Annotated in this window: 98 protein-coding genes and 2 pseudogenes (1 of these 100 running past the window's edge); 48 read left to right on the forward strand and 52 right to left on the reverse strand. The window is 70.8% G+C overall.

What is annotated here, in order from left to right; translation table 11 throughout:
* Positions 1–180 precede the first annotated feature (180 nt).
* Positions 181–366, forward strand: a complete 186-nt coding sequence (locus ACIBU0_RS02390) for a hypothetical protein (RefSeq protein WP_398810402.1) — start codon at positions 181–183, stop codon at positions 364–366.
* Entirely contained in the window at positions 363–737 is a 375-nt protein-coding gene (locus tag ACIBU0_RS02395; protein ID WP_398810404.1) for a GntR family transcriptional regulator, read from the forward strand. Before ACIBU0_RS02390 ends, ACIBU0_RS02395 begins: the two co-directional genes overlap by 4 nt.
* Before the next feature lie 119 nt (positions 738–856).
* Here the strand turns inward: ACIBU0_RS02395 and ACIBU0_RS02400 are convergent, their stop codons facing one another.
* From ACIBU0_RS02400 to ACIBU0_RS02410, 3 genes are all read right to left on the reverse strand, one after another.
* Positions 857–1,267, reverse strand: coding sequence for a hypothetical protein (locus tag ACIBU0_RS02400; protein WP_398810407.1), 411 nt, complete (start codon positions 1,265–1,267; stop codon positions 857–859).
* Positions 1,268–1,350: 83 nt separating this feature from the next.
* Positions 1,351–2,874: a DUF4874 domain-containing protein gene (locus ACIBU0_RS02405; protein WP_398810409.1), complete on the reverse strand. Its 1,524-nt coding sequence runs from the start codon at positions 2,872–2,874 to the stop codon at positions 1,351–1,353.
* Between the two features lie 29 nt (positions 2,875–2,903).
* Positions 2,904–4,616: a beta-galactosidase gene (locus ACIBU0_RS02410; protein WP_398810412.1), complete on the reverse strand. Its 1,713-nt coding sequence runs from the start codon at positions 4,614–4,616 to the stop codon at positions 2,904–2,906.
* A 117-nt stretch (positions 4,617–4,733) separates the two neighbouring features.
* Between ACIBU0_RS02410 and ACIBU0_RS02415 the strand changes: the two genes are divergently transcribed.
* Positions 4,734–5,618: an AraC family transcriptional regulator gene (locus tag ACIBU0_RS02415; RefSeq protein ID WP_398810415.1), complete on the forward strand. Its 885-nt coding sequence runs from the start codon at positions 4,734–4,736 to the stop codon at positions 5,616–5,618.
* A gap of 10 nt (positions 5,619–5,628) precedes the next feature.
* Here ACIBU0_RS02415 and ACIBU0_RS02420 read toward each other — a convergent pair whose 3' ends face one another.
* From ACIBU0_RS02420 to ACIBU0_RS02430, 3 genes are all read right to left on the reverse strand, one after another.
* Positions 5,629–6,444, reverse strand: coding sequence for a carbohydrate ABC transporter permease (locus tag ACIBU0_RS02420; protein ID WP_398810418.1), 816 nt, complete (start codon positions 6,442–6,444; stop codon positions 5,629–5,631).
* Positions 6,441–7,364 (reverse strand): carbohydrate ABC transporter permease, encoded by a 924-nt coding sequence (locus ACIBU0_RS02425; protein WP_398810421.1) that lies wholly within the window; start codon positions 7,362–7,364, stop codon positions 6,441–6,443. Before ACIBU0_RS02425 ends, ACIBU0_RS02420 begins: the two co-directional genes overlap by 4 nt.
* Before the next feature lie 82 nt (positions 7,365–7,446).
* Entirely contained in the window at positions 7,447–8,754 is a 1,308-nt protein-coding gene (locus ACIBU0_RS02430; RefSeq protein WP_398810423.1) for an ABC transporter substrate-binding protein, read from the reverse strand.
* Between the two features lie 562 nt (positions 8,755–9,316).
* Here ACIBU0_RS02430 and ACIBU0_RS02435 point away from each other — a divergent pair.
* The 5 genes from ACIBU0_RS02435 (at position 9,317) to ACIBU0_RS02455 (ending at position 15,027) form a co-directional block, all read left to right on the forward strand.
* On the forward strand, positions 9,317–11,758 hold the full coding sequence (locus ACIBU0_RS02435) for a ricin-type beta-trefoil lectin domain protein (protein ID WP_398810426.1): 2,442 nt from the start codon (positions 9,317–9,319) through the stop codon (positions 11,756–11,758).
* A gap of 384 nt (positions 11,759–12,142) precedes the next feature.
* A complete protein-coding gene (locus tag ACIBU0_RS02440) occupies positions 12,143–13,042 on the forward strand; it encodes an SIS domain-containing protein (RefSeq protein ID WP_398810429.1) in 900 nt (299 codons plus the stop codon).
* Positions 13,039–13,956, forward strand: coding sequence for an ROK family protein (locus ACIBU0_RS02445; RefSeq protein WP_398810431.1), 918 nt, complete (start codon positions 13,039–13,041; stop codon positions 13,954–13,956). Before ACIBU0_RS02440 ends, ACIBU0_RS02445 begins: the two co-directional genes overlap by 4 nt.
* The gene (locus ACIBU0_RS02450; RefSeq protein ID WP_398810434.1) at positions 13,953–14,213 is read left to right on the forward strand and encodes a hypothetical protein; all 261 of its coding nucleotides are present in this window, start codon (positions 13,953–13,955) and stop codon (positions 14,211–14,213) included. The genes ACIBU0_RS02445 and ACIBU0_RS02450 overlap by 4 nt, the downstream gene beginning before the upstream one ends.
* The gene (locus tag ACIBU0_RS02455) at positions 14,191–15,027 is read left to right on the forward strand and encodes a ketose-bisphosphate aldolase (RefSeq protein WP_398810437.1); all 837 of its coding nucleotides are present in this window, start codon (positions 14,191–14,193) and stop codon (positions 15,025–15,027) included. Before ACIBU0_RS02450 ends, ACIBU0_RS02455 begins: the two co-directional genes overlap by 23 nt.
* Before the next feature lie 334 nt (positions 15,028–15,361).
* On the opposite strand, the gene ACIBU0_RS02460 is transcribed toward ACIBU0_RS02455, so the two are convergent.
* On the reverse strand, positions 15,362–17,635 hold the full coding sequence (locus ACIBU0_RS02460; protein ID WP_398810440.1) for an MMPL family transporter: 2,274 nt from the start codon (positions 17,633–17,635) through the stop codon (positions 15,362–15,364).
* 326 nt (positions 17,636–17,961) lie between these two features.
* On the opposite strand from ACIBU0_RS02460, the gene ACIBU0_RS02465 reads away from it, so the two are divergent.
* Positions 17,962–20,718: an AAA family ATPase gene (locus ACIBU0_RS02465; protein ID WP_398810442.1), complete on the forward strand. Its 2,757-nt coding sequence runs from the start codon at positions 17,962–17,964 to the stop codon at positions 20,716–20,718.
* Here ACIBU0_RS02465 and ACIBU0_RS02470 read toward each other — a convergent pair.
* The 11 genes from ACIBU0_RS02470 to ACIBU0_RS02520 form a co-directional block, all read right to left on the reverse strand.
* Complete coding sequence (locus ACIBU0_RS02470) at positions 20,669–21,751, reverse strand: XdhC family protein (protein ID WP_398810445.1); 1,083 nt, start codon at positions 21,749–21,751, stop codon at positions 20,669–20,671. The genes ACIBU0_RS02465 and ACIBU0_RS02470 overlap by 50 nt on opposite strands.
* Before the next feature lie 4 nt (positions 21,752–21,755).
* Positions 21,756–23,999 carry a xanthine dehydrogenase family protein molybdopterin-binding subunit gene (locus ACIBU0_RS02475; protein WP_398810448.1) on the reverse strand — a complete coding sequence of 748 codons (2,244 nt, stop codon included), beginning with the start codon at positions 23,997–23,999 and terminating at the stop codon, positions 21,756–21,758.
* The gene (locus tag ACIBU0_RS02480; RefSeq protein ID WP_398810451.1) at positions 23,996–24,958 is read right to left on the reverse strand and encodes an FAD binding domain-containing protein; all 963 of its coding nucleotides are present in this window, start codon (positions 24,956–24,958) and stop codon (positions 23,996–23,998) included. The genes ACIBU0_RS02475 and ACIBU0_RS02480 overlap by 4 nt, the downstream gene beginning before the upstream one ends.
* 20 nt (positions 24,959–24,978) lie before the next feature.
* Positions 24,979–25,590 (reverse strand): (2Fe-2S)-binding protein, encoded by a 612-nt coding sequence (locus ACIBU0_RS02485; RefSeq protein ID WP_398810454.1) that lies wholly within the window; start codon positions 25,588–25,590, stop codon positions 24,979–24,981.
* Between the two features lie 92 nt (positions 25,591–25,682).
* Positions 25,683–27,674 carry a ricin-type beta-trefoil lectin domain protein gene (locus ACIBU0_RS02490; protein ID WP_398811739.1) on the reverse strand — a complete coding sequence of 664 codons (1,992 nt, stop codon included), beginning with the start codon at positions 27,672–27,674 and terminating at the stop codon, positions 25,683–25,685.
* 124 nt (positions 27,675–27,798) lie between these two features.
* Entirely contained in the window at positions 27,799–29,454 is a 1,656-nt protein-coding gene (locus ACIBU0_RS02495) for an RICIN domain-containing protein (protein ID WP_398810457.1), read from the reverse strand.
* A gap of 803 nt (positions 29,455–30,257) precedes the next feature.
* Positions 30,258–31,742 (reverse strand): RICIN domain-containing protein, encoded by a 1,485-nt coding sequence (locus tag ACIBU0_RS02500; RefSeq protein ID WP_398810460.1) that lies wholly within the window; start codon positions 31,740–31,742, stop codon positions 30,258–30,260.
* A gap of 512 nt (positions 31,743–32,254) precedes the next feature.
* Positions 32,255–33,145, reverse strand: coding sequence for a carbohydrate ABC transporter permease (locus ACIBU0_RS02505; RefSeq protein WP_398810463.1), 891 nt, complete (start codon positions 33,143–33,145; stop codon positions 32,255–32,257).
* Positions 33,142–34,161 (reverse strand): carbohydrate ABC transporter permease, encoded by a 1,020-nt coding sequence (locus ACIBU0_RS02510; RefSeq protein WP_398810466.1) that lies wholly within the window; start codon positions 34,159–34,161, stop codon positions 33,142–33,144. The genes ACIBU0_RS02505 and ACIBU0_RS02510 overlap by 4 nt, the downstream gene beginning before the upstream one ends.
* Entirely contained in the window at positions 34,158–35,468 is a 1,311-nt protein-coding gene (locus ACIBU0_RS02515; RefSeq protein ID WP_398810469.1) for an ABC transporter substrate-binding protein, read from the reverse strand. The genes ACIBU0_RS02510 and ACIBU0_RS02515 overlap by 4 nt, the downstream gene beginning before the upstream one ends.
* Positions 35,469–36,953: 1,485 nt before the next feature.
* Entirely contained in the window at positions 36,954–37,448 is a 495-nt protein-coding gene (locus tag ACIBU0_RS02520) for a PaaI family thioesterase (protein ID WP_398810472.1), read from the reverse strand.
* Positions 37,449–37,538: 90 nt separating this feature from the next.
* Between ACIBU0_RS02520 and ACIBU0_RS02525 the strand changes: the two genes are divergently transcribed.
* The 10 genes and pseudogenes from ACIBU0_RS02525 (at position 37,539) to ACIBU0_RS02570 (ending at position 45,950) form a co-directional block, all read left to right on the forward strand.
* A complete protein-coding gene (locus ACIBU0_RS02525) occupies positions 37,539–38,009 on the forward strand; it encodes a winged helix-turn-helix transcriptional regulator (RefSeq protein WP_398810475.1) in 471 nt (156 codons plus the stop codon).
* Positions 38,010–38,226: 217 nt separating this feature from the next.
* Positions 38,227–38,661: a hypothetical protein gene (locus tag ACIBU0_RS02530; protein ID WP_398810477.1), complete on the forward strand. Its 435-nt coding sequence runs from the start codon at positions 38,227–38,229 to the stop codon at positions 38,659–38,661.
* A 479-nt stretch (positions 38,662–39,140) separates the two neighbouring features.
* Positions 39,141–40,220, forward strand: a complete 1,080-nt coding sequence (locus ACIBU0_RS02535; protein WP_398810480.1) for a glutamate--cysteine ligase — start codon at positions 39,141–39,143, stop codon at positions 40,218–40,220.
* 187 nt (positions 40,221–40,407) lie between these two features.
* Positions 40,408–41,070, forward strand: coding sequence for a pyridoxamine 5'-phosphate oxidase family protein (locus tag ACIBU0_RS02540; protein ID WP_398810483.1), 663 nt, complete (start codon positions 40,408–40,410; stop codon positions 41,068–41,070).
* A 173-nt stretch (positions 41,071–41,243) separates the two neighbouring features.
* A pseudogene (locus ACIBU0_RS02545) lies at positions 41,244–41,443 on the forward strand (cell division protein SepF); the annotation flags it as partial.
* A 180-nt stretch (positions 41,444–41,623) separates the two neighbouring features.
* Positions 41,624–41,770 carry a hypothetical protein gene (locus ACIBU0_RS02550; protein WP_398810486.1) on the forward strand — a complete coding sequence of 49 codons (147 nt, stop codon included), beginning with the start codon at positions 41,624–41,626 and terminating at the stop codon, positions 41,768–41,770.
* A 388-nt stretch (positions 41,771–42,158) separates the two neighbouring features.
* Positions 42,159–43,583 (forward strand): amidase, encoded by a 1,425-nt coding sequence (locus tag ACIBU0_RS02555; protein WP_398810489.1) that lies wholly within the window; start codon positions 42,159–42,161, stop codon positions 43,581–43,583.
* A gap of 55 nt (positions 43,584–43,638) precedes the next feature.
* The gene (locus tag ACIBU0_RS02560) at positions 43,639–43,842 is read left to right on the forward strand and encodes a hypothetical protein (RefSeq protein ID WP_398811742.1); all 204 of its coding nucleotides are present in this window, start codon (positions 43,639–43,641) and stop codon (positions 43,840–43,842) included.
* Between the two features lie 133 nt (positions 43,843–43,975).
* Positions 43,976–45,460, forward strand: a complete 1,485-nt coding sequence (locus tag ACIBU0_RS02565; protein WP_398810491.1) for an SPFH domain-containing protein — start codon at positions 43,976–43,978, stop codon at positions 45,458–45,460.
* Between the two features lie 43 nt (positions 45,461–45,503).
* On the forward strand, positions 45,504–45,950 hold the full coding sequence (locus tag ACIBU0_RS02570; protein WP_398810494.1) for a type II toxin-antitoxin system PemK/MazF family toxin: 447 nt from the start codon (positions 45,504–45,506) through the stop codon (positions 45,948–45,950).
* Positions 45,951–45,957: 7 nt separating this feature from the next.
* Here ACIBU0_RS02570 and ACIBU0_RS02575 read toward each other — a convergent pair whose 3' ends face one another.
* Positions 45,958–46,782: a TIGR02452 family protein gene (locus ACIBU0_RS02575; protein WP_398810496.1), complete on the reverse strand. Its 825-nt coding sequence runs from the start codon at positions 46,780–46,782 to the stop codon at positions 45,958–45,960.
* 310 nt (positions 46,783–47,092) lie between these two features.
* On the opposite strand from ACIBU0_RS02575, the gene egtA reads away from it, so the two are divergent.
* The 5 genes from egtA to ACIBU0_RS02600 all read left to right on the forward strand — a co-directional run bounded on the left by egtA (position 47,093) and on the right by ACIBU0_RS02600 (position 51,794).
* Positions 47,093–48,418, forward strand: a complete 1,326-nt coding sequence (egtA, locus tag ACIBU0_RS02580; protein WP_398810499.1) for an ergothioneine biosynthesis glutamate--cysteine ligase EgtA — start codon at positions 47,093–47,095, stop codon at positions 48,416–48,418.
* Positions 48,415–49,734, forward strand: a complete 1,320-nt coding sequence (egtB, locus tag ACIBU0_RS02585) for an ergothioneine biosynthesis protein EgtB (RefSeq protein WP_398810501.1) — start codon at positions 48,415–48,417, stop codon at positions 49,732–49,734. Before egtA ends, egtB begins: the two co-directional genes overlap by 4 nt.
* Positions 49,734–50,525, forward strand: coding sequence for an ergothioneine biosynthesis protein EgtC (gene egtC, locus ACIBU0_RS02590; RefSeq protein ID WP_398810504.1), 792 nt, complete (start codon positions 49,734–49,736; stop codon positions 50,523–50,525). Before egtB ends, egtC begins: the two co-directional genes overlap by 1 nt.
* Positions 50,522–51,484: an L-histidine N(alpha)-methyltransferase gene (egtD, locus tag ACIBU0_RS02595; protein WP_398810507.1), complete on the forward strand. Its 963-nt coding sequence runs from the start codon at positions 50,522–50,524 to the stop codon at positions 51,482–51,484. The genes egtC and egtD overlap by 4 nt, the downstream gene beginning before the upstream one ends.
* Positions 51,485–51,575: 91 nt before the next feature.
* Positions 51,576–51,794: a dodecin gene (locus ACIBU0_RS02600; protein ID WP_398810510.1), complete on the forward strand. Its 219-nt coding sequence runs from the start codon at positions 51,576–51,578 to the stop codon at positions 51,792–51,794.
* Positions 51,795–51,806: 12 nt separating this feature from the next.
* Here the strand turns inward: ACIBU0_RS02600 and ACIBU0_RS02605 are convergent, their stop codons facing one another.
* On the reverse strand, positions 51,807–52,298 hold the full coding sequence (locus tag ACIBU0_RS02605) for a hypothetical protein (protein WP_398810513.1): 492 nt from the start codon (positions 52,296–52,298) through the stop codon (positions 51,807–51,809).
* An 82-nt stretch (positions 52,299–52,380) separates the two neighbouring features.
* Between ACIBU0_RS02605 and ACIBU0_RS02610 the strand changes: the two genes are divergently transcribed.
* The 9 genes from ACIBU0_RS02610 to ACIBU0_RS02650 all read left to right on the forward strand — a co-directional run bounded on the left by ACIBU0_RS02610 (position 52,381) and on the right by ACIBU0_RS02650 (position 61,940).
* Positions 52,381–53,124: an MBL fold metallo-hydrolase gene (locus ACIBU0_RS02610; protein WP_398810516.1), complete on the forward strand. Its 744-nt coding sequence runs from the start codon at positions 52,381–52,383 to the stop codon at positions 53,122–53,124.
* Positions 53,125–53,830: 706 nt separating this feature from the next.
* Positions 53,831–54,136, forward strand: a complete 306-nt coding sequence (locus tag ACIBU0_RS02615; protein ID WP_398811744.1) for a DUF485 domain-containing protein — start codon at positions 53,831–53,833, stop codon at positions 54,134–54,136.
* Positions 54,130–55,734, forward strand: coding sequence for a cation acetate symporter (locus ACIBU0_RS02620; protein ID WP_398810519.1), 1,605 nt, complete (start codon positions 54,130–54,132; stop codon positions 55,732–55,734). The genes ACIBU0_RS02615 and ACIBU0_RS02620 overlap by 7 nt, the downstream gene beginning before the upstream one ends.
* 14 nt (positions 55,735–55,748) lie before the next feature.
* A complete protein-coding gene (locus tag ACIBU0_RS02625; protein WP_398810522.1) occupies positions 55,749–56,156 on the forward strand; it encodes a (2Fe-2S) ferredoxin domain-containing protein in 408 nt (135 codons plus the stop codon).
* A gap of 99 nt (positions 56,157–56,255) precedes the next feature.
* Entirely contained in the window at positions 56,256–56,426 is a 171-nt protein-coding gene (rpmF, locus tag ACIBU0_RS02630) for a 50S ribosomal protein L32 (protein WP_003996023.1), read from the forward strand.
* Between the two features lie 5 nt (positions 56,427–56,431).
* Positions 56,432–57,613, forward strand: coding sequence for a GTP-binding protein (locus ACIBU0_RS02635; RefSeq protein ID WP_398810525.1), 1,182 nt, complete (start codon positions 56,432–56,434; stop codon positions 57,611–57,613).
* An 89-nt stretch (positions 57,614–57,702) separates the two neighbouring features.
* Positions 57,703–59,376 (forward strand): LuxR C-terminal-related transcriptional regulator, encoded by a 1,674-nt coding sequence (locus ACIBU0_RS02640; protein WP_398810528.1) that lies wholly within the window; start codon positions 57,703–57,705, stop codon positions 59,374–59,376.
* 133 nt (positions 59,377–59,509) lie between these two features.
* Positions 59,510–60,895 carry an FAD-binding oxidoreductase gene (locus ACIBU0_RS02645; RefSeq protein WP_398810531.1) on the forward strand — a complete coding sequence of 462 codons (1,386 nt, stop codon included), beginning with the start codon at positions 59,510–59,512 and terminating at the stop codon, positions 60,893–60,895.
* A 46-nt stretch (positions 60,896–60,941) separates the two neighbouring features.
* Complete coding sequence (locus ACIBU0_RS02650; protein WP_398810534.1) at positions 60,942–61,940, forward strand: LLM class flavin-dependent oxidoreductase; 999 nt, start codon at positions 60,942–60,944, stop codon at positions 61,938–61,940.
* Between the two features lie 24 nt (positions 61,941–61,964).
* Here the strand turns inward: ACIBU0_RS02650 and ACIBU0_RS02655 are convergent, their stop codons facing one another.
* Positions 61,965–63,281: a phytase gene (locus ACIBU0_RS02655; RefSeq protein WP_398810537.1), complete on the reverse strand. Its 1,317-nt coding sequence runs from the start codon at positions 63,279–63,281 to the stop codon at positions 61,965–61,967.
* Positions 63,282–63,561: 280 nt separating this feature from the next.
* Between ACIBU0_RS02655 and ACIBU0_RS02660 the strand changes: the two genes are divergently transcribed.
* A complete protein-coding gene (locus tag ACIBU0_RS02660; protein WP_398810540.1) occupies positions 63,562–64,398 on the forward strand; it encodes a hypothetical protein in 837 nt (278 codons plus the stop codon).
* A gap of 153 nt (positions 64,399–64,551) precedes the next feature.
* Here the strand turns inward: ACIBU0_RS02660 and ACIBU0_RS02665 are convergent.
* From ACIBU0_RS02665 to ACIBU0_RS02685, 5 genes and pseudogenes are all read right to left on the reverse strand, one after another.
* A pseudogene (locus ACIBU0_RS02665) lies at positions 64,552–65,169 on the reverse strand (lysophospholipid acyltransferase family protein); the annotation flags it as partial.
* Positions 65,170–65,183: 14 nt separating this feature from the next.
* A complete protein-coding gene (locus ACIBU0_RS02670) occupies positions 65,184–65,954 on the reverse strand; it encodes a GNAT family N-acetyltransferase (protein WP_398810543.1) in 771 nt (256 codons plus the stop codon).
* A 373-nt stretch (positions 65,955–66,327) separates the two neighbouring features.
* Positions 66,328–67,074: a succinate dehydrogenase/fumarate reductase iron-sulfur subunit gene (locus tag ACIBU0_RS02675; protein WP_398810546.1), complete on the reverse strand. Its 747-nt coding sequence runs from the start codon at positions 67,072–67,074 to the stop codon at positions 66,328–66,330.
* The gene (locus ACIBU0_RS02680) at positions 67,071–69,020 is read right to left on the reverse strand and encodes a fumarate reductase/succinate dehydrogenase flavoprotein subunit (protein ID WP_398810548.1); all 1,950 of its coding nucleotides are present in this window, start codon (positions 69,018–69,020) and stop codon (positions 67,071–67,073) included. The genes ACIBU0_RS02675 and ACIBU0_RS02680 overlap by 4 nt, the downstream gene beginning before the upstream one ends.
* Positions 69,021–69,022: 2 nt before the next feature.
* Positions 69,023–69,694 (reverse strand): succinate dehydrogenase, encoded by a 672-nt coding sequence (locus ACIBU0_RS02685; protein WP_398811746.1) that lies wholly within the window; start codon positions 69,692–69,694, stop codon positions 69,023–69,025.
* 130 nt (positions 69,695–69,824) lie between these two features.
* Between ACIBU0_RS02685 and ACIBU0_RS02690 the strand changes: the two genes are divergently transcribed.
* Positions 69,825–70,709: a LysR family transcriptional regulator gene (locus tag ACIBU0_RS02690; RefSeq protein WP_398810551.1), complete on the forward strand. Its 885-nt coding sequence runs from the start codon at positions 69,825–69,827 to the stop codon at positions 70,707–70,709.
* A gap of 15 nt (positions 70,710–70,724) precedes the next feature.
* On the opposite strand, the gene ACIBU0_RS02695 is transcribed toward ACIBU0_RS02690, so the two are convergent.
* The 7 genes from ACIBU0_RS02695 to ACIBU0_RS02725 all read right to left on the reverse strand — a co-directional run bounded on the left by ACIBU0_RS02695 (position 70,725) and on the right by ACIBU0_RS02725 (position 79,851).
* Positions 70,725–72,140, reverse strand: coding sequence for a hypothetical protein (locus ACIBU0_RS02695; RefSeq protein WP_398810554.1), 1,416 nt, complete (start codon positions 72,138–72,140; stop codon positions 70,725–70,727).
* A 114-nt stretch (positions 72,141–72,254) separates the two neighbouring features.
* A complete protein-coding gene (locus tag ACIBU0_RS02700; protein WP_398810557.1) occupies positions 72,255–73,151 on the reverse strand; it encodes an SDR family oxidoreductase in 897 nt (298 codons plus the stop codon).
* 40 nt (positions 73,152–73,191) lie between these two features.
* Complete coding sequence (locus ACIBU0_RS02705; RefSeq protein ID WP_398810560.1) at positions 73,192–74,202, reverse strand: alcohol dehydrogenase catalytic domain-containing protein; 1,011 nt, start codon at positions 74,200–74,202, stop codon at positions 73,192–73,194.
* A gap of 126 nt (positions 74,203–74,328) precedes the next feature.
* Positions 74,329–75,231 (reverse strand): LysR family transcriptional regulator, encoded by a 903-nt coding sequence (locus ACIBU0_RS02710; RefSeq protein ID WP_398810562.1) that lies wholly within the window; start codon positions 75,229–75,231, stop codon positions 74,329–74,331.
* Positions 75,232–75,536: 305 nt separating this feature from the next.
* Positions 75,537–77,672: a putative bifunctional diguanylate cyclase/phosphodiesterase gene (locus tag ACIBU0_RS02715; protein WP_398810565.1), complete on the reverse strand. Its 2,136-nt coding sequence runs from the start codon at positions 77,670–77,672 to the stop codon at positions 75,537–75,539.
* Positions 77,669–78,481 carry an SAM-dependent methyltransferase gene (locus ACIBU0_RS02720; protein WP_398810568.1) on the reverse strand — a complete coding sequence of 271 codons (813 nt, stop codon included), beginning with the start codon at positions 78,479–78,481 and terminating at the stop codon, positions 77,669–77,671. Before ACIBU0_RS02720 ends, ACIBU0_RS02715 begins: the two co-directional genes overlap by 4 nt.
* A 380-nt stretch (positions 78,482–78,861) precedes the next feature.
* Positions 78,862–79,851 (reverse strand): SCO0930 family lipoprotein, encoded by a 990-nt coding sequence (locus tag ACIBU0_RS02725; protein WP_398810571.1) that lies wholly within the window; start codon positions 79,849–79,851, stop codon positions 78,862–78,864.
* Between the two features lie 283 nt (positions 79,852–80,134).
* Here ACIBU0_RS02725 and ACIBU0_RS02730 point away from each other — a divergent pair, with 283 nt between their 5' ends.
* From ACIBU0_RS02730 to ACIBU0_RS02740, 3 genes are all read left to right on the forward strand, one after another.
* Entirely contained in the window at positions 80,135–80,728 is a 594-nt protein-coding gene (locus tag ACIBU0_RS02730) for a hypothetical protein (protein ID WP_398810574.1), read from the forward strand.
* A 15-nt stretch (positions 80,729–80,743) separates the two neighbouring features.
* Positions 80,744–81,508, forward strand: a complete 765-nt coding sequence (locus tag ACIBU0_RS02735) for a hypothetical protein (protein WP_398810577.1) — start codon at positions 80,744–80,746, stop codon at positions 81,506–81,508.
* Between the two features lie 184 nt (positions 81,509–81,692).
* The gene (locus ACIBU0_RS02740; protein ID WP_398810580.1) at positions 81,693–82,202 is read left to right on the forward strand and encodes a hypothetical protein; all 510 of its coding nucleotides are present in this window, start codon (positions 81,693–81,695) and stop codon (positions 82,200–82,202) included.
* 105 nt (positions 82,203–82,307) lie between these two features.
* Here ACIBU0_RS02740 and ACIBU0_RS02745 read toward each other — a convergent pair whose 3' ends face one another.
* The gene (locus tag ACIBU0_RS02745) at positions 82,308–82,811 is read right to left on the reverse strand and encodes a hypothetical protein (protein ID WP_398810583.1); all 504 of its coding nucleotides are present in this window, start codon (positions 82,809–82,811) and stop codon (positions 82,308–82,310) included.
* A gap of 331 nt (positions 82,812–83,142) precedes the next feature.
* Between ACIBU0_RS02745 and ACIBU0_RS02750 the strand changes: the two genes are divergently transcribed.
* Complete coding sequence (locus tag ACIBU0_RS02750) at positions 83,143–83,811, forward strand: class F sortase (protein WP_398810585.1); 669 nt, start codon at positions 83,143–83,145, stop codon at positions 83,809–83,811.
* A 35-nt stretch (positions 83,812–83,846) separates the two neighbouring features.
* On the opposite strand, the gene ACIBU0_RS02755 is transcribed toward ACIBU0_RS02750, so the two are convergent.
* Complete coding sequence (locus ACIBU0_RS02755; RefSeq protein WP_398810587.1) at positions 83,847–84,719, reverse strand: polysaccharide deacetylase family protein; 873 nt, start codon at positions 84,717–84,719, stop codon at positions 83,847–83,849.
* Positions 84,720–84,836: 117 nt separating this feature from the next.
* Entirely contained in the window at positions 84,837–88,115 is a 3,279-nt protein-coding gene (gene lysX, locus ACIBU0_RS02760; protein ID WP_398810590.1) for a bifunctional lysylphosphatidylglycerol synthetase/lysine--tRNA ligase LysX, read from the reverse strand.
* An 88-nt stretch (positions 88,116–88,203) separates the two neighbouring features.
* Between lysX and ACIBU0_RS02765 the strand changes: the two genes are divergently transcribed.
* Complete coding sequence (locus tag ACIBU0_RS02765) at positions 88,204–88,665, forward strand: universal stress protein (protein ID WP_398810593.1); 462 nt, start codon at positions 88,204–88,206, stop codon at positions 88,663–88,665.
* A 266-nt stretch (positions 88,666–88,931) separates the two neighbouring features.
* Positions 88,932–90,344, forward strand: a complete 1,413-nt coding sequence (locus ACIBU0_RS02770; protein WP_398810595.1) for an amino acid permease — start codon at positions 88,932–88,934, stop codon at positions 90,342–90,344.
* On the opposite strand, the gene ACIBU0_RS02775 is transcribed toward ACIBU0_RS02770, so the two are convergent.
* A complete protein-coding gene (locus tag ACIBU0_RS02775; protein WP_398810598.1) occupies positions 90,341–91,156 on the reverse strand; it encodes an alpha/beta fold hydrolase in 816 nt (271 codons plus the stop codon). The genes ACIBU0_RS02770 and ACIBU0_RS02775 overlap by 4 nt on opposite strands.
* Positions 91,157–91,213: 57 nt before the next feature.
* Here ACIBU0_RS02775 and ACIBU0_RS02780 point away from each other — a divergent pair, with 57 nt between their 5' ends.
* The gene (locus ACIBU0_RS02780; RefSeq protein WP_398810601.1) at positions 91,214–91,687 is read left to right on the forward strand and encodes a MarR family winged helix-turn-helix transcriptional regulator; all 474 of its coding nucleotides are present in this window, start codon (positions 91,214–91,216) and stop codon (positions 91,685–91,687) included.
* 12 nt (positions 91,688–91,699) lie between these two features.
* On the opposite strand, the gene ACIBU0_RS02785 is transcribed toward ACIBU0_RS02780, so the two are convergent.
* Positions 91,700–92,845 carry a CapA family protein gene (locus tag ACIBU0_RS02785; RefSeq protein WP_398810603.1) on the reverse strand — a complete coding sequence of 382 codons (1,146 nt, stop codon included), beginning with the start codon at positions 92,843–92,845 and terminating at the stop codon, positions 91,700–91,702.
* A gap of 211 nt (positions 92,846–93,056) precedes the next feature.
* Between ACIBU0_RS02785 and ACIBU0_RS02790 the strand changes: the two genes are divergently transcribed.
* From ACIBU0_RS02790 to ACIBU0_RS02800, 3 genes are all read left to right on the forward strand, one after another.
* Positions 93,057–93,605 carry a sigma-70 family RNA polymerase sigma factor gene (locus ACIBU0_RS02790; protein ID WP_398810606.1) on the forward strand — a complete coding sequence of 183 codons (549 nt, stop codon included), beginning with the start codon at positions 93,057–93,059 and terminating at the stop codon, positions 93,603–93,605.
* A gap of 146 nt (positions 93,606–93,751) precedes the next feature.
* Entirely contained in the window at positions 93,752–94,267 is a 516-nt protein-coding gene (locus ACIBU0_RS02795; RefSeq protein ID WP_398810609.1) for a hypothetical protein, read from the forward strand.
* 151 nt (positions 94,268–94,418) lie between these two features.
* Complete coding sequence (locus ACIBU0_RS02800; protein WP_398810611.1) at positions 94,419–95,072, forward strand: zf-HC2 domain-containing protein; 654 nt, start codon at positions 94,419–94,421, stop codon at positions 95,070–95,072.
* Between the two features lie 2 nt (positions 95,073–95,074).
* On the opposite strand, the gene ACIBU0_RS02805 is transcribed toward ACIBU0_RS02800, so the two are convergent.
* The 3 genes from ACIBU0_RS02805 to ACIBU0_RS02815 all read right to left on the reverse strand — a co-directional run bounded on the left by ACIBU0_RS02805 (position 95,075) and on the right by ACIBU0_RS02815 (position 99,400).
* Positions 95,075–95,938: an Fpg/Nei family DNA glycosylase gene (locus tag ACIBU0_RS02805; RefSeq protein WP_398810614.1), complete on the reverse strand. Its 864-nt coding sequence runs from the start codon at positions 95,936–95,938 to the stop codon at positions 95,075–95,077.
* Between the two features lie 31 nt (positions 95,939–95,969).
* A complete protein-coding gene (locus tag ACIBU0_RS02810; protein WP_398810616.1) occupies positions 95,970–98,057 on the reverse strand; it encodes a SpoIIE family protein phosphatase in 2,088 nt (695 codons plus the stop codon).
* Between the two features lie 89 nt (positions 98,058–98,146).
* Entirely contained in the window at positions 98,147–99,400 is a 1,254-nt protein-coding gene (locus ACIBU0_RS02815) for a DUF6777 domain-containing protein (RefSeq protein WP_398810619.1), read from the reverse strand.
* A 171-nt stretch (positions 99,401–99,571) separates the two neighbouring features.
* Between ACIBU0_RS02815 and ACIBU0_RS02820 the strand changes: the two genes are divergently transcribed.
* Positions 99,572–100,993: a lipase maturation factor family protein gene (locus ACIBU0_RS02820; protein ID WP_398810622.1), complete on the forward strand. Its 1,422-nt coding sequence runs from the start codon at positions 99,572–99,574 to the stop codon at positions 100,991–100,993.
* 17 nt (positions 100,994–101,010) lie between these two features.
* Positions 101,011–101,400, forward strand: a complete 390-nt coding sequence (locus ACIBU0_RS02825; protein ID WP_398810625.1) for a cupin domain-containing protein — start codon at positions 101,011–101,013, stop codon at positions 101,398–101,400.
* Positions 101,401–101,422: 22 nt separating this feature from the next.
* Here the strand turns inward: ACIBU0_RS02825 and ACIBU0_RS02830 are convergent, their stop codons facing one another.
* The 8 genes from ACIBU0_RS02830 to ACIBU0_RS02865 form a co-directional block, all read right to left on the reverse strand.
* Entirely contained in the window at positions 101,423–102,277 is an 855-nt protein-coding gene (locus tag ACIBU0_RS02830; RefSeq protein WP_398810628.1) for an amidohydrolase family protein, read from the reverse strand.
* Positions 102,262–102,576, reverse strand: a complete 315-nt coding sequence (locus ACIBU0_RS02835; protein WP_398810631.1) for an L-rhamnose mutarotase — start codon at positions 102,574–102,576, stop codon at positions 102,262–102,264. Before ACIBU0_RS02835 ends, ACIBU0_RS02830 begins: the two co-directional genes overlap by 16 nt.
* Entirely contained in the window at positions 102,573–103,520 is a 948-nt protein-coding gene (locus tag ACIBU0_RS02840; RefSeq protein ID WP_398810633.1) for an aldo/keto reductase, read from the reverse strand. The genes ACIBU0_RS02835 and ACIBU0_RS02840 overlap by 4 nt, the downstream gene beginning before the upstream one ends.
* Positions 103,517–104,272 carry an SDR family NAD(P)-dependent oxidoreductase gene (locus ACIBU0_RS02845; protein WP_398810636.1) on the reverse strand — a complete coding sequence of 252 codons (756 nt, stop codon included), beginning with the start codon at positions 104,270–104,272 and terminating at the stop codon, positions 103,517–103,519. The genes ACIBU0_RS02840 and ACIBU0_RS02845 overlap by 4 nt, the downstream gene beginning before the upstream one ends.
* Entirely contained in the window at positions 104,269–105,630 is a 1,362-nt protein-coding gene (locus tag ACIBU0_RS02850) for an L-fuconate dehydratase (RefSeq protein ID WP_398810639.1), read from the reverse strand. The genes ACIBU0_RS02845 and ACIBU0_RS02850 overlap by 4 nt, the downstream gene beginning before the upstream one ends.
* Positions 105,631–105,694: 64 nt before the next feature.
* Positions 105,695–106,720, reverse strand: coding sequence for an ABC transporter permease (locus ACIBU0_RS02855; protein ID WP_398810642.1), 1,026 nt, complete (start codon positions 106,718–106,720; stop codon positions 105,695–105,697).
* Positions 106,713–108,215, reverse strand: coding sequence for a sugar ABC transporter ATP-binding protein (locus ACIBU0_RS02860; protein WP_398810645.1), 1,503 nt, complete (start codon positions 108,213–108,215; stop codon positions 106,713–106,715). Before ACIBU0_RS02860 ends, ACIBU0_RS02855 begins: the two co-directional genes overlap by 8 nt.
* Complete coding sequence (locus ACIBU0_RS02865; RefSeq protein ID WP_398810648.1) at positions 108,212–109,285, reverse strand: sugar ABC transporter substrate-binding protein; 1,074 nt, start codon at positions 109,283–109,285, stop codon at positions 108,212–108,214. The genes ACIBU0_RS02860 and ACIBU0_RS02865 overlap by 4 nt, the downstream gene beginning before the upstream one ends.
* Before the next feature lie 163 nt (positions 109,286–109,448).
* On the opposite strand from ACIBU0_RS02865, the gene ACIBU0_RS02870 reads away from it, so the two are divergent.
* On the forward strand, positions 109,449–110,165 hold the full coding sequence (locus ACIBU0_RS02870; protein WP_398810650.1) for a FadR/GntR family transcriptional regulator: 717 nt from the start codon (positions 109,449–109,451) through the stop codon (positions 110,163–110,165).
* A 69-nt stretch (positions 110,166–110,234) separates the two neighbouring features.
* Here ACIBU0_RS02870 and ACIBU0_RS02875 read toward each other — a convergent pair whose 3' ends face one another.
* From ACIBU0_RS02875 to ACIBU0_RS02885, 3 genes are all read right to left on the reverse strand, one after another.
* Entirely contained in the window at positions 110,235–111,050 is an 816-nt protein-coding gene (locus tag ACIBU0_RS02875) for an N-acetylmuramoyl-L-alanine amidase (protein WP_398810653.1), read from the reverse strand.
* Between the two features lie 91 nt (positions 111,051–111,141).
* Positions 111,142–114,165, reverse strand: coding sequence for an alpha-mannosidase (locus ACIBU0_RS02880; protein WP_398810656.1), 3,024 nt, complete (start codon positions 114,163–114,165; stop codon positions 111,142–111,144).
* A 24-nt stretch (positions 114,166–114,189) separates the two neighbouring features.
* Positions 114,190–115,343, reverse strand: partial view of an endo-beta-N-acetylglucosaminidase gene (locus tag ACIBU0_RS02885; RefSeq protein ID WP_398810659.1) — the 3' portion only. Its footprint extends 841 nt past the window's final position; the window shows 1,154 of its 1,995 coding nt (coding positions 842–1,995); its start codon lies beyond the right edge, outside the window; the stop codon is at positions 114,190–114,192.

A 115,343-nucleotide genomic window follows, 5' to 3' on the forward strand; every position in this document is an offset into this window, starting at 1 on the left:
TGTTACCAAACCCACCCCCCTTTTTTTGGGGGGCCGGTTTTGTGCGCGGGCTGCCTTTTCGTGTTTAAGAACGGGCGGGCGGGGGGCGGGGGGGGGGGGGGGTGGGGGGGGGCCGCCCGGGGGGGGGCCCACGACCAGCAGCGCCGCGACCGCTCGTGGGCGATCATCGCGGCCTGGGGGGTGCTGGTCTCGGCCCAGCTGTCGATCGTCGTTCTGACGATCCACACCTACCTGGCACAGAGCAACTGCTCAGGACTGATGGGCACCATCACCTCCCTGGCGATCTACCCCGTGGGCCTGCTGTCCCTGATCACCCTGGCATGGTCCCTGTTCGCCGTGGCGGCCCCCCGGACGGCCCGACGATGACCGCGCTCGCCGTCCGCGTCGACACCACCAGCCCGGTACCGCCGTACGAGCAGATCCGCGCCCAGCTCGCCGCCCTGATTGTCACCGGTCGACTCACCGAGGACGAGCGCCTGCCGACCGTACGTCAGCTCGCCACCGACCTCGGCCTGGCACCTGGCACCGTGGCCCGCGCCTACCGCGAGCTGGAAGCCGCGAAGCTGATCCGCACCCGCCGTGGTGCAGGCACCCGGGTCGCGACAGCCCCGTCCGAACCACCCCGCCCCGCCCCGGACCAACTCGCCACACTGGCACGGGACTTCACCTCCGCTGCCCGCGCGCTGGGCGCCGACACCGAAGCCATCCTGACCGCCGTCCGCGAGGCCCTGGACTGACGACGGCCGGCCCCGCCACCCGTGGCGACACCACCAGCCCGATCCGAGGCAGGGGTCACACCTGCACCCCCCAAGTGCGGCAGAGACAAGCGTGATCAGGGGCAAAATCCAGGATCTTCTCATGCAGAAGAGGCGTCGGCGGCCGCCTGACGTACTGGCAAACGGCGTGGGTGGGAAGGCCCCACTGGTGTGGAGGCCACGTACGATTTCCGCTTCAGGAGGTCGACGTTCAGCGGGCGCTGGGCCTGCACAACAGTACGGAGCTGGCCGAGGCAGTCCGAGGGACCGACGTCCAGCTCATCCAGGCGGTCGTCTGGGTCACGCCCGGCGTCGGCAGCCGCATCGACCTGACCGCGCGCCCCGGCACCGAGCGCGCCGTCCACGGCCCGTCCGCCTCCCTCGTCCACCTCGGAACGCGAGCCCGAACTGAGCCTGAGGCTCTGCTGGACCGTCGCCCGCATGCCCTTGGTGCCGAGCGGCGCTCCGCCGGGATGCAGTTCGGTTGATTGCTGACGCCCGCTCGACCACATCCGGCGAGTGTGACGAGAACATCACCGAGACGGACAGGACTCGTCCTCGATGGTCACCCGACCTGGCCCTGTCTTCTCGTGGATCACAGGGTGATGGCGGCCAGTATGTTCACGCCGTTCCGGAAGGAGACACCGGCGTTGGCGCAGCGGACCGCGTAGGCCGCGGCGGAGGTGGTCGGGTGGGGCAGCGACAGGCCGAGGTAGTAGGTGCCCGAAGCGGTGGGCAGGGTGAGGGTGCCGGTGATGGTCTGGGTCGTCGGGTCGGCGGCGGGCTCACTTGTTTCCGAGCGGGGGCCGGGAAGCCAGGTGCGCCAGTCGGCGCCGGTGCCGGCCGTGCTGACCGTCCGGCCGGCCGAGTCGAGCAGGGTGAGCAGGGCGGACCTGGGGTGCTTGGGTGCGGCGAAGCCCCGGTTGACCAGGTCGACCTGGACGGACAGGCCGGAGGAGAGCTTGGCGTAGCGGGCTTGCCGGATCTCGATGCGGTAGCCGAGGTGGTCGCGGATGTAGTCGAAGTAGGTCCGGGCGACCGAGTTGCCGGAGGTGTCGGTGAAGTAGCCGTCGGAGACAGGCAGTCTGGCGGCTGTGGCCTGGGCCTTGGTGAGGGTGGTCGTCTTCCAGGCGGGGAGCGTCACGGTCGCGTTGTGGACCATGGACAGGGTGTCGAAGCGCAGCGTTTGCAGCCGCTTGGCCGCGCCCAGGCCGTCGATCACCGTGCTCCAGGCGTAAGGGTCCTGGCTCTGCCCCTTGTCCCAGGGCATCTCGCCGTCCACCGGGTGGGTGGGGGAGCCCTCAAGGACGGTGGGCCAGAGGGAGTCGGACGGCACGTAGTCGTCCCACAATCCGCCGCCGAGGGTGAAGTAGTCGTTGTGGTAACCGACCTTGGCCTTGACGCTGGATGTGGTGATGCTCTCCCGCAGCTTCGGATAGCGCATCTGCGTCTGCACGCCGGGGGGAAGCGCCTCTACCAGGCTGGTCATGATGGCTGTCGTGCCGTCGGGGTAGTTCTGGTGGTTGTAGTAGTTGGGGCCCCACTCGCCCCAGTCGCCGACGAAACCGGCCTGCCAGACCGCGATCACGTCGCGGTTGGTGGCGACGATCGGCGCGAGCTGGGCGATGTGCCGCTGGATGTCCTGCACCGTGTACTGCTGGTCGGGCCGGACCCCGTCGTCGTAGGCGAAGCGCAGGACGGCCTGGTAGCCCTTGGTGCGCAGGCCGTCGAGGATCCTCTGGATGTTGGCCAGGGCGCCGGAGGGGATCGTGGTCTTGGTGTAGTCCCACAGATAGAAGTAGAGCTGGGTGAGGTTGGCTCCGGCACCGTACTTGGCCTCGAGCAGTCTCAGCGCCCTCGCGGAGTCCCCCGCGAAGTCGGCCTCGTGCGCCCAGGGGCTGGTCAGGTCCGAGGCGTTGTAGGACATCTCGTAGCGGAAGCCGCGCGAGGGGTTGGCCAGGCCGGTGGTGCCGTCGGTGTCGTCGGGACGGATGCCGCGGTGGGACACGGTCGTCCAGGTCGTGCCGGCCGCCGCGCGACCGCTCATGCCGAGGGCGGCGCCCGCGCCGGTGAGGCCGGCCAGGGTGAGCGCCTGGCGCCGGGACAGGGAGTGTCGCATGGTTCCTCCAGGGGATGAGGGCGGATGGTTCAGTCGCCGAGCTCCGGCTGGTCGCGGAGTTCGATGTTCGGGGTGGACGGGATGCGGTCCAGTTCGAGGACGATCAGCTCGTTGCGGCCGGGGCGCAGGAGTGGGCCGGGCAGGTAGAGGGTGCGCTGTGGGCCTTCGGCTCGGTACCGGCCCAGGCAGAAGCCGTTGACCCAGACAACTCCCGCGCTCCAGCCGGGAAGGGCGAGGAAGGTGTCGCCCGGATCGGTCACTTCGAGGACGCCGCGCAGGAAGGCCGGGGCTGCGGCGGTGCCCTCGGTGAAGGACAGCGGTGCCAGGTCGTCCAGCGGGATGGCCTCCGCGGTGATCTGGTGCAGATACTGGCGGTCGTGCCGGATCCCGCCGAGGATGCCCTTTGCCTCGCCGAGCGTTGGCCCGTATCCGACCCGGCCGAGCGACTCCACCAGCAGCTCCACCCGGGCCGGGCCGGCGATCTCGACGGGCTCTGACCGTTCGTGGAGCGTGGAGACCCGTTCACCGTCCACCGAGAGATGGGCGCGGTCCCGCAGGCCGTCGATGATCAGCGGGTACGGCTGCCGCGGTCCCGGGATGTCGAGCCGGTAGCGTACGAGTCCCTGGCCGAGGCCCAGTTCCTCGAAGGTCGGCGGTGTCGGACGCGTGACCGCCGGTCGCGCCAGGGCGTCGAGGCAGGCCCACTCGGTCAGCTCCACAGTGGTCGGCACGAGGACGGGCGGGGCGGGCGGCGGCGGGGGCGCGGGCTCGTCCCGGTAGCGGGCGAGGACCTCGCGGAACGCCCAGAACTTCGGGGTGGGGGCGCCGTGTTCGCCGATCGGGGCGTCGTAGTCGTAGGAGGTGGCGTGCGGCAGGTACTCGCCGGTCTCCAGATCCCGGTTGGCGCCGGCCCACAGCCCGAAGTTGGTGCCGCCGTGCGCCATGTAGAGGTTGACCGATGCCCCGGCGGCCAGCAGTTCTTCGAGGGTGTCGGCGGCGTCCCGCGCCGACCGGGTGTTCCGCTTCCTGCCCCAGTGGTCGAACCAGCCGATCCACAGCTCCATGCACATCGCCGGGTCGTCCGGCCGGTGCCGGCGCAGCGCCGCCAACTGGCGTGCCGGCTGTGATCCGAAGGTGCCCGTGGCCGGCAGGCCCGGCAGGCTGCCGCCGGTCAGCATGTGGTCCTCGGGGCCGTCGGCGGTGAACAGCGGGACCTCGATCCCGTGGCCCGTCAGGACGTCGGCGAGGAACTGGAGATAGGCGTGGTCGCTGCCGTAGGAGCCGTACTCGTTCTCCACCTGCACCATGAGGACGTTGCCGCCCCGGGTGACCTGGTGCTCGGCCACCAGCGGCAGCAGCACGTCGAACCAGCGCTCGACATGCTCCAGGAAGACCGGATCGCTGGTCCGGAGCTGCCCAGGCACCCACCAGGGCAGCCCGCCGTTGTCCCACTCGGCGCAGATGTAGGGGCCGGGGCGGACGATCGCGTGGAGCCCGGCCCGCTTCGACTCGGTGAGGAAGAAGTCCAGTTCGTCCAGGCGGGTGAAGGCGCCGGTCCGGGGCTCGTGGTAGTTCCAGGGGACGTAGGTCTCCACGGTGTTCAGTCCCATGGCGCGCAGCATCTCCAGCCGATGCCGCACATGCCCCGGATGGACGCGGAAATAGTGCAGCGCCCCCGACAGGATGCGGAACGGGGCACCGTCCAGCCGGAACGAACCGTTCTCAATATCGAAGCTGGGCACAGAGGGAATTCCTTCGTGTCTCTTGGTAACGGTGAAATCAAATGAGGCTGGAGTGTGGTGTCGAAAACGCTTCCCGTCATATCTTTCGGCGACATGGAAATGAAGTGGGGCTTGAATATGGCGGTGGAAAAGCGTCCCGTTGAGCGCGCCGACTGGGCGCCGGGTCGGGAACCCTGGGACCACTGGTGGCGCTATCTGACGCCCGGTCCGGTCCACCGCCGGCTGGGCATGGTTTGCCTGGCCGTCGGCGCCCAGCACGGACGCCTGCCGGCGGTCGGCCCCCGCACTCTCGGGCATCACGTCGCGGTCGTCGTGCTGTCGGGCGCGGGCTGGTTCTCCAGGGGCGGACAGCCCCCGATCGACGTGGAGGCCCCGTGTTTGCTGTGGCTGTTCCCCGGCGTCGAGCACCATTACGGGCCCTACGAACCGGGCTGGGCGGAATGCTTCGTCGACTTCACGGGCACGGCCGTGGAGGCCTACGCGGAACTGGGCCTGATCGATCCGTCCCAGCCGGTGACGCCCCTGTCGAACGCCGAACCGGCCAGGCTGGTGGTCCGGAAGATCATGGGCGCGGTACGGAACGGGGGACCCCACTCCGACGTCCGAGCGGCGGCGGGCGTCCACGAGCTGCTGGTCACGCTGCTGCACTCCCGGGTCGAGGACGACACGAGCGGCGACCGGGTGCTGGCGGCCCTCACCCGGGATGCCGTCGAGCCGTGGTCTGTTCCCGAACACGCCCGCCGGCTCGGCCTCGCCCCCACCGAACTGCGCGAGGCCGTCCGGCAGGGGGCGGGCACCAGCCCGAAGGACTTCATCCTCACGAGCCGGTTGAACCTGGCCAAGGAACTGCTGGCCACCACCGACCTGCCGGTCGCGGCGGTCGCCCGCCGGACCGGGTACGACGACCCCGCCTATTTCACCCGGCTGTTCACCCGCCGGGCGGGGATCGCTCCGAGCACTTTCCGCGAGCAGAACTTTCACCGTCCACCCCTGGATGAGTAGTTCTAGGCCTTCACGCGCCGGCGGCGAGGTCGGCCTTCCAGAATCGCTGGAGCGACAGGAATGCCAGGACCACGGGAATCAGTGACAGCAGGGCGCCCATGAGCACGGCGTCGCGCAGGTTGCCGGTGCGGATGCTGTTCCACTTCACCAGGCCGAGCGTGACCGGCCACAGCTCCTGGTCATTGAGCAGCATCATCGGCAGGAAGAAGTTGTTCCAGATCGCGACGAACTGGAACAGGAACAGCGTCACCATCGCCGGGGCCATCAGGCGCAGGCCGACGCCGGCGAACAGGCGCAGCTCGCTCGCACCGTCGACGCGCCCCGCGTCCAGGAGTTCGTCCGGCACCGCCGCCATGGCGTAGGCGCGTGCGAGAAAGACGCCGAAGGGGCTCACCATGCACGGCAGCAGGACCCCCCAGACGGTGTTCAGCAGCCCGATCCTGCTTTCGAGCAGGTAGATCGGGATGGTGAGCAGCGGCAGCGGCAGCAGCACCGCCAGCATGATCCCGCCGAAGACCAACCGGTCGCCGCGGAAACGGTACTTGGCCAGGGCGTAGCCGGCCATCGCCGCCAGCAGCGTCGCGCCGAGCGCGCCGCCGCCCGCGTACACCGCGGTGTTGAGCAGCCAGCGCGGATAGAGGCCGCCGTCCTGGGACATCACCCGGTCGACGTTGGCGCCGACGGACAGGTCGGCGAACCAGAGCGACCCGTCGTACAGGTCGTCACCGGACTTGGTCGACGACACGATCAGCCACCAGAGCGGAAGCAGCATGTACGTCGCGACGACGAACAGGAAGCCGGTGGTCAGCACGCGGGCGCGGGTCATCGCGCACCTCGGGTGGTCAGCCACGACGAGAGCCGCAGGAACAGCAGGGACAGCCCGCCGGTCAGCACCGCGAGCACGACCGCGATGGCCGAACCGAGCGCGTAGTCGTTCCGGTCGAGGGCGACTTGGAGCGACCACATCAGCGGCGTGTAGTCCTTGGGCACGTTCGCCGTCACGTCCGAGAGCACCCTGGGCTCGTTGAACAACTGGAGTGTGCCGATGACGGAGAAGACGGCGGTGAGGGCGAGGCTGGGGCGCACCATGGGAATCTTGATCTGCCAGGCGATGCGCAGCGGTCCCGCGCCGTCGATCGCGGCGGCCTCGTAGATGTCGCGGGGAACCGCCTGGAGCGCGGAGTAGATGACGAGCATGTTGAAGCCGGTCCAGGTCCAGGTGACGATGTTGCCGATGGAGCCGAGGACGACATCGTCGGCGAGCAGATCGAGGCCGAACGGGGAGATCTGCGGGGTGTAGAGGAAGGCCCAGACGATCGCGGCGATCACGCCCGGAACGGCGTACGGAAGGAAATAGACCAGGCGGAAGAAGGGCTTGCACCGGGCCGCGGTACCGTCGAGGAGAAGCGCGAGCAGCAGAGCCAGCCCCAGCATGACGGGGACTTGGACGAAGCCGAACAGCAAGAGCCGTCCGACGCCGCTGAGGAAGATCCCGTCGTCGAAGACCTTCGCGTAGTTGTCGAATCCGGCGAACACCCGCTCCGGGGTGCCGAAGCCGAGGCCGGATCGGCGCACCGCGTACAGGCTCTCGTGGATCGCGTAGCCGATCGGGAGCAGGAAGAACACTCCGAACAGCAGGCAGAACGGCGCGAGCAGCGGCAGCGCCGCCCGGGAGGGAGAGGGCCGACGGCGGCGCCGCGCCCGGCCCTGGGGCGCGGCGACGCGCGGCAGCTGGGTGGCTGTCAACAGACCACCTCTCTGATCTGGATCCGGGGCGTCCAATCGGATTCCCACGATCGGCGCGCCCCGAATCGGGGGGATCGGGTGGTCACGGCGCGACGGTCAGGCCCTTGCCCTTCAGGGACTCCTTGGCCTTCTTCTGGATCGTCGCGAAGGCTCCGGTGAGCGTGCCTCCGTTCTTCACCGCGTCGCCGACCGCCGCGTTGAAGGCGTCGCTGAGTTCCGGTGTCGTCGGCCCCCAGCCGAATTCCGGCACGATCGTGTTGTTCGCCTCGGCGAAGACCTGGAAGACGGGCTGGTCTCCGTAGAAGGGGCGGCCGGTCCCGACCGACGGCAGCGCGGCGCCGTTGGCGGTCGTGGGGAACAGACCACCGTTGGTGACGAGGCCGTCGAAGGCAGAGGCGTCGGTGGACAACCAAGTGGCGAACTCCACTGCTTCCTCGGGGTTCTCACACCCCTTCAGTACCGCGTTGTGCGACCCGCCGACATTGCCGGTCGCGGTCTGTCCGGCCACCCAGTTCGGCATCGCGGCGACGGCCCACTTGCCGCTGGTGCCCTTGGCCGAGTCCTCCAGCACCTTGGTCATCCAGACGGGGCCGACCAAAGACGCGATCTTCCCCTCGCTCAAGTGCTTGAACCAGGCGTCCGACCATGCCGCTTGGACGTCGACGAGCTTCTTGTCGAGCAGGTTCTGCCAGTAGGCCGCGACCTTGAGCGTGGGAGCGTCGTCGACGGCCACCTTCCAGGCGTCGCCCTCGGTGCTGAACCACTTCGCCCCGGCCTGCTGCGCCAGGCCGCTGAATCCGTACATGTCGTCGGGGTTGAACGAGGTGAGATAGGTGCCGGGACTCGCGGCGTGCACCTGCTCGGCGGCGGCGGTGAACTCCTCCCAGGTCTTGGGCACGGAGATCTTGTGCTTGGCGAAGATGTCCTTGCGGTAGAACAGGCCCATCGGCCCCGAGTCGACCGGCACGGCGACCTGCTTGCCGCCGAAAGTCACCGACTTGAGCGCGGACGGCTGGAACTTGGCGGCGCTGTCCTTGACGTAGGGGGAGATGTCCTCGACCGCGCCCTCCACCAGGAAGCTGGGGAGCGTCTCCGCCCCGACCTGAGCGAGGCACGGCGCGTTGCCCGCCTTCACCGCGCTGAGCATCTTCTGGTAGCCGCCCTTGGCCCCGGGCTCGGTCTGGGTGTACTTCACCGTGATGTTGGGGTGCTTGGCGTTCCACGCGGCGGCGGCCTTGTCGTAGCCGGGTGCCCAGCCCCACCACTCGATGGTCACCGGACCCGCCTTCGTCTGCTTGGCCTCGGGCCCGTCCTCGTTGCTTCCGCCGCACCCTGCCAGGCCGGACACCGCCAGAACTGTGGCGATGCCGAGCGCGAAGGTTCTGCGCATGGGTGGATCCTTTCCCTGCCTTGCCGGGGCTGTATCGATGGCGGCAAGGTTCGCCTCGGGGCAGGCAGGGGGTCCATGGACATCTTGCGGCGGGGGTTGCACTTCGGCTCCGACCGGGCGGCTGGTCTTGCGTGTGAGTTCCGGACCGGACACAACACAGTGCTCGGGTGAGGCCGATTGTCCGCAACGTTCCGCCGCGCCATGGGCTGCCACTGGGGCGCCGGCGTCGCGCCTCGCGAATGTCCATCCGCAACTTCACTTTGTCCATGGTCGAGCCGCTGGGGCGAGTTCAGGCTTCTGCCAACGAAAGACGTCTGGGCAAGTCCTGACCCACCAGGTGGCGAGCGGAATGAGCGCCAGTCCTGCGGCAGACGGCGGCACCGGACCAGCCCGCCCCCCAACTCATCCCCTTGGCCGTCAGTGGACGACTGCCGTCACGGTGCCGCGCCGCCGACGGCGGCGGCCAGGGCAGTCGGGCGGGTCAGCATCCCCATCCCCGCGAAATCTGCAAGGAGCCAGCGTGGTTCGAATACCCCGGGGCCATAGTGTCCTGATCGCAGTCATGGCGCTGATGCTGAGTGTGTTGGCCGGAGCGGCATCTCCGCGCGCCTACGCCGCAGTCTCGACATCGATCACCGTCGACGGCACCAAGCCGGGCCGGGTGTTCGACGGAGCCGGCGCGATCAGCGGAGGTGGAGGGAACACTCGACTGCTGGTCGACTATCCCGAAGCGCAGCGCAGTCAGATCCTGGATTACCTGTTCAAGCCCGGCGTCGGCGCCTCGTTGCAGAGACTCAAACTTGAGATCGGAGGGGACACCAACTCCACCGACGGCGCCGAAGCCAGCCATGAGCACACCGAGGGCGCCGTGGACTGCGCCGCCGGCTATGAGTGGTGGTTGGCCGGCCAGGCCAAGTCCCGCAATCCGAACATCAAGCTCTCCGCCCTGACTTGGGGGGCGCCCGGCTGGATCGGCGTCGACGACCCGGCCAACCCGAATCCCGGCAAGCCCTACTTCTGGTCCCAGGACATGATCGACTACCTCATGTCCTGGCTGGACTGCGCCAAGAAGCACAACCTGACCATCGACTACCTCGGCGGCTGGAACGAGCGGGGCTGGAAGGCCTCCTGGTACATCGACCTCAAGAAGGCCCTCGTCTCGAAGGGCTACTCCACCAAGATCGTGGCGGGTGACAGCTTCGGCTGGGGGCTTGCCGACGAGCTGAAGGCGAACGCGGCGTTCCGGGACGCGGTGGACGTCATCGGCGTGCATTACCCCTGCGGCTACAACAACGGCGGGGCCATCGGCAACAACGCCCCCTTCACCACCTGCAACAGCACGTCCGCCGCGCAGGACATCGGAAAGCCACTGTGGGCCAGCGAGAACGGATCACAGGACACCGAGGCGGGCGCCGCACCGGTGGCGCGGGCTCTCAATCGGGACTACATCGACGGGCGGATGACCGGGTACTACAACTGGCCGCTGATGGGCTCGCTCTACCCGAACACGTACTTCGCCTTCAACGGGCTCGTGTCGGCCAACCAGCCCTGGTCGGGCCACTACCGGGTCGGCAAGACCGCCTGGGTCATGGCCCACACGACACAGTTCACCCAGATCGGATGGCGGTACCAGGATTCCGCCAGCGGCTATCTGGGCGGTGACCGGTCCAACGGCAGCTATGTGACGCTGCGAGCACCCGACGGCGGTAACTACAGCACGATCATCGAGACGACGGGGGCCACCGCCCCGCAGACTCTGGACGTCCAGGTCACCGGCGGTCTGTCCACCGGTCAGGTGCACGTGTGGGCCACGAACCTCGACACCAACTCGGACAGCGCCGGTGAGAACCTGGCACACACCGCCGATGTCACCCCCTCCGGCGGCCGCTACACCGTGACGCTGCAGCCCGGCCATGTGTACACCCTGACCACGACGACCGGACAGGGCAAGGGCACCGCGGGATCGCCGGCGGTCTCCTCGCTGAGCCTGCCGCAGTCCAATGACTTCGAGACTCGGGGCGACACCTCCTCTCCGAAGTACTTCACGGATATGAACGGCGCCTTCCAGACCGTGTCGTGCGGTGGCGGACGCGGGGGGACGTGCCTGCGTCAAATGGCCGCGACCGGGCCGATCCGCTGGACCGAGGAGCCGTACTACGCGCCGTACACCGTCATGGGCGACGACTCGTGGAGCAATTACACCGTCAGCGCGGACGCGTTGCTGGAACAACCGGGCTCAGTGGAACTCCTCGGCCGCGTGGGCATGCAGGGCAGGAACAACAACGGCCTGGAGGCGTACCGTCTGCGGGTGGGCGACACGGGAGCCTGGTCGATCCTCAAGAGCGACAAGGAGGCGAAATTCTCCACCCTGAAGAGCGGCACCACAGCGGCCCTCGGCACCAACCGCTGGCACTCCGTCACCCTGACCATGCAAGGCTCGACCATCACCGCCAAGGTCGACGGCACAGTCCTGGGCACCGTCACCGACTCGACCTACACTCATGGCCGCGCGGGCCTGGGCACGGTCGACTCCGCTGACGCGACGACCGGCGGCGGATACCGGACGCAGCAGTTCGACGCCTTCTCCGTCACGCCCGGGACCGATCCGACCCCGGCCCGTGTCGGTGCCGTCCCGTCGGGCATCCCCGGCAAGTGCCTGGACCTTCCCGAGGGCGACACCCGTAACGGCGCCCCGGTGAAGATCTACAGCTGCAACAACACTTTCGCGCAGATCTGGACCCACAACCCGGCCGACGGCACGGTCAGGATCGGCGGCAAGTGCCTGGACGTCACCGAGCAGGCCACGGCGAACGGCACCAAGGTGCAGATCTGGACCTGCAACGGCGGAAGCAACCAGAGGTGGGTTCAGCAGGCCGACGGCACCCTGCGCGGCACACAGTCCGGGCGCTGCCTGGACGTCCTGGAGAGCAGCACCAGCCCTGTCCAGCTGGTGATCTGGACCTGCAACGGCGGAAGCAACCAGAAGTGGCAGCTCCCCGGCTAGGAACTCCGTCACCGACCCGCCCCGTACAACCCACCCCGCTGACCGGATGGACTACCTGCACCCGACCATCCGGCGGCCGCGCCATCCTGGTCTCCGAGGCGACCACGAGCGCCACCACCACGCGCCCGACCCTGCGAGCTACGGATCGTCTCCCGCGAGGGGTCACTGGTCATCGAGATCGCAGACACCGACGCTCTCCGAAGGCCGTTGCGGAGTCCACCCCACCCGCCTCTACTCAGCCCCCTCCGACGGCAAATCCGTCTGGCCCCGAGCCCTCCGCGCCGGGAGCGAAGTCCCTGGGGCCACGGACCCACAACGCCGTCCAGGCGGGCCCGGCCGAACAAGGGCTGGGCGCGAGACAACTACCCGGAATGAGGAATGCAGATGAGTCACGTTGCCGAAGAGATCGCCAGTCAGCCGGAGTGCCGGCTGCCTGCCTCGTCCTTGCTCGGCGAGTACGACGACGTGCTGCCTCGGGCCGGCGAGCGGGTCGCGGTCGTCGGTTGCGGGACATCGTGGTTCATGGCCCAGTCGTACGCGGCGCTGCGCGAGTCCACGGCGCAGGGGCAGACGGATGCGTTCACACCGTCGGAGATGCCGCTCGGCCGGACCGACGCGTCGGCTTACGACCGTGTCCTGGCGATCACCCGTTCCGGTACGACGACCGAGGTGCTCAACCTGCTCGGACGGGTGCGCGGACGGGTCCCCACCGCGGCGATCACCGCCACCCCCGCAACGCCCGTGACCGACGTCGCCGATGCCGTCGCGGTGTTGGACTTCGCCGATGAGCGGTCGGTGGTACAGACCCGCTTCGCGACGACCGCGCTCGCCCTGCTGCGGGCGTCACTCGGCCATGACCTGGCCCCGGTTGCCGCCGATGCGCACAAGGCCCTGGAGGCCGAGCCCGACGGACAGCTGGTCCGGGCGGAGCAGTTGACGTTCCTCGGCCGCGGCTGGACCGTCGGCCTCGCGCACGAGGCGGCGTTGAAGCTGCGTGAGGCAGCGGGAGCATGGACGGAGTCCTACCCCGCGCTGGAGTACCGGCACGGGCCGATCAGCATCACGGGTCCAGGCCGGCTCGCGTGGATGCTCGGGGAGCCTCCGGTCGGTCTCGCGGACGACATCGCACGGACCGGTGGCACCGTCGTCATGAGCGACCTCGATCCGATGGCCGAACTCGTCGCGGTGGAAATGGCTGCGGCGCGCGGCGTCGACCCGGACAATCCTCGTCATCTCACTCGCTCGGTGATCCTCACCGGTTCGTGCGCGGGGTTCCCGCAGTGACCATTCCGCACGAACTCGTGGTGGCGATCGACGTGGGCGGCACCCGCCTCAAGGGCGCCCTGGTGGACGCGGCAGCGCACAGGTCTCATGAGGAGAACCGCCCCACCCCACGCGGCAAGAGCCCCGATGCCGTGGTCGACGCCATCGTCGCCTTCGCCACCGAACTCACCGAACGAGGCAGCCGCGCGGGCGGGACCGTAGCGGCAGCAGGCGTCGTCGTCCCCGGACTCATCGATGAGAGCAAAGGGGTCGCCCTCCTCTCGGCGAACCTGGGATGGCGTGACCTGCCCTTGCGCTCCATGATCGAGTCGCGCTTGCCGCTGCCCCTCGTATTCGGGCAGGACATACGTGCCGGCGGGCTCGCGGAGTTCCGGTTGGGCGCCGCACGAGGCGCGGGCACCGCGCTGTTCGTACCGGTCGGCACCGGCATCGGCGCAGCGATGTTCGTCGAGGGCCGCCCGATGTCCGGCGGCGGCTTGGCGGGAGAGATCGGGCACGTGGCCGTCGACCCCGCCGGGGCGCCATGCGGCTGCGGTCGCCGCGGCTGCCTGGAGACCGTCGCGTCGGCAGCGGCGGTGATGCGACGGTACACCGAGCGCACCGGCCGCGCCGCGTCAGGCGGCGAGATCGCCCGTCTGGCCGGCAGCGGCGACCCCGACGCTCGGACGGTATGGGACGAGGCGGTCGATGCGCTGGCCGCGGTCCTCGCGACCTGTACGACTCTGCTCGCGCCCGAGGTGATCGTGCTGGGTGGCGGCCTCGCCGAGTCCGGCGGCCTGCTCCTCGATCCGTTGCGCGGCGCGCTGGATGCCCGGCTGACGTTCGAGCGTCGGCCGCGTCTGGCGCGGGCGGAGCTGGGTGATCGTGCCGGGGCGCTCGGTGCCGCTCTGCTGGCCTGGGAGCGGCTGCGATGACCGTGCTCGGCTCCGCCCGGGTCGTCACACCCGACGGTGGCCTCGATCCGGGATGGGTCGAAACGACGGATCGCCGCATCACCGCTGTCGGGACGGGCGAACCGCCCCACGACGTCGACTTGGACCTCGGCGGACAACGGCTGGTTCCCGGATTCGCGATCACCGCGATCGCCGATGACGTCGACCTCGACCCCTACCGAGTCTTCCGTCTCGCCGTACCCCTGGAGGAGATCCATGCCGCTCACAGCAACCGGTGACATCATCAGCGCCGCCGCGCACAAGGGCACGGGTGTCGGAGCGTTCAACGTCATCCAGCTGGAGCATGCCGAAGCCCTCGTCGCCGCAGCCGAGGAAGCGAACACGCCCGTAGTGCTGCAGATCAGCGAAAACGCCGTCAAGTACCACGGCGCCCTGGAACCCATCGCCGTCGCGACCCTCGCGGCAGCACGCCACTCGGCGGCCCCTGTGGCCGTCCACCTCGACCACGCCGAGTCCGTGGACCTCGTGAAGGAAGCGGTATCGCTGGGTCTGGTCTCGGTGATGCTCGACGCCTCCAAGCTCCCCTTCGAGGACAACGTACGGCTGACGCGCGAGGTGACCTCGTACTGCCATGAACACGGAGTCTGGGTGGAGGCCGAACTCGGTGAGGTCGGCGGCAAGGACGGCGCGCATGCACCTGGGGTGCACACCGACCCCGACGAAGCCGCGTCGTTCGTCAAGGCGACCGGCGTCGACGCCCTCGCCGTCGCCGTCGGCACCTCGCACGCGATGGTGAAACGCACGGCCGCACTGGATTTCGACCTCATCGCCCGGCTCAATGCCGCAGTGCCCGTACCGCTGGTCCTGCACGGCTCTTCCGGTGTCGGTGACGCCGATCTCGCCAGAGCAGTGGCAGCCGGGATGACCAAGGTGAACATCGCCACCCACCTCAACCGGGTGTTCACCGGAGCGGTCCGCAGTTACCTCGCCGACGATCCCGCCGCGGTCGACACCCGCACCTACCTCGCCCCCGGACGTGCCGCTATGGCCCATGAGGCCGCGCGGCTGCTGAGCCTGCTCCGGGCCGGATGAACACCCCGACGCGTCTTCACCTCAGCCAGCCGCGCGACTTCCTCCCGAAGCCCTCCACCCGCACACGGGCAGCCACCGGTGACCATCTCCAGTCGGGTCAGGTCGCGGACCGCGGCCAGGACGTGGGTGGAGTCGGCGCGGAGGCGGTCGGCGCCGTTGCCCTCGGTGAGACGGTGGCGGAAGTCGGCCAGCACACTGTGGTGGAAGTCCACGTCATGCCACAGTCCGTCCAGGCGGTCTCTCACCCACATCGCCGTCGTACCGCCCGGGTTGCTCGCCCGCGCGACCTGCGCAGTCAGGGGCTGAAACTCCAAGATCCCCGACAGAGTCAAGCTCAGACCTTCACCAGTCCCTGCTCCTCACCTGGACCCGCACCCTTCGTATGGCCCGAGCCGGGCGAGCCCGACGAGTGGGTCCGGTCACCCCGCGTCCGCAGCCCCTCCCCCTCGACATCCACGTTCGGCAGCACACGGTCCAGCCACTTCGGCAGCCACCAGGCCCTCTTGCCGAGCAGGGCCAGGACGGCCGGGACGATCGCCATCCGCACGATGAACGCGTCGAAGAAGACCGCGATCGCCAGTCCGAAGCCGATCATCTTGACCATCGCCTCGCTGGAGCCGACGAATCCCGCGAACACCGCGATCATGATCACCGCCGCGGCCGTCACCACCCGTGCCCCGTGGTTGAAGCCGGTCACCACGGCCTGGCTCGGCTTCTCGCCGTGGATGTAGGCCTCGCGCATCCGGGTCACGAGGAACACCTCGTAGTCCATCGCAAGGCCGAAGACCACACCGATCAGGAAGATCGGCATGATCGCCACGATCGGGCGAGTCTCGTCGACGCCCACGAGGTCGGCCATCCAGCCCCACTGGAAGACCGCGACCACGGCGCCGAGGGCCGCCAGGACGCTCAGCAGGAATCCGAGGGCCGCCTTCAGCGGGACCAAGATCGAGCGGAACACCACGATCAGCAGCAGGAACGCCAGGCCCACCACCAGGGCCAGGTACGGCATCAGCGCGTCGTTCAGCTTCTGCGCGACGTCGATGTTCAAGGCCGTGGTACCGGTGACCAGCACGTCCGCGTCCGTGTCGGCCTCGATGTCCGCGCCCGCGTCCCGAATCGCGTGCACCAGGTCCTCGGTGGTCACCGACGACGGATCGGCGTCCGGGATCACGGTGATCGTGGCTGTGTCGCCCGCCTCGTTGGGGGCGGCCGGCGTCACGGTCGCGACGTTCTTGAGGCCCTTGATCCGGTCGGAGACCTCGGTGAAGGCCGCATCCGGGTCGTCGCTCGCCTTTGCGTCGACTACGACCACCAGCGGGCCGTTGAAGCCGGGGCCGAAGCCGTCGGACAGCAGGTCGTACGCCCGGCGCTGTGTCGTCGAGGTCGGTAGCGAGCTGTCGTCCCCGATGCCCAGATCCATGGAGGCGGCGGGGACGGCGGCGGCGCCGAGGCCGACGACGCCGAGGAGCAGTACGGCGATCGGACGGCGTACGACGAACCTGGCCCAGCGCGTGCCCATGTTGGGCCTGGGCTGAGTCCGGGCCGAAGCGGCCTTCCTCGCGGCCCGGGCGCCGCCCAGGAACCTGCTCTTCGCGCCCGCCGGCTTGACCCTCCGACCCGCGTAACCGAGCAGCGCGGGGATCATCGTCAGTGCGATGAGGACCGCGATGGCGACCGTGCCGGCGGCCGCGACGCCCATCTTCGTCAGGCTCGGCATGTTGACGACGGACAGACCCACCAGCGCGATCACGACCGTGAGGCCGGCGAACACCACCGCCGAGCCCGCGGTGCCGACGGCCCGGCCCGCCGCCTCCTCGCGCTCGCGGCCCTCGGCCAGTTCGGTCCGGTAGCGGGAAACGACGAACAGGGCGTAGTCGATGCCGACCGCCAAGCCGATCATCGAGGCCAGCGTCGACGTGGTCGAGCCCAGGTCGAGGGCGCCGGCGAGGGCGGTGATCGCCGAGACCCCGATGGCGACGCCGATGAGCGCCGTCAGCAGCGGCAGACCGGCCGCGACCAGTGAGCCGAAGGTGATGACCAGGACCACGGCGGCGACCGCGATACCGATGATCTCGCCGGCGCCGGTCTCGGGCTGCGCCTGGAGTGCGTCACCGCCGACCTCCACGGTCAGCCCGGCGTCCCGCGCGTCCTGCGCGGCATCCGCCAGTGCTCCCCGGGTGCCGTCCTGCAGTTCCATGCCGGGGACCTTGTACTTGACCGACGCGTAGGCGATCGTGCCGTCCTTGCTGATGGCGTCGGCCTTGTACGGGTCGGCGACAGAGGCGACCTCGGGGCCTTCGCCGACCTCGTCGACGGTCTTCTGCACGGTGTCCCTGTTGCCGGCGTCCGTCATCTTCTCGCCGGCGGGTGCCTTGAAGACGACGCGGGCGGTGCCGCCGTCGGCGCTCATCCCGGGAAAGCGCTGTTCCAGCAGGTCGAAGGCCTTCTGGGCCTCGGTGCCGGGGACCGAGAAGGACGTATTGCCCGCCGTGGGGGCGCCGGCCGCGGCGAGGCCCGCGAGCGTCAGCAGTGCCACCCATATGAGGGCGACGAAATGCCGTCGCCTGAAGGCGAGTCGGCCGAGTCTGTAAAGAAACGTGGCCACGAGGGCGTACTCCGAGTCAGGTCGTGGGTCTTGAGTCTTGGGTTCTTCGGGGCAGGGGTGATCAGCCCGGCGGGGAGGCCACGGCGTCGTTGTGCGCAGGGAGGAAGTTCTGCGTCGGCGGCTGTTCGTCGATCAGCGGGCGGGCGGCGAAGGCACCGCCCCGGGGCGCCCCACCACCGATCGCCCGGGCAGTTCCGGGACCATCCCTACAGAAAGACCGGTCGTTCTACTAGTACACAATAGCCTTGCTGGGATCCCTCGAGCCACACACCGGAACTGAGGCGTTCCTCACCCACCACCACTGACACAGAGAGGCAGCTCACCGCATGCTCCACGGGCGGCAGAAAGAACTGCACACACTGAGCCGTCTTGTCGCCGAGGCCGGTGCGGGCCGGGGCGGAGCGCTGATCATGGAAGGGGATGCCGGGGTCGGCAAGACCACGTTGCTACGGCATGCTGTCGCGGCGGCCGGCAGCGGCACGCGCGTACTGACCTGCTCGGGTGTCGAGGCCGAAGTCGCCCTGGCCTTCGGCGGATTACAGCGGCTGCTGACACCACTGCTCGACCGGCCCCCTGAGCTGCCGGAGCTGCCGGAGCTGCCGGGCGATCAAGTCGCCGCCTTGCGCAGCGCGTTGGGCCTGTCCACCGCGCCCGCCGCGGATCTGATGGTCCGCACGGCCGTGCTGTCCCTGTTGGACCGGGCCGCGGCCCGCACCCCCCTGCTGCTCGTCGCGGACGACCTGCACTGGCTCGACCCGGCCACCGCCGGTGTGCTGCTCTTCGCCGCCCGCCGCCTCGAGGGCCGCCCCATCGCCTTCCTCGCCGCCGTCCGCGAAGCCGGGGAGGCCACTCGGGACCTGCCGCGGCTCACGCTCCGCGGGCTCGCCCCGGACGCCGCGTCCGCCCTCCTCGACGAGCACGGCTGGGGGACTCCGGGCCCGGCCAGGCGCGCCGTCGCCGACGCCGTGGGAGGCAACCCGCTGGCGCTGCAAGAACTGGTCCGGCTGGGCAGTCCGGCGGAGGTCGCGGAGAAGGTCGTACTCACCGGAACCGCCCCGCTCAGCCTCCGACTTCGCGAGGTCTTCGCCGAACGCACCCGGGAACTGCCCGAATCGGCCCGCACCCTGCTGCTGGTGGCGGCAGCGGAGGACAGCGGCCACACCGGCACCGTGCTCGCCGCGGCCCGGCGGCTGGCGGTCGACGAGCAGGCACTGGACGTCGTGGAGGCCGCCGGGCATCTGGAGGAGGTGCCGGGTGCCCGGCTGCGGTTCCGGCATCCGCTCGTACGTGCCGCGGTGTACGCCGACGCCTCCGCCCGCCGGCGTGCCCTCGCGCATCGCGCGCTCGCCGACGAGCTGGCGACGCAACCCCCGGAAGGCGGGCAGCACGAACGGGCCGTGTGGCACCGCGCGCTCGCGGCCACCGGCCCCGACGAGCAACTGGCCGAAGGCCTGGAGGCCGGCGCGGCCACCGTGCGCCGCAGGGGCGGACTGGCCGTGGCCGCGGCCGTACTGCATCGGGCCGCGCTGCTGAGCCCCACGGAGCAGCAGCGCACCAGGCGGCTCGCCGCCGCGGCCGAAGCCGCCTGGAAGTCGGGCAGCCCTCAGCTGGCCCACCCGCTGCTTGGGGAGGCGCTGTCCCGGCCCGCGGACGTCGGGACTCAGCTGGAACTGGACCGGCTGCGGGCCATGATGGAGCTGTGGGGCGGCGATCAGCAGGCGGCGACGGCCCGGCTGCTGGACAGCGCGGCGGCGCTCGTCGACCAGTCCCCCGGGCCGGCGGTGACCCTGGCTTTCATGGCGGTGGACGGGGCGCTGCGCTCCGACCGGACGGACGAGGCCCTGCGGGCCGCGCGGCTCATCGAGGCCGCCGGCGGCGAGGATCCCGGGTATGCGCGGTACGGGAGCTGGCTGGCGGACGCGGTCGTCGGCCGTCCCCGAGAGGGGCTGACTCCCTGGCAGGTCCTCCGGACCGCGCCGGAGGGCCTCAGCCGCAACGACGCCCACCGCCATGTGTGGCCCGCCGCGCTGGGCAACCTCGGGCCCTCCCCTCGGACGGCCCGGTCCTTCATCCTGGAAGCCTGCGACCGTTTCGCCACGTCCGGGATGCTCGCGGTCCGTGGACTGCTCCTGTCGTGGCTCGCGGATCTGGAGCACCGGATCGGGCTGTGGCCCGAGTGCGAGGCGCACGCGCAGGAGGGGTTGCGGATGGCCCGGGACGTCGGGCAGCCCGTCCTGGAGGCGGATCTGCTCGCGGTGCTGGCCCTGCTGTCCGCCGGGCGTGGTGAAGCGGCGGACTGCCGCGGGTACGCCGAGCGCGCCCAGGCTCTGGCGGTGCCGCAGGGCAACAGGTCGGCTGCGGGCACCGCACAGTGGGCGCTGGGGCGGCTGTCCCTGGCCGCCGGCGACTACGCGGAGGCCTGTGAACGGCTGGCGGCGCTCGGCGAGCCGGCCTCACCGTTCGCCCACCGCCAGGTGGCCCGGCAGGCCGTCCTCGACGTGGTGGAGGCGCAGGTGCGCGCGGACCGCGGGGAAGCCGCCGAGCAGTCGGCGCGGGCGTTCGAGGAGTGGTCGGAGCGGACCACTCTGACCTGGCCCGAGTTGTCCCGGCACGCCATCCGCGCCCTGCTCGCTGAGGGCGACGCGGCCGACAAGCACTTCCGGTCGGCCCTGTCGGCCGCGGGCGCGGCGGACGCTCCGCTCGCCCGGGGCCACACGGCGCTGCTGTACGGGGAGTGGCTGCGGCGCAACCGCCGCGAGGGCGAGGCCAGAACACAGCTGCGCTCGGCGCTGGAGACGCTGGCGGGCCTCGGGGCGCGGGACGAGGCGGAGCGCGCCCGCGCCCAGCTGCGCGCTGCGGGAGGTGCGCCCCGTAGGCGTGGCGGCGATCCCTCGGCTCGGCTGACGGTCCAGGAGCTCCAGGTCGCCCGACTGGCGGCGGAGGGGCTGAGCAACCGGGAGATCGGCACGCGGCTCTCCCTGAGCCCGCGGACCGTCGGCTACCACCTGTACAAGGTGTTCCCGAAGCTGGGCATCAGCAGCCGGTCCCAACTGCGCGACGCGGACCTGGATGCCGTGGGCTGACCCGTACGGCGACGAGTTGGGCGGCGATCGCCGTGGCGACCTCGGCCGGGGTGCGGCCACCGAGGGGCAGGCCGATCGGCGAGTGGATCGCCGAGCGCCCCGCCGCGCCGAGCCCGGCGTCGCGCAGCCGTCCGCTCCGGTCCCGGACCGTCGCCGCCGATCCCGTCGCGCCCAGGTACCCGACGCCCGCCTCGACGGCTTCCAGCAGCGCCGGTACGTCGACCCGGGCGTCATGCGTGAGCACCACGACGGCGGAGCGGCTGTCGAGCCTGCCGTCGCCGCGCAGGGTGCGCAGTCCCGTCTGCGGCAGCCCGGGGAGCACGTCCACACCGGCGTGCCGTGCCTGCGCCGCGAACACCGGCCGGTGTTCCAGAACGACCGGCCGGTAGCCGAGTTCGGCGCCGATCCGGGCCAGGGGCCCGGCCACCGGTGTCCAGGTGACGATCGCCAGCAGCGGCGGGGAGGGGTGTACGGCGATGAAGACGTCCGGATGCGGACCGGTGCTGAGAACGGCGGTGCCGCCTTCGGGAAGCAGTAGCCGCGCCGTCGCCTCGGCATCGAGGTCCGCCTCCCCCGTGCCGAGGCTGCCCTCCCGGTCACCGCCGGGCAGCACCACCAGGTGCGAGGAGCCGGTGCCGTGCAGCCGGACGGCGTGCGCGACGGGGCGCCCGGCCCCGACAGCCTCGGCCAGAACGGGCAGCCACCGAGCGCCGCCGGGCGGCACCGGCTCCGTCCAGACCGTCACCGTGCCCCCGCAGGTCAGGCCGATGTCGAACGGTCCGCTGTCGGGGCCGGCGGGACCGTAGCGGCGCAGGACGGGACGGCCGTCGCCCAGTACCTCCTGCGCGGTCGCGGCGACATCGGCGTCGACGCAGCCGCCGCTGATCGCGCCGAGCACCGTGCCCTCGCCGTCGACGGCCATCGCCGCGCCCACCGGCAACGGCGTGCTGCCGGCCGCGTCGACGAGGGTGGCCAGGGCGAACGGCCGGGACTCGCGCCACCACTGCGCCAGCTGCGGAAGTATGTCGCGCACGGCGTCACCCCACGAGCTTGTCGGGGGTGATGGGCAGCTCGGTGATCCGCCTGCCGGTGGCGTGGTGAACGGCGTTGGCGATGGCCGCGGCGACGCCGACCGAGACCACCTCGCCCATGCCCTTGCTGCCGTGCGGGTGCGCGATGGTGTCGGGCTCGTCGATGAACAGCACCTCGATGTCGGGGACATCGGCGTTGACCGGGATGTGGTAGTCGGTGAGCGCGGAATCGATGTACCGGCCGGAGACCGGATCGGGCGTCAGCTTCTCCATCAGCGCCCAGCCCATGCCGAACACGATGCCGCCCTGGGCCTGGTTCCTGGCCGCCTTGTGGTTGGTGATCCGACCGACGTCGAAGACGGCGACGTGCCGGGTGACGCGGACCCTCGGCAGGTCCGGGTCGATCCGCACCTCGGTGAAGTGCGCGCCGAAGGTGGCCACGGAGTGGGAGGTCCGGGGGGTGTAACTCGCCTCGGCCGACACCGGCTTGGCGCCGTGGCGGGCCAGCAGGGCACGGTACGTCTCCCCGCGCTTGGTGTCGTCCCGGTGGAACAGCCTCCCGTCGGCCGCCTCGACCTCGCCGTCCGCCAGCCCGTACAGGGGCGAGTCCGGGTCGGTGACGGCCATCCGCACCGCGGCCTCGCGGGCCTTCTCCGCGGCGAGGTGGACGGCGGAGCCGGTGTAGCCCGTGGTGCGCGAGCCTGCGTTGCCCGCGGTCCTGGGCAGGTCGGTGTCGCCCGCGCGGACGGTCACCCTGCCCAGGGGCACCCCCGTGCCCGCCGCCGTGATCTGGGCGACGAGCGTGAGGGCTCCGGTGCCGATCTCCTGCGTGGCCGTGCGCACTTGGGCCGTGCCGTCGGCGCGGATCTCCACCTCGGCCCGCGCCTGGTCGGGGATTTCGCCGCGTACGGCGGTGGCCATGCCGTAGCCGACCAGTTCGCCGCCGTCACGCATCGAGCGGGGCTCGGCCGTGCGCCGGTCCCATCCGAAGCGCTCGGCTCCCAACTCGTAGGCCTGGAGGAGGTGTTTGGCGCTCCACGGCTTGCCGGTCAGCGGATCCGTGGTGAGGTGGTTGCGGCGGCGCAGCTCCAGTGGATCCATGCCGAGGCGGTAGGACAGCTCGTCCATGGCGCTCTCCAGGGCGAAGGAGCCGGGGGCGTCGCCCGGGGAGCGCAGGCTGATGGACGGGCCGATGTTCACCTTCGCGACCTTCGCGTCCATCGCCAGGACCAGCGCGCCGTAGGAGCCCGCGGTGGAGACGATGGCGGGCTCGGGCCGGTCGCCGCGCACCTCGGTCGCGTTCACGGTGTCGTGGAGGATGACCGCGAGCTTGCCCTCGCGGCTGGCGCCGAGCCGGATGCGCTGCACGATCGGCGGCTGATGGCCCGTCGAGGTGAACACCTGCTTGCGGCTGAGCACGAGTTTCAGGGGGCGTCGGACCACCCTGGCCGCGTGCGCCGCGAGAAGCGAGTGCCCCCACACGTCGGTCTTGTTGCCGAACGCCCCGCCGACCAGCGGGGACAGCACCCGGACGCGTTCCGGCGGCAGCCCGAACACGGCGGCCACCACCTCCCGGTGGCCGTGCACGTCCTGGCTGCAGTCGTGCAGCGTGAGCATGCCGCCCGACCACTCGGCGACCACGGCGCCCGGCTCCAGCGGCACGTGGCTGAAGTGCGGCACCCGGTAGGTGGAGTCGGTACGCACGTCCGCGGCGGCCAGTGCCGCCTGCGGGTCGGCGCCCGGCGGGAGCACCAGGTGCTGCGGCCACGGCGGGCGGATGAGGCGTCCGCTCGCGGTGTAGGCGTCCGGCAACGCCTCCTCCATGGTGGGCACCGGCTCGTGCACCTCGTAGTCGATGTCCAGGAGTGACGCCGCGTGCTGGGCCTGCTCCAGACTCTTGGCGACGACGATCGCGAGGTGCTGCCCGTAGTAGGTGATCTTGTCGTCGGCGAGCGGGAAGCGGTTCTCCAGGTAGCCGGTGTCGGCGGGGGTGCCCCGCCACGGCATCCGGTCGAGGTGGGTGATGACGGTGAGCACACCGGGTGCGGCCAGGGCACGGGTGGTGTCGATACGGCGCACCCGGCCCGCGGAGATCGTGCTCGTGACGACGGTGGCGTGCACCATGCCTCTCAGGCGCACGTCCGCGGTGTAGCGGGCTGAGCCGGTGACCTTGTCGCGTGCCTCGACGCGGTTGACCGGCGCGCCGATCCCGGACTCGGGAACCTCGGTGGTGTCGGTACGGAACGTCATCGTGCACCTCCGAGATCGGTGAGCGCCCGCCGCACGACCGCTTGGGCCAGGCTCACCTTGTACGTGTTGTCGGGGCGCGGGGCCGCGCCCTTGGTCGCCGCGCGGGCGGCCGCTTCGATGGCGTCCTCGTCGAAGGGCCGGCCGAGCAGGGCGTGCTCCGCCGCCCTCGCCCGCCAGGGCTTGGGCGCGACGCCGCCCAGCGCGATCCGGGCCGAGCGGACCGTGCCGCCGCGCACCTCCACGGCGACGGCGGCGGACGCCGACGCGAAGGCGTACGAGGCGCGTTCGCGGAACTTGACGTAGTGGGAGTGCGCCGAGGAGGCACGGCCCGGCAACTCGACCGCGAGGACGATCTCGTCGTCGCGCAGCATGACTTCACGCTCGGGTGTGCGGCCCGGCAGCCGGTGGAAGGCGTCGATGGGGATACGTCGCTCCCCCTGGGGCCCCCGGACCACGATCTCGGCGTCGAGTGCCTGGAGCGCGACGGCGCAGTCGGACGGATGGACGGCGACGCAGGAGGCACTGGTGCCCAGGATGGCGTGCCTGCTGCTGTCACCCTCCAGCGCCGCGCAGCCGGAGCCCGGATCGCGGCGGTTGCAGGCGAACTCGGGCTGCCGGTAGTAGGGGCAGCGCACCCGCTGCAGGAGGTTGCCGCCGAAGGTGGCGCGGTTGCGGATCTGCTGGGACGCACCCGAGCGCAACGCCTCGGCAAGGACCGGGAAACGCCGCACGATCCGCTGGTCGTCAGTGGCGTTGCGGCACAGCGCGCCGATGCGGAGCCCGCCGTCCGGCAGGGCGGAGATCTCGTCGAGGGCGAGCCCGTTGAGGTCGATGAGGTGGCTCGGCCGCCGGATGCCGTCGCGCATCAGGGTGGTCAGATCGGTGGCCCCGGCGATCACCTCTGCCCTCGGGTGCCGGGCGAGGAGACCGACCGCCTCGCCCACGCTGCGTGCGCGCACGTACTGGAAAGGCTCCACGGCTACCGCCCCTTCGCCATCGTGGCCGAGGCCGACGTGATCGCGTCCCTGATGTTGCAGTAGGCCGCGCACCGGCACAGGTTGCCGCTCATGGCTTCGGGGATACGGTCCTCGGTGATCCCCGGCTCCTCGCCCTCGAGCAGCGCGACAGCCGACATGATCTGCCCGGAGGTGCAGAAGCCGCACTGGAACGCGTCGTGGTCCATGAAGGCCTGCTGCACGGGGTGCAGACGGTCGCCGTCGGCGATGCCTTCGACGGTGGTGACCTCCTGCCCGTCGTGCAGGACCGCGAAGGTGAGGCACGACAGGACGCGCTGTCCGTCGAGCAGCACGGTGCACGCCCCGCACGCCCCCTGGTTGCAGCCCTTCTTGGGGCCGGTGACACCGACCTCGTCCCGCAGGGTGTCGAGGAGGCTGCTGCGCGGGTCGACGGCGAGCTTCAGGCGCTCGCCGTTGACGGTGAGGGAGACCTGTCGCACCGCTTCGGCGGCAGCGGGCGTGCCCTCCGCCGGTGCCGCGGACAGGTACGAACCGGCCGCGACGGCGGCTCCGACGGCCAGTCCACCGCCGACCACGACCCGGCGACTGGGGTGAGGGGACACCTCGTCCGGCATGGAGTGCCCTGCCTTTCTGTTCGGGTCTTCAGCCTCCGTCCCGGTGGTTCCGGATACATCTGTCACTTCGACTGGTCTCGTGGCCCCGCCGCTCACCTGAGGGTCCACTTCTGGTTGGCCTGGCCCTCGCACTTCCACCGGATCAGCCGGGTGCCGTTGGCGGTTGCCGCGCCGGAGGCGTCCAGGCACTTGCCGTCGAGGTCGGTGATGGTGCCGTCCGAGTGGACGGTCCACTTCTGGTTGGTGCCGCCGTGGCAGTCCCAGATGACCACCTTGTCGTCCTTGTCGTCGTCTACGGCGTCGAGGCACTTGTCGCCGTAGACGACGAGTTCGCCACGCGAGGTCTGCTGGAACGTCTGGTTGCGTCCGCCGGAGCAGTCCCACAACTGTGGCTCGGTGCCGTTGATGCGGGCGTTCTTGTCGATGTCCACACAGCGATCGGAGGCGGCGCCGACGAGGGCCGCGCCGTCGGTGCCGGGGATGCCCTGGACGCGGAGGGCGTCGATGTCGGGGGCAGTACTGCCGGAGGACGCCGCGAATCTGACGGTGTTCGCCCCCTTGGCCAGGTGCGCGAGCAGGGAAACGGTCCGATAGGTGGTGGCCGAGCCGGTGGGCGGGAAGGCCACGACGTGCTTGTACTGGCCGTTGACCTGGATGGTTGCCTTGCGGGCGGTGCTGCCGCCGTTGGCGTAGGTGATGTCGACGAGCTTGGTGCCCGCCGTGGAGGCGGTGACGTCGCTGAAGGTGGGGGTGGTGGCGGTGGTGGTGTCCTCGTAGGTGCTGCCGGAGGCCTCGGTGCCGGAAACGGTCAGCAGTACCGCTTCGTTCGCCGGGACGGAGGTGGTGTAGCTGGTCGCGAACGATCCGGCGTCGGTGCGGGTCCAGGCGTTGCGCACGGTGGCGGAGTCCGGGCTCAGGCCGAGGTCGGCCCAGCGGACGGTGATGTTCGCGGCGGAGCCGGTGCGGTTGAACAGCATGACCGCGCGCTTGCCGGTGCCGGAGAGGACCTTGCCGTAGACCTGCAGGCCCCGGGTGTCCTCGGCGACCTTGACGCCCTGCAGGCCGCGCGGGTCCTGGTCGATGGCGAGGACCTCGGGGTTGGTGAGGATGTCGCGGGTCTCCGTGCTCATCGTGGCCACGTTGTTCCCGGCCAGCAGCGGGGCGCCGGCGATCGACCACAGGCTCATGTGCAGCCGGTTGCGGGCGGGGGGCATACCGTTCAGGCCGACCATCAGCATGTCGGGGTCGTTGTAGTACCCGGTGTGCTGGGCCGCGGGCTGCAGAGCCTCGTCGAAGTTGTAGTACATCTTCGTCAGCTGCGGGGTCTCGTCCTTCTGCAGGATGTCGACGCTGGTGCGCCACAGGTCGCCGTGTCCCGGCGCCCAGTTCCACGGTCGTCCGGAGCCCCACTCGCAGAACGACAGCACCAGCTTGCGACCGGTCACGGCCGAGGCGGCCTCGTTGGCGGCGGCGATCTGCTTGTACGTCGTCTCCTGGTCCAGGCCCTCCACACGGCCGCCGCAGAAGTCGATCTTCACGTAGTCGAAGCCCCAGCGCTGGAAGGTCTCCAGGTCCTGCTGGTAGTGGCCCTCCATACCGGTGTTGGGCGCCTTGGGCCGGGTGGTGGGGTAGTAGTAGCCGCAGCCGTTCTTGCCCGCGTCGGTGTAGATGCCGGCCTTGAGGCCCTTGCCGTGAATGTAGTCGGCGATCGCCTTCATGCCGCCCGGCCACAGGTTCTCGTCGACGACGACGTTGCCGTTCGCGTCACGCCGGCCCTGCCACCAGCCGTCGTCGAGGTTGACGTACTTGTAGCCGGCGGCGGCCATGCCGGAGGAGACCAGAGCGTCGGCCTGCTGCTTGATCACGTTGTGGTCGATGCTGCTGAAGAAGCTGTTCCACGACGCCCAGCCCATCGGCGGCGGGGTGACACCTGTCTGATAGGTGCTTACGGCAGCCGGTTCGGCCGACAGTGGCGTCGACGGCTCCGGCTGGTCCAGGGTCGCCAGACCCGCGAAGGCCAGTCCGGCGGCGAGCACTTGGGCGGAGATGCGTCTGCTCCAACGTCGTGCAGCGGTGCGGGGCATGTGGCTCTCCAGGGGGAAGTGGTGCGCGCCGTGGTCAACCACCGCGCCGGGGGCGAGCGTGATCATGCGGACTGTGCATCCGCGCTCTTGAACAGCGGGGCCGCCGAGGCTCCGCGTCACGGTGTTACGGCGTGAGCTGGGCGAGGTCCACGGCGTTGGCCATCGCCTGATAGCCGGCGTCGTTGGGGTGCAGGTGGTCGCCGGTGTCGTAGGCGGGGTTGAGTCGCTCAGCGTTGCCGGGGTCCCGCATCACCTTGTCGAAGTCGATGAAACCGTCGAAGGCGCCACTGGTGCGGATCCACTCGTTGATGGCTTTGCGGACCAGTTCGCCCTCAGGCGTGTAGTAGCCGGCGTTGGCGTAGGGCAAAATCGTGCCGCCGATGATCTTCACGCCGACGGCGTGTGCTTGGTCGATCACGCTCAGCATGCCGTCCCTGAGAGCCTCGAAGGTCAGGCTGGATCCGTTCGGGCCGGCGTTGCTGCCGATGTCGTTGATGCCCTCCAGCAGGATCACGCTTTTGACGTTGGGCTGGCCAAGCACGTCCCGGCCGAACCGGCTCTTGAGGCTTGGGTTGGTCGACCAGGCGTCTGTCAGTATCCGGTTGGAGCCGATGCCGGCGTCCACGACACCGAGGGTGGGACCGCCGGAGGCGGCGTTCATGCGCCGGGCGAGGTGGTCGGGCCAGCGGCGGTTGGCACCCCAAGTGGAACCGACGCCGTCGGTGATGGAGTCCCCGACGCACACCACGGTTCCGGTGGCGGTCGAGGAGATGACGTCCAGGCCTTCGAGGAAGTACCAGGACCACTTGCTCGTCGGGTAGTTGCCGAGGCCGTCGTCGGCGACGTGGTTGCCGGAGGCGACCCAGGCCTGCTGCTGTGCCTCCTGGTGCCAGGTGGCGGCGGGGGACGTGCCCGACACGCGGAGGCTCACGAGCTGGTTCGTGTCCGCGGCCGCGGCCATCGGGATCGGGTCGCTGGCGATGTCCTGCCCGGCGGGGATGGTGACGGATGTGCTCTTGTCGAAGAGTACGGTGCGATGGGTGCCGGGGACGGCGGTGCCGGGGGTGCTGCCTTCCCTGGCGAGGTCGACGGCGTCGATGGTCAGCGGTCCGGTGCCGTATCGGTTGCTGAGCCGGACGCGGAGCTGGGAGCCTGCGACGGTGGTGTGCGCGACCATGCGGATGCTCTTGTCGGTGAACGATTCACCGTTCTTCATCAGGCCGACGGTGTGGGTGCCGACCCGTGTGAGCGGGGCGGAGACCGGGGTGAGGGTCCAGCGCTGGTTGTCGCCTCCATTGGGCTGCCACTGGATGATCTCGTTCTCGTCTCTGTCCGACGACTGCTTGTTGTCGACGACCAGGCCGTTGGCGGCGTTGACAAGGTTGTAGGCGTCGCCTGCGGTCTGGATCTTCCATTGCTGTTTGCCGGAGCCGTCGCAGGGGTTCTGGACGAGCTGCGGAATGGGGCTCTGAGGGGCAGGGGTGTCCAGACACAGGCCGCTGTTGGCGCTCCTGATGGTGTAGGCGCCGGAGCTGGTCCGGGTCAGCAACCATTGCTGGTTGGCCCCGTTGTTCGACGTGTATTGGATGACGGGTGCGCCGGGGGCGGTCGAGGCAAGTTTGACGTCCATCAGCTTCTCGCTCGCGACGTTCGTCAGGGTGTAGACGGTGCCGGAGACGGGGGTTGCCGAGGCCGCGTGGGCCGTAGCGCCGGTCCCGGTCAGGGCGCATGCCGCGACGCCCAGGCCGACCGGGACCGCGAGACGTCTTGTTGTTCGCATGAGAGCCTCTTTCTTGGGTCTTTGCGTGGTGAGGGGCCCGGCGCGGGGCATCCGAAGGTCCGGCAGTCCACCTCTTGCACCGGGACCACGGAGCGCGAAAGCGCGGGGTTCAGTGGGCAGGGCCGGGGAGTGCGAACCAAACGGATGTGCCGTCGGCGGGGGTTGAGCAGAGGCGGGTGGGGTGGACTGCGCAACGGCCCCGGAGAGCCGCGCGATGATGTCGAGTTGGTCGCCGGTGCCTGCGATGTCGATCCCATGACAGCCAGGTCTTCCAGCCGGCCTGATCGTTGATGTGCTCGGCGAGCTGACCCAGCACGACCTGGTGGGCGTGCGGGGCCAGGTGCGGTTCGCCGGTCAGGGGTCCCGAACGGTCGTGTGCCGCTCGTCCATCCGGTCAGCGGGGTCGGCTGTGCGGGGCGGGTCGGTGACGGAGTCGGGGGCGCTCATCACGGTGCCGCTTTCGGTGCGTGGCCGCGGACGACCGTCAGCCGCAGACCGATGATGCCGACCGGCATAACGACCCCGGGACATTCGAAGCACGCTGGCTCCTTACGACTTCGAGGAGTTGGGATGCGCAGCCGCCCCGATGCCCTGCCCCCCGGCGGCGGCGCGGCGCCGTGACGGCAGTCGTCCTCTGACGGCAAGGGGGATGAGCGAGGGTTCGGGCCGGGGCGGTGCAGCCGGCTGTCGCAGGACTGGCACGCGTACGGCTCCATGGCCCACGGGCTCGGCGATGGGCATGGACATTCGCAAGGCGCGAGGCAGGCGTCGGGCGGTGTGCACAACCGCGTCGGTCCAGGGGGTCAAGCGGTGAGCCGCTTGAACTGCTGATTGGTGCCGGTTCCGCACTTGTACTGGATGAGACGGACATCCCCGGCGGAGCCTTCCGGAACGTCCAAGCAGAGTCCGCTGTGCCGGGCCACCAGGCGGTAGTAGCCGTTGCCCTGGTCCTCGAACTTCCATTGCTGGTTCTGGCCGCTGCCGCACCTGTACTGGTTGACGAAGGCCTTTGCGGTGGAAGCACCCTCGACATCCAGGCACTTGCCGCTGTGCTGGGCGAGGATGCGGTAGTAGCCGCCGCCCGCGTCCTCCAGACGCCACTGCTGGTTGAGGCCGCCGTTGCAGGCGAATTGGATGACGTGGCCGTTGTCGGCGGCGGAGTTGTCCTTGACGTCGACGCACTTGTCGCTGTGCCGGGCCACGAGGTTGTAGTAGGGGCCGCCGCCCACGCCCTTGACCGTCCCCGCCGCCGCGTCGATCTCGACCTTGGGGTACCAGGGCAGGTTCATGGTGGTCCTGGTCGGGAAGGTCAACGGCAGCCAGACGTATGTGGAGTCGTTGACCGGGTCCTTCCCGTTCATGACGGCGCCGGCCCAGCGGTCGCCCATGTACAGGAACGAGGTGTTGCCCGAAGTGCCCTCGATGGGCAGGACGAACGTGGTCTGGGAGTTGTAGGCGATGCCGTCACCGACCTCCTTCATCTCCGTCCAGGGGCCGGCGATGCCGGCAGCCGTGGCGTACATCTGCTGGTTGGGATTCCAGCCACTGAGGCCGGAGGTAAGCATGAAGTAGACACCGTCACGTTTGAACAGCGCCGGAGCCTCCCGCCCCTGGCCCGGCCAGGGGTTGGCGACCAATGGGTTGTCGGCGTACCCCGTGAAGTCGGCGTTGAGCTTGTAGATGCGCAGGTCGGCGTTGTTCTTGGCGGCCGTTACCTGGTAGGCGGTCTCACTTCCGTCCGCGTTCTTGTCCACGTACAGCGTCATGTCCCGGGACTCAGTGGTCTGGGTGGTGTCGTTGCCACTCGGCGGCTGGAAGCTGCTCAGATAGTCGTAAGGGCCCTCGATCTTGTCGGAGACTGCGACGGCGGCCCTCGCCTCGAGGTAGTCCGTGGCGTTCTCCTTGTGCATCCACATGACGTACTTCTTGGTGGTGCTGTTGTAGATCACCTTGGGACGCTCGATCTTGGCGGACTTCAGCTCGGGATCGCTCGCCTGGTCAAGGGCATCGCCCACCCACTCCCACTTCTTCAGGTCGGCCGACTTGTAGACGGAGACGGCCTTGAAGGTGTCGTTCGCGTGGCGGTTCTCCCCGAACCAGTAGTAGTAGCCATCGGTGTGCCTGATCACCCCGCCGCCGTGTGCGTCGACCGGGTCGCCATTGGTCCCGATGAAATCGTTGGGGTTGTCCAGGGTGACCGGGGCGGCCTGGGCGGGCGGCGCGACCACCAGTAGTGCGAGCATGCTGGCGCAGGCAGCCGGCAATGGCGTGAGAACACGTCTGAGCATCATTGCTCCTTCGTGAACGGGAGGGCGGCTTCGGTAAGGAGAGTCGAACCCGCCCTCGGGCGGCTCTTGGTCCCATTGGTCGATCTGTGGTGCCAAGATCGAACGAGGGATGAGAAGTGGGGTGCGTCCGCTGTCGGCCTTCGGCCGAGTCCCGTTCAGCGGACTTCCCCGAGGTGTTCGACGGCAGCCCGGCGGGAGTCCGGCGAGGCCGTCGTCATCGCAGTCGGCTGCGAGAAGGGCTCAGGTGAAACGGGGGACGCAGTCCGGGCAGACGGAGAGCGTCCGGTCGGGGGCGCTCGACCGCTGGATGAGGCCCACGGAAATGGGGGCGTCCGTCCAGCGGTTGCACCTGCAGCAGAGGTCGGCATTCACCTGTCCCGAGTCTCCTGCTCTTGATCGGGATGAGTGTCGTGGGGCGTGGGCGTTCGGGCTGGGGAGGGACAGCTGCCGCTCTGTGCTCAATTCCGGCTCCAGGAGGATGGGGGTGGGACGGGGGCAGCGCGGGCCGACGATCAGCCCTTGTTGGCGCCGAGGGTGAGCCCGCTGACGAACTGTCGTTGCAGCACGAAGTACACGATCAGCGTGGGGACCGCGGTGAGCAGGGCGCCGGCGGCGATCAGGTTGGGGTCGGTGAAGTACTGGCCGGAGAGGTTGTTGAGCGCCGACGTGATCGGCATGTTCTCGCCGGTGGTGATCAGGACGATGGCCCAGAAGAAGTCGTTGTAGATCCAGATGGACAGCAGCGTGGCCAGGGCCGCCATCGCCGGGCGGCACAGCGGCAGCGTGATCTGCCAGTACTGCCGCCACACCGAGGCGCCGTCCACCAGCGCCGCCTCGGTCAGTTCGTGCGGCAGGGAACGCATGTAGTTGCTGAGCACGAAGGCGCAGAAGCCGGACTGGAAGGCCACATGGATCAGCACCAGGCCGAGCGCGGAGTCGTACAGCTTGCCGCTCATCGTGATGCCGGGCAGCTCGATCAGCAGGTACAGCCGGTACAGCGGGGTGATGATGACCTGCTGCGGCAGCAGGTTCCCCGCCGTGAAGACCAGCAGCAGCGCCAGGTTGAGGCGGAAGTCGAAGCGGCTGACGTAGAAGGCGACCATCGAGGACAGGAACAGCGTCAGCAGCACCGCCGGCACGGCGATCAGCAGTGTGGTGCCGAAGTAGTGCGGCATGTCCGACTGCTGGAAGGCGTTGGTGAAGTTGTCGAGGCTCAGTTTGTCGGGCCAGGACACGTAGCCCTTGGTGCTGGTCTCTCCGTACGGGCGCAGGGCCGCGAGGATCGCCCAGAGCAGCGGGGCGAGCCAGGCCAGTGCGGTGCCGGCGAGGAAGACGTGCAGCAGGATCCGGGCCGGGCGCAGGGGGGTGCGTTGCTTGCCGAGCGCAGGGGTGAAGGCGCTCACGATCGCCGCTCCTTCCGGAAGGTGGCCACCAGGTACGGGATGATCACGGCGAGCGAGATCAGCAGCAGGACGACCGCGATCGCGGAGCCGTAGCCGATGCGGCTGGACTCGCCGATGATGTTGTTGGTCACGAGGATCGAGAGCAACTCGGTGCCTTCCGCGCCCTTGTTGAAGACGAAGACCAGGTCGAAGGCGCGCAGGGCCTCGATGATGGTGACGACCAGGACGATGGTGTTGGTGGGCCGCAGGGAGGGGAAGATGACGTTCTTGAACGTCTGCCATTCGTTCGCGCCGTCGAGCCCGGAGGCTTCCCGCAGCGCGGGGTCGACGCCCTTCAGGCCGGCCAGGTAGAGGATCATGAGGTAGCCGGTGTGCCGCCAGGAGGCGGCAACCAGCACGGCCCAGAGGTTCAGATCTGGGTCGCCGATCCAGTCGATGTAGTGGCCGGGCTCGTTGGCTCCGATGAGGCTGTTGATCAGGCCGGTGTCGGGGTTGTAGACAAGCTGCCAGACGAAGCCGATCACGGCGAACGACATCACGACGGGCAGGAAGAACGCGGTCTGGTAGACCCTGCTGAACCGGATCTTCTTGTCCAGCTGTACCGCCAGGAACATCCCCAGCGGCATGGGTACGAGGATCAGAGCGGCGAGCCAGATGACGTTGTGCTGGACGGCGGGCCAGAACTGCGGGTTGGTGGTGAACAGTTCCCTGAAGTTGTCCAGCCCGACCCACTTGATCGAGTCGAGGCCGATGCCGTCCCAGGTGGTGAAGGCCAGCGCGATCGAGGCCAGCGCGGTGACCCACACCAAGGCGATGTGCAAGGCGGTGGGCACGCCGGCCATGAGCCAGAGAGTGAGCCGGTCGCGTCGGGTCAGCAGCCGTTGGTGGCCCTGTCGCACCCGCTCGCTCCTCCCCTTTGCCGACGGCGTCTCCGGGGGTCCCGGGGGACGGGTGTTCGTCACCCCCGGGGTGCTCGTGATGTCGGTCCCGGTAACGGTGTTCCGTGTGAAAGTCATGAGGTGGCGAAGATCGTCTTCTTCTGGCGCTCGATCGACGAGAGCAGGCTGTCGGTCCCCTTCGGATCGCGGATGAACTTCTGCAGCGCGGGCTGCATCACCGTGGAGGTGAAATCCGGCCGGCTGTCACGGTCCATGAACTGCGTGAGGTGCTTGGCGCGGGAGATCATGTCGTACGCCTTCTTCTGCAGCGGTGTGTACGAGGAGGTGTCCGCCGTCCTGGAAGCGGCGACGACACTCGGGTCGGACTTGAGGTAGAGCGCCTCGGCCTCCGGCGTGCCCAGGTACTCCAGCAGCTTGACGGCGCCGGCCTTGTTCTTCGGGGCCTTGCTGAGCATGAAGCCGTCGGTCGGCGCCTCGACGGTCTCCTGGCCGTACGCCGGGTCGATCTCGGGGAAGGCGAAGAAGTCGAGGTCGTCCACGTCGGCCGGGTTGGTGAACTGCTGGGCCACGAAGGTGCCCAGCAGGTACATGCCCGCCTTCTTCGAGGCGAGGGTCTGGGCGGCGTCCTGCCAGGTGCGGCCGACGGCGCCGTCCTGGTGGTAGGGAAGGAGCTCGGTCCACAGGTCGAAGGTCTTGCGCACCTTGGCGTCGGTCCAGGAGGCCTTGCCGGCCATCAGCTCGACGTGGAAGTCGTAGCCGTTGGCACGGAAGTTGATCTGGTCGAAGGTGCCCATCGCGGGCCAGGCGTCCTTGTCACCGAAGGCGATCGGGACGAGGCCGTCCTTCTTCATCTGCTTGCACAGCGCGACCAGCTGGTCCCAGGTGGTGGGGACCTCGTAGCCGTGCTGCTTGAAGACGCTCTTCCGGTAGAAGATCGCCCAGGGGTAGGTGTACAGCGGCACGAAGTAGTACTTGCCGTCCTCGCCCTGGCTGAGCACCTTCATCGCGACGGGGAAGTTGCCGCCGATGGTCTGCCACACGTCGTCGATCGGGGTGGCCAGGCCCTTGGCCGCGAAGAACTGCATGCGGTACCCGGCGAACCAGTGGAACACGTCGTCCGGCGTGCCCTGCAGATACGAGTTGATCTGCTCCTGGAAGGTGTTGTGGTCCTTGGTGTTCACATCGACCGTGAGCCCGGACTGCTTCCCGAACGCCGAGTAGATGTCGGCGAACGCCTTCTTCGGCACCGCGTCCGACGCATTGGAGCCGACCGTGACGGTCTTGGGGTCGCTCGCCGAACCGCTGCCGCCGCAGGCGCTCAGCAGCGGGATGCCGGCGCCGAGCGCAACCGCCCCGCCCGCTCCCCGCAGCAGCGTGCGGCGAGCGGGGCCGGGAGAGGAGGGACCAGAGGAAGAGAGTTGCATGACGACTCCTGGGGCAGAGCGGCGGTCATCGGAATCCAGACCGCGTGGCACACGATCGACCAGAAACGAACGAGATCAAACAGTGAGCCCATGAGAGCGGTTCGGCCCGCCGAACGTCAAGAGGCGCGCATCCCCTTTTTGTGACCCCTACGAAAAGCGATGACCTGGGGAAATCGCTTTCTCTGGACGCCAGTTGCAGGATTTCCGCAGGCCGACGCGATGGGTGCGCTCCCATGGCGAATGCGCCTGCATCGCACATCAAGCAAGCAAAGCCGCAAGCGCGATGGCGCCACACCGGACAGGGCGTCAGCATGAGGGCAGTGAGCACCGGCTGGGGAAGTCAACGACTCCGGCTGCGCACGCCCAGGACGTCAACGACTCGGCTGCGCACGCCCACTACGGACACGCCCGATACCAGCGAAGCCTCAGCGGCGGCGCACTCGTCGAACGCCGTAGTCATCAGGAAAGCGGGGCCGCGCCCCTTCGCCCGGCCCTTCCGAGCTGAGGGGCTGAGGGGTGATCACCCGCTGTACGTCCGCCGTGCCGTTTCGCGCGTCGTGCCACCGGTTCGCGTCCAGCACACGCCGCCGAGGCAAGGCTCACGGTCGGACAGAGGACGGTGCGTGCCCGGCGGGTCCGGTCTCCACGCAGCAGTGGACGTCTGAGCGGCGGCCAGAACCCTGCGGCGGCGTCCGCAGCGGCAACGTGTCGCCGATCAACTTCAGCGCGGACGGGGTGAGCCAGTCCTGGAGTGCGGCGAAATCCGCGTTCTTTCGCGGCTCGGTCTCGCGGCGGCCCGAGGAGACCAAGGGCCGTGGGCGCGGCGCCACCAAGGGCCGTGGGCCCGGCGCCCACCGGGCAGCGCAGACACCTCACGCCATGGCCTGGTCCGCTGCGTTCACGGACCCCGAGGGCGCGGGCGCGCGCCAGACCGCCACATCGAGGTCGGCCAGTGTGTCGGAGTTCCGGTGGGATTGCGGTGCGGGCCGCCGGCACCGCGCCGAGTGGGCCAGGATCGTCGCCAGACCCTAAGGCCGTCCGTCGGCTGCGCCGGAATCGAGAGCCGCCCTCGCGATCCGTCGGCTCGCCGACGATTTCCGTGCCTGAGCGCGCAGGCGGGCAGTGGCGTCCCCGATGTCGTCGATGACGAACATCATGCGCCGAAGACCCAGCGTGTTCGCCGGTGCGTCCGCCGGCTCAGCGCTGATCGCCGTCGGCGCGTGGAACCTCGTCAGCTGCAGCCGCCCGTGGCCGTCCGGGGGCCCGAGTCACCGCGCTCGACCCGCCCGCCGTCGAGCCCGCCGACCCGGTTCGGCCAATTCCCCTCGACGGGCATGCAGGTTGGCCGCGTCTGCGCCGGATCTGAAGACCGCCGCGTCGTCGACGCCCCCACGCCCGACCGCCACCCTCGGCGACACCGCGCCCGCACCCCGCGTGTCCCCCTGGTTCGGCTGCGCCCCGCTCGCCCGGCCTAACGGGCCGTTGTCAGCTCGGCGGGACGGGGAAGAGCATGCAGCTGCTCGTGGCATGGGCGAGCAAGCGGTCTTCGGAGTCGAGCAGTTCGGCCTGCGCCAGGGCCGTGCGGCGGCCGTGGTTGAGCACGGTGCCGACGGCACGGACCTTGCCGGTGTCGACGGTGATCGGACGCAGGAACTTCACGCTCAGGTCGAGCGAGGTGTACGCCATGCCGACCGGAAGCACCGACTGCACCGCACAGCCCGCGGCCGAGTCGAGGAGAGTGGCGTAGACGCCTCCGTGGACGCTGCCGATGGGGTTGTAGTGCTCCTCCCCCGGCTCCAAGGCGAAGACGGCGTGGCCGAACTCGACTTGCTCCAGGGCGAATCCGAGCGTCGCGGCGATGGGCGGGGCGGGCAGACGTCCGCTCAGCACGCTGCGCAGGAAGTCGAGGCCGCTCTCCTGGCCGACGTCGGCCGCGGAGATGCTCGGATCCTGCCACTCGACCGTGCGTGATCTCGCCATGCGCTCTTCCTCTCCAGCTGGCTTCAATATCCGAAGCTAGTAGCGCGAGAAGCTGGCTGTCAATGTCGCAGTCAGCCTACGATTACGGACATGACCTGGCTGGAGACGAGCACCGAGAACTGCACGGTGCAGCGCACCCTCGATCTGATCGGCGAGAAGTGGTCGCTGCTGGTGTTGCGCGACGCCATGAACGGCGTGCGCCGCTTCGACGACTTCCGCCGGCACGTGGGACTGTCGGAGGCGGTACTGGCGGACAGGCTGCGCAAACTGGTCGCTGCCGGAGTCCTGGAGACCGTCCCGTACCGCGAGCCGGGCCACCGCACTCGTCACGAGTACCGGCTCACCGGCAAGGGCTGGGATCTGTGGCCGGTGATGATCGCCCTGAAGCAGTGGGGCGACCGCTACACGGCCGATCCGGAGGGGCCGCCCCTGGAGGTCCGTCACCGTGACTGTGGTGAGCCCCTGGAGACGGTCGTCGTCTGCGCGGGCGACCACGGGCCTCTCGCCCCGCGGCAGGCGTACACACGGCCTGGTGCCGCAGCTCATGTGACCACGGGATGATGCTGGTCGGTGCGCTGGCCCTGTCTGTCGCCTTCGGCGACACGAACGCTCAGGCCGGTCGCCGTGGGGTTAGACGGCTCCTGCGGGGCCGCGCGGCCATCGAGTACGACACCGACCAGCCCAGGGGCTGGACGACACCCTGCGTCGGGTGTGTTCTCTTTCGCAATGGCTCGCCGGCAACGGGTCTGAACCGCGTCCTACGGGAAACCCGAAAAGGATGAACGACTCCGAGATTCCATATGGCGACGGCCGGCCCGTGGACGTGTACCTGGACCTCCTCCGCTTGCAGATGGACGCGGAGGACTACAGCCGTCTGCTGCGCGCGGTGACACCTGTGCTGAAGGCGATCGAAGAGGAGCGCCTCTTCATGGTCGACCTCACGCTCGACCCAGGGTCCGACGACGAGCTGCCCCAAGAGGTCCGTGACGAGGCCGCCCTGGTCATCGCCACCGCAGTGACGGGTCGGCTGGACAACGAGTTGGTCGAGATCGACGTCGACGAGGCCGACCCGGTCAGGATCGTCACGGACGCGAACACCGCTGCCGATCCGGTCCGCCTCGGCGAAATCGCCGACTACGTCAAGGAACGGCACAGGGAGAACCAGGAGCTGCGGGGCATCGCGGAGGCGAGCGGGCTGCCGACGGACTTCTGAGCGGCAGCGGCCTCCCGCCTCGGCTCGCTGTTCTCTGTGACGCGACCGCGCTACCCCGTTCCAGCAGGGCGATGAACGGCCGCATGCGTGGCCGGCTGAATCAGCGCCCGGTAACCCCACGACCGCACGCCGGTCATCCACCGACGCGGCCACCGGCGCCAACGGGTACGGGAGGCCCACCACGCTGCGCGGTCAGGAGCGAGCCTCCTCCTGCCTGCCGACCCTCACCAACCAGTCCGCACGGACGGCGTCGGCCACGGGTTGCGGTCATGCCATCCCCTCCCCTCGGTGAGACGCGGACGGCATGTGTGTGGCGGTGCGCGCGACAGGACCCGAGATACGGGTCCGCGAGACCGGTTTCTCCCGTGGGTGATCGAGGCACTCGGTTCACCGGTGAGCGCGCACCCGTCGGGGGTGAGCAGGTGACCAGCGCGGTAGGACCAGGACTCCGGCGACGGGGGCGGAACAGAAGGCGGCCGATGACGACGATCGGTGTGGAAGAGGAGTACCTGCTGCTCGACCCGGACACGGGTCTGCCCGTGCCGCTGGCCGACAAGGTGCGCACCGCGGCCGGGCTCGCGCCGTTCGTGGCCGATGAGGAGGTGCAGAGCGAGCTGCTGCAGGCTCAGGTCGAGGTGGCCACCCCGGTGTGCGAATCCCTGGAGGAGGTCAGGGGGCATCTGCTGCGGTTGCGGAACGCCGTCGGGACGGCGGCCGAACGGCACGGCTGCAGGGTCGCGCCCTGCGGGACCTCGCCGCTGCGGCACAGCCGCCCCGTGGCCGTCACCGACAAGGCCCGTTACCGCGCCATGCGCTCACAGGCGCCGCAGCTGGTGGCGGAGCAGCTGGTCAACGGCATGCACGTCCATGTCGCGGTGCCCAGCCGCGAGGAGGGACTGCAGCTCATGAACCGGCTCCGGGTGTGGCTGCCGACGCTCACGGCCATGTCGGCGAACTCACCCCTCTGGGACGGCCGCGACACCGGCTTCGCCAGCTGGCGCACGGTGATCTTCGGCCGTTGGCCGGTCAGCGGCATGCCCCCGCATTTCCACGACGTGGCCGACTACGACCGGCGCGTGCAACGGCTGCTGAAGAGCGGGCTGATCTCGGACATCGGTCAGTTGTACTGGCTGGCCCGTCTCTCGGCCTCGTATCCCACCCTGGAGGTGCGGTGCCTGGACGTCCAGCTGCGCGTCGACGACGCGGTGAAGCTCGCGGGCGTGGTCCGGGCCCTCGTCCAGACGGAACTCGACGCGGTCTCCGCCGACGCCCCCGCCCCCGAGTGCGCCCCTGAGCTGCTACGGGCGAGCCTGTGGCACGCCGCCCGGCATGGTCTGAGCGGCACCCTCGTCGACCTGGAGGGCAACACCCGCCCGGCCGGCGAAGTCCTGCACCAACTCCTGCTCCACATCATCCCCGCCCTCGAAGCCTCCGGCGACACCCGGCAGGCGACATCCCTGATCGACCACCTGCTGCAGCACGCAACCGGCGCCGACCGACAACGCACCGCCCTCACCGAGGGCGGCATCCGAGCGGTGACCGACCTCATCAGCACGTAGAGCAAGGCGCCGCGCCTGCCCGTTGCCCCGGACCTGCTTCCAGCCGGCAGGCACGGTGGTCCGACGCACAGCCGCGAAGGGATCGCGAGTCGCTCACGTACACCGACCACGACACCGTGTTCCCTCCAGCGTTAGAGTGCCGTCGCCCCCACGCCCAGCTGAAGGCCATAGGAAGGCACCGCGTTCCGTGAACTACACCCACGAGACCACCGGTTCCGTCGGCGAGCGCCGCCTGCAGCACCTCCTCGGCACCACAGACCAGGCCGCCACCTTCTACGACCGCCAGGTGCAGGCCCGACTGACCCCGCAGATGGCGGACTTCATAGGTCGGCAGACCATGGCGTTCCTGTCCACGTCGGACGCCGGCGGAGCCTGTGACGTCACATTCCGAGCCGGTCCCCCGGGCTTCGTCACCGTGCTGGACGAAGGAACCCTCACCTACCCCGAGTACCGTGGGAACGGGGTCCTCGCCAGTGCGGGCAACATCGCCGAGAACCCGCACATCGGTCTGCTCTTCGTCGACTTCACCCATGACCACATCGGACTGCACGTCAATGGCGCAGCTCGACTCCGCCGGGACGAGGAGCAGCGGCGGGCCCACCCCCACCTCCCGGTGGACACCGCTCCTGGGCGCAAGCCCGAGTTCTGGGTGCACATCACGGTGGAGGAGGCGTACGTGCACTGCTCCAAGCACATCCCCCATCTCGAACCGGCGCCGCGTCCGCGCCCGGGGGCCCAGCGGCCAAGGGATCCCGACTACTTCGTGCCCCGCGCCGAGCACCAGTCCCCGCCCTACGAGAGCGTGCAGACTGCGGGAACTCACACCGGACCGCCACCGGACATGGGCTGACCCAGCGGCACCGAGCCGACGACCCTGACACCGACGGCGCCCGCCCGTGACGACGCGCCGCCCGGGCTCGCTCGTCACGGCGCCGTCTTGCAGGCCTCGGACAGCGCCTCGACACGCTCCCGCTCAACCCACTGCTCCAGCTCGCTCCCCATCACCGCTGGACGCCGCGACCTGAGGGCACCCCGGTGATCATGAATTTGCCCCAGATCGGTGAGTGAGACGCGAAGCGACTTGTCGACTTCGCGGCCGGTTTGGTGTTCGGTCTGGACGGCAGCATCGAGCGGCTGACGCAGAAGGTGTTCCTGTTGTCGCCTGCTAACGGCGTTGTCACCGCGAAGGACAAGTCCGCATCGCACAGGCCGGGTTCTTCAACCATCGCGCAAACAAGAGGGAGGGAAGCAGGAGCATGAGCGTGGTCCTGAATGTGCCTGGAAGCCATGTACCTGCCCCCGATCCACCACTCGGCTAACGCGTAGGGACGAGTTGGCCGTTGTTCCTCCTGCTGGGCATGCCCAGCGCTGTCACCTATCGGCGTGTCCGGAGGGAGGAACACATGGCCAAGCACGCTCGGCCCCGCAGGAACAAGGAAAACGAGAAGGAGGGCGCAACCGACCGCACAGAACGCCGCGAGCGGACGATGCTCGTGATCAGGATTGCCGTCCTGCTCATCGCCATCGCCCGCTCCCTGAGCGGCAGCTAACCGCACGCGAGGGTCGCTCCGCAGAATGCCATCAGGTGGGCGGCCCTCGCCCATGTCCCGACCTCTCAAGATGAGAGAGCCGATGTACATGGTGTTCCCAGGTTATGCCACAGCGTCAAGTTAAACGCGTCAACCCTTGAGAGTCCCGGCAGCACGAGCCCCCGGCTCACCTGCGACCAACGTTCGGAAATTCGCCCAGAAGGCAGAGCTGAGATCTGAGCACATCAATGGTTCGCGGACAGGAGGAAGCGGCACCTCGGAGGAGCCTGTGCTGAACCTCTGCGGTCGACCTCTGCGGTGAACCTCGGAGCACGCCGGGCGAAAACGTTCCGCCACCGCCCCCTGGAGGTTACCGTTCGGTAGACAACGTCGTCCCGGAGGTGCCCGTATGACACCCGACCGTGCCGCAGGCCTCGCCGCGTCCGCCCGTGCGCTGGCCGACGGGGAGGTGACGTCGCAGGCGCTGGTCGCGGCGGCGCTGGCGCGGATCGAGGCGACCCAGGGGTCGCTCAACGCCTTCCGGGTGGTCCGGGCCGAGGCCGCCCTCGCCGAGGCCGCCGCCGCGGACAAGGAGCTCGCCGCCGGAGGGCGCCGGCCGCTGCTGGGTGTGCCGGTCGCGGTGAAGGACGACATGGACGTGGCGGGCGAGCCGACGGCGTTCGGGTGCGGCGGGGAGTTCCCGCCCGTCGCCGAGGACGGCGAGGCGGTACGGCGGCTGCGCGCGGCCGGGGCCGTGATCGTCGGCAAGACCAACACCTGCGAGCTGGGGCAGTGGCCGTTCACGGAGGGGCCCGCCTTCGGCGCGACGCGCAATCCGTGGAACCCGGAGCACACTCCCGGTGGCTCGTCCGGCGGTTCGGCCGCCGCGGTCGCCGCCGGGCTCGTCCCCGCCGCGCTCGGCTCGGACGGCGCCGGCTCGGTGCGGATCCCCGCGTCCTGGACCCATTTGGTCGGCATCAAGCCGCAGCGCGGCCGCATCTCCACCTGGCCGAAGGGCGAGTCGTTCCAGGGCATCACCGTCAACGGCACCCTCGCCCGCACCGTGGCCGACGCGGCCCTCCTGCTGGACGCGGCCGCCGGCAACCACGACCTCGACCCGCACCGGCCGCCTGCTGTCGACGCCGCGGAGGCGGCGGGCCGCGACCCCGGCCGACTGCGCATCGCACTCTCACTCAAGCCGCCGTTCACCGCCGTGCCCGCCCGGCTGCATCCCGAGGTGCGCGCCAGGGTCGTCCGACTCGCCGAGAAGCTCAGCGCATCGGGGCACGTCGTCGAGGAGGCCGATCCGCCGTACGGCCAGATCGGGCTGACCTTCGTCCCGCGTGCCACTGCCGGTATCGCCGAGTGGGCCGGCGAGGTGCCCTTCCCCGCACTGCTCGACCCTCGCACCCGCAGCGCCGCCCGGCTGGGCCGGTTCCTCGGCGGCGTGCCGCTGCGGGCGGCCCGGCGTGCGGAGGCTGTGCTGCACCGTCGTATCGGCAGGTTCTACGAGTCGTACGACGTCGTCCTCGCCCCCACCACGGCCACTCCCCCACCCCGCATCGGCGCGATGCTCGGGCTCGGCGGTTTCGCCACCGACCGGGCGATGATCGCCGCCTGCCCCTACGCCTGGCCCTGGAACGTGCTGGGCTGGCCCGGTGTCAACGTCCCCGCCGGTTTCGTGGGCGGCCTGCCCGTCGGCGCCCAGTTGCTCGGGCCGGCGAACAGCGAGCCCCTGCTGATCTCGCTGGCCGCGCAGCTGGAGGCGGAGCTGCGCTGGCACGAGTTGTGGCCGCCGCAGCAGGGCGAGACGGCACCCACCGCCGTCGTCTGAGGCCACGCCGACTCCGCGGTTCAGGCCCTACTCTGTGACCGTGGGCGATGCGTCGATGGTCGGGCTCATGGGGCGGGTGACGGGGACGATCGGTCCGGGGCTCGTCGGCGAGGTGATCGTGCGGGTGCGCGGCGGCGCCGAGCACTTCCTCGCCTATCCCGCTCCCGGCACGGACCGCATCGAGCGGGGCACGGTGGTGATGGTGATCGAGTACCAGCCCCCGAGAACCGTCTACGTCCAGGCCGCGTACGACAGTTGAGCCCGCTCGTGCGCAGGTGAGAGCCGTCCGCGTCAAGGTTTCGACAAGGATGCGCCGACGTCTGTACCCGGGCTTCGCGCGGGCGCACACTCCCTTCGTTCGGTGCCGAAAGGGCACCATGCAAAGGGGGCGTATGCCGATGGTCATCGGCGTCGTGGCGGGGGCGGCGGTAGCCGCCGTCCTCGTGCTGATCGGTGTGTTCAAGATGATGTGGCGGGTCGCGGAGCCGAACGAGGCGCTCATCATCTCCGGTTCCAAGCACCGTACGGAGGGCCTCGAGGAGGGCATGGGCTTCCGTATCGTCACCGGCCGCGGCACGCTCGTGCTGCCCGGTGTGCAGGCGGTGCGCAAGCTGTCCCTCGATCTCAACGAGACCGAGCTGCACGTGGACTGCGTGACCCACCAGGGCATTCCGCTGAAGGTGCGGGGCGTGGTCATCTTCAAGGTGGGCGACGACTTCGTGTCGATCGCGAACGCGGCCCGCCGTTTCCTGGACCAGCAGAAGCTGATGTCGGAGCGGGTGCACAACGTCTTCGCCGGTCATCTGCGGTCCATCGTCGGCGGATTGACGGTCGAGGACATGATCCGCGACCGGGAGAAGCTCACCGGGCAGACCCGGGCGGCGTGCGGTACGGAGATGGAGAAGCTGGGGCTGATCGTCGACTCGTTGCAGATCCACGAGATCGAGGATCCGACCGGGTACATCCAGAACCTCGCCGCCCCGCACGCGGCCGCCGTCCAGCGGGACGCGCGGATCGCGCAGGCGGAGGCGAATCGTCTCGCCACGGAGGCGGAGCAGCAGTCCTTCGCACGGATGGCCGAGGCGACCCGGGACAGCGAGATCCTCCAGGCCGGCTACCAGGCCGAGCGCGACAAGGCCGCGGCCAAGGCCCAGCAGGCCGGACCGCTCGCCGACGCCGCCGCCCGGCAGGAGGTCGTCGTCCAGATGACCCGGGTCGCCGAGCTGGAGGCGCAACGGCGCGAGCAGCAGCTCCAGGCGGACGTCCGCAAGCCGGCCGACGCGCAGGCGTACGAGAAGCGCACGCTGGCCGAGGCCGAGCGCGACGCCCGGATCTCGGCGGCGCAGGCCAAGGCGAAGGAGACGGAACTCGCGGCCGCGGCCGAGGCGACCCGGGTCAAGGCGGCCGCGAGCGCCGAGGCCGAGGCGACCAAGGCGCGCGGCGCGGCCACGGCGGCCGCAACCCGGGCCACCGGCGAGGCCGAGGCGGCCGCCGCGCAGGCCAAGGGGCTCGCACAGGCCGAGGCGGCCAAGGCCAAGGGCCTGGCGGAGGCGGAGGCCATCAAGGCCCGTGCCGCAGCCCTCGCCGAGAACCAGGAGGCCGTCGTCGCCCAGCAACTCGCCGAGAACTGGCCGGAGATCGTCCGGGCCGGCGCGTCCGCCTTCGGCAGCGTCGACAACATGGTGCTGCTCAACGGCGCCGACGGGATGGCCGACATGTTCGCCAAGGCGCTCACCATGGGCGGTACGGGACTGGGGCTGGCCCGCCAGTTGCTGGCCTCGATGAACCAGAACGGCCAGACCCCGAACGGGACTTCGTCGCTCAACGGCCTCGCGTCGCCTCCCCCGGCGCAGAAGGTTGCGATGGACGAGAAGTAGGCCCGTCGGGTGTGCTCACGGGGGCAGCCTCTAAGGTGCCCCCGTGAGCACGTACACCGATGAGAACGTCCCGGGCCGTTTCGGCCCGACGGCCACGACCGAAGCCGACCCGCGCGCGGTCGGCAGGGTCCGCACCGAGTACTCCCCCGCCCATGACGGCGACCCCGACCCCGGGGAGATCGTCTGGACCTGGGTGCCCTTCGAGGAGAACGACGGACGGGGCAAGGACCGCCCGGTGCTGGTGGTGGCGCGGGAGGCGGCCGGCACTTTCCTCGCGGTGCAGTTGTCGAGCAAGCGGCACGACGGGGACCGCGAGTGGGTCGCGATCGGCAGCGGGCCGTGGGACCGGACGGGGCGCGAGTCGTGGGTGGACGTGGACCGCGTCCTCCGTCTGCACGAGGAAGGCATGCGCCGGGAGGCGTGCGCGCTCGACCGCGGGCGGTTCAACCTGGTCAGGCACCGGCTGCACGAGCGCTACGGCTGGACCTGAGCGCCGGCTACCGCTGGAGCTGACGCTCCGGAAACGCCCGTACGAACGCCTCCCGCACCGCACTCCCCGGCGTGCGGTCCAGGATCCCGAACACGACGTGCTCGAAGGCCGAGGCGAATCGCCCGCCGGGCCCGAGCAGCCCGCGGAACGCCCCCGCCACCTGAGCCGGGTCGTTCTGGAACACCCCGCAGCCCCACGCGCCCAGCACCAGTCGCCGGTATCCGTGCGCCGCGGCCGTCTCCAGCACGCGCTCGGCCCGTGTCGCGAGCGTCCGGGGCAGCTCGGGCGCGCGCTGCGGTGCCGTACGGCGGACCACGCCCGCGTTCGGGGCGGCGGCGGTCAGGAAGCCGGGGGTGCAGGGCTCGTCCAGGAGGCGGCCGCGGTCGTCGCGGAAGACGGGCACGCCGGGTGAGTGGATGACACGGTCCGTGTAGAACGGGTCGCGGTGGGCGCGGTGGTGGTCGTAGAACGCGCGGGCCTGCAGCAGGCACGCGTACAGCGCCGACGCCCGGCACAAGGCCTCTTCCTGGGCCTGGGCGCCGTTCAGATAGCCGCCGCCCGGGTTGCGGGCCGAGGCGAAGTTCAGTACGGCCGTACCGTCACCGAGGCGGCGGGCCGCTTCCAGGCTGCTCTCGCCCGTGACCTCGAGGAACGTCTCGGCCGCGACGATGCGCGGTACCGGCACCGGGTCCGGCCCGTACATCCGGGTACCGTCCCGTGCCGCCTCGACCGCCGCCGCGAGGGACACCTCACGGCCGTCCGGCGCGCGGTACCTCCCCGCCGCGACGATCTGCTCGGTCTCCTGGGCGATGCCGCGCAGGCGCGCGCTCACGGCGCGACCCCCGTGCGCGCCATGACCGCGCTCCCCGCGATCTCCCCCGTCATCTCCCCCGTCGTGCTCATGCACCGATCCTGGGCGATGCTGGTCGTGCGGTGCAACGGAGTTTTCGCGGTCCCCGCCGGCGTGCGCGAACGGCCGGAAAAGCCCTTGGAAACGCACGGCGTGCGGAGATTACCGACCCGGAACGCACCGGAACGCACCCTTGTGCGAAACGACGCGAGGGTCTTGGGTGGACGGGTGTGCCGGACCGGGCCATCACCTCCGGACCGGTGACATTGTGGACTCTCAGGAGGATCCCGACATGTCCGATTCACTGAGTGACTGTACGGAGCAACCCCGCACCGCGGTCACCGAAGCCGAGGTGGAGGCCCTGGTCAGGGGCATCTGCTTCAAGACCGGCCCGCCCCGCACCGTCGGGGTCGAAGTGGAATGGCTCGTCCACGAGCTGCGCGGCCCGCAGCTCCCCGTGACACCCGAACGACTCGAAGCGGCGTACGCCGCACTGCGGACCGTGCCCCTGAGGTCGGCGCTCACCGTCGAACCCGGCGGCCAGCTGGAGCTGAGCTCGCCGCCCGCCGCCTCGCTGATGGAGTGCATCGGCACCGTCTCCGCCGACCTCGACACCGCCCGCGCGGTCCTGCGCGAGCGCGGTCTCGGTCTCGTCGGCATCGGCAACGACCCCTGGCACTCGCCCCGCCGGTTCCTGCGCGAACCGCGCTACGACGCCATGGAGACCTGCCTCGACCGTGCCGGCCCGGCCGGCCGCGCCATGATGTGCACCTCGGCCTCCGTACAGGTCTGCCTGGACGCCGGATACGAGGAGCCCGGCCCGCTCGGCCACGGGCGGCGCTGGTGGCTGGCGCACCAGCTGGGCGCGGTCCTGGTCGCCGCCTTCGCCAACTCCCCGCTCGCCGGGGGCGAGCCCACCGGCTGGCTCTCCACCCGGCAGCTGCTGTGGATGGAGATCGGCGCGGGGCGTGCGGGCGCGCCCCCGCTGGACGGCGATCCGCGCGCCGCCTGGGCGCGGCACGTGCTGGACGCGCCGGTGATGTGCGTACGGCAGGACGGCGGCCCGTGGGACGTCCCGGACGGGCTGGCCTTCCGGGACTGGACCGCCTCCGGGCTCCCCAGGCCGCCGACGCACGAGGACCTCGACTACCACCTCACGACCCTGTTCCCGCCGGTCAGACCGCGTGGTCATCTGGAACTGCGCATGATCGACGCCCAGCCCGGCGAGGACGGCTGGATCGTGCCGTTCGCCGTGACCACCGCGCTCTTCGACGACCCCGAGGCCGCCGAGACCGCCTACCGCGCCGTGAAGCCGCTGGCGGAGCGCGCCGGGTCGCTGCCCGCGCCGCACAATCCGCTGTGGATCGACGCGGCCAGATCCGGGCTCGCCGATCCCGAGCTGCACGAGGTCGCGGTGGAGTGCTTCGCGGCCGCCGTGCAGGCCCTGCCCCGGCTGGGGGCCACGACCGAGGTGGTGGACGCCGTGGCGGCGTACCGGGACCGCTACGTCGTCAAGGGCCGCTGCCCCGCCGACGACCTGCTGGACGAGCTCTACGGGACGCACCGCACCCTGCACGGCACGGACCGCACCCCGCACGGGAAGGACATCCGCACATGACCGACCCCGCCCTCGACGCCGACACGCTCCGCGAGCGGGCCCTGACCACCCTGACCACGGCCCGTGCCCGGACGACCCTGCTGACCAGTTGCGTCGACGACCCCGACCTCACCGCCCAGCACTCCCCGCTGATGTCCCCGCTGGTGTGGGACCTCGCCCACATCGGCAACCAGGAGGAGCAGTGGCTGCTGCGGGCGGTCGCCGGGCGGGAGGCGATGCGGCCCGAGATCGACGGTCTCTACGACGCCTTCGAGCACCCGCGTGCCGAACGCCCCTCGCTGCCGCTGCTGCCGCCGACCGAGGCCCGGCACTACGCGGCCGAGGTGCGCGGCCGCGTCCTGGACGTGCTGGAGCGCACCGCGTTCCACGGGACGCGGCTGACCGAGGCGGGCTTCGCCTTCGGGATGATCGCCCAGCACGAGCAGCAGCACGACGAGACGATGCTGATCACCCATCAGCTCCGCACGGGACCGCGGGCTCTCACCGCCCCCGACCCGGATCCGGCTCCGCTGTTCACGGGACCGTCCGAAGTCCTGGTCCCCGGCGGCCCGTTCACCATGGGCACCTCCACCGAGCCGTGGGCGCTGGACAACGAACGCCCGGCGCACCGGCGCGAGGTGCCGCCGTTCTACATCGACACCACTCCGGTGACGAACGCCGCGTACCAGGCGTTCATCGAGGACGGCGGCTACGGCGACGACCGCTGGTGGACGCCGGAGGGCTGGGCGCACATCCGGCAGCACTCCATCCAGGCCCCGCTGTTCTGGCGCCGGGACGGCAAGCAGTGGCTGCGGCGCCGCTTCGGCATCACCGAGGTCGTGCCCCCGGACGAGCCGGTGCTGCACGTGTGCTGGTACGAGGCCGACGCCTACGCCCGCTGGGCAGGGCGGCGGCTGCCCACCGAGGCCGAGTGGGAGAAGGCGGCGCGGCACGACCCGACCACCGGGCACTCGATGCGCTACCCGTGGGGCGACGCCGACCCGGAGCCCGAGCACGCCAACCTCGGTCAGCGGCATCTGCGCCCGGCGCCGGCGGGAAGCTACGAGAAGGGCGAATCGCCGCTCGGCGTACGCCAGTTGATCGGTGACGTGTGGGAGTGGACGGCCAGCGACTTCCTGCCGTACCCGGGGTTCCGGGCGTTCCCGTACAAGGAGTACTCGGAGGTGTTCTTCGGGCCCGAGCACAAGGTGCTGCGCGGCGGTTCGTTCGCCGTGGACGCGGTGGCCTGCCGGGGCACCTTCCGCAACTGGGACTATCCGATCCGGCGGCAGATCTTCTCCGGCTTCCGCACGGCACGCTCCGCTGGAGACGTCTGATGTGCCGTCACCTCGCCTACCTGGGCCCCGAGGAGCCGCTCGGCAGCCTTCTCGTGGAGCCTCCGCACGCGCTGTACCGCCAGTCGTGGGCGCCCCGGCGGCAGCGGTACGGCACTGTCAACGCCGATGGTTTCGGGGTGGGTTGGTACGCCGAGGGCGACCCGGTGCCGGCGCGGTACCGCCGGGCGGGGCCGATCTGGGCGGATGTCTCCTTCGCCGATCTCGCCCGGGTCGTACGGACCACCGCCCTGCTCGCCGCCGTACGGGACGCGACGGTAGCGGGCGCCGACCAGGAGGCCGCGGCGGCGCCGTTCGCCGCGGGTCCCTGGCTGTTCAGCCACAACGGGGCCGTGCGGGGCTGGCCGGGATCGCTGGCGCCGCTCGCCCCGTCCCTGCCCGCGGTGGACCTGCTGTCCATGGAGGCCCGCAACGACTCCGCGTTCGTCTGGGCGCTGGTCCTCGCGCGGCTGCGCGGCGGGGACGAGATGGGCCAGGCGCTGGCCGACACGGTCCTGGAGGTCGCCGAGGCGGCCCCGGGATCCCGGCTCAACCTGCTGCTCACCGACGGCGAGACCATCACCGCCACCGCCTGGGGCGACACCCTCTGGTATCTGACCCGGCCCGGCGGCGGCACGGTCGTGGCCTCCGAGCCCTACGACGACGATCCGCGCTGGCAGGAGGTCCCCGACCGCACCCTGCTCGCGGCCGGCCGCACCGATGTGCTGATCACCCCGCTCAAGGAACCGAGCGACGCCCTGGCACCAGAACCTTCCAAGGAGCCCAGCACGTGAGTCCGTTCCTTCTCACCCGCACCCTGCCCGAGGACGCCACCGACGCCGCCCTGCGCGCCGACGTCCTGAAGGGCCTGACCGGCACGCCGAAGACACTCCCTCCGAAGTGGTTCTACGACGCGCAGGGCAGCGAACTCTTCGAGCAGATCACCGCGTTGCCCGAGTACTACCCCACGCGCGCCGAGCGCGAGATCCTCATCGACCGGGCCGGCGAGATCGCCGCGGCGACCGGCGCCCGCACCCTCGTCGAGCTGGGCTCCGGCTCCTCGGAGAAGACGCGGTACCTCATCGACGCGCTCACCGGGCTGCACACGTACGTCCCCGTCGACGTCAGCGAGAGCGCGCTCACCCAGGCCGGGCAGGCGCTCATCGAGGAGCGGCCGGGGCTGGACGTGCACGCCCTGATCGCCGACTTCACGGCGGGACTCACCCTGCCGGACACACCGGGCCCCCGGCTGGTGGCGTTCCTCGGCGGCACGATCGGCAATCTGCTGCCGGCCGAGCGTGCGGCGTTCCTCGCCTCGGTGCGTGCCCTGCTCTCCCCCGGGGACGCGCTGCTGCTCGGCACGGACCTGGTCAAGGACGAGCGGGTCCTGGTCGAGGCGTACGACGACGCGGCCGGGGTGACGGCCGCCTTCAACAAGAACGTCCTGGCCGTGATCAACCGTGAGTTGGGCGCCGATTTCGATCCCGGCGCCTTCGACCACGTCGCGCTGTGGGACGCGGAGCGCGAGTGGATCGAGATGCGGCTGCGCTCACGTACGGCGCAGACGGTGAAGGTGCCCGCGCTCGATCTCGCCGTCGACTTCGCGGCGGGCGAGGAGATGCGCACCGAGGTGTCGGCGAAGTTCCGCAAGGAGGGGGTGCGTGCGGAACTGTCGGCGGCCGGGCTGGAGCTGGCGCACTGGTGGACGGACCGTCAGGGGCGCTTCGCGCTGTCACTGAGCGTGGCGCGGTGACGGACGGCTCGCGCGATGCCCCGGCGTGGGGCACGGTGGAGTGACGCGTGACTGATCCGCCACGGCGCAGTCACGGGAGAGGAGCACCCGCATGACGAACCACACCTATCGGGTCACGGACATCGTCGGCACCTCGCCCGAGGGCGTGGACCAGGCCATCCGCAACGGCATCGAGCGTGCCTCCCAGACCCTGCGCAACCTGGACTGGTTCGAGGTGACCGAGGTGCGCGGCCAGCTCGACAACGGGCAGATCGCGCACTGGCAGGTGACGATGAAGGTCGGCTTCCGTCTGGAGGACGCCGACCAGTAGGCCGGGTAGTCGTCAGGTCCGCCCCTCCCGCTCCTGCGCCACCTTCAGCGCGGCGGAGGGGGCGGTCCAGCGCGCCCGTACGACGGTGAAACCGGCCCGCTCGGCGTCCTCGCAGACCAGCTCGTCGTCGTCGACCAGGACGCGGATCTCGCGGCTCTGGGCGAGGCGGCGCAGGATCTCCAGCTTGGTGCGCCGGGCGGGCCTGCGGTCGTCGTTGCGTCGCATGTACACCCGTCCCTCGGGCAGCCCGTGTGCCGCGAGCCAGTCGAGCGTGTCCCGCCGGCAGCGCTCGGGCCGCCCGGTCAGATAGCGGATCTCGCAGTCCTCCGCGCTCTCCCGCACGAGCGCGACGCCCTCCGCGATCGGCGGGTCCTGCGGGGCGGCCGCGAAGAAGGCGTCCCAGTCGCGTGGCTTGCGCTCCAGGAAGTGCTGCCGGTGTGCCGTGTCGGCGAGGGTGTTGTCCAGGTCGAACACGGCGAGCGGGAGTCTGCTGCTGTCGGTCACGCCACTCACCCTAAGACCACGCCTGTACCGGCCCGGGAAATTCGGCTGCCCACCGCCAGGCACCGCACTAAGGTCCCGTGCCATGCGACTGACGGTTCTCGGCGGCTGCGGCGCATGGCCGACGGCAGAGCAGGCATGCAGCGGCTACCTCGTCGAGTACGCCGGATTCCGCCTGCTCGTCGACCCCGGATACGCCACGCTGCCGCGCCTGCTCGACCAGGTCACCGTCGACGCGGTCGACGCGGTGCTGATCAGCCACGGGCACCCCGACCACTGCGCCGACCTCAACCCGCTGCTCAGGGCCCGGGGCCTCAGCGACGAACCGCCGCCGCCCTTGCCCGTCCACGCCCCGCGCGGAGCGGTCGACGCCGTGCTCGCCCTCGACAAGCCGAGCATGCTCGCCGATGCGTACCGCCTGCATGAGTTCGTCCCCGGCGACCGGTTCGCCATCGGCCCGTTCGGCGTGGACACCTGGCTGCTGCCGCACTTCGTGCCCAATGCCGGCATCCGGCTCACCACTGCGGAGTCCGTGCTCGCGTACACCGGCGACACCGGCCCCAGTCCCGACATCCCGCGGCTCGCGCAGGGCGCCGACCTGTTCCTGTCGGAGGCCACGTACACCCACCGGGTACCGGCCGCCGACGCACCGTACCTGCTGACCGCACGGCTGGCCGGCCAGTACGCCCACCAGGCGGGCGCCGCCCGGCTCCTGCTCACCCACCTGTGGCCGGGCACGGATCCGGTCGTCGCCCGGGAAGCAGCCGCGGAAGCCTTCGCGCACCCCATCGGCGTCGCCACACCGGGTCTCGTCGCCCACCTCGGCTGAGCGAGCCCCGCACCCCGGCAACCTCCGCGCGCCGAGCGGCCACTGCTGTGCGACACGGCACGCAGGCGAGGCGGACGCGGAGGCGGGAAGCCCCAGGCGCAACGGCGAGCGCGACAGCTGCAACAACAACGTCTTCTCACGGCTGTCCACGCACGACAATCACGAGTCCGGCTTCCGGCTCCAGGGATCGTCCGGCAACAACCAGATTCGCCTCGCCAATAGTCATCGAGAACACGATCGCGTACGGCAACGGCAATCCCGGCGCCCTGCTCAGTACCGACCCCGCCGGCCTCACCGGCCCGCGCGCGACGGCGTGGCTGTCGGCGCACGGTTCTGAGTGGGTCGCGTTTGAGACAGTCCGGCCGAGAGTAAAGGTCCGGACTATTTGCCGGAGGCTCCTTTTCGCAGGCCATGCAGGACCGTGAATGGATCACGAGGGGCATGAACGCGCCATCGTGATGCGGCAATTCATCACCGCGGTTGATTCTTCAAGGAGCCCGCTGCCATACTCCGGCTTCCGGCTTCGCCGCCGCTCACCCTTCCCCGCGAACAATTCCCGCACCCCGTATGTCCGGCATGCCGCAGCAAAGAAGGTGCGCCTGTGCCCGAGTTTTCACCTTGGCACGACAATTCTTTCACATATAGCCCGCCGAATAACGAACCCACGCCGTCCCAGCGCATATCCGAAGATCCCGAATTTCACTCGCTGCGCCGCGCTCAGCGCAGGTTCGGAGTCCGCGCGACACTCCTGTCGGTCGGCGGGTTCCTGTTGTACGTGCTTGTGTCGCACACCGTCCCCGGCCTGATGAACCAGCGCCTGCTCGGCCACTTCACCCTCGGCCTCGCCCTGGGCCTCGGGCAGTTCGCCGTGATGGGCGTGACCGCCTGGTGCTATGTCCGGTACATGCGCACCCGGGTCGACCCGCTCGCCCGTGGCCTGAGCTCGCGACTGGACCAGCACGAAGCACGGCAGACCGTCCCGCCCGGCTCCAGGGGGTACCGCACGTGGTGACCGTGTCCGAAGGCATCGTCGACCGGTTCAGCCTGAACCTGACGTTCGTGCTGTTCCTGTCGGTGGTCGTGGTCACGCTGTTCATGGCACTGTTGACGGCCCCTCAGCGCGACGAGATCGGCGAGTTCTATCTCGGCAACCGCACGATGTCCCCGTTGCGCAACGGCCTCGCCATGTGCGGCGACTACCTGTCGGCCGCCACCCTGCTGGGCAGCACCGGGCTGGTCGCCCTCACCGGATACGACGGGCTGCTGTACCTCGCCGGCACGGTCGTCGCCTGGATGACGGTGCTGCTGCTGATCGCCGAACCCCTGCGCCGCACGGGCAGATTCACGCTCGGCGACACACTGGCCCTGCGCCTGACCCGGCTGCAACGGCCGGCGCGACTCGCCCTGGCCGTGTGCACCCTGGCCATCACCACCCTGTACCTGGTGGCCCAACTCGTCGGCAGCATCGCCCTGCTGACCCAGTTCACCGGCGAACCGAGTGCCGCGACCCGCACCCTGTGCGTGATCGTGATCGGCACCGTCGTCATCGTGTACGCCGCGATCGGCGGTGCGCCCGGCGCCACGGTCATCCAGATCATCAAGGCCGTGATGCTGGTGGCGGGCGTGACGGTCACCGCCGTCATGGTGCTCAACCACTACGACTGGAACCCGGGCGCCCTGCTCGCCGCGGCCGCGGACAACAGCGGCACCGGCACCCAGTTCCTCGAACCCGGACTGCGCTACGGCGTCAGCACCACCAGCAAGCTCGACTTCTTCAGCCTGGAACTGGCGATCGTCCTCGGCCTCGCCGCACTCCCCCACGTCCTGATGCGGCTGCTCGCCCCGCGCAAGGTCGCCGTGCTGCGCTCCTCCCTCGTCTGGGCGGTCGGCCTGGTGGGCCTGGTCTGCCTGGCCGCCGGGATCCTGGGCCTCGGCGCCACCGCCGTCGTCGGCCGGGAGACCATCGCGCAGACGGACCACAAGGGCGACGCCGCCGTGCTGCTCCTCGCGAACGCCCTCGGCGGCGGCATCCTCACGGCCCTGCTGTCCTGCCTCGCCTTCGTCACGCTGCTCGCCGTCGCGGCCGGCCTCACCCTCGCCGCCGCCTCGTCCCTCGCCCACGACCTGTACGGCGAGGTGATCCGCAAGGGCCGCGCGAGCGAGACCGAGGAACTGATGGTGGCCCGGCTGTCCGCCGCCGTCATCGGTGTCCTCGCCATGATGCTGGCTCTCGTCTCCTGGGGCGCCAACACCGCGACGCTCGCCTTCCTCGCCTTCGCCATCGCGGCGTCCGCGATCCTGCCGACGATCGTGTACACCCTCTTCTGGCGCCGCTTCACCGGCCAGGGCGCCCTGCTCAGTCTCTGGGGCGGCCTGGCCTGCTCGGTCCTGCTGGTCGTCTTCTCCCCCGTCGTCTCCTCCACGCCCGGCTCGTTCTACCCGGACGCCGACTTCGCCTGGTTCCCGCTGCAGAACCCGGGCATCGTGTCCATCCCGGCGGGCTTCCTCCTCGGCTGGCTGGGCACCGTGCTGAGCGACCGTCAGGAGCCGCAGGAGGCGGCCGCCTACGAGGAGTTCGAGGTGCGGATGCTGGTGGGCGCCAAGGAGTAGGAGATGCTTCTGCCATGGTCACTCGTACGTTCCTGATCGGCGCCGCCCGCGAGCGCCCCTGCACGCTCGTCGTCTGCCGGGGCTGCTGCTGCGGCGATCCCCGCAAACACCCCGGCACCGATCACGTGGGGCAAGTGGAGCGGCTGCGCGCCGCGGGGGCCGAGCACGGCTTCCAGGTCCGTACGACCGACTGTCTGGGCCCCTGCGACCAGGCCAACGTGATCGTCGTCCAGCCGTCGGCCGCGGGGCGCCGGGCCGGCGGGCGGGCCACGTGGGTGGGCTTCGCGATGGACGACGACTGCACGGAGGAGATCGTGCAGTGGGCGGCCGCGGGCGGGCCGGGGCTCGCCGAGCCGCCGCTGACGCTGGAGTTGCAGTTCATCCGGCCGCCGCGGGACGCGCGGGTGCGGTCCCGTCGCTGACCTGCTGCCCCGCCCCGGACAAGGACGGATCCGCAAGTTGTTAATGGGATCCATTTTCATATAGCGTCCTCGGTGTTCACCCACCGAGGAGGTCCCGTCATGGCTGTCCCGAAGCGGAAGATGTCCCGCAGCAACACCCGCCACCGCCGCGCCCAGTGGAAGGCGAGCACGCCGCAGCTCGTGCCCGTCACCATCGACGGCGTCAGCCACCTCGTGCCGCAGCACCTGGTCAAGGCGTACGAGCGCGGGCTGCTGCGGCCCGAGGGCTGACCGGGATGCCGTACGAGAGTCGTCTGCCCGTCACCGTCCTGTCCGGCTTCCTCGGGGCCGGCAAGACGACCCTGCTCAACCACGTCCTCGCGGGCCGCGAGGGGCTGCGCGTGGCGGTCATCGTCAACGACATGAGCGAGATCAACATCGACGCCGCGCTGGTGCGGGGCGGCGAGGCCGCGCTGTCGCGGACCGAGGAACGCCTGGTCGAGATGACCAACGGCTGCATCTGCTGCACCCTGCGCGACGACCTCCTGGAGGAGGTCGACCGGCTGGCCCGCGAGGGCCGCTTCGACCATCTCCTCATCGAGTCGTCCGGTATCTCCGAGCCCATGCCGGTCGCGGCCACCTTCGCCTTCGCCCGCGACGACGGAGCCACCCTCGGCGATCTCGCCCTCCTGGACACCATGGTCACGGTCGTCGACGCCGCCCATTTCCTGTCCGAGCTGGACAGCGGCGACGAACTCGCCGAGCGCGGCCTCGGCCAGTACGCGGACGACGAGCGCACCGTCAGCGATCTCCTCGTCGACCAGGTCGAGTTCGCGGACGTCCTCGTGCTGAACAAGCTCGACCTGGTGGACGACGCGGCGGCGGACCGGCTGCGGGCGGCCCTGCGCCGGCTCAACCCCGCCGCACGGGTCGTCGACGCCGTACAAGGACGTGTGGCACTCCAAGACGTGCTCGGCACGCGGCTGTTCGACCTGGAGCGCGCCCAGCAGGCCCCGGGCTGGGTGCGGGAGCTCAACGGCGACCATGTGCCGGAGACCGAGGAGTACGGGATCTCGTCCACGGTGTTCCGCTCGTCAGTGCCCTTCCACCCCGGGCGGCTGTGGAGCTTCGTCACGGACGAACTCGACAGCGGAGCGTACGGGAAGGTGCTGCGGTCCAAGGGGTTCTTCACCCTCGCCAGCCGGCCGCAGGTGACCGGGCTGTGGTCGCAGGCCGGTTCCGTCGCCCGCTTCGAACCCAGCGCCGCGCGGGACACCGACGCCCCGTACGCGCAGGAGCTGGTCTTCATCGGCACGGACCTGCACGCCGAGGCGCTGGGGGCCGCACTGGCCGAGTGTCTGATGGCGGACGGCGAGGTCCTCCCGGCCGACGACCCGTTCCCGGCCTGGGACACCTACGGCATCGACGACGTCTGCGATCACGAGCACGCGGCCGAGCTCCAGGCGTCCGCTCACTGACTCCCCCCGGCACCAGGCCTGCCTATGCTGGTTAGGTCCCACCGGCCTGGGGCCGGTCCTGCTCGCAGCGTGCGAGAAGGGAGCCGCGGGTGACCGAGCGGACGATCGACAGGGCGGCCGCGGACACCTTGCGGCAGGCCAGGGACGCCGCCGCCCGTGAGGCGTGGGCCGAGGCGTACCGGCTGCTGGACGGCCTCGACGCCGGCTGTCTCACGCCCGACGACTGCGCCGCGTTCGCCGACGCCGCCTGGTGGACGAGCCGGATCGACGAGTCGATCGTCCAGCGGATGCGGGCCTACTCCGGCTATGTGGCGCAGGGCGCGGCCCGGCAGGCGGGGCTGATGGCCTGGCTGCTCTTCTACGAGCACCGGCTCGCGGGCCGCACCGCGGTGGCCGCCGGCTGGCTGCGCCGGGCACGACGGCATCTGCGGGGCGAGGCGGAGTGCGTCGAGCAGTGCTACCTCGCCTGGGTCGACGCCGAGGACGCTCAGGGGCGCGGGGCGTTCGACGAGGCGATGGAGGCGGCACGGCGGATGGCGGGGATCGCGCGGCGCTGCGGCAGCCCGGATCTGCTGGCCATGAGCGTGCAGGCGCAGGCAGGCGTCCTGGTCGCGCAGGGGCGCCTCGGGGACGGACTGGATCTGCTGGACGACACCATGTGCTCGGCCATGGCCGGTGAGCTCAGCTCCTTCTTCACCGGCTGGACCTACTGCCTGGGCCTGCAGCGGGCCATGGCGTGCATCGACCTCGAACGCGCCGCCGAGTGGACGGACGCGGCCATGCGGTGGTGCGCGTCCATGCCGGCGGAGAACGCCTTCCGCGGGCTGTGCCGGGTGCACCGGGTGGAAGTGCTGGAGCTGCGCGGCGACTGGTCCGAGGCGCTGGCCGAGGCCGGGCGGACCTGCGAGGAACTGCTGCCGTTCGAGCGGCGGACGGCCGCCGAGGCGGTCTACCTGGCCGGCCAGATCCAGCGTCGGCGCGGAGAGCTCGCCGCCGCCGAGGAGTCGTACGAGCGCGCCCACGGACTCGGCCGCGACCCGCAGCCCGGCCTCGCCCTGCTGCGGCTTGCCTGGGGAAAGGCCGACGCCTCCGCCACCGCCCTGGCTCTTGCCCTGGCGTCCGGAGCCGGGATCGGCGGTCTCGAGCGGTGCCGGCTGCTCGCGGCCCAGGTGGAGGTGTGTCTGGCGCTGGGCCGGACGGCCGGTGCACGCGCGGCCGCGCAGGAGCTGCGGTCCCTGGCCCTCGACTGGCAACAGCGGTGCGGTTCGGCGGCGACCCTGCTGCACGCGAGCGCCGCCGCGGCCTGCGGTTCCGTGGCCTTCGCCGCCCGTGACCTCGATGGCGCGCTGCCCCTGCTGCGCCGGGCTCTGTCCCTCTGGCTGGAGCTCGGGGTGCCGTACGAGGCGGCCCAGGTGCGGATGACCCTGGCCGCCGCCGACCGGGCCGCCGGGGACGGCGACGGAGCGCGGATGGAGCTGCGGGCGGCGGAGCAGGCCTTCCGCCGGCTCGGTGCCGTACCCGATGCGCGCCGGGCGGCGGCCCTGCTCGCCGATGTGCGCCACCGGCAGCCCGGCGGGCTCACCGAGCGGGAGATCCAGGTGCTGCGCCTGGTCGCGGCGGGCCGCACGAACCGGGCCATCGCCGCGGAACTGGTGATCAGCGAGCACACCGTCGCCCGGCACCTCAACAACATCTTCGCCAAGCTCGACGTGTCCTCGCGGGCGGCGGCCACGGCGTACGCCTACGAGCACGGGCTGACCTGACACGTATGGGCCGTTTCGCCCATGCCCGATTCGGCGAAGATGGGCGATTCCGGCGATGAACGCGCCCCTGCTGCGGGCGTACACCAGTGAGGTACCCCCTCCCGACCCAGGACTGGAAAGCAGGTGGGAGGTCATGACCACCTACACACCGACCTTCGACCACAAGCTGCTGGAGCGGCTGCGCGGGGCCGTGCGCGGTGACATCGTCGAGCCCGGCGACCCCGGCTATGACGAGGCCCGCAAGGTCTACAACGCGATGCACGACCGACGGCCGGCGATCATCGTGCGGGCGGTCGACGTGGGCGATGTCATGGCCACGGTGGACTTCGCCCGTGACCAGAACCTGCCGCTCGCCGTGCGCGGCGGCAGCCACAGCGTCCCGGGCTACGGCACCTGCGACGGCGGTGTCGTCCTCGACCTCGCCCTGCTGCGCGGCATCCGCGTCGACCCCGAGGCCCGTACGGCCTGGGTCGAGGGCGGCTGCACCTGGGCCGACGTCAACCACGCCGCACACGCCTTCGGGCTGGCCACCACGGGCGGGGTCGTCTCCACCACCGGGGTGGGCGGGCTGACCACGGGCGGCGGCATGGGCTATCTGGTCCGCCGCTGCGGTCTGGCCTGCGACAACCTGGTCTCGGTGGATCTGGTGACGGCCGACGGACACTTCGTGACCTGCACCGACGAGCACAACAGCGACCTGCTCTGGGCGGTGCGCGGCGGTGGGGGGAACTTCGGGGTCGTCACGTCGTTCGCGTACCGGCTGCACCCCATCGCCCACATCCTGGGCGGGCCGACCTTCTTCCCGCTCGACGGCGATGTGATCCGCCGCTACCGGGAACTCGTCGCCGAGGCGGACTTCGACCTCGGGGCACTGCTCGTCGTCGGGCTCGGTCCGCCGGTGCCGTTCCTGCCCGAGCGCTGGCACGGCCGGCCGCTGTGCGGTGTGATCGCCTGCTGGACCGGGCCGGAGAACGCCGACGACCGGATCCGGGACCGGGTCGCCGCGCTCGGACCGGTGCTGGGCCGATACCTGGAGCGCATGCCCTACCCGGTGATCAACACCCTCTTCGACGACCTGGTGCCCGCGGGGCTCTACCACTACTGGAAGGGCTCGTTCACCCAGGGCCTCTCGGACGGCGCGGTCGACGCCTTCGTCGAGTACGGCGCCACCACCCCCTCCATCGAGAGCGTGGCCGTCGTCTACCCCCTCGACGGCGCCTTCGACCGGGTCGGACCGGAGGACACCGCCTTCTCCTACCGGGACGCCGACTACTCGATCGCCCTGAGCGGGACCCTCACCACCCGGGCGGAGTGCGAGGACCAGAAGGGCTGGGTGCGCGGCTTCCACCAGGCGCTCGAACCGCACTCCATGGAGGGCGGCTACGTCAACTTCATCGACGGCGACGACCAGTACCGCGTCCGGGCCAACTACCGCGGCAACCACGCCCGTCTGACCGCCCTGAAGCGGCGCTACGACCCGGGCAACCTGTTCCGCCTGAACCACAACATCGCGCCCTGAGGAAGCCGGCGAGGAATCCTGCGGCGGCGGCGTTGTTGAACCCCATATGAGCTCCGTGATCGCGGCGACCCGCTTCTCCGTCCTCGACCGCTCCCGCACCCGGGAGGGCCACACGAACGCCGAGGCACTGCGCGACACCGTGACGCTGGCGCGGGACCTGGAGGAACTGGGCTACCACCGCATCTGGGTCTCGGAGCACCACGGGGTCCCCGGCGTCGCCGGTTCCGCGCCGACCGTGCTCGCCGCCGCCGTCGCGTCCGCGACCCGCACGATCCGGGTCGGGACCGGCGGGGTGATGCTGCCCAACCACCAACCGCTGGTCGTGGCCGAGCAGTTCGGGGTGCTGGAGTCCCTGTTCCCGGGCCGCATCGACATGGGGCTGGGACGCTCGGTCGGCTTCACCGACGGGGTGCGCAGGGCGCTCGGGCGGGACAAGGGGGACGCGGAGGACTTCGCGGCGCAGATCCAGGAGCTGCTCGGCTGGTTCCGCGGCACCTCGCCGACGGGGGTGCGCGCGCGGCCCGCCGAGGGCCTGACCGTGCCGCCGTTCGTGCTGGCCATGGGCGAGGGCGCGGACATCGCCGCCCGCGCGGGCCTGCCGATGGTCATCGGTGATCTGAGGAACCGGGCCAGGATGCAGCGCGGCATCGACCACTACCGCGACCGGTTCCGGCCCTCCCCCTGGGCGAGCGAGCCGTACGTCGTGATCTCCGGCACGGTCGCCGTGGCCGCCACGCCCGCGCGGGCCCGGCGGCTGCTGGTCCCGGAGGCCTGGTCGATGGCCCACTCGCGCACGCACGGCACCTTCCCTCCGCTGGCGCCCGCAGAGCGCGTCGAGGCGCTGACGATGACCGGCAAGGAGCGCGGCTTCTACGAGGGCGGCCTCGCCGGGCACATCGCGGGCACGGAGGAGCAGGTCGCGCACGAGCTGGAGACGGTGCTCAAGGAGACGGGGGCGCAGGAGGTGCTGGTCACCACCAGTACGTACGACCGTGCGGCCCTCGTGGACTCCTACCGGCGGCTCGCCCGGATCATCAGGGCCTGATCCGGGCGGGTGCGCGACCGCGGGTCAGTCCGGGTCGCGCGGGTCGAACGACTTGGTGTCGACCGTCAGCGGCTTCGGGAACGCGGCGGCCACCGAGTCCCAGCCCGTCAGCTTGAAGTCGGTGCCCTCCCGGTCCCCGTCCGCGGGCGTGGCCTCGCCGTCGTGGGTGACCAGCAGGCCCTTGGGGAAGGACCGGCCCAGCGGGACGTTGACCGCGGTGGAACCGTCGGAGTGCTGCACCCCGTCGGTTGCGGCGCTGTCGGTGACGGCGAAGGAGCCGAGGTAGGTGTTGCGGCCCTGCCGCTCGTACACGGCGAAGGTGTTGTCGCCCTGGCTGGAGGCGAGCAAGTATCCCTTGCCGTCGGCGGCGTGGTAGAGCGTGGCGCCCTCGGCGTCCGCGCTCAGGTGCGCACCGCCGAACCCCGGGTCATGGGCGGTGTCGAGGACGCACTCCTCCTGCTCGGCGTCGTACGTCCACGGGGTGCCGTACTCCCGCACCCGGTCGATCAGCTCCGGCCGCTCGAACTCCTCGTCGTCGAGGCCGACCCGCCACAGCCCGACGTCCTCCTGGGCGGCGTACAGGACGTGCTCCTCCTGGTCCACGACCATGCCCTCGACCTGCGGCCGGTCGCCGGGGTCGGCGCACGGGGCCCAGCCGGTCCCGTCGGGCAGCCTGAAGGAGGTGGGCAGGTCGAGGGTGTCCTCGGTCCTGTAGCCGACGCGCCCGTCGCGGTCCTCCAGCCGCAGCAGCCGTACGCGGCTCTCCGAGCGGCGGGACACGACCGCGTACGCGTTGTCGTCGTCGCTGAAGGCGGCCAGCCCGTAGGCGGTGCGCTGGTCGTCGACCTCGGCCTCGCTCGTGGAGAAGACCGGCGCGGCGTCGGCGGCCGTCACGTCCCTGAGTGGGGGCCTGCCCGTCGCCACGGCGCCCGGGTCGATCGCGTAGGCCCGGACACGGTCCCGGCCTCGGTCGCTGACCAGGGCCAAGTCCGTCTTCCTGCCGCCCAGTTCGAAGCCGTAGACGACGTCGACATTGTTGAAGCGGCCGGGCGCCGCGTCCTCGCCGGGTGCCGCGGGCGCGGCGATGTGCTGGAGCCGCTTGCCGTCGAGACCGTAGACGTCGAGGCCGGCCTTCTTGAGGGTGCCGATCACCAGGCTGTGCCCGGCGTCATGGGGGTCGACCCAGACGGCCGGGTCGTCGGCGTCGGCGTTGCCGCCCGCCTCGTCGTCGTACACGGCGGGCGTCTCGACGCGTGCGGGGACGGCGACCGGCTGCGGGGCGGCCGCACCCGGGACCATCAGCAGGGCGGCGGTGAGAGTGCTCAGAGCGGAAGCGCTCACGATACTCCTCGGTAGGAAGACGGACGGGCGAGACGCTATGGGCGGCCGGTGTGGGTGAGCCGACGGCCCCGTGAACATCAGATGGCTCGTAGGAGTGCGCGTCTCCGACCTCTGTGATGCCCGGAAAGCCTTTGCGGATACGGCAGTTGAGCGTCGTAGAATCGCCGCGTGCGTTGATCCTCCGCGCGGCGGCGCGTGCCGCCGCGGACCGTGCGGGCGCCCGGACATCCCGTGGCCGCCCCGGCAGGCATACCCGTCGCCGCCCCACCGGAGATCACACATGACCGCACAGCAGTCCCTCACCTACGACGCGTTCGTCGAACGCGCCATGGCCGACCCGGCCGTCGTCGGCCTCGTCCTGAAGGGCTCGCGGGCCCACGACGGCATGGCCACCGAGCACTCCGACCACGACCTGTACGTCGTCCTCGCGGACGGCGCGGCGACGGACCTCCGTCACTTCGCCGGCCACCGCACACCACGGTTGGATCTGGTGATCGTCTCCCTCACCGAGTTCCGGGCCGCCGGAATGCCGGGACACGAGCGCTACGCCCTCGCCCGGGCGAGGACCGTGCTCGACCGGCTGGACGGCGGGATCGCGCGGATCCTCGCCGCCAAGGCGCGGCTCGGCGCCGACGAGGCGTTCCGGGCCGCCGGCGGATGGCTCGACGCCTACGCCAACTCCCTCTACCGCTCGGTCAAGAACGACCGTGACGGCGAGCCGCTCGCCGCCCGGCTCGACGCCGCCGACAGCCTGGGGCACCTGCTGGAACTGCTCTTCGCCCTGGACCGGCGCCCTCGCCCGTACAACAAGTACCTACGCTGGGAACTCGCCCGCCATCCGCTGCCGGGCTGGGACGGCGACGCCCTGCTGCGGGCCGTGGACCGTATCTCCGCGAGCGGCGATGTGGCGGTCCAGCGACGGCTGTTCGCCCGGGTGGAGGCCGTGGCCCGCCGGGAGGGGCACGGGCCGGTGCTGGACGCGTGGGGCGAGGATCTCCGGCTGATGCGCCCCAGCCGGCGCGGACCGCTCGGCGGCCCGGGCCAGACAGCGGCGGTCGGCATGGATGCCCGGCACGATCGGCCCGGGCACCTCCACCTCGGCGACGAGGGCGCGTGACCTCGCCACCCGCCACACCGAGGTGAGCAGCGAGTCCTCGCCGACGAAGGCGGCCGCTGTACTGGGCGCGCCGCCGGCCACCCGGTAGTGCAGGCGCACCGGCTGCACCGGGACGCCCGCGTCCAGGGCGGCCTGGAAGGCGGCCCGGCGGAAGTGGCCCTGGGCTCGGCCGCACCAGGTGCTGCCCTCGGGGAAGACGGTCACCGCCTCCCCCGCCCGCAGCGCCTCGGCGATCCGGGCCACCGTCTCGGGCAGTGCGCGGATCCGGTCCCGGTCGATGAACAGGGCGCCGCTGCGGGCGGTCAGCCACCCCGCGACGGGCCAGTCCCGGATCTCCGACTTGGCGAGCATCCGGGCCGGGCGTACGGCGGCGAGCAGCGGGATGTCCAGCCAGGAGATGTGGTTGGCGACGAGCAGCAGCCCGCCGTCGGGCGCGGCGCCGCCGTCGATCCGCACGCGGACTCCCGAGGCCCGTACCACCCAGCGGCACCAGCGTCGTATGAGCCCCGCGGACATCCGACCCGCGAGCGGGCTGAGCAGGAACCCGACGAGCAGCAGGAACACGACCGCGGCGACCCGCAGAACCGCCAGGGGCATGGCCACGGCCCGTCCCTCCGTGTCCACGCACGTCCGCGGGGTGCAGGGTGCGCTGGGCCGCCAGAGGGTGGCCACCTCGGCGGCGTGGGCCCGCGCGGCCGAGGTGCCGGTCGAACCGGCGGTGGGAGCGGTCGCCGTGGGGACACCCACGGCGCCGAGCGAGGAGGTGCTCATGGCCGCCCCGTCCGTCACGCCGGGACGAGGGAGAGGAAGTGCCGCAGATAGCGCGCGTTGACCCGGCGCATCGACAGCAGCACGTACAGGTCGGCGACCCCGAACTCCGGGTCGTGCGCGGGCTCGCCGCAGACCCAGGCGCCGAGGCGGACGTAACCGCGCAGGAGCGCGGGCAGTTCGATGCGCGTGGCCGGGACGGGGGCGCTCGGCTGCCAGGGACGCAGGGGCCGTACGCGGTACTCCTCCGGGGCCAGGTGCTTGGCCTGCACGCGGTCCCAGGTCGCGGCGGCGAGCGTGCCGCCGTCGGCCAGCGGGATCGAGCAGCAGCCGGCCAGCCACTCGTGGCCGTGGTCGACCATGTAGCGGGCGATACCGGCCCAGATGAGGCTGATGACCGCGCCGTCGCGGTGGTCGGGGTGCACGCAGGAGCGGCCGACCTCGACCAGGTTCGGGCGCAGCGCGTCGATGCGGCTGAGGTCGAACTCGCCCTCGGAGTACAGGCGGCCCGCGACCGCGGCCCGCTCCGGCGGCAGCAGCCGGTAGGTGCCGACGACCTGCCCGGACACCTCCTCACGGACGAGCAGGTGGTCGCAGTACGCGTCGAAGGCGTCGATGTCGTGACCCGGCTGCGGGGTGGTCAGCAGGGCCCCCATCTCGCCGGCGAAGACGTCGTGCCGCAACCGCTGGGCGGCCCGCACGTCCTCCTCGTCGCGGGCGAGACCGACGGTGTACCGGGTGGGTGACGTGGGCTGCGGGGGACGGTCGACGGTCAGTACGCCGGTCATGGCTTACTCCTGGTCACGGGCCGGGGACGGCGAGCGGAGGGCGGTTGCGAGCGGTGCGTTGTGCCGCCCCTGTTCTTCCGGTGCCGGTTGGCGTCTGCGTGACCCGTGCCAGGAGAGGGGATGTGCGAATGTTGAACGCCGGGGGCCGGTACCGGTCGTCCACATTCCGGTGCCCGTCCGGTCAGCCGCCCGCTCCGGTGCCGTTCACTTGACGACCGCGAAAAGGCGAGACGGGGCCGGGGAGCACCACCCGACCCCGCCCGTCCGCACATGCCGGCGAACGTTCACTGATGCGCCCCGAAAGGGGCGCGGGGAACTGCGCGACAAGCCACGACGAACCCGCAGCCGCCGAACAACCGCCCCTGCTACGGCGCTACCGCTTCACCTTCCGCGCAGCCCGCAGCCACTCCTTGTTCATGCTCGTGATGGACATCAGAGGGATGCCCTTGGGGCAAGCCGTGGCGCACTCCCCCGTCAGCGTGCACCCCCCGAACCCCTCCTCGTCCATCTGCGCCACCATGTCCAGCACCCGTGTCTCCCGCTCAGGCGCCCCCTGCGGCAGCACATTCAAGTGATTGATCTTGGCGGAAGTGAACAACATCGCCGCCCCGTTGGGACAAGCCGCCACACACGCCCCGCACCCGATGCACTCCGCGTGCTCGAACGCGAAGTCCGCGTCCGGCTTCGGCACCGGCGTGGCGTGCGCTTCGGGAGCCGCCCCCGTCGGCGCGGTGATGTATCCACCCGCCTGGATGATCCGGTCGAACGCCGAACGATCGACGACCAGATCCTTGATCACCGGGAACGCCGACGCCCTCCACGGTTCGATATCGATCGTGTCGCCGTCCTTGAAGGACCGCATGTGCAGCTGACAGGTGGTCGTCCGCTCGGGCCCGTGCGCATCGCCGTTGATCACGAGCGAACACGCGCCGCAGATGCCCTCACGGCAGTCGTGGTCGAAGGCGACCGGGTCCTCGCCCTTGAGGATGAGCTCCTCGTTGAGGGTGTCGAGCATCTCCAGGAAGGACATGTCGGAGGAGATCCCGTCCACCTCGTACGTGGACATGGCGCCTTCGGTGTCGGCGTTCTTCTGCCGCCAGACGCGCAGGGTGAGCTTCATGCGTAGCTCCGCTGAGTGGGGTGGACGTACTCGAAGGCCAGGTCTTCCTTGTGCAGGGTCGGAGCCTCGCCGGTGCCGGTGAACTCCCAGGCGGCCGCGTACGCGAACTCGTCGTCCTTGCGGGCCGCTTCGCCGTCCGGCGTCTGCGACTCCTCGCGGAAGTGACCGCCGCAGGACTCGCTGCGGTGCAGCGCGTCGAGGCACATGAGCTCGGCGAGCTCCAGGTAGTCCACGATGCGGTTGGCCTTCTCCAGGGACTGGTTGAACTCCTCGCCGGTGCCGGGCACCTTGATGCGCCGCCAGAACTCCTCGCGGATCTGCGGGATGCGCTCCAGGGCCTTGCGCAGGCCCGAATCGGTGCGGGCCATCCCGCAGAACTCCCACATGAGCTCGCCGAGTTCGCGGTGGAAGGAGTCCGGCGTACGGTCGCCGTCCACGGCCAGCAGAAGGCTGAGCCGGTCCTCGTTCTCGGCCAGCACCTCCTGCACGGCCGGGTGGTCCACGGTGACCTTCTCGTGGTGCGGGTTGCGGGCGAGGTAGTCGTTGATGGTCGCCGGGAGGACGAAGTAGCCGTCGGCGAGCCCCTGCATCAGGGCCGAGGCACCGAGCCGGTTGGCGCCGTGGTCGGAGAAGTTGGCCTCGCCGATCGCGAACAGGCCGGGGATGGTGGTCTGCAGGTCGTAGTCGACCCATAGACCGCCCATGGTGTAGTGCACGGCGGGGTAGATCCGCATCGGCACCTCGTACGGGTCCTCGTCGGTGATCCGCTGGTACATGTCGAAGAGGTTGCCGTACTTGGCCTCGACGGCCTTGCGGCCCATCCGCGTGATCGCGTCCGCGAAGTCCAGGTACACGCCCTGTCCACCGGGGCCCACTCCCCTGCCCTCGTCGCAGACGTTCTTCGCCGCGCGGGAGGCGATGTCGCGCGGGACCAGGTTGCCGAAGGACGGGTAGATGCGCTCCAGGTAGTAGTCGCGCTCGTCCTCGGGGATCTTGTTCGGCGGCCGGTCGTCGCCCTTGGCCTTCGGCACCCAGATCCGGCCGTCGTTGCGCAGCGACTCGCTCATCAGCGTCAGCTTGGACTGGTGGTCGCCGGTGCGCGGGATGCATGTGGGGTGGATCTGCGTGAAGCAGGGGTTGGCGAAGTAGGCGCCGCGCCGGTGGGCCCGCCAGATGGCGGTGGCGTTGGAGTTCATGGCGTTCGTCGACAGGTAGAAGACGTTGCCGTAGCCGCCGGAGGCCAGCACCACCGCGTCGGCGAAGTACGTGTCGATCTTGCCGGTGATGAGGTCCCGGGCCACGATCCCGCGCGCCCGCCCGTCGACGACGATCAGGTCCAGCATCTCGGTGCGCGGGTGCATCTCGACGTTCCCCGCGGCGATCTGCCTGCTGAGGGCCTGGTAGGCGCCGAGCAGCAGCTGCTGTCCCGTCTGGCCGCGGGCGTAGAAGGTCCGCGACACCTGGACGCCGCCGAAGGAGCGGGTGTCGAGCAGGCCGCCGTACTCGCGGGCGAACGGTACGCCCTGCGCCACGCACTGGTCGATGATCTCGACCGAGATCTGCGCGAGCCGGTGCACGTTCGACTCGCGCGCCCGGAAGTCGCCGCCCTTGACGGTGTCGTAGAACAGGCGGTGGATGGAGTCGCCGTCGTTGCGGTAGTTCTTCGCCGCGTTGATGCCGCCCTGCGCGGCGATCGAGTGGGCGCGGCGCGGGGAGTCCTGGTAGCAGAACTGGACGACGTGGTAGCCCTGTTCGGCGAGGGTGGCGCCGGCGGAACCGCCGGCCAGTCCGGTCCCCACCACGATCACCGTGTGCTTGCGCCGGTTGGCGGGGTTGACCAGCTTGGCCTCGAAACGGCGCTTGTCCCAGCGTTCGCTGACCGGGCCGGACGGGGCCTTGCCGTCCACGACCGGCTCACCGGTCCGGTAGTCCGCGTAGGAAGTCATCTTCAGCTCACCACTCCGGTCATGACGCCCACGGGTACGGCGATGAAGCCCGCCGTGAGCAGCAGCGCGAGGACGTTCGCGACGGTCTTCAGGGCGCGGTCGCGGGTGCGGCTGCCCGCGCCGAGGGTCTGGGCGGCGCTCCAGAAGCCGTGCCGGATGTGCAGGCCGAGGGCGAGCATCGCGACGATGTAGACGACGTTGCCGTACCAGGTGGAGAAGGTGTCCACGACGTTCTGGTACGGGTGGCCCTCCTGGAAGCCGCCGGAGTGCACGGTGCCGGTCGTCAGGTCCAGGACGTGCCAGACGATGAACAGGCCGAGGATGATGCCGCCCCAGCGCATGGTGCGGGTGGCGTAGGAGGCCCGGGGCTTCTTGTGCACGTACTTGCTGGGGCGTGCCTTGATGTCACGGCGGCTGAGCTGGTACGCCGAGACCGCGTGGGCGACGACGGCGACGACCAGCACGACGCGGATCAGCCACAGCGTCCACTCGTAGTGCATGAACGGCTCGCCGACCGTGCGCAGCCAGTGGCCGTACGCGTTGAACTCGCCCGCGCCGAAGTAGATCTTGAGATTGCCGATCATGTGGGCGACCAGGTACAGCAGCATGATCAGCCCGCTGACCGCCATCACGGTCTTCTTGCCGACGGTGGAGTCCCACACCGTGCGTGCCATGGACGGCCGTCGGTCCGTCCGCGTTGCCAGAGCCATGAACAGGACGCTAGGGCCGAACGGCCCCATCGGTCCAAGACATGGTCCGGCTCGTTTCGATAGGCATCCCCTATGGGCGTCCTATGCTGGCTCCATGCAGTTCCAGCAGCTCCAGTACTTCGTGGCGGTCGCCGAGACCCGGCACTTCACCCGGGCCGCCGACCTGGTGCACGTCGCGCAGCCCTCGCTGTCGCAGCAGATCAAGGCGCTGGAGCGGGAGTTGGGGGCGGACCTCTTCCTGCGGGCGCGCGGCAACATCACGCTGACGGACGCCGGGGAGGCCCTGCTGCCGCTGGCCCGGCGCATCCTGGCCGACGCGGACACCGCCCGGTACGAGGTGCAGGAGCTGGTGCAGCTGCGCCGGGGCCGGGTGCGCCTCGGCGCGACGCCGAGCCTGTGCACGGGCCTGCTCCCGGACGTGCTGCGCGCCTTCCACGACCGCTACCCCGGGATCCGGCTGCTGATCGAGGAGGGCGGCTCGCACGACCTGGTACGGGAACTCGCGCGCGGCGCCCTCGACCTCGCCCTCGTCGTGCTGCCCCTGCCGACCCCGTCCCCGGCACTGACCACGGTGGAGCTGCTCCGCGAGGACCTGGTGGTCGTCTCCTCGCCGGAGGCGCCCCGCCCGGGCGGCGGCCGGCGCACCGTGCGCATCGCCGACCTGGAGGGCGAACGCCTGGTGATGTTCCGGCACGGCTACGACCTGCGCGAGCTGACCGTCGCCGCGTGCCGCGCCGAGGGCTTCGAGCCGGACTTCGCGGTGGAGGGCGGGGAGATGGACGCGGTGCTGGGCTTCGTACGGGCCGGGCTCGGCCTCGCCGTCGTACCGCGCATGGTGGCGGCCCGGTCGGGCCGGGGGCTACGGGTCACCCCGCTGGCCCGGCCGGGACTGCACCGGACGATCGCGCTGGCCCACCGCAGCGATGTGGCGCCGCCGCGGGCCGCGCGGGAGTTGCAGCGGATGCTGCTGGAGCGGTGAGCCGAACTCACATGATCAGGCGGTGGGTGCCAGCGCGATCAGAACCGACTGGAGGTCGTAGTTGCTGCCACTCGGGGCCTGCAGGTAGGCGCCGCCGTACCGCGTGACCGCCGTCGGCGACTTCGGCGTGCCGATGTACAGCGACATGTCCGAACCGTTCGTGGTGCTCGGGTCCTTGCCCTTCGACGAAGGCTTCCAGGACGCACTCGGCTTACCGGTCGGCACGTCCGCGCCGGTCGCCGCGTCCATCAGCACCGGCTGGGCCTCGGTCTGGGCGTAGACGATGCCGTGGAACGCCGCGGTGACCGCCGGGACGACCCGGCTCGCCGACTTGTCGGTGTAGCCCCAGGTCTTCTTGCCGGTGGTGTCGTCGAAGCCGACGATCTCCTTGCCGCCGGACGCGCCGGACGTGCAGACCACGGCCTTGGCCTGGTCACCCCAGCAGGTGACGGCGCTCACTTGCTCGTCCACAGCCTGCAACTTGGTCTGTACGACGGCGCCACTGGCGTAGTCGACCGAGTAGAGAACGTTGTTGTACTTGTCGTTGCCCTCGTACGAGTTGGAGGCGAGGTAGGCGCGCTGGGAGCCGCTGCCTGCCGGGTTCAGGTAGTCCTGCTTGGTCGGGGTCTGCTTGGTGATCTTGCCGGTCGTACCGTCGGCGATCACGATCGTGCCGTCGGCCGCACCCTCCCGGTGATTGCCCTTCGCGCCGGCGACGACACCCTTCAGTACGCCCGCAGGGGTGACGAACGGGATGACGGTCGACTTCCGGGTCTTCGGGTCGGCATAGACGGTGAACACGTCGCCGCCCTTCTTGGCGGCCTCCTCGCCGGCGGCTCCGACACCGACGACGATCTGCCCGGTGGCGGCGTCGTACGCCTGGCTCACCACGTTGTCGCCGCCCTGGCCGGCGCCGAGGGCCGGGGTGAGGTCCGCGGTGACCTCGGCGACCTTCTTGCCGTCGGTCGCATCGAGCCACTGGAACACCACCTGACCCTTGGCCTTCTGGGTGCCGTTGCCCTTGTCGTTCTGCACGTACGCGATCGCCACGACGTCCTTGCCGTCCAACTGGACGCCCATCGGTGCGGTCACGTCCAGCGTCTCGGTGGTGGACGCGGCCGCGGACGGGACGGTCCACGGGTCGCCCTGCGCGGCGATGTTGCGGCCGGTGACACCGGTGAGTCCCGCGATCAGAGAGGTCGGGCCCACCATGCCGGCCTGGAGCGTGTAGTCATTGTCCTTGGCCGTGCGCTCGACCCCGAACGCCGACATCGCGACGAAGGCCTTCGGCGGGTCGAAGGAGGGGACTCCCGGCGCCGACGGTGCGGTGGCGGTGCTGCTGCCGCCCTCCGGTTTCGAGTCGGACTTGTCGTCGTTGCCGCCGCAACCTGCCAGCAGCACCACAGCGGTGGCGACGCCGACAACGGCCATAGGACGCTGCATCGTTGGTTACTCCCCCGATCGACCGGTAATGATCGGCTGGAACGGTAGCAGTTGCCACTCCCTCCGACCCGGACCGTCTCCAAATCCCCACATACCGACCCCTCAGTTTCCCGTGCGGGGCGTGAGCAGGTCCGGCAGGCCGATCCGCTCGTAGAAGTCGACGCGCACCCGGTCGGCGACGTCGCTCACCCGCTCCGAGCCGTCGTCGGCCGGGTCGATGGTGGTGCGGAAGGGGCGCTCGCCCTTGGGTGTGTCGACGATGCGCACGATGGCCCGGGCGACCTCCCGCACGTCGGCGTCGGCGGGCGCCAGGGCGGCGAGCCGCTTGCCGACGTCCTCCATCAGCCCCGCGTAGAAGGCGTCGTACGCCTCCGCGGTGGCCGTGTCCTCGGGGTGCATCGCGTGCACGAAGTGGTTGGTGCCCGAGGTGAAGGAGCCCGGGACCACGAGGGCCGTGTCGATGCCGAAGCGGCTCAGCTCGACCGCGTAGCTCTTGGCCAGGTGGTCCATCGCGGCCTTGGCGCCGAAGTAGGGGCCGAGGTAGGGCGGGGTGCCGCCGTAGGTGCTGGACGACCCCACCCAGAGCAGCAGGCCGTCGCGCCGGTCCCGCATCCCCGGCAGCACGGCGCGGTTGACGCGCTGCGTGGACAGCACGTTGGTGTCGTAGATCTCGGCGATCTGCTCCGGCGTGAACGCCTCGGTCGGACCGAGCACCATGTGGCCGGCGTTGTGGACGACGACGTCGATCCGCCCCGCCTCCGCCGTGATCTGCGCGACCGCGGCGTCCACGGACTCCTGGCGGGACACGTCGAGTTCGACGGTGCGCAGGGCGACGCCGTTCCGGTCGGCGTAGGCGCGGGCGTCCGCGACGGCCGGGGCGTTGCGGCCGGTGGTCTGCCGGATCCCCGCGTAGACGATGTGTCCGGCGTCGGCGAGGGCGCGGGCGGTCAGGGCACCGAAACCGCTGGAGGCACCCGTGACGAGGGCGACGTAGGGCATGGCGATCTCCTTGCTGAAGAACGGGGGACGGTACGGCCGCTCAGGCGAAACTGATCACGCTGCGGCCGCGCGCGGACCCGTCGGCCATCGCGTCGAGGACGGCCGGCGCCTGGTCCAGGGCGATCGGCGTGACCTCGGGCAGGATTCCGTGGGCCGCGGAGAAGGCGAGGGTGTCGCGCAGGTCGTGGGGCGAGCCGGAGGGGGACGCGGCCACGTGCAGACGGTTGAGGATCATGGGCTGGGTGGGCAGCGTGAGCGGCTCCGAGCCGTAGCCGAGGAGCAGCAGGGTGCCGTCGGGGGCGAGGCCGCCCAGGGTGGCGGTGGCCGCGGCGGTGGACGGGGCGGCGTTGAGGACGAGGTTCGCGCCGCCGTCCCACGCCTTGAGGGCCTCGGCGGGGTCGGACTCGTCGGTGGCGACGAACAGTTCGGCGCCCAGGGCCTTGGCCTGGTCCTCGCCGCGCCGGGAGCGGCCCACCACGGCGACACGCGCTCCCATGGCGACCGCGTAGCGCACGGCCAGGGCACCCACTCCGCCGAGGCCCACGACGGCGACCCGGGCACCGGCCGTCGCGCCGCCCTGGCGCAGGCCGTTGAAGGCGGTGAGGCCCGCGCACATCAGCGGAGCCGCGGCCACGGGGTCCAGGCCGTCCGGCAGGGGAGTGACGAAGTCGGCCTTGAGCAGGGCGTACTCGGCGTAGCCGCCGTCGGCCACGATGCCGGTGATGCGCTTGCGCGGGCACAGGATCTGGTCGCCGCGCACGCAGTGGTCGCAGTGCCGGCAGGAGTCGTACAGGAACTGGGCGCCCACCACGGTGCCGACCTCGGGGAAGGTCACGCCCTCGCCGACGGCGGTCACGACTCCGGTGATCTCGTGGCCCGGGATGACGGGGAACCGGGCGAAGGGATAGTGGCCGCGCAGCAGGTTCAGGTCGGAGAAGCACACGCCGCAGGCGGTGACCTTGACGAGGACCTCGCCGGCGGCGGGCTGGGGGACGTCGAGGGTGTCGAGGGCGAGGGGAAGGTTCACGCCGGTGGCGACGGCAGCACGCATCGCGGGCTCCAGGGGGCTAGGGGGTGCGCCAGGACGTTCCCGGCACCTCCGAGTCTTGGGGCCCGCCGCGGTGCCGTCCAATGCTTGTTGTCGCCCGATTGATGCCGTCTCGGCATCGGCGCAGGTCTACGTCGTCCCCCGGGCCCGCGCGCCCGCACGCACCGCCTCCACGAAGCTCGTCACGAGCGGGGAGCGGCGCGAGCCGTTCCAGGCCAGGGCGACCTGGCCCGGTGGCACGTCGGCGACCGGGACGTACGCGACGTCGGACCGGGGGAACGCGGCCGCGACGGAGTTCGGCACGAACGCGATGCCGCGCCCTCCCCTGACGTAGCCGAGGAGTTCCTCCATGTCGTGGAAGGCGGGGCCGTGGCCGGGCCGGGTGCCGTCGGGACGTGGATCGGCGTTCCATACGGCCGACCAGGCCTCGGCCGCGTCGGCGTACTCCAGGACGGGGTCGTCGGCCAGCGCGGCGAGGGCGACCTTGGCGTCATGGGCCCGCGGATGGCCGACGGGCAGGACCGCGGTGAGGTGCTCGGAGTAGAGGGGAAGCAGCTCGACACCGTCGGCTTCGAGGGGCGGCCGCACGAACCCGACGTCGACGCTGCCCTCCAGCAGCGCCCGAGCCTGGCTCCACCAGCGCAGCCGGACCAGTTCGATGGAGACGTGCGGATGCTGCCCGGAGAACGCGTTCAGGGCGAGGCCGACGTCCGTGCCGAGCATGAAGCCCACGACCAGCGCGTCGTCACCGGCGCCGATGCGGCGGGCCCGCTCCTGGGCGGCCTCCGAGGCGGCGAGCAGCGCCTTGGCGTCGCGCAGGAACTGTTCGCCGGCCGGGGTGAGCGTCACCTCGCGGGTACTGCGGGTGAAGAGATCGACCCGCAGGTCGTGCTCCAGCTGCCGCACCTGCCGGGAGAGCGCGGGCTGAGTGACGTGCAGGGCGACGGCCGCCTGCCCGAAATGGCGGCGCTCGGCCACGGCCACGAAGTAGCGCAGCTTGCGCAGATCCAGATCGACCGGCCCGTCAGGCATGGCTTCACGCTATACGACCGTGAGGAGGCTGTACGGGGGCGGGGCGAAGCCCGCCCCCGCCGCGTACGGCGCCGAAAGCAGCTCGCCACCGTCCCGTGCGGGGCCGGTAGACAGCGCGCCTGCACGCACCGCGGCCGGCCCGGGACCGGGAAACAGCCCGCCCTGTAGGCGCCCCGTCCCGCACGGCCGGGAATCATCCCGCCCCGCACACGCTCCATTCCGCACGGCGCCGGAAAACAGCCCCGCCCTGGACGGGACCGGGAGCAGCCTCCGGGATGCACCCCCGTCCCGTACGGCCCCGCCGTTCAGCCCGTCGCGTCCACCAGTGCCAGCTCGTGGAGCCGCTCCGGGGGGCCCGGGCGGGCATAGTACCAGCCCTGGGCCGTGTCGCAGCCCAGAATCCGCAGCTGCTCGGCCTGGGCGCCGGTCTCCACGCCCTCCACGGTCACCGCGAGGCTCAGGCTGTGGGCCAGGGAGACGATCCCCTCGACGATCTTGAGGTCGACGGGGTCGGCCGGGAACTGCTGCATGCTCTGCGTGAAGGAGCGGTCCAGCTTGAGGATGCTCACCGGCAGGCGGCGCAGGTTGGCGAGGTTGGAGTAGCCGGTGCCGAAGTCGTCCAGGGCGATGTCGACGCCCATCTCGGCCAGCCGGCGCAGGGGTTTGAGCAGGTCGTCGTCGGCGCCGATGAGGGCCGACTCGGTGACCTCCAGGCAGAGCGAGTCCGGTGTCACGCCCGCGCGCTCCAGGATGTCCACCGTGTCCTGGACCAGCCCGGGATGGGTGAGCTGGCAGGGCGAGAGGTTGACGTTGATGCGCAGCGGGCCCGCATCGTCGTGCCGTTCTCGCCACTCGCGTGCCTGACGCACCGACTGCTCCAGGACCCAGCGGCCGAGCGGCACGATGAGTCCCGTGTGCTCGGCGAGCGGGATGAACCGGTCCGGGCCGAGGACGCCGTGCTGCGGGTGCAGCCAGCGCACCAGGGCCTCCGCGCCGCGCACGCTGCCGTCGCCGAGGTGGACCAGCGGCTGGTACTCGATGAAGAACTCGCCCCGGTCCAACGCCGTGGGGAGAGCCGTGGTCAGTCCGTGCCTCGTGATGGCGCGGGCGTCGGCCTCCGGGTCGGCCAGCTCGAAGCGGTTGCCGCCCGCCGACTTGGCCCGGTACATGGTGATGTCGGCGCTGCGCAGCACCTCCGCCGGGCTGCGCTCCCCGGCCGGCCCCTCGACGATGCCGATGCTGCCGCGCACGGTCAGCTCCCGGCCGTCGACGCTGATCGGGGCGAGCAGCGCGTTCATGATGCGGGCCGCGAGTTCGTCGACCTCGCGCTCGGTGCCGGGGCCGGTGGTCAGCGCCACGAACTCGTCGCCGCCGAGCCGCGCGACCATCTCGCCCGGCGCGGTGGCACAGGACTGCAGCCGGTCGGCGACCTCGACGAGCAGCCGGTCGCCGGCCGCGTGGCCGAGGCTGTCGTTGACGGTCTTGAAGCCGTCCAGGTCGAGGTAGCACAGGCCGAACCGCTGTCCTTCGCCGGCACCCAGTGCCTTCTCCAGGCGTTCGAAGAAGAACGTGCGGTTGGGCAGACCCGTGAGGGCGTCGTGCGTGGCCTCGTAGCGCAGCCGGAGGTTGAGCAGGCGCCGCTCGGTGGTGTCCTCCATCAGGGCCAGCTGGTACTGCGGGTCACCGTCGGCGTCGCGCAGCAGGGAGACCGTGAGGTTGGTCCACAGGACCGTTCCGTCAGGGCGGTAGAAGGCCTTTTCGAGGTGGTAGTGCTCGCGCTCGCCGCGGACGAGTTCGTCGTAGAGCTTCCAGGTCTGCGGCGCGTCCTCGGGGTGGGTCCACTCCTTGACGTTGCGGCTGCGCAGCGCCTGCTCGGAGACGCCGAACATGCGCAGCAGCGCGCCGTTGACCTGGAGGATGTTGCCCTCCAGGTCGGCGATGCCGATCCCTATCGCGGCGCCCTCGAAGACCGCGCGGAAGCGGGCCTCGGTGGCGTGCAGCGCCTGCGCGACGACGCCCTGCGCCTTGAGCGCGGCCGCGGAGATCGCCTCCTGCTCGGCCAGCGTCCGCTCGCGCAGCGCCTGGGCGAACCCGGCGGCCATGGCGTGCTGCAGCCGCGAGGAGCGCGCCCGCAGGTCCTCCTGGTCGCCGCCCGTGCCGCAGTAGAGCACGAGGTAGGCCTCGACGCAGTCCAGCGAGCGGCTGAGCGCCTCGGGGTCGGTGCAGTGCGCGGCGACGAGCGCGGCGCCGACCGCCTTGCCCTCGTTCGCGTCGAACGTCCTGGCCCTGAGCGCCTCGCTCAACCGCCGGGCCAGCGGCAGCAGTTGCTCCTCGAACTCCGGCCGGGTCGACGACGTCGAGGTCACCGGGAAGACGGCCCGGCTCCAGATCGTCGCGAACCGGCGCAGTCTGTCCTCCGGCCCGTCCGGCCCCGCGCTCACGCCTTACGCCCCACGCCGGCGAAACCGGAGAAGGCATAAGGATCCTCGTCCTCCGGTGCGGTGTCCGGCCGCCAGTGCGGCATAGCCACCAGTCCGGGTTCCACCATGTCGTACCCCTCGAAGAACCGCGCGATCTCGTCGCGCGAGCGCATGATCAGCGGGTTGCGAATGTCCTTGTATACGTCGACCGTGCCCTTGGCCCGCTCCTCGGGCAGCGGGATTCCCTCGTACGAGGCATGCGTGAGCACCAGCATGCTGCCGGGCGCGAGCGCGTCGCGCAGCTCGGCCACCGCCCCGTACGGGTCGTCCTCGTCCTCCACGAAGTGCAGTATGGCAACGAGAAGCAGGGCGACTGGCCGGTTCAGGTCGATGAGACGCTCGACCGCCGAACTGCGCAGGATCTCCTGGGGCTTGCGGAGGTCGGCGGCGACGACGTCCGTGCCGGCGTTGCCCGCGAGGACGGCCTCGCTGTGTGCGACGGCGACCGGGTCGTGGTCGACGTACACCACGTGCGCGTCGGCGCTGGCCTTCTGGGCCACTTCGTGGACGTTGCCGAACGTCGGGATGCCGGAGCCGATGTCCAGGAACTGGGTGATGCCCTCGTCGACGGCGAAGCGCACCGCGCGGCGCATGAACGCCCGGTTGGCCTGCATGATCTTGGGGAGTCCCGGCATGAACTCCATGGCCTTGCGGGCCGCTTCCCGGTCGACCTCGAAGTTGTGCGATCCGCCCAGGTAGTAGTCGTAGATCCGCGAGACGCTGGGCACCGAGATGTCGATGCTCCGTGGGGCCCAGGCGGGACGCTCCATCTATCTCTCCAAGGCTCAGGCGATCCGGTGTTCGAGCTGAGGCTACTGATCGCCCGCCAATGGAGCGAGCGGAAACGGAAATTGACCATCCGTTCCCGGTCACTGCCACCGGCACGTGCCGAATTGATGCCCCGCCGCGCCCTCTGTGAAAAGCATCCGAAGGGTTCCAGAGGTTCCAGAGTTCCGAACCATGGTGAAAGAGGGTGAACAGTACCGGTGAATGACGACAAACCGGTCCGCCCCCTGTGTGTGGAGCTCAGGGGGCGGACCGGTGGGTCTGGCGCGCCGTCCGTTCGTCCGGCACTCTCGCTGTCTCGTCCCTCCCTTCCGTGGTCGGTACTCGGCTGGGTGAGGCGATCAACCCTGGGGAGGTGTGATCTCTACTGCTCCGGCGCGCCGACCGGCTTGCCGTCGGGGCGGATGGCGAACCATGTGCCGCCGACGCCCTGACCGTTGGTGTCACCGGGCTTCTTGTCACCGGCGAAGGTGTAGATCGGCACGCAGTCGATGGTCTGCTGCTTGATGCCGTCGGGGCGGTCGAAGACCACGTAACCCTGACCCCTGGGGCCGGACCCCTTCAGATCGATACCCTCGGTGTCCTCGGCGTCGACCGGGGCGATGACCGGCCACTTCTCCAGGCACTCGCCGGTGCACGCCGTCTTCATCGGCCAGGGCGAGTCCTTCATGAAGCGGTAGACCGTGTGGCCGTTCTTGTCGATGACGATCTCACCGAGCTTGGGGTCCTTGCGCGTGGACAGACCGGGCAGGTCGGCCGCCTCCGCACCCCCGCCGCTCTTGGCCTTCTTGCCGTCGGGGGCGAGTGCGTACCAAGTGCCGCCGACGGCCTGGCCGTTGACGTCACCGGCCTGGGTGTCCTTCGCGAAGCGGTAGGCCGGCCAGCCGCCGACCGTCAGCTGCTTGGTGCCGTCGGAGCGGGTGACCGAGCCGAGCAGCGACTCGTCGATGCCGGCCCCGGCCGTGGCGTCGTCCGCGGGGACCGGCGGCCACTTCTTCGCGCAGTCGCCGTCGCAATTCGACTTGGGCGGCTCCGCGGTGTCCTTGTCGAAGCGGTAGAGCGTCAGACCGGAGCTGTCGGTCAGCACCTTGCCGAGTTCCTGGGTGGTGGAAACGGAGAGCTCACCGGCGGAGGCGGACCCCGTGGCCGCGCTCTCCTGGCCGGCCGCGCCGGCGTCGTAACCGGATCCGTTGCCGAGGCCGGTGCCCGCACTTCCGTAATCACCGGCCGCGGCCGTGGCACCCACGTTCTGGCTGCTCGCCGGCGGCGCCGTTTCCGAGCCACATGCCGTCGTCAACGCCAGCACAGCCACGGCGCTCACCACGAGCGAGGCGCTCCGCCACGAGGTATTCATCGTCAACTCCCCGATCATCACAAGGGTGTTGCAGCGCCCTGCTGCGCCGCCGCACGACATGGGGTACGCACGGGAACCACGTGCGTGTTCAACCGACCCGCACATTTCTTTCGGAAAGCTGTGACGCCGCCCGCCGCACACCCGTGAATCGCACGGGCATGCGCCTCGACGGTCACACCCGCGCCCGCCGATCAAACCTTTCGAGGGCCGCGCGTCGCCCGTTCGAGGCAATCCGCCCGCACTCCGGCGTGTTCGAGCCTGCACGGGGCTCAGGATCTTCGTCGTGCATGGACTCGAACCGACCCAATCCACCCTTGCGGCACGGGTGTTGACGGTGGCCGCGCTGACCTGGCTCCTGGTGGCGGCCCCGGCCGGCGCCGCCTCGGCCACCGTCTGCGCCTACACCGACACGGGCCCCGACGGTGCGCAGGCCGTGGCGGTCGTCGGGAACCTCACCTGGCCGACACCGACGCCGACGCAGTGCCCGGTGCCGACGCCCAGTCCCACACCGACGCCGACACCCAAGCCGACCCCCAGCCCGGACCCCGCCCCCACACCGACACCGACACCCACGCCCACGCCGAAACCCGAACCCCCGCCTCCCCCGCCGCCTCCGCCCCCCGCACCACCGGCACCCCAGCCCGCGCCGCCTCGCGCGCGGCCGGCCCCGCCCCCCGCGCCGGCACCCACCCCGCCCCCCTCCCCCAAACCGTCGGCTAAATCCACCCCGCGTCCGTCCATCGCCCCGGTGCACTACCCGCCCTACCGCGCCACCCCGCACCGCCGGGCGGCGCACGACGCCCCCTCACCCCTCACCTTCGTCCTGCTCATCGCGGCGCCCGCCATCGCCGCCGTAGCCGCACTGCGGCCGCGCTGACCCTGGAGGCTTCTGTTGCCGGAATGGCTTGTTCTCACCCTCGCGATGCTGGCCGCCTGCGCCGTGGTGGTCCTCATCACCCTCGTACGGCACCGCACGGCCCCCGAGGACGAGGATCCCTCCGAGACCCCGGACGTCATCGAGTACATGACGATGTGGATCGGCGTGGTGTACGCCATCGTCCTGGGCCTGGCCATCGCCGGCGTGTGGGAGGGCCGCAGCGCCGCCCAGGACCACGTCCAGGCGGAGGCGGTGGCGCTGCACGAGATCTCGGAACGGGTCCGGGTCTATCCCGACGACGTCCGTGACCGCATTCGAGGCGATGTCAACGCCTATGTCGGACACGTCGTCACCACCGAGTGGAAGACCATGGCGGACGACGGCCGGGTCACCGACCGCGGCGCCGAGCTGTTCCAGCGCATCCGCGAGGACGTCACCGACTACGAGCCGAAGAACGACTTCGAGGCGCAGGCCTATCAGCCGCTCGTCGACCAGGTGACCGCCGCCGACCAGGCCCGCAACGCCCGAGCGAACTCGACCGGGGAGACCATGCCGGGCGTGGTGTGGTTCGGCCTCATCGCCGGCGGCGTCGTCACCATCGGCATGGTGTTCGCCCTGCAGATCCGGCGCACTCCCCGCGAGCTGCTCCTCGCCGGGCTGTTCTCGGCGCTGATCGCCTTCCTGCTCTTCCTCATCTGGGACTTCGACGCCCCGTACAGCCGCGGTGTCACCGCATCGGCGGAGCCGTTCCTGGACCTCTTCCCGCACGCCAAGGGCTGACGGGCCCTCACCCGACGGGACGCCGGGGGACGCCGTCCCCCGAGCGGCCCACACGATTGCCCCATTCGTACGACAGCGATCGCGCGGGTGTGCGCGCCTTCTTAGCGTTCCGATCATCGAGGTGCATGTCAGGCGCACGCGGAAAAGGTCCGCAGCTGCTCCTCGGGGACCCGGAGGAAACACCATGCGCGCGATACGCGTCGCCGCCGCCGCACTGCTGGGCGCCGGCGCCCTCGCCCTGACCGCCCCCACCGCCCAGGCCCGCGGGGACACCGAAGTCTTCCAGGTGGATGTGCTGCCCTCCACCATCGCCCCCGGTGGGCAGGTCACGCTGCACACGACGGGCTGCGAGCAGAGCGTCAGCGTCTCGTCGGGGGTCTTCGACACGGTCATCATCCCCCGCGGGCGTACGTCGGCCAGGGCCGTGGTCGACTGGGACGCCAAACCGGGTGCCGTGTACGAGGTGTCGTTCCACTGCGGCACTTTCTGGCAGGACGTCGACCTGACCATCGCGGGCGGCCGGCACGTGACACCTCCGCACTGGGAGAAGGGTGTGCAGGCGGGTGACGGCGGCAGCCTGGCCGACCTGAACCTGAAGCAGATCGGCCTCGGCGCCGCGTTCATCGCGGCCTCGCTCGGGACCGCGTACCACCTCTCCCGGCGCCGCACCGGCGAGGAGGGGGACGGCGCCTGACGGCACCGGCCCTGCAGACAGAGCTTCGCCCCGGATCCCCTCGAAGGGGGCCGGGGCGAAGGCCGGTGAACGTGCGACCTGTCCGATCCGAAGACGAGCAGCGGCTCAGATCCGCTTCTCCGCCCGGCGCCGCATCCAGAAGACCCCGCCACCGACGACGGCCACGGCAATGAGCCCACCTCCGATGGCCATGTCGGTCGGCGTCGCACCCGTGGAACTGCTGCCGCCGAGGCCGCCGCGGACGCCGCCGATGACGGTGAAGGCGTTCGGGTGGGTCAGGGGCCGGCCGGCGCCGGTGCAGTGGACCGTGATGCTGTGCGAACCCGGCTTCGCGTTGCGGTCGATCGTCGCGGTGCCCCGGGCCGTGCTGCCGCCCGGTACGGGGGTCAGCGTCGTGGCGGGGAACGCGTCCGAGGTCGCGGTGCCGCCTTGCGGGCAGCCGTCGACGGTGATGGTCAACTGACCGCCGCGCGCGATGACGCTGGGCAGCGCGACGATGTTGCTCGGTCCGACGGGCGGCATGCCGTCCCGGGCGGTGGCCGCCGGGGCGGCGAGTCCGAGAGCGGCGACCGCGGTGGCGACCGCCGCCAGGGCACGAGTTCTACGCATGTGATCCTCCGCGGAAGACGCCCCGGGACCCGTCCCCGGTCGATCGGCGAGAAAGCGCCTCCCAGAAAGACCCTCAGATGCCCTGCGCGTGGCCGCATTTCGGCGATGGTCCGTCCTGGTGAGAGGACACGCCGACCGATGAGCCCACAATCGGAATTGCCGCAGGTCACACACCGTCAGAATTTTCCGGCCGGTGGCAACTCGGATGGCGCACCGCAAGAGTTCGGGCCACCCGTTCGCATCCGCCCCGTCGCCGGTTGCGCGCGCCGGACTTAGCGTTTTCGTATGCGCGAATGACGCGGCGACGGCCGCGTCGAGAGGGGAAAGTCGAATGTACGGGTCCGAGGTGGCCGAAGAGGAGGAGCGGCGCAGGCAGCGCGCACCTTGGGGCGTGATAGCGCTTGTTCTGCTGACCGGTCTCGCACTCGTTCGCAATGGCTCGGGCGAGTTCGACGTGGGGCCGCCGCAGCCCGCGCCGGCGGCCGCCGCCGACAACGGCCGCCAGGTGCGTGGCAGCGCCTTCGCCGGTGCCCTGCAGCCGCTGCCGTACTCCCTGCCGGAGCGGGTCCGGATCCCCTCGATCCAGGTCGACGCACCGATGACCCCGGTCGGCCTGGACACGGACGGCTGGGTCGGCGCGCCGCCGCCGGAGGACCCGAATCTGGCGGGCTGGTTCACCGGGTCCGCGTCTCCCGGCGAGAAGGGCACGGCGGTGGTCGTCGGTCACGTCGACAACCGTCAGGGCCCCGCCGTGTTCTACGGTCTCGGCGCGCTCAAGCCGGGAAATCGCGTCGAGATCTCCCGGCAGGACGGAAAGACGGCCGTGTTCCAGGTGTACGGCGTCGAGGTGTTCGAGAAGAACAATTTCCCCGGCGACCGGGTCTACGCCTCCAAAGGGAGCGCCGAATTGCGGGTCATCACCTGCGGCGGCGGTTTCTCCAAGCAGAACGGCTACGACGGGAACGTGGTCGCTTTCGCCGGCCTGGTCGAGGTCCGCTGAGCGTTCCTCGCCGGGCCGGCGAAAGCCGGGCGCGTCTACTTCCCTTCGCGCCAGGTGCGCTTCGGCTCGGGCACGGTGACGAAATACCCGGAGTCCAGCAGCTGCGGCAGATAGGCGCGCAGGGCCAGGACGCTCTGGGAGCGGTCGCCCCCGGCGTCGTGCGAGAGCACCACGACGCCGGGGGCGGCGCCGTGCTCGACCCGGTGGACGATCGTGCGGGTGCCGGGGCTCATCCAGTCGAGGGTGTCGACGGTCCAGGCCAGCGGCTCCATGCCCAGCTCGGCGCCCAGTTGGAAGGTGGCGCGGTTCCAGGCGCCGTAGGGCGCGCGGAACCAGGCGGGGCGTTCGCCGTACGTCTCGTCGATGATGTCGCAGGTGCGCTCCATCTCGGCGCGGATCCGGGCGCGGCTGAGCCGGGTGAGCAGCGGGTGGGACCAGGTGTGGTTGCCGACGACATGGCCCTCGTCGGCCATCCGTGCCATGAGGTCCTTGTTCTCGGCGACCATCTCGCCGCACACGAAGAACATGGCCCGCACGTCGTACTCGCGCAGGGTGTCCAGGATGTGCGGGGTGTAGCGGGCGTCGGGCCCGTCGTCGAAGGTCAGCACGAGGGATCGGCCCCGCCCGGACACGCGCAGAAACGGTTCGCGCCGTACCAGGGGCCGGCGGGGCGCCACCCGGGGCGGGCCGTAACCCGTCAGGGGCTGGAGGCGGTAGGCGGAGGGCTTGAGCGCACGCTGTGGCTGTGGGCCCGTGGCCGGGAGGGCGGGCCGGACCGGCTCCTCGCCCGCGAGCGTCGCGATCACTCCGGCGATGCCCGCGATGCCGGCGGCTCCGGAGGCGATGGCACCGGCGAGCAGCGCGCGGCGCCGCGTGAGCGGACGGGTGAGCGACTGATCCTTCGTCATGAAAGATGAGTCGCCCGGCGAGGGACCGTCGCACCACGGCGACACCGGTACGGCCCCAGGAAAACGCCCGGGCGGGCCAGCCCCGGTTGCGCCTGCCGAAAGTCCTGTGACGTGGTGTCAGCGGCGGCGTACCAGCGGGAACGGCAGGGTCTCGCGGATCGTCAGGCCGGTGAGGAACATGACCAGCCGGTCGACGCCGATGCCGAGGCCGCCGGTGGGCGGCATGGCGTACTCCAGGGCGTCGAGGAAGTCCTCGTCGAGCTCCATCGCCTCGGGGTCTCCTCCGGCGGCGAGCAGGGACTGGGCGGTGAGGCGGCGGCGCTGTTCGACGGGGTCGGTGAGCTCGGAGTAGGCGGTGCCGAGTTCGGTGCCGAAGGCGACCAGGTCCCAGCGCTCGGCGAGGCGGGGGTCCTCGCGGTGCTGGCGGGTGAGCGGGGAGACGTCGGTCGGGAAGTCCTTGTAGAAGGTGGGCAGCCGGGTCTTCTCCTCGACGAGGCGCTCGTACATCTCCAGCACGATGTCGCCGTGGCCGTCGTCGGCGGTGTACGGCACGCCCGCGCGGTCGCAGTGCCGGTGCAGCCGGAGCAGCTCGGTGTCGGGGCCGATCTCCTCCCCCAGCGCCTCGGAGATCGCCCCGTACACCGTCTTGACCGGCCACGGCCCGGAGATGTCGTACTCCGTGCCGTCCTTGCGGGCGGTCGGCGACCCGAAGGCGGCGGTCGCGGCGCCTTGGACGAGCTCGCGGGTGAGGTCGAGCATCACGTCGTAGTCGGCGTACGCCTGGTAGGCCTCCAGCATCGTGAACTCGGGGTTGTGCTTGTAGGAGACGCCCTCGTTGCGGAAGGTGCGGCCCATTTCGAAGACCTTCTCCAGGCCGCCGACGCACAGCCGCTTCAGATACAGCTCGGGTGCGATGCGCAGGTACAGGTCGAGGTCGTAGGCGTTGATGTGGGTGTGGAAGGGGCGGGCGTTGGCGCCGCCGTGGATCTGCTGCAGCATCGGCGTCTCGACCTCGAGGAAGCCGCGCTCCAGCAGGCCCTGGCGCAGCGCCTGGACGGCGGTGGAGCGGGCGCGGACCACGTCGCGAGCGGCGGGGCTGGAGACCAGGTCCAGGTAGCGCATGCGGACCTTGGCCTCGGGGTCGGCGAGGCCGCGGCGTTTGTCGGGCAGGGGGCGCAGGCACTTGGCCGTCAGCTGCCAGGAGGTGACGAAGACGGTCGGTTCGCCCTTTTCGCTGCGGTCTGCCAGGCCGGTGGCGGTGATGAGGTCGCCGATGTCGGTGTCGGCGGTGAAGCGGTCGAGTCCGGCGCCGGTGTCCTTGCGGGTGAGGGCGAGTTGGTGGTCGCCGGACCAGTCGCGCAGGACGGCGAAGACGATGCCGCCGAAGTCGCGCACCAGCATGACCCGGCCGGCGACGGTGACCCGCTCACCCTCGCGGACGTCGGCGAGGGCATGGGTGCGGGCCGGGATGCCCACCGGATAGGGGTCGGTGCCCTGCGCGCGCAGCCGGTCGAGGGTGTGGTGCCGGATGCGGACCTGCTCGGGCAGGCCCGCATCCGGCCCGGCGGCCCCGGCCTCGTCCCCTCCGGCGAGGCCGAGCGCCGCCAGCGTGGGCAGTCCTTCGGTGGTCGCGGGACGCGGCCCGTTTCGCGGGTGCCCCTTTCTGAGGAGTTTGCGCAGCGACGGTACGGAGACGAATCCCTCGGCGATGCCGGAGGCGAGGCCGATCCGGGCGAGGGAGGCGGCCTCGCCGTAGCAGAGGAAGCGCGGGAACCACTGCGGCCGGTACTTGGCGTTGGAGCGGTAGAGGGCCTCCAGCTGCCACCACTTGGAGAAGAACAGCAGCAGACGCCGCCACAGCCGCAGCACGGGTCCGGCGCCGATGCGGGCGCCCTCCTCGAACACCGAGCGGAACACGGCGAAGTTCAGCGAGATCCTGCGGATGCCCGTCTTCGGCGCCGCCGCGCACAGCTCGGCGACCATGAACTCCATGACGCCGTTGGGGGCGCCGCGGTCACGGCGCATCAGGTCCAGCGAGATGCCGTCCCTGCCCCAGGGCACGAAGGAGAGCAGGGCGAGCAGCTCGCCGTTCTCGCCGAGGGCCTCGACGAGGAGGCAGTCGCCGTCGTCCGGGTCACCGAGGCGGTCCAGGGCCATGGAGAAGCCGCGTTCGGTCTCGGTGTCGCGCCAGGCGTCCGCCTTGCCGATCACCTCCTCCATCTCGGTCTCGGTGAGCGCCGCGTGGCGGCGGATACGGCAGTGGGCGCCGGTGCGGCGGACACGGTGCACGGCCTGCCGGGTGACCCGCATGTCGCGGCCGTCGAGGTCGAAGTCCGGCACGTGCAGGATCGCCTCGTCGCCGAGTTGGAGGGCGCCGAGTCCGGCGCGCGCGTAGGCCCGGGCGCCGTCCTCGGAGGCGCCCATCGCGGCGGGCACCCAGGCGTAGCGGCGGGCCAGCTCCAGCCAGCCGGCGATGGCGTGCGGCCAGGCCTCCCGGTCGCCGACCGGGTCCCCGCTGGCCAGGCACACGCCGGCCTCGACGCGGTAGGTGACGGCGGCCTTGCCGCTGGGTGAGAAGACGACGGCCTTGTCGCGCCGGGTGGCGAAGTAGCCGAGGGAGTCCTGGTCGCCGTACGCCCTGAGGAGGGCGCGGATGCGGGCCTCCTCGTCGTCGTGCAGGGCGGCCTCCATGCGCTGCGAGCGGAACAGCGTCGCGGCGGCGTTGAGCAGGGCGAGCGCGCCGAACAGGCCGAGCAGGAAGTACAGGGGGCGGGGCGGCCGCCCGTCGTAGGTGGTGCCGGAGACGAGGCCGCCGCAGACCCGGTCGGCGGCCCACGCCAGGCGCTGGCCGCGTGGCAGCGTGCCGGGGAACAGCTCGACCAGCCCCCAGCCGACCAGGATGCCGATGACGAGCCCGACGGCCAGGACGCCGAGGGCGCGGCGCACGGCGCCGTGGCGGGAGGCGGCGTAGAACTCCTTGCGGGCGACGAGCAGCAGGGCCAGGGCGAGGGCGCACACGACGAGGGACGGGACGGAGTCGGCGTAGTAGCCGAGGGCCGCGCCGAGGGCGTCGGTCAGGACGAGCAGGCCCAGATAGACGACGACCAGCCACCAGGCGACCTTCTTGCGGGCCGCGGTCGCGGCGGCGAGCAGGAAGAGGAAGACGGCGTACGCGAGGTTGGCGCTGACCGGCACGATGAGCTGGTCGAGGACGCGCACGACGGGGCGCAGCGCGCGGCGCAGCGGGGGTATGAGGGCCAGCAGGGCGCAGAGCAGTCCCAGGGCGCCGAAGAAGGTCGCGAAGCCCTCCGGCACCCTGCTGAGAAAGCCGTTCCCGGGCGGCCCTGTCCGGCCCGCGGTGTCCTTCGCCGGGGCGGCCTCCACGGTGGCACTCATGTTCCGAGGGTAGGAAGCCCTCGGCCCGCTCGCCCGTCGAGCGCCCTGACCGGCGTCGGGACCTGCGGCTTCCGATAGCCTCCGTGCCGTGACGGAACAGCACTCGCACCAGTTCGAGCGGGGCACGGACGGGCCCAAGGTCATCGTCGTCGGGGTGGACGGCTCCGACTCCTCGCTGCGTGCGGCGGCGTACGCCGCGGGCCTCGCCCGGCGGCAGCACGCGCTGCTCGCCCTCGTGTACGTGCAGCCGGTGATGGCGGCGGGCGCGGCCCTCGGAGCGCCGGTCGCGGAGACCACCAACGCGATCGCCGAGGACCTGATCGCCCAGATCCGGGACGCGACCGAGCGGCTCAAGGGGATATTCGACGTCCGCTGGGAGTTCCACACCTTCCAGGGCGACCCGTACAACGGCCTGGTGAAGGCGGCGGACGACCTGAAGGCCGACGCCGTGGTGGTGGGCGCCTCGGAGCAGGCCGGGCACCGGATCGTCGGGTCGGTCGCGGTGCGGCTGGTCAAGGCCGGTCGGTGGCCGGTGACCGTGGTGCCCTGAGCGTGGTGCCTACGGCCTGGTCGCGGAGCTTGTCGACTCGTCGGGCAGCCAGTTGCGGCCGCGTTCCTGATGTCGGGGCAGACGGTGAAGATCTCCGAGCCGTCCTTCTTCCCGCCAAACGCCCTTTCGGCAGCGGCCTGTTGGGCGGTGGTCGCCCGGCCCGTGAAGATGCCGCGCCATGCCTGTCCGGCCTCTTTCGCCCCGGCCGCAACCGGAGCATCATCATCCGCTGTGAGCCGTTTGCCGAACGTGAAGAGGTGAGGCGCATGGCCGGGCTCCGGACGGGCGAGGGCATTCTCCGCCGCAAACCCATCGAGCAGATCGAGGAGACGGAGGTCGGCGAGGGTCCGCGCCTCGACCGGTCGTTGGGGCTGTGGCAGCTGACCGCGATCGGCGTGGGCGGCATCATCGGGGCGGGCATCTTCACTTTGGCCGGTACGGTCGCCAACGGTACGGCGGGTCCGGCGGTCCTCGTCTCCTTCCTGATCGCGGGTGTCGCGAGTGCGGCGGCCGCGCTGTCGTACGCCGAGTTCGCCGGGCTGATCCCGAAGGCGGGATCGGCGTACACCTACGGCTACGCGGTGCTCGGCGAGTTCGCCGGCTGGTTCATCGGCTGGGACCTGCTGTTGGAGTACACGGCGATCGTGGCGGTGGTCGCGATCGGCATCTCGGGCTACTTCAGCTTCCTGGTCGAGGACATGGGCGCGGAGCTGCCGAACTGGATGCTGGGCGCACCCGGTACCGGGGACGGACACCGGGTCGATCTCTTTGCCGCCCTCCTGTGCCTGCTCATCGCCTACCTGCTGAACCTCGGCATCCGCAACGCGGCCCGCTTCGAGACGGTGGTGGTGGTCCTGAAGGTCCTGGTCGTGCTGCTGGTGATCGCCGTGGGCGTGTTCCACATCGACACGGCGAACTACCACCCGTTCTTCCCGTACGGGATCGGCGGGGCGTTCACCGGGGCGGCCACCGTGTTCTTCGCGGTCTTCGGGTACGACGCGATGTCGACGGCGGCCGAGGAGTCCAAGGACGCCCAGCGGCACATGCCGAAGGCGATCATCTACTCGCTGGTGATCTCGATGGTCCTGTACGTGGCCGCCTGTCTGGTGCTCACGGGCATGCAGGACTACAAGGACATCGACAAGGAGAGCGGCTTCTCGACGGCGTTCAAGTCGGTGGGGCTCGGCGGGCTCGCGGATGTGATCGCGGTGGGCGCGATCATCGGCATCCTCACCGTCATGTTCACGTTCATGCTGGGTGTCACCCGGGTCTGGTTCAGCATGAGCCGCGACGGGCTGCTGCCCCGCTGGTTCGCGAAGACGCATCCGACGCGGCACGTGCCCACCCGGGTGACCTGGATCGTCGGGGTGGCGTCGGCCGCCATCGCCGGGTTCCTGCCGATCGGCGAGGCGGCCGAACTGACCAACATCGGCATCCTGTTGGCGTTCGTGGTGGTGTGCATGGCGGTGATCGTGCTGCGCTACCGGCAGCCGGAGCTGCCGCGCACCTTCCGTACGCCGTGGATGCCGGTGGTGCCGGCCCTGGGGATCGGCTTCTCGATCTGGCTGATCACGTATCTGCAGTGGCAGACCTGGGTGCGGTTCGCCGTGTGGTTCGCGCTCGGGCTCGTCGTGTACTTCGGGTACTCGTACCGGCGGTCGGCGCTGGCCCGGCGTTAGAGGGTGCCGAGGAAGTCGAGCAGGATCTTGTTGAAGGTCTCGGGCTGCTCCAGATTCGGGTAGTGCCCGGCGCCTTCGATGGTCACGGAGCGTCCGACGGGGACCGACCGGCTGAGCCGCTCGGCCTCGGCGAGCAGATCGGCGGGCTCCAGCGTGCCGTTGACGGTGAGCACCGGGACATCGATCCCGGGTACGCGGGCCCAGCTGTCGGTCGAGTGGACGAGCCAGTCCTTCTCCCCGGGCGTGTGCTTCATGATCATGTGCAGTGCCATGTCCCGCAGCCGGGGCGCGATGTCCTGATCGACGTCGTCGAAGGTCCGGTGCCGGCCGGGCAGGACCCTCAGGAAGGCCTTGAGCCAGCCTTCGACGTCACCGGCGCCCAGCGTGCGGGCGTACTCGGCTTGGATCCCCGTGTTCCAGGGGTCCGTGTACCGGAAGTCCCCGGTCGCGGAGCCGCACACCACCACCGCGCGGACGAGCTCCGGGTACTCCAGCAGGGTGTCGGTGGCGATCACTCCGCCCATCGACACGCCGACCAGGACCGCGGGCCCCGCGTCGAGGTGGCGCAGCAGGTCGGCCAGGTCGTCGGCCCACCGGAACGGCTTGGTCGCGTTGGCGGAGAATCCGTGCCCGCGGGTGTCCGGGGCGATCACTCGGTGTCCGGCGGCGAGGGCCGGTATCTGGGGCTCCCAGAACCGGTGGTCCACGTACCCGCAGTGGAGCAGGACCACGGGATCGCCGGAGCCGGTGTCGAGGTACGCGATGTCCCCGTCGGCAGATGCGAAGAAGCTGAGTTCAGAAGCAACTGTCATGACAACCAAGGTGTCATCTTCCGAGCAGTTTGGCAACTGAGGTGTCATGATGGCCCGGTGAAGGACAGCGACGAGCCCCTCGACCCCGACGATCTCGGCGACCGGATCAGCGAAGTGTTCGACCTGATCGGCGCGCTCTACCGACGCGGCCTGCGCAAGCTCGAACAGGGCGAGGAGATCGAGGGGGTGTCCGTCGGCGTGCGCTCCGTCCTGACGCTGCTGCACAGGTACGGGCCCATGACGGTGCCCCAGATGGGCCGGGTCATGGCGCTGACCCGGCAGTTCGTGCAGCGCATGGTCAACGACGCGATGGCCAGGGGGTGGGTCGAGGCCATCCCGAATCCCGCGCACCAGCGGTCCTCGCTGATCCGGATCACCCAGGAGGGCGAGGCCGTCATCACCGCGATCCTCGCGCGCGAGCACGCCCTGAACCGGCAGGTCGGCGGGGATCTGACCGACGACGAGCTCCGGGCGTGCGTGCGCGTGCTGAAGGAAATGCTGAAGACCTTCGACCACGTGGACGTGGACTGACCGCCCGCGGCGCTACTTGCCCATCACCAGCCCGTCGTCCCCCGCCCCCCGGCTCAGCACGACGTCCCGGATCCGGTCCCGCACCCCGGTCAGTTCGGCACCCTGGGCGATGGCCCGGTTGAGGTTGACCACCCGGCCGGCGTCGATGTCGAACAACTGGGGAATGAACTCGGCCTTCTTCACCTCCCAGCGACCGCCCTTCTCGGCCGGCGGAGTGAAGGTGAAGCGCGCGAGGGTGGACTGGTTGCCCCGCGGGTCCTGCACGCCCTGCTCGTTGTACATCGCGCCCGCGACCTGGTCCCCCATGCCGTAGACCACCCAGGTGCCGTTGACCTTCTCGTACGCCTGCGGCACGTGGGCATGGGTGCCGAGGATCAGGTCGATGTCGGGGCGGTCCCCGGTCTTCGCTGCCGTGAGCTCGCGGGCGAGGGTCACCTGCATGTCGTCGGGGGCGTCCTGCCATTCGGTGCCCCAGTGCATCGAGACGACGACGACGTCGGCGCCCGCCTTCCGGGCGGCGCGGGCATCCGCCAGGATCCTGTCCCGGTCGATCATGTTGACCGCCCAGGGCTGCCCCGGCGGCAGTGGAAAGCCGTTGACTCCGTAGGTGTACGCGAGATGCGCGACCTTGGCCCGGCCCGCACGCAGCACCGTCACCGAGCGGGCCTCACCCTCGGTACGCGCCGTTCCCGCGTGGCGTACGCGTGCCTCGTCAAGGGCGTTCAGGGTGCGCAGGATGCCGGCGGCTCCGTCGTCGAGGCTGTGGTTGGACGCGGTCGAGCAGCCGTCGTAGCCGGTGGCGGCGACGCCCCGGGCCACCTCCGGCGGGGATTTGAAGGTGGGGTAGCCGGTGTACTGGCCGTCGGCGCCGTAGACGGTCTCCATGTGGCACAGCGCCAGATCGGCACGGGACACGACGGGTTCGACGCCGGCGAGCATCGGGCGGAAGTCGTAGCCGGAGCCGCCCGCGTCGAAGCGCGCACGGTCGATGACCGGGGTGTGCGGGACGATGTCGCCGGAGGCGACGAGCGTGAAGTCGCGGGGGCCTGCGGAGGGGCCCTCCTGCCCCGGAGCCTTGCGGTTGTCGGCCTGGCAGGCGGCGCCTGCAGCGAGGACAGCCGTCAGAGCGAGGGCCACGAGTCGACTGCGTGCAATCATCTGCTCACCCCGTGTGGTCGTATTACCCACCAATACGTATGAAACAGGGCGCAGCCGCAAACAATCAGGCGGCCTCCGTTAGCCCGTCTGGCGCGCCCCGGATAGGCGGAAGGGACCGTTCGTCGTACCGTTCGCCGACGCGATCGACCGTCCGCCGCAGATCCGTGTGTGTGCTCTGTCCCACAAGGGCCGCCTGCGATGCGATACGGCCATGACGGCCGGAACCACCCTCACGAACGGCACGACGACCGCCGAGCACGAGCTCGCCGCGCTGCAGCGCGAGCACGGCCGGCCCCTCTTCGCGCTGCTGCTCAGGCTCTGCGACGGCGACCGGCAGCGCGCCGAGGACCTCGTGCAGGAGACGCTGGTGCGCGCCTGGCAGCATCCCGAGGCGCTGCGCGCGGACGACTTCGACTCCGTACGTCCGTGGCTGCTGACCGTCGGGCGGCGGCTCGCGATCGACGCGCGGCGGGCCCGGCAGGCGCGGCCGCCGGAGGTCGGGGACGCGATTCTGGAGAACGCGCGGGTGATCTCCGATCATGCCGAGCGGGCCGCGGAGATGCTCGATGTGCGCGAGGCTGTGAAGACACTCACTCCCGAGCACCGTGAAGTCCTGGTGCTCGTGTACTTCCAAGGGGCGAGTGTTGCAGAGGCCGCGGAAACTCTCGGTATTCCGCCCGGTACCGTGAAGTCCCGCGCTTACTATGCGCTGCGCGCCCTGCGCAGGGTGCTTCCGGGATACGCGGCCGACCTGCGGTGAAACCGACGGCTTAGTCAAACCTCCGTAAAGCGCCTTGCTGAAGACACCGGTTGAGTAATCGGCTGTCCTCATCCGTGTTCCGGATTGGGCCAGGGTCCACGGGCCCCGGGTCGGGCGACGCACTCACCGGAGGAAGGCAGGAAGGGATGCTGCACAGAGGTCAAGAGAGCACGGACGGCACCGGCGGCGGCGAACTGACCGTCCCCATGGCGTGGTTGTACGCCGAGTACATCGCCGACGAGCTGCTGCGGACCGGCGATCTGATGCCGCCGACGTCCTTCGAGTTCCGTGCCGGGCGCGATGCCCTGGCGCTGACCATCTTCCTCTCCGACACCGACGGCGAGCTCTCCGGCATCCGGGTCGTCTCCCAGCTGGAGACCTGGCTGTCGCTGACGGCGTACGACCAGCCGTGGCAGGACTGGGTGCGCGAGCGCATGGCGGGGCTGGCGGCCGAGGCGGTCGAGTCGGGCGGGCCCGCCCCCGATCTGGAACTGGCCGAGGCGGCCTGGCGCTGGCTGCAGGAGACCGAGCTGCTCGCGCCCGACCTGAACGCGGTGCCGGGCGGCGGTGCGCTGGTCGGCGAGGACGAGGGGCCGAAGGTGTGGACGCCGGCGTGGCAGCTCGGGCTGCCGCTCGGGCACCTCGCCATCCACCTTTTTTAAGTATTTCTCTCCCCGGACCAATCCTCGGCGCCGACCGCTCCGAATCCTCTGGTTGCGATTCTGCGCGGGGCTTGAGTGATTCGACTGTCTGGTGCGTACCAGTGGGTGCACGGAGTAACCCACCCCGCACCCAACGGCACGAGGATTCGGCATGAGGTCCCTGGAGAGGCATCGCGACGTCGCCGCGTACGCGCTCGGCGTGCTGAACGAGGCGGAGGCATTCCGCTTCGAGGACCACCTCATGGAGTGCCCGCGCTGCGCGGCACACGTGACCGAGTTCGGGCCCGTCACCCGCCAGTTGATGCTGTACCGGCGGTCGACGCCCCAGTTCGTGCACCCGATGGCCAAGCCCGGCCCGCAGATGCTGAACCGGCTGCTCGAAGCGGTGGCGGCCCGCCATCGCGCCCTGCGCCGGCGCACGCTCTACGCCGTGGCGGCCTCGGTGGTGATCGCCCTCGCCGGACCCGCCGTCGCGATGATGGCGGGCGGCGGCGACGCGGCCGTACAGGTCGTCGAGGCGACCGACGCACGGTCGGGTGTGTGGGCGCAGGTCACGACCGAGAACGAGGCCTACGGCAGCCAGGTGGAACTGAAGGTGAAGGACGGCGCGGGTCCGCGCGCCTGTCATCTGATCGCCATCGGACTGGACGGCTCGGAGGAGACCGTGACCAGCTGGTCCGCCGCCCACCACGACGCCCGGGAGAACACCATGACGGGCGCCTCGGCGATGCACTCCGACGAGATCGTGCGCTACGAGGTGCGGACGGCGGGCGGGGAGCATCTGGTGACGCTGCAGCCGCGTTAGGGCTACTTGAGAAGTCTGGACAACCTGCGGTCCGCCAAGGGCTTGCCGCCCGTCTGGCAGGTCGGGCAGTACTGCAGCGAGGAGTCGCTGAAGGAGACCTCGCGGATGGTGTCGCCGCACACCGGGCATGCCTCGCCGGTGCGGCCGTGGACGCGCAGGCCGCTCTTCTTCTCCGCCTTCAGGCGTCCCGCCGCCAGACCATGGGACCGCGCGACCGCCTCGGTGAGGGTGGTGCGCAAGGCCTCGTACAGGCGCCCGGTCTCGTCCGCCGTCAAGGATGAGGCCAGCTTGAACGGGGACATCTTCGCCGCGTGCAGGATCTCGTCGCTGTAGGCGTTGCCGACCCCGGCGATGAGGCTCTGGTCGCGCAGGGCGCCCTTGATCTGGCGGCGCTCGTCCTTCAGCAGGGCCGCGAAGCGCGCCTCGTCGAAGTCGTCGGCGAGCGGGTCCGGTCCGAGCCGGGCCAGGCCCGGAATCTGCTGCGGGTCCTCCACCACGTACACCGCGAGCCGCTTCTGCGTGCCTGCCTCCGTCAGGTCGAAGCCCGCGCCGGTCTCCAGGGCCACGCGCAGCGCGAGGGGGCCCTTCCCGGGGCGGGGCATGCCGCTGGGAAGCTGGTCCTTCCAGTGGAGCCAGCCCGCGCGGGCCAGGTGGGTCACGAAGTGCGGGCCGTCCGCCGTGGCGAGGTCGAGGAACTTGCCGTACCGGTGTACGGCGGTGACCTCGTGGCCCTCGACGGCCGTGACCGGAGGGTCGTACGTCTTCAGAACGCTGATCGCGACGGGCAGCACCCGGACGATCTCGTGGCCGACCAGGTGCTCGGTGAGGAAGTCCTTGAGCGCTTCGACCTCGGGGAGTTCCGGCATACGTCAAGAGTGCCACCGGGGACAGCTGTGTTCAGGTGCTCTCCGGCACCAGGAACTCGCACCACACCGCCTTGCCACCGCCCCGGGCCTCCACGCCCCATACGTCCGTGAGCAGGTCGACGAGGAGCAGGCCGCGGCCGGAGACGCCGGACTCTCCTGCCTCGCGGCGGCGTGGCAGGGCGCTGGAGGCGTCCTCGACCTCGACGCGCAGGCGGCGTTCGGAGCCGGTGAGGACCCGCAGGGTCACGATGGCGGAACCCTCGGTGTGCATCAGGGCGTTGGTGATGAGTTCGTCGGCGACCAGCTCGATCTCGTCGGCCCGGTCCTCGGCGCCCCACGCGCGCACGGCGGCACGGATCATGTGCCGGGCTCCGGTGAGGGCCTCGGGGTCGCCGGGGGCGACATGCTGCTGGAGGCGGCCGCCGGACTGCGGGGCGTCCAGGACGCGGCGGCGCAGCAGGAGCAGGGCCACGTCGTCGTCACCGCCGCGTTCCTCGGCCACGTCGATGAGGCGGTCGGCGAGGTCCCGCACGTCGTCCGGGCCGGTGGCGATGAGCGCGGTGAGGGTCTGCATGCCGTCGTCCAGGTCGGCACCGGGCTGTTCGACCAGGCCGTCGGTGCACAGCAGCAGGGTGTGGTCGGAGTCCAGTTCGAGGGTGCCGACCGGGTATTCGAGCCGTCCGAACTCCGCGGACAGTCCGAGCGGCAGCCCGCCCTCGACCGGGATGCGACGGCAGTCGCCGCCGGGCTCCCGGATCAGCGGGTCGATGTGGCCGGCACGGACCACCTGCACGACGCCGGTGGACAGGTCGGCCTCCGCGTACAGGCAGGTGGCGAAGCGATCGGTGTCCAGTTCGTGCAGGAACACGGAGGCGCGGGCCATCACGGTGGCCGGGGTGTGCCCCTCGGCGGCGTAGGCGCGCAGGACGATCCGCAGCTGGCCCATGACGGCGGCGGCGTGCGTGTCGTGGCCCTGGACGTCGCCGATGACGGCACCGACCCGGCCGCCCGGCAGCGGGATCAGGTCGTACCAGTCGCCGCCGATGTCGCGGCCGAGGGAGCCCGCGGCACCGGCCGCACGGTAGCGGACGGCGACGTCGGCGCCCGGCACGCTGGGGATGGTGCGCGGCAGCATGGCCTGCTGCAGACCGGTGGCGAGGTCCTTCTCCTGCTCGTAGAACATGGCCCGCTGCAGGCTCTGCGCGATGCTGCTGCCGAGGGCGACGAGCACGTTGCGCTCCTCGGTGGAGAAGCCGCGCCGGTCGCTGTAGAGCAGGCCGATGGCGCCGATCGGCCGGGCCTGGGCGATCAGCGGCAGGTAGGCGGCGGACGTGATGTTCAGGTCGGTGATGTGCGGCCACAGGACCGGGTAGCAGTCCGCGAACTCCTCCGGCGACTCGATGAAGCGAGGGGTGAGGGTGCGGACGACCTCGCTCATCGGGTACTGCTCGTCTATTCGGGTGACCAGGGTCCCCGGCACGAAGCTGCCCGCGGGCCCCTCGGCGACCAGCCGGATGCGGCCGGCCTCGACCAGGCCCATGACCAGGCTGGTGGCGCCGAGGTGGGTCAGGCCGTGGGTGTCCTTGAGGACGTCGATGACGTCCTGGACGGTGCGGGCGTGCGCGAGGGCGGCCGTGGTGAGCTGGACGACGTTGGTCTGCTGCCGGCGGGCCTCGTCGTCGGCCGCCTGCTCACGGCGCTCCTCGCTCTCGGCGAGCTCGTCGGTGGCGTCGCGCACGATGCCGATGATGCGGCGCGGGCGGCCCGTCTCGTCGCGGCGGATGTAGCCCTGGGTGTGGGTCCAGCGCAGCGTGCCGTTGCGGCAGCGGATGCGGAAGTAGGCGCCGTAGTTCTCGCTGCCGTCCTTCAGGGCCTGGGAGACCAGGCCGTCGAGCCGGTAGGCCTCCGGCGGCGGCACCCGTATCGCCAGGGTCGCGGGGTTTCCGTCGTACTCCTCGGGGCGCAGGTCGAAGACCTCGTGGGCCTGGGCGTCCATGTGGAACAGACCGCTGTCCAGGTCCCAGTCGAAGGTGCCCATGTGGTTGAGCGCCAGGATCGGATCCGGGTGGGCGGGCCAGTCGTCCGGGAGTGACAGGGCGCTCGCACCCCGATCAACCATGGGGACACCTTGCCAGGATTTGCCGGATTCTTCGACCGGGGCGTCGGGATTTGCTTCGCCCGCCGCCCGGGGTGTGCCGTGGGCTTCGGTCAGCCGGCGAAGACATCGACAGGGCTGGCGAAGATGCTGTCCGTGGTGCGCGGCCCGTCGGGGACCAGCCCGCCGCCGTCGGGCAGGTCGGGGCTGTCCGGGACGGTCTCGGGGCCGGTCTCCTCCGGGGAGCCCGAGGGCCGCGGGGATTGGGGGGATGGCGGGGAGGTCTCCGGTTCGGTTCCGGTATCGGGGGCACCGGGCTGCCGGGGCGACGCCGTGACCGTGGCCGTGGGGCAGTGTGCCGGGCCGGAGCTCGGGGTGTCCGAGGTTTCCGCGGTGTCCGAAGCGGTCTCGGCCGGTGTGCCGTCGGTGGCGCCCGGCGTGACGGTGGCCGTCGGTGTCACGCAGTCGCCCGGCGAGGTCTCCGGGGAGGTGCGCCCGCTGGGCGGGGACGTGCCCTCGGCCGTGGGGAAGCGGCCCGCGTCGCCGGGCGAGGCGCCGGAACCGCTGTCGTGGGGGTGCGGGACCTGGGTGGGTGTCACAGGCTTCGGCCGCGGCAGGACATGGTCGCGGTCGTGCCCCTGATGGCCGACCGGCCGCTCGATCCAGGTGTTGTCGACCATGTTGATGATCGTGATGTCGGTGATCACCTGAACCGTCGGGGCCACCACGACCACCCGGTCCGGCCGGTATCCGGACCACGACCGGCCCTTGGTGCCCGGGTTGTCCGGCAGGCGGTCGGCCGGAGTGAGCGGGTTGCCGCAGGCGCAGCGGACACGGGGCACACCGTGATCGTCGACGAGGACGGCGGTGCCCGCCTGCAGGACGGACTGGTAGCCGGTCCCGCGACCGTCCCGGAACCCGTGGTTGGTGACCCGGGTGTCGGCGCGCAGGACGACCGAGGTCAGAGAGCGCAGATACCCGGGGATCGAGGCGTGGGAGATGCCCGCGGCCCGGGCGAAGACGCGGGCACGGCCCGGGTCGGAGGTGAGCTGGTCGATCTGCCGCCGCACGTCGCAGCTGCCGGTTCCCCGGGTACCGCCGTAGAGGCCGGGCGTGCCGCCGGACAGTTGCTGCGGCCCGGTCCGCCCCGATGGCGACGGCGCAGGCGTTCGGGTGACCGGGGACGGGCGGGCCGTCGTGGTCGCCGTGGAGTCGGTGAAGGGATCCGGCCCCTTGGCCGCCGCGGGTTCGAGGAAGACTTCCCCGCCCGATTCCGCGCCCCGGCTCCCGCCGCCGCATCCGGCGACGAGCAGCGCCGCCGAGAGCACGCAGGCCGTGACGAAGGCCCCCGCGGATCTCCGCACCACGGTCCGCACCACGGTCCGCACCACATCCTCCCGCCGGTTATCGGGTATTTCGCCACCATTGTCTGCTTCACTCTCTTGGGTTACGCAAGCGGAGAGGTGGTATACGCAGAGTCACGCGGGTACGAGTCGCACGGGCCTCCGGCGCGACAATGAAGAAAGGAGGACGCAGCTGTGGACTGGTTCATCGCACCGGACTACTGGACGAGCCGGCTGGTCTTCCAGCGGGCTCTGGCCGGCGTGTACCTCGTCGCGTTCCTGACGGCGGCCCTGCAGTTCCGGGCGCTGATCGGTGAGCGCGGGATGCTGCCCGTGCCGCGCTTCGTCGAGCGGGTGCCCTTCAAGGCCGCCCCGAGCCTGTTCCAGCTCCGCTACTCGGACCGGTTCTTCGCCGTCTGCGCCTGGTCGGGCTGCGCGGTGTCGGCGGCGCTGCTGGGCGGGCTGGACTCCGTCGTGCCCCTGTGGGCCGCGATGCTGCTGTGGCTGATCCCGTGGCTGCTGTACCTGTCGATCGTCAACGTCGGCCAGACCTGGTACTCGTTCGGCTGGGAGTCCCTGTTGCTGGAGGTCGGATTCCTCGCCGTCCTCCTCGGCAACGACGAGGTGGCGCCGCCGATCGTGGTGCTGTTCCTGCTGCGCTGGATCCTGTTCCGCGTCGAGTTCGGCGCGGGACTGATCAAGATGCGCGGCGACGCCTGCTGGCGCAAGCTCACCTGTCTGGACTACCACCACGAGACCCAGCCGATGCCGGGCCCGCTGAGCTGGTTCTTCCACCATCTGCCGAGGCCCGCGCACCGGGTCGAGGTGGCGGCCAACCACGTCACCCAACTCGTCGTACCCGTCCTGCTCTTCACCCCGCAGCCGATCGCGACGGCCGCCGCTTCCCTGATGATCGTGACGCAGCTGTGGCTGGTCCTGTCGGGCAACTTCTCCTGGCTGAACTGGATCACCATCGTGCTGGCCCTGTCGGCGGTGGAGTTCCCGAGCGATCCGCCGTCCGTGCCGGACACACCGCTGTGGTACGAGATCGTGGTGCTGGCGGTCGCCGCGCTGCTGCTGTTCCTCAGCTACCACCCCGTCGCCAACATGATCTCCCGCCGCCAGATCATGAACCGCTCCTTCGACCCGCTGCATCTGGTCAACACCTACGGCGCGTTCGGCAGCGTCAGCCGGATCCGCTACGAGGTGGTCATCGAGGGCACCGCCGACGAGGTGCCGCGGGAGGACTCGGACTGGCGGGAGTACGAGTTCAAGGGCAAACCGGGCGATCCCCGGCGCTGGCCGCGCCAGTTCGCGCCGTACCACCTCCGGCTGGACTGGCTGATGTGGTTCGCCGCGCTGTCGCCCGCGTACGCCGGATCATGGTTCGGCGCCCTGGTGGAGCGGCTCCTGGAGAACGACCGCGACACGCTGAAGCTGCTGCGCCGCTCGCCGTTCCCACCCGACGCACCGCCCCGCTACATCCGCGCCCGCCTCTTCCGCTACCAGTACACGACCTGGCGTGAGCTGCGGGAGACGGGGGCGTGCTGGGAGCGGACGTATGTGCGCGAGTATCTGCCGCCGACGCGGTTGACGGGGGTGGCTCAGAGGTCGTGAGGGTGAAAGGAGTTGTCATGGACCGTCAGCAGGGTCAGGTCAGGGTCGTCACTCCGCGGGACAGAAGGCCGGGGCCCGGCACACCGGGGATGGACCGTCAGCAGGCGTTCGCCACCGAGGGAACGTGGTCGGGATTCGTCCGCACCGAGCCCGGCATGGTCTCCGGATGGCATCATCACGGCGAGTGGGAGTCGGTGATCTACGTCCTCACCGGAGCGCTGAGGATGGAGTTCGGCCCCGGGGGCGCGGATACGGTGGAAGCCGGCCCGGGCGACTTCGTCCACGTGCCCAAGGGCGCCGTTCACCGGGAGAGCAACCCGACGGCGGAGGCTGCCGACATCATCGTCGTGCGAGCGGGCACCGGAGGTGAATCGACCTTCAACGTCGAGGGGCCCGAGCAGGGTTGAGGCCGGGCAGGCAGGCCTGACGTCAGAGACCGTACACGCGGGTGGCCGTGTCCTCGAAGACCTGTGTGCGTTCGGAGCCGGAGAGCGCGGCGGTCAACTCGCTTGTGACAGCGACGACTTGCCCGTACGACGCCGCCAGCGTGCACACCGGCCAGTCCGAGCCGAACATCAGCCGGGCCGGGCCGAACGCCTCCAGGACCACGTCGGCGTACGGGCGCAGGGCGTCCACCGACCACGAGGCGAGGTCCGCCTCGGTGACCATGCCGGAGAGCTTGCAGACGGTGTTGGAGAGGGCGGCCAGAGAGCGGACCCATGTCTCCCAGGGCTCCCGCTCGGCGGAGGCGATCGGGGGTTTGCCCAGGTGGTCCAGGACGAAGGTGAGGCCGGGGTGGTCCGCGGCGGCCTTGACGCAGGCCGGCAGCTGGTGCGGCAGGACCACCAGGTCGTAGACCAGGCCCGCGTCGGCCACGGCGGCCAGTCCGCGGCGCACGTCCGCCCGCAGCAGCCACTGGGGATCGGGCTCGCCCTGCACCTGGTGGCGGACCCCCTTGAGGTACCGCCCGCCGGGCAGCTCCCGCAGCCTCGCCAGTTCGTCGGCGACGTCCGGGCGGGTGAGGTCGGTCCAGCCGACGACGCCCGCGATCAGCTCGTACTCAGTGGCGAGGGCCAGGAACTCCGGGGTCTCCTCGGCGACCGTGACCGTCTGGACGAGGACCGTGCGGTCGACTCCCGCCGCCCGTGCCTCGGGGGTCAGGTCGGCGACGGTGAAGTTCCTTCTGAGGGGCTGGAGTCCGGGTCCCGTGATCCAGTCCTGGTCCCGCACCGACAGGTCCCACACATGGTGGTGTGCGTCGACGACCGTCACGGCAGCTCCCATACGACGGGCAGGCCGGCCTCCGCGCCCTCGCCGGAGTAGTCGTGCACCACGTCCAGCAGCTCGGCCATGCGGGCCTGCCAGGCCACGTTGACCGGCAGCTTCTCCAGCTCGGCCAGGAGGCGGCCGTAGTCCTCGCACTCCAGGACGTGGAAGAGGTCGGTGCCGCTGCGCCAGATCGTCCACGAGGAGGCACCGGCGGCCCGGATGGCGTCGGTCAGCTCCTCGGGGACCTCGCGGTGGGCCGCCTCGTACTCGGCGACGCGGTCCGCGCGGATCTTGGTGTGCAGGGCGACCCTCATGACGGCTCCTCGGTGCGCAGGAGTCCGGTGTCCCGCAGCTCCTGCCAGAAGGCGGCGGGGACCGGTGTGGCGAACTGATCGGCACAGTCGTGGACTTCATCGGCGGAGCGGGCCCCCACCAGCACGCTCGCCACGGCGGGATGGGCTACGCAGAAGGCCAGCGCGGCGGCTCGCAAGGTGATGCCGTGCCGCCGCGCGATCTCCTTCATGCGCACCGCCCTGTCCAGCAACTTACCCGGCGCCTGGGCGTAGTTGTACGTCGCCCCCGGCTTCGGATCCGCGAGCAGACCGGAGTTGAAGGCACCGCCGATCACGACGGAGACGCCTCGTTCCACGGCTGCGGGCAGCAGTTCCGTGAGCGCGCTCTGGTCGAGCAGCGTGTAGCGGCCCGCGCACAGCACCACGTCGACGTCCGTGTCGCGGACGAAGCGCGTGAGCATCCCGGCCTGGTTCATGCCGGCGCCGATCGCGCCGACCACGCCCTCGGAGCGGAGCTTCTCCAGGGCCGGGTAGCCCTCCCGGAAGGCCTGCTCGGCGTGGTCGTCGGGGTCGTGGAGGTAGACGATGTCGACGCGGTCGAGGCCCAGCCGTTCCAGACTGGCGTCCAGGGTGCGTCGCACGCCGTCCGCGGTGAAGTCCCAGACGCGGCGGTGCGTGGCGGGGACCGCGAAGCCGTTCGCCAGGTCGTCGCCGCCGTCGGCCTGAGGTTCCAGACGGCGGCCCACCTTGGTCGAGACCGTGTACTCCTCGCGGGGGTGCTCGCGCAGCGCCGCGCCGAGGCGGCGTTCGGACAGCCCGAGGCCGTAGTGGGGTGCGGTGTCGTAGTAGCGGATGCCGCGGCTCCAGGCGGCGGACAGCGCCTCATGCGCCTGCTCGTCGGTGACCTCGGTGTAGAGGCCGGCGAGGGCGGCGGCTCCGAAGCCGAGTCCCCGGGGGATGCTCACTGGCTCACCGGCCGCAGGCGCAGGCCCTGCATGCCGCCGTCGACGGCGAGGGCGGTGCCGGTGGTGGCCCCGGAGAGCGGGCTCGCCAGGTAGGCGATGGCGCCCGCGACCTCGGCGGCCGAGACGATGCGGCCGGTGGGCTGGCGGGCCTCGAGGGCGGCGCGTTCGGCGGCCGGGTCGGCGGCCGCGTCGAGCAGGCGGCCGACCCAGGGCGTGTCGACCGTACCGGGGTTGACGCAGTTGACGCGGATGCCCTCGCGGACGTGGTCGGCGGCCATGGCCAGGGTGAGGGAGTACACGGCGCCCTTGGACGCGCTGTACAGCGCCCGCTGCGGGAGCCCGGCCGTCGCCACGATGGAGCACGTGTTGACGATCGCCGCGTGCGACGACTCACGCAGGTGCGGCAGGGCGGCCCGGGCGACCCGCACCATGCCGACGACGTTGACGTCCATGACCCGGTGCCACTCGGCGTCGTCGTTGTCCTCGACGGTGCCCAGGGCGCCGATGCCGGCGTTGTTGATCAGTACGTCCAGTCCGCCGAGGTCGGCCACCGCGGCCGCGACGGCCTCGCGTACGGAGGTGTCGTCGGCGACGTCGGCGCGGAAGGCCAGCAGCGGCTTCTCGACGGACGACGGGTCCAGGTCGAGGACGGCGACCTGGGCACCGCGCGCGGCGAGGAGTTCGGCCGTGGCCCGTCCGATGCCGGACGCGCCTCCCGTCACCAGGGCCCTGAGACCCTCGAAGTCGCTCATGCAGCCTGCCCTTTCTTCTGCGCCTGGAGGTCGGCGGCCCAGAAGGCGCCGTCCGGGAACGTGTACCGCGCGATCGACTCGGGCCGCATGGCGGCCGAGAAGCCCGGTGCGGTGGGTGCCGTGTAGTGACCTTCCCTGATCACCACCGGGTTCAGGAAGTGGTCGTGCAGATGGTCGACGTACTCGATGACGCGGTCCTCGGTGGTGCCGGTGAGCGCCACGTAGTCGTACATCGACAGGTGCTGGACGAGTTCGCACAGCCCGACGCCGCCCGCGTGCGGGCACACGGGCACGCCGAACTTGGCGGCGAGGAGCAGGATCGCGAGGTTCTCGTTGACGCCGCCGACGCGGGCCGCGTCGATCTGGAGGACGTCGAGGGCGCCGGCCTGGAGGAGCTGCTTGAAGACGACCCTGTTCTGGACGTGTTCGCCGGTGGCCACCTTCACCGGGGCGACCGCCTCGCGGACGGCCGCGTGGCCGAGGACGTCGTCGGGGCTGGTGGGCTCCTCGATCCAGTACGGGTCGAACTCCGCGAGGGCCTTGGTCCAGCGGATCGCCTCGGCCACGTCCCAGCGCTGGTTGGCGTCGATCGCCATGCGGATGTCCGGCCCGATCACCGAGCGGGCGACGCGGCAGCGCCGTACGTCGTCCTCCAGGTCGGCGCCGACCTTCAGTTTGATCTGCCGGAAGCCGTCGGCGACGGCCTGCGCGGCGAGCCGGGTCAGCTTCTCGTCGTCGTAGCCGAGCCAGCCGGCGGAGGTGGTGTAGGCGGGATAGCCGCGTTCCAGCAACCGGGCGCCGCGCTCGTCCGCGCCCTCCCGCCCACCGCGCAGGAGCTGGAGCGCCTCCTCGGGCGTGAGGGCGTCGGTGATGTACCGGAAGTCGATCTGACGGACGATCCACTCCGGGTCGGCGTCGGCGAGGAGCTGCCACAGCGGTTTGCCGGCGCGCTTGGCGGCCAGGTCCCACACGGCGTTCATGACCGCGCCGATCGCCATGTGCATCACGCCCTTCTCGGGGCCGAGCCAGCGCAGCTGGCTGTCGCCGATCAGGGCGCGGTTCAGGGTCCCCGGGTCGGCGCACAGCTCGTCGACGGACCGGCCGACGACATGCCCGCGCAGTGCCTCGATCGCGGCGACCTGGACATCGTTGCCACGCCCGATGGTGAAGGTGAACCCGTGCCCCTCCAGGCCGTCGGCGCCTTCTGGGCTGTCCGTGCGCAGCACGACGTAGGCGGCCGAGTAGTCGGGGTCCGGGTTCATCGCGTCGGAGCCGTCGAGTTCGCGCGAGGTGGGGAAGCGGATGTCGTGGGTGTCGACCGCGGTGATGCGGGCAGGGGTGCCGGGGGTCGGGGACACAGAGGGCCTTTCGGTCGGTGACGTCGGTTGCGTCGGTGACGCCGATGACGGGGGTCGGCTCGGGTCAGTCCTGGGCGCGCCCCGTCGTCACGCGGGCGATCATGAGGGCGACCAGGATGATTCCGCCGTAGATGGCCTGGATCCAGAACGACGGCACCTGGGCGAGGGTGAGCAGGTTCTGTACGACACCCAGCAGGAGTACGCCGGTCAGCGCGCCGAACATGGTGCCCTTGCCGCCGTCGAGGCTGATGCCGCCGATCACCGCGGCCGCGAACACGGTGAAGATCATGTTGTTGCCCTGGTTGGCGCTGATCGCCCCGACGTACCCGGTCTGGATGATCCCGCCGACGGCGGCCAGCGTCCCTGCGACGACGAACACCCCGAGCATCACCCGCTCGACCCGGATCCCGGCGGCGCGGGCGGCGTCCGCGTTGCCGCCGATGGCGTACAGCGCGCGCCCGATGCGGTGGTACTTCAGCACGAACCCGGCGATCGCGAACGCGGCCGCCGCGAGCCACACCGACATCGGGACGCCGAGGAACGTCGTGGTGGCGAGGGAGTAGAAGCTGTCGGGCATCCCGAACAGCGTCTTGCCCTTGGTCGCGCCGACCAGCAGCCCGCGCAGGACGATCAGCATCGCGAGCGTCACGATGAACGCGTTGAGCCTGAACTTCACGACCAGGATGCCGTTGAAGGCACCGACGGCCGCGCCCACCACAAGGACCGCCAACAGGGCGAGCGCGGCGGGGAGTTCGGCGCCCCAGCCGGACTGGGCGGCGGGCAGTACGAGGAGGGCTCCGACGGCGGGCGCGATGCCGACGACCGACTCGAGGGACAGGTCGAACTTGCCGGTGATCAGCACCAGCGACTCGGCCAGCACCACCATCGCCAGCGCGGCGGAGGCGCCGAGGATCGAGATCAGGTTGCGCTCGGTGAGGAACGAGTCGTTGACCACCGCGCCGAGCACCATGAGGAGCAACAGGGCCGGCACCAGGGCGAGTTCGCGGGCGCGGCGGAGTAGGACCGTCCTGGCGGCACGGGCGTCCGGCACCTTCACGGGCAGGGCCGGCGGGGCCTTGGTGTCAGCCATGGTTGTCCACTCCTTCTATGGAGGCGATCAGCTCGTGGTCGCGCCACCCCGCCGGGTGCTCGGCGACGACACGGCCGTGGAAGAGGACGAGGACGCGGTCGCAGCGGCGCAGGTCGTCGAGTTCGTCGGAGACGACGAGTACGGCGATGCCGTCCTCGCGGGCGCTGTCCACGCGGGCGAGCAGGGATTCCTTGGACTTCACGTCGACGCCGGCGGTGGGGTTGATCAGCACGAGCAGCCGGGGGTCGGAGGCGAGGGCGCGGGCCATGACGACCTTCTGCGCGTTGCCGCCGGACAGGTCGGAGACGGGCTGGTCGGGGCCCTCGGTGTGGATGTCGAGGCGTTCGATGAGGGCGGTGGCGAAGCCGCGCTTGCGGTCGGTGCCGACGAAGCCGCAGCGGCCGAGCCGGTCGAGGACGCTCATGGTGGCGTTGTCGCCGATGGTCATGCCGGCGACGAGTCCCTGGTCGTGCCGGTCGCGCGGCACGCAGGCGACGCCGGCCTCCAGCGCGGCCCGCACGTCCCCGAACGGCAGCGGCTCCCCGTCCAGTCGAGCCGTGCCCTGCGTGGGCGTGTGCAGCCCCGCGAAGGACTCGGCCAGCTCCACCTTGCCGCTGCCGCTGATCCCGGCGAGTCCGACGACCTCGCCCCGGCGGACGGTGAGGTCGATGTTCTCGTACGCCGGTGAGGTGAGCCCGCGGGCGTCGAGGAGGACGGGGGCGTCGTGGTCGACGTCCCCGGGGTCCACGGCCTGTTCGGCGATGACCTCGATGGACTCCCCCGCCATGGCCTCCACCAGGGCCCGGCGCGGCAGTTCGGCGACCGGGGCGGTGGTGATCCAGCGGGCGTCGCGCAGGACCGTGACGGTCTGGCAGACCTCGTACACCTCCTGGAGGTGGTGCGAGATGAACAGGAAGGTGACGCCGGAGTCCTGCAGCGCCCGCATCCGTGTGAACAGACGCTCGATCTCGCGGTTGTCGAGCTGGGCGGTGGGCTCGTCGAGGATGATGAAGCGGGCGCCGAAGCTGAGCGCCCGGGCGATCTCCACCATCTGCCGGTCCTCGACCTTGAGGTCGGCGGTGCGGGCCTCGGGGTCGACGTGCACGTCCCAGGTGGCGAGGAGTTCGGCGGCCTCGGTGCGCAGCCTGCGCCAGCTGATGAACCCGCGTTGAAGGGGCTGCCGATTGATGAACAGGTTCTCGGCGACCGTCAGCTCCGGGACGACCGTCGGCTTCTGGTAGACGCAGGCCACTTTGCGGCGCCAGGCGTCCCGGTCGGCCGGCGGGGGCGCCGGTTCGCCGTCGAAGCGGACCTCGCCCTCGTCGGCCGCCTGGAGGCCGGTGAGGACGGTGACCAGGGTCGACTTGCCGGCGCCGTTGCGGCCGACGAGGGCGTGGGACTCGCCGGGCAGCACGGTGAGCCGGCCGTCGGCGAGGGCGGTGGTGGGGCCGTAGCGCTTGACGATGCCCCGGGCTTCAACGAGTGCCGTCGTCATTTGACCGTGTTGCCCCACAGCTTGGGGTCGTCGACGTTGTCCTTGGTGACCAGCGGGGCGGGCAGCTGGTCCTCCAGGATGCCGCTGGGCAGCTTGACGATGGTCGAGTCGTGGTCGGTGGGGCCGGGCTCGAAGGTCTTCCCCTCCATCGCCGCCTTGATGTAGTACATGCCGTACTTGGCGTACAGGTCGGCGGGCTGCGAGACGGTCGCGTCGATCTCGCCCTTGCGGATGGCGTCGTACTCCTGCGGGATGCCGTCGTTGGAGACGATCGTGATGTGACCGGCCTGCCCGGCCTTCTTCAGCATCCCCTTCGACTTCAGGGTCTGCACGGTCGGCGCGAGATAGACGCCGCCCGCCTGCAGGTAGATGCCCTTGATGTCGGGGTTGGCGTTGAGGAGGGTGTCCAGCTTGGAGGCCGCGGTGTCGGACTCCCACTTGGCGGGGATCTCCAGGACCTTCAGCTTGGGGAAGTTCTTCTTCACGCAGGCGCGGAAGGCCTCGGAGCGGTCGCGGCCGTTGACGGAGGCCAGGTCGCCCATGATCTGCACGACCTTGCCGGAGGGGACCTGCTCGCCGAGGTACTGGCAGGCCTTCTCGCCGTACGCCACGTTGTCGGCGCGTACGACCATCGCGACCTTGCCCTTGTCGGGCGCCACGTCGACGGCGACGACCGGTACGCCCTTGCGCTCCGCCTGGTCGAGGCCCGCCTCGATGGCGGCGCTGTCCAGCGGGGCGACGACGAGGCCCTTCACGCCCTGGTTGAGCTGGTTGTTGATGTCGGTGATCTGCTGGGAGGGGTCGCTGTTGGAGTTGACCGTCTTGAGCGCTTCGACGCCTCCGGAGTCGGCCATCTTCGGCACGTAGTCGTTGTACGACTGCCAGAACGGCGAGGTCAGCAAGGGCAGGATCACCCCGACCTTGCCGGAACCGCCGCCGCCTTCGGCGCCGGACGCGCCGGTGTCCTTGGTGCTGCCGCACGCGGCGAGCGCGAGCGAGGCGCCGATGGCCAGGGCCATCACGCCGACGTTCCGTGACCTGTTCTGCTTCCGCGCTGTACTGCCGTGCATCTGGCGGCTCCTCGTTGAGCGTGTTCGAGCAGATGCCCGCATATTTATCAGACCACTTCGCGGAAACAACACCCTTCAACCCCAGATTTTCTCGCGCCGAGACCGTATTGGTCGGACCACCTCACTGGTTAGACTGCGGCGCACCGGTGACAGGAGGAATGGCGTGAACGCGGACGAGACGGCCGAGGCGGCCCCGCAGAAGGGCACCGTGACGCAGCGCGCCATCGAGGCGGTCAAGGCGATGATCGCGGAGGGGCGGCTGGAGCCCGGCCAGCGGCTGCCGACCGAGCGTGATCTGGCGGCGCAGCTCGGCATCTCCCGCAGCTCGATGCGCGAGGCGATCCGTGCGCTGACGGTGCTGGGGGTGCTGGAGGCCCGGCACGGTTCGGGCATCTACGTCACACAGTTGGAGGCCGGCGATCTGCTGGAGACGTTCGGTGTGGTCGCCGACCTCTCGCGGGGCCCGCGCCTGGTGGAGCTGCTGGAGGTGCGCCGCATCCTGGAGTCGACGGCGACGGCCCTGGCGGCGGCGCGGATCACGCCGGACCAGCTCGCGCAGGTCGAGAAGCACCTCACCGCGATGAACGCCACCGACGACCCCGAGGAGATCCTCGCCCACGACCTGGCCTTCCACCGCGAGATCGCGGCCGCCGCCGGCAACGAGACCATGGCGGCGATCCTGGAGGGCCTGTCCTCGCGCACGTTCCGCGCCCGCGTCTGGCGGGGCTACCAGGAGGAGGGTGCCTTCGCCCGCACCCGCCGCGAACACGCCGCGATCCATCGCGCCCTGGTCGCCCACGACCCGGAGGCGGCCCGGGCCGCGGCGGCCGCGCACGTGGGCGAAGTGGAGCAGTGGCTGCGGACGCAGCTCGGCGGCTGAGCGCACACGCCGAGGGCCGTTCCCCTCATCTCCCGTGCAAGGGGAACGGCCCGGCTCTTGGCTTCGCTACTACGGCTTCACGTCGAAGCCGTGCTCCTCCCCGAGCCTCTCCAGTGACACCTGCCCGGGGATGCCGTTGGCGTCGTCGCCGTTGAAGCCGCAGCGGCGCTGCCAGGCGGCGTACGCCTTCACGGTCGTCGTGCCGAAGTGGCCGTCGGCGAACCTCGATTCAAGGAGGCCCTCCGCGACGAGCGCCTTCTCCACGGTCTTCACGCCCGAGTAGGACACCGGCGTGCCCGGCTTGGCCGGGTCGTGCCGGGCCGCGGCGACCACCTTCGACACGTCGATCACCGGGCGCGGGCCCGGAACGCTCGGTGAGCCGCCGGGCCGCGGGGCGCCCTTCTGCACCCAGGCGTACAGGTGCTTTCCGGGGCACGCCGTGGCGTAGCCGTCCCGGTGCCCCTTGATCTCCGTTCCGGCGCCGTGGCGGCGCAGCAGCTCGATGCCGTCCCGGATCGCGCCGAGCATCGCGTCCGTCGGTTCGGTGAGGCCCTTGCTGCCGACCAGACCGACGATCGCGTAGTGGGCGCGGTTGAGGGTCTGGTTGCCGTTCGCCCCGGTGCGCTTGCCGAGGCCGCGTCCCTCCAGGAGGTAACCGTGCGGGCAGGCGCCGTAGTTGTAGGCGATGTCGGAGTAGTTCTCCTCCTTGTCGGCGAGATGGGACTTACGGATCGACTTCCACTCGGCGATGCAGAGATCGTGGTCGTCGAGGAGTTCGACGCTGACGGGCGCGCCTTCGTAGTGGACCTTCACGCCCTTGGCCGAGGTCTGTGTGGGTGCGGCGGATGCGGGCCAGCCGAGCTGGGCGCGCGTGACGAGTTTCAACTTGTGCCTCCAAGGCGTAATGGAAACGCCAACCTCCTTGAGTGTGGGGCCAGTTGCCGTCCGCCGCACCACGACGCGCCGCATTTCTCCGTCAGTGGGCGCCGGCCCGCCGCAGCCGCAACGTCACCAGTTCGAAGGGCCGGAGCCGCACGGAGATCCGGTGGCCGTCGTGCGCCGGTGTCCCGGGCAGCGGGCGTTCCAGCAGGTCCGTCGCCGTGACGTCGGTGACCTCGAAGTCCGCCGTCAGCGTGGCCCGCGCCCGGCCGCCGTGGGCCTCGTGGAGGCGCACCACCACGTCCCCGCTGCCGTCGTCGGCCAGCTTGACGGCCGTGACCACGACCGCGTCCCGGTCCACCGTCACCAGCGGGGCCACCTCCCGGGCACCGGTGATCCGCCGCTCCGGCAGATTGATCCGCCAGCCCTCACGCACCGCGTCCCCGATAGCCGCGCCCGGCACGACGGCGTGCCGGAAGCGGTGGACGCCCTGGTCGGTCTCCGGGTCCGGGAAGCGCGGGGCACGCAGCAGGGAGACGCGCACGGTGGTGGTCGTACCGCGGTCGCCGCCGGCGCGGCCCGTGCGGGTCACGTCGTGGCCGTACGTCGAGTCGTTGACGACGGCGACGCCCCAGCCCGGCTCCTCCAGGTGGACGAAGCGGTGGTTGCAGGCCTCGAACTTGGCCGCCTCCCAGCTGGTGTTGGTGTGCGTGGGACGGAAGAAGTGCCCGAACTGGGTCTCCGACGCGTACCTTTCCGCGTGCACGTCGAGCGGGAAGGCCAGCTTCAGGAACTTCTCCGTCTCGTGCCAGTCGACCTCCGTGTCGATCAGCAGCCTCCGCTCCCCCGGCGCGAGCGACAGCTGCTGGGTGACGCGTGAGGCGCCGAAGGACCGGACGATCCGCACCGAGGTTCCGTCCTCGTCGGCGGTGATCTCGTCCGCCTCGGTCAGGTCGGTGGCCGTGTTGCGGTAGAACTCGTCGACGTCCCAGGCGTCCCACATGTTCGGGAAGTCGGGGTGGAGCTGGAGGAGGTTCGCGGCCCTGCCCGGCGCGATCGTCTCCCGGTCGGCCTCGGTGTCGTACACGGAGACCACCAGGCCCTGTCCGTCGATCTCGACGCGCAGCAGACCGTTGTCCAGGACGTGGCCGCCGCCGTCCCTGGGCGTGATCTGCGTCCGCCCCGTGGCCGCGGGTGTCCCGGCGCCGCCCGCCGGGATGCCGTCGCGGGTGTGCGGGGCGGCGTTGAACACCAGGTGCCGCTCCCCCTCCCCCGCCAGGGCATGCTGGGCCGCGCCGATGATCCCGGTCAGCTCCTCGGCGATCCGCTCGTACGTCTTGCGTGCCTCCCGGTGCACCCAGGCGATCGACGACCCCGGCAGGATGTCGTGGAACTGGTGCAGCAGCACCGTCTTCCAGATGCGGTCCAACTCCTCGTAGGGGTAAGGGAATCCGGTGCGTACGGCGGCCGTCGCGGCCCACAGCTCGGCCTCGCGCAGGAGGTGCTCGCTGCGGCGGTTGCCCTGCTTGGTCTTCGCCTGGCTGGTGAGCGTGGCGCGGTGCAGTTCGAGGTAGAGCTCGCCGACCCAGACGGGCGGGTCGGGGTACTCGGCCTCGGCCTTCCTGAAGAACTCCTGGGGGGTCTCCCAGACGACGGTGGCGGAGCCTTCGAGGTCCCGCAGGCGTGCCGCCTTGCCGACCATCTCGCGGGTCGTGCCGCCGCCTCCGTCGCCCCAGCCGGTGGGGGCCAGGGAGTGCCGGGCGACGCCTTTGTCCTTGAAGTTGCGGGCCGCGTGGGCGATCTCGCTGCCCTTCATGGAGCAGTTGTAGGTGTCGACGGGCGGGAAGTGGGTGAAGACGCGGGTGCCGTCGATGCCCTCCCACTGGAAGGTGTGGTGCGGGAACCTGTTGGTTCGGGACCAGGAGATCTTCTGCGTCAGCAGCCACTTGGAGCCGGCCGCCTTGATGATCTGGGGCAGTCCGGCGGCGAAGCCGAAGGTGTCGGGCAGCCACGCCTCGTCGTTCTCGATGCCGAACTCGTCGAGGAAGAACCGCTTGCCGTGCACGAACTGGCGGGCCATCGCCTCCGAGCCCGGCATGTTGGTGTCCGACTCCACCCACATCCCGCCGGCCGGCACGAACCGCCCGTCCGCCACCGCCTTCTTCACCCGCGCCCACACCTCGGGCCGGTGCTCCTTCACCCATGCCCACTGCTGGGCCTGGGACATGGCGAACACGAACTCGGGCTCGTCGTCGAGCAGCGCGGTCATGTTGGACGTCGTACGCGCCACCTTGCGGACCGTCTCGCGCAGCGGCCACAGCCACGCCGAGTCGATGTGGGCGTGGCCGACGGCGCTGATGCGGTGCGCGGAAGGGGCGGCGGGCTCGGACAGAACCGTCTCCAGCCGGACCCGCGCCTGCGCCGCCGTACCGTTCACGTCCTGGAGGTCGATCGCGTCCAGCGCCCTGTCCACCGCCCGCAGGATCTCCCAGCGGCGCGCCGACTCCACGGGCAGCTCGGCCATCAGCTCGCCGAGCACCTCCAGGTCGAGCACGAGCTGCCACACCGTCTCGTCGAAGACGGCGAGATCCATGCGGGTGAGCGTGTACTGCGGGTCGCTGCCCGCGGTCTCCTTGTCGCCGAGCCGCGTGGGCAGGAAGGGGTGGTAGTCGAGGATGACGGGGTTGGAGGCGGCCTCGATGTGCAGGCGCACGTCCTCGCCGCCCTCGACGGGCGCGCCGATGCGGACCCACTGGTTGCGCGGGTTGAGGCCCTTCACCGGGGTGCCGTCGGGCCGGTACACCAGGCCCTCGCACTGGAAGCCGGGCATGTTCTCGTCGAACCCGAGGTCGAGGAGCGCCTCGACGGTCCGGCCGGCCCACGCCTCGGGTACCGTCCCGGTGACCGTGAACCAGCTGGTGCCCCAGGGGGCACCCCAGCGGGCGCCCACGGCGATCGGCTCGGGTTCGGCCGCGAGCCCCTCGGCGACCGGCACCGGCTCGCCGGGCGCATGCCACACCGCGACCTGAAGCGGCACGGACTCGGGGTACACGGCGGGGCGGAGGCGTTCGTCGAGGACGCGCTTGAGACGGGCCTCGACCAGGCTGCGGTCGTCATGCATGCGAGATGCCCTCCAAGGCTCGGTTCACCAGGGGTGGGTCACGGTCACGGGGTCCGACGAGGTGTACAGCTCCCCTACGGCACGCAGTTCCAACCTCGCCGCCCGCTCCCCCTGTTCGGGCTCGAGCCCGGTGAGAAAGCAGGCGCGCTGGCAGGTGGCTCCGAGGAAGCGCCGGGTGCCGTCCGGCAGCAACCGGTGCAGGGTGTAGTGGCGTACGGCGCCGGGGGCCGCGTTCCAGGCCAGGCGCAGGTCCCCTGCGGAAGCCGCGGTGATCCGCAGGCCGGAGGGGGCGGCGGGAGTACGGGCCGTGTCGTGCACCGCGAGCCTGCCGAGCCGCCACCGCACCGGGCCCTCGGCCGCGGTGAGCCGTACACCGATCGCGTGCGCCGTCCCGGACAGGCCGGTGAGCCGTACGCTCGCCGTCCGCCAGCCGTCGCCGACCGGCTCCACAGGCAGAAAGGTGTACGGCGGGGTCGCCCCGGGTGCGCTCGGGTCGGCGGTGGCGACGGCGAGCTCGACGCGCACGGCACCGGTATCGACGCGGTGTGTCAGCTCGACGATCGTGTCCCCGGTGACCGGCAGCCGTACGGCGTACAGATCCACCGTGGCCGGTTCGTCCAGTGCGCCGTCCACGAGCACGCTGCTGCCGCCCCGCCATGCGTCCGCGAAGTCGAAGGAGACGGTGGGCCGTTGCCCTCCCGTTCGCACCACCCATCGCCGGGACGGCAGCCGGTCCTGGAGCCCGAGGTGATTCCAGGGGGTGTCCGAGGTGACGGACCCCTCCTCGTACCACCGCAGCCCGTGCCCGGTGTTGAACACGCTCGCGAACGGCAGCGAGGTGACCGTCGACCGGTCGGCGACGGACACCGCGGGCGCACGCCAGCCGTCCGTGCCGTCCGGCCGTGACGGATCCAGTGACCGCCCGGTCCAGAACCGGTCGTCGGCGGCGTGGAAGTCCTCCGGAGCCCGTCGGTCCGCCGGTAGATGGTTGCGCGTCCACTCGGGCCGGTAGAAGCCGACCGACACGACGTGCGCCTTGTCGCGCGGCACGATCGCGTCCCAGTTCACGGCCGCGTTCCAGCCGTTCGCCTCGACGTCGACGCCCGCCCACAGCTCGTAGCGGCTGCGCCCCAGCCGCTCGGCCCGCTGCCCCGACGCCGCGAGCTTCGCCGCCGTCC

The organism is Streptomyces sp. NPDC049627 (genome assembly GCF_044465645.1).
Classification (GTDB): domain Bacteria; phylum Actinomycetota; class Actinomycetes; order Streptomycetales; family Streptomycetaceae; genus Streptomyces.

Coding starts and splice junctions, on each gene's coding strand:
- ACIBU0_RS02395 (WP_398810404.1), top strand. CDS start 363: ATGACCGCGCTCGCCGTCCGCGTCGACACCACCAGCCCGGTACCGCCG.
- ACIBU0_RS02400 (WP_398810407.1), bottom strand. CDS start 1,267: ATGTGGTCGAGCGGGCGTCAGCAATCAACCGAACTGCATCCCGGCGGA.
- ACIBU0_RS02405 (WP_398810409.1), bottom strand. CDS start 2,874: ATGCGACACTCCCTGTCCCGGCGCCAGGCGCTCACCCTGGCCGGCCTC.
- ACIBU0_RS02415 (WP_398810415.1), top strand. CDS start 4,734: ATGGCGGTGGAAAAGCGTCCCGTTGAGCGCGCCGACTGGGCGCCGGGT.
- ACIBU0_RS02420 (WP_398810418.1), bottom strand. CDS start 6,444: ATGACCCGCGCCCGCGTGCTGACCACCGGCTTCCTGTTCGTCGTCGCG.
- ACIBU0_RS02430 (WP_398810423.1), bottom strand. CDS start 8,754: ATGCGCAGAACCTTCGCGCTCGGCATCGCCACAGTTCTGGCGGTGTCC.
- ACIBU0_RS02435 (WP_398810426.1), top strand. CDS start 9,317: ATGGCGCTGATGCTGAGTGTGTTGGCCGGAGCGGCATCTCCGCGCGCC.
- ACIBU0_RS02440 (WP_398810429.1), top strand. CDS start 12,143: ATGAGTCACGTTGCCGAAGAGATCGCCAGTCAGCCGGAGTGCCGGCTG.
- ACIBU0_RS02450 (WP_398810434.1), top strand. CDS start 13,953: ATGACCGTGCTCGGCTCCGCCCGGGTCGTCACACCCGACGGTGGCCTC.
- ACIBU0_RS02455 (WP_398810437.1), top strand. CDS start 14,191: ATGCCGCTCACAGCAACCGGTGACATCATCAGCGCCGCCGCGCACAAG.
- ACIBU0_RS02465 (WP_398810442.1), top strand. CDS start 17,962: ATGCTCCACGGGCGGCAGAAAGAACTGCACACACTGAGCCGTCTTGTC.
- ACIBU0_RS02475 (WP_398810448.1), bottom strand. CDS start 23,999: ATGACGTTCCGTACCGACACCACCGAGGTTCCCGAGTCCGGGATCGGC.
- ACIBU0_RS02485 (WP_398810454.1), bottom strand. CDS start 25,590: ATGCCGGACGAGGTGTCCCCTCACCCCAGTCGCCGGGTCGTGGTCGGC.
- ACIBU0_RS02490 (WP_398811739.1), bottom strand. CDS start 27,674: ATGCCCCGCACCGCTGCACGACGTTGGAGCAGACGCATCTCCGCCCAA.
- ACIBU0_RS02495 (WP_398810457.1), bottom strand. CDS start 29,454: ATGCGAACAACAAGACGTCTCGCGGTCCCGGTCGGCCTGGGCGTCGCG.
- ACIBU0_RS02500 (WP_398810460.1), bottom strand. CDS start 31,742: ATGCTCAGACGTGTTCTCACGCCATTGCCGGCTGCCTGCGCCAGCATG.
- ACIBU0_RS02510 (WP_398810466.1), bottom strand. CDS start 34,161: ATGACTTTCACACGGAACACCGTTACCGGGACCGACATCACGAGCACC.
- ACIBU0_RS02515 (WP_398810469.1), bottom strand. CDS start 35,468: ATGCAACTCTCTTCCTCTGGTCCCTCCTCTCCCGGCCCCGCTCGCCGC.
- ACIBU0_RS02520 (WP_398810472.1), bottom strand. CDS start 37,448: ATGGCGAGATCACGCACGGTCGAGTGGCAGGATCCGAGCATCTCCGCG.
- ACIBU0_RS02525 (WP_398810475.1), top strand. CDS start 37,539: ATGACCTGGCTGGAGACGAGCACCGAGAACTGCACGGTGCAGCGCACC.
- ACIBU0_RS02530 (WP_398810477.1), top strand. CDS start 38,227: ATGAACGACTCCGAGATTCCATATGGCGACGGCCGGCCCGTGGACGTG.
- ACIBU0_RS02535 (WP_398810480.1), top strand. CDS start 39,141: ATGACGACGATCGGTGTGGAAGAGGAGTACCTGCTGCTCGACCCGGAC.
- ACIBU0_RS02550 (WP_398810486.1), top strand. CDS start 41,624: ATGGCCAAGCACGCTCGGCCCCGCAGGAACAAGGAAAACGAGAAGGAG.
- ACIBU0_RS02555 (WP_398810489.1), top strand. CDS start 42,159: ATGACACCCGACCGTGCCGCAGGCCTCGCCGCGTCCGCCCGTGCGCTG.
- ACIBU0_RS02560 (WP_398811742.1), top strand. CDS start 43,639: ATGGTCGGGCTCATGGGGCGGGTGACGGGGACGATCGGTCCGGGGCTC.
- ACIBU0_RS02565 (WP_398810491.1), top strand. CDS start 43,976: ATGCCGATGGTCATCGGCGTCGTGGCGGGGGCGGCGGTAGCCGCCGTC.
- egtA (WP_398810499.1), top strand. CDS start 47,093: ATGTCCGATTCACTGAGTGACTGTACGGAGCAACCCCGCACCGCGGTC.
- egtB (WP_398810501.1), top strand. CDS start 48,415: ATGACCGACCCCGCCCTCGACGCCGACACGCTCCGCGAGCGGGCCCTG.
- egtC (WP_398810504.1), top strand. CDS start 49,734: ATGTGCCGTCACCTCGCCTACCTGGGCCCCGAGGAGCCGCTCGGCAGC.
- ACIBU0_RS02600 (WP_398810510.1), top strand. CDS start 51,576: ATGACGAACCACACCTATCGGGTCACGGACATCGTCGGCACCTCGCCC.
- ACIBU0_RS02610 (WP_398810516.1), top strand. CDS start 52,381: ATGCGACTGACGGTTCTCGGCGGCTGCGGCGCATGGCCGACGGCAGAG.
- ACIBU0_RS02625 (WP_398810522.1), top strand. CDS start 55,749: ATGGTCACTCGTACGTTCCTGATCGGCGCCGCCCGCGAGCGCCCCTGC.
- rpmF (WP_003996023.1), top strand. CDS start 56,256: ATGGCTGTCCCGAAGCGGAAGATGTCCCGCAGCAACACCCGCCACCGC.
- ACIBU0_RS02635 (WP_398810525.1), top strand. CDS start 56,432: ATGCCGTACGAGAGTCGTCTGCCCGTCACCGTCCTGTCCGGCTTCCTC.
- ACIBU0_RS02645 (WP_398810531.1), top strand. CDS start 59,510: ATGACCACCTACACACCGACCTTCGACCACAAGCTGCTGGAGCGGCTG.
- ACIBU0_RS02650 (WP_398810534.1), top strand. CDS start 60,942: ATGAGCTCCGTGATCGCGGCGACCCGCTTCTCCGTCCTCGACCGCTCC.
- ACIBU0_RS02660 (WP_398810540.1), top strand. CDS start 63,562: ATGACCGCACAGCAGTCCCTCACCTACGACGCGTTCGTCGAACGCGCC.
- ACIBU0_RS02670 (WP_398810543.1), bottom strand. CDS start 65,954: ATGACCGGCGTACTGACCGTCGACCGTCCCCCGCAGCCCACGTCACCC.
- ACIBU0_RS02675 (WP_398810546.1), bottom strand. CDS start 67,074: ATGAAGCTCACCCTGCGCGTCTGGCGGCAGAAGAACGCCGACACCGAA.
- ACIBU0_RS02680 (WP_398810548.1), bottom strand. CDS start 69,020: ATGACTTCCTACGCGGACTACCGGACCGGTGAGCCGGTCGTGGACGGC.
- ACIBU0_RS02685 (WP_398811746.1), bottom strand. CDS start 69,694: ATGGCACGCACGGTGTGGGACTCCACCGTCGGCAAGAAGACCGTGATG.
- ACIBU0_RS02690 (WP_398810551.1), top strand. CDS start 69,825: ATGCAGTTCCAGCAGCTCCAGTACTTCGTGGCGGTCGCCGAGACCCGG.
- ACIBU0_RS02695 (WP_398810554.1), bottom strand. CDS start 72,140: ATGGCCGTTGTCGGCGTCGCCACCGCTGTGGTGCTGCTGGCAGGTTGC.
- ACIBU0_RS02700 (WP_398810557.1), bottom strand. CDS start 73,151: ATGCCCTACGTCGCCCTCGTCACGGGTGCCTCCAGCGGTTTCGGTGCC.
- ACIBU0_RS02705 (WP_398810560.1), bottom strand. CDS start 74,202: ATGCGTGCTGCCGTCGCCACCGGCGTGAACCTTCCCCTCGCCCTCGAC.
- ACIBU0_RS02710 (WP_398810562.1), bottom strand. CDS start 75,231: ATGCCTGACGGGCCGGTCGATCTGGATCTGCGCAAGCTGCGCTACTTC.
- ACIBU0_RS02720 (WP_398810568.1), bottom strand. CDS start 78,481: ATGGAGCGTCCCGCCTGGGCCCCACGGAGCATCGACATCTCGGTGCCC.
- ACIBU0_RS02725 (WP_398810571.1), bottom strand. CDS start 79,851: ATGAATACCTCGTGGCGGAGCGCCTCGCTCGTGGTGAGCGCCGTGGCT.
- ACIBU0_RS02740 (WP_398810580.1), top strand. CDS start 81,693: ATGCGCGCGATACGCGTCGCCGCCGCCGCACTGCTGGGCGCCGGCGCC.
- ACIBU0_RS02745 (WP_398810583.1), bottom strand. CDS start 82,811: ATGCGTAGAACTCGTGCCCTGGCGGCGGTCGCCACCGCGGTCGCCGCT.
- ACIBU0_RS02750 (WP_398810585.1), top strand. CDS start 83,143: ATGTACGGGTCCGAGGTGGCCGAAGAGGAGGAGCGGCGCAGGCAGCGC.
- ACIBU0_RS02755 (WP_398810587.1), bottom strand. CDS start 84,719: ATGACGAAGGATCAGTCGCTCACCCGTCCGCTCACGCGGCGCCGCGCG.
- lysX (WP_398810590.1), bottom strand. CDS start 88,115: ATGAGTGCCACCGTGGAGGCCGCCCCGGCGAAGGACACCGCGGGCCGG.
- ACIBU0_RS02770 (WP_398810595.1), top strand. CDS start 88,932: ATGGCCGGGCTCCGGACGGGCGAGGGCATTCTCCGCCGCAAACCCATC.
- ACIBU0_RS02775 (WP_398810598.1), bottom strand. CDS start 91,156: ATGACAGTTGCTTCTGAACTCAGCTTCTTCGCATCTGCCGACGGGGAC.
- ACIBU0_RS02785 (WP_398810603.1), bottom strand. CDS start 92,845: ATGATTGCACGCAGTCGACTCGTGGCCCTCGCTCTGACGGCTGTCCTC.
- ACIBU0_RS02790 (WP_398810606.1), top strand. CDS start 93,057: ATGACGGCCGGAACCACCCTCACGAACGGCACGACGACCGCCGAGCAC.
- ACIBU0_RS02795 (WP_398810609.1), top strand. CDS start 93,752: ATGCTGCACAGAGGTCAAGAGAGCACGGACGGCACCGGCGGCGGCGAA.
- ACIBU0_RS02800 (WP_398810611.1), top strand. CDS start 94,419: ATGAGGTCCCTGGAGAGGCATCGCGACGTCGCCGCGTACGCGCTCGGC.
- ACIBU0_RS02805 (WP_398810614.1), bottom strand. CDS start 95,938: ATGCCGGAACTCCCCGAGGTCGAAGCGCTCAAGGACTTCCTCACCGAG.
- ACIBU0_RS02810 (WP_398810616.1), bottom strand. CDS start 98,057: ATGGTTGATCGGGGTGCGAGCGCCCTGTCACTCCCGGACGACTGGCCC.
- ACIBU0_RS02825 (WP_398810625.1), top strand. CDS start 101,011: ATGGACCGTCAGCAGGGTCAGGTCAGGGTCGTCACTCCGCGGGACAGA.
- ACIBU0_RS02830 (WP_398810628.1), bottom strand. CDS start 102,277: ATGGGAGCTGCCGTGACGGTCGTCGACGCACACCACCATGTGTGGGAC.
- ACIBU0_RS02835 (WP_398810631.1), bottom strand. CDS start 102,576: ATGAGGGTCGCCCTGCACACCAAGATCCGCGCGGACCGCGTCGCCGAG.
- ACIBU0_RS02845 (WP_398810636.1), bottom strand. CDS start 104,272: ATGAGCGACTTCGAGGGTCTCAGGGCCCTGGTGACGGGAGGCGCGTCC.
- ACIBU0_RS02855 (WP_398810642.1), bottom strand. CDS start 106,720: ATGGCTGACACCAAGGCCCCGCCGGCCCTGCCCGTGAAGGTGCCGGAC.
- ACIBU0_RS02860 (WP_398810645.1), bottom strand. CDS start 108,215: ATGACGACGGCACTCGTTGAAGCCCGGGGCATCGTCAAGCGCTACGGC.
- ACIBU0_RS02865 (WP_398810648.1), bottom strand. CDS start 109,285: ATGCACGGCAGTACAGCGCGGAAGCAGAACAGGTCACGGAACGTCGGC.
- ACIBU0_RS02880 (WP_398810656.1), bottom strand. CDS start 114,165: ATGCATGACGACCGCAGCCTGGTCGAGGCCCGTCTCAAGCGCGTCCTC.